Annotated in this window: 106 protein-coding genes and 2 pseudogenes; 48 read left to right on the top strand and 60 right to left on the bottom strand. The window is 56.5% G+C overall.

Going from position 1 to position 101067, the window contains the following annotated elements:
* Positions 1-542, top strand: a 542-nt coding sequence (locus GS630_RS20730; protein WP_171656712.1) for a tyrosine-type recombinase/integrase, incomplete at its 5' end; no start/stop codon positions are given.
* A 54-nt stretch (positions 543-596) separates the two neighbouring features.
* On the opposite strand, the gene GS630_RS20725 is transcribed toward GS630_RS20730, so the two are convergent.
* Together GS630_RS20725 and GS630_RS20720 are read right to left on the bottom strand one after the other, a co-directional pair.
* A complete protein-coding gene (locus GS630_RS20725; protein ID WP_170417859.1) occupies positions 597-941 on the bottom strand; it encodes a type II toxin-antitoxin system RelE/ParE family toxin in 345 nt (114 codons plus the stop codon).
* The gene (locus tag GS630_RS20720) at positions 938-1195 is read right to left on the bottom strand and encodes a type II toxin-antitoxin system ParD family antitoxin (protein ID WP_170417856.1); all 258 of its coding nucleotides are present in this window, start codon (positions 1193-1195) and stop codon (positions 938-940) included. Before GS630_RS20720 ends, GS630_RS20725 begins: the two co-directional genes overlap by 4 nt.
* Positions 1196-2031: 836 nt before the next feature.
* Between GS630_RS20720 and repA the strand changes: the two genes are divergently transcribed.
* The 5 genes from repA to GS630_RS20695 all read left to right on the top strand — a co-directional run bounded on the left by repA (position 2032) and on the right by GS630_RS20695 (position 8672).
* The gene (repA, locus tag GS630_RS20715; RefSeq protein WP_170417853.1) at positions 2032-3216 is read left to right on the top strand and encodes a plasmid partitioning protein RepA; all 1185 of its coding nucleotides are present in this window, start codon (positions 2032-2034) and stop codon (positions 3214-3216) included.
* On the top strand, positions 3216-4184 hold the full coding sequence (gene repB / locus GS630_RS20710; RefSeq protein ID WP_170417850.1) for a plasmid partitioning protein RepB: 969 nt from the start codon (positions 3216-3218) through the stop codon (positions 4182-4184). Before repA ends, repB begins: the two co-directional genes overlap by 1 nt.
* A gap of 177 nt (positions 4185-4361) precedes the next feature.
* Entirely contained in the window at positions 4362-5417 is a 1056-nt protein-coding gene (locus GS630_RS20705) for a helix-turn-helix domain-containing protein (protein WP_170417847.1), read from the top strand.
* 154 nt (positions 5418-5571) lie between these two features.
* Positions 5572-6681: a Fic family protein gene (locus GS630_RS20700; protein ID WP_170417844.1), complete on the top strand. Its 1110-nt coding sequence runs from the start codon at positions 5572-5574 to the stop codon at positions 6679-6681.
* Positions 6682-7010: 329 nt separating this feature from the next.
* Positions 7011-8672, top strand: a complete 1662-nt coding sequence (locus tag GS630_RS20695; protein ID WP_170417841.1) for a caspase family protein — start codon at positions 7011-7013, stop codon at positions 8670-8672.
* Positions 8673-8794: 122 nt separating this feature from the next.
* Here the strand turns inward: GS630_RS20695 and GS630_RS20690 are convergent, their stop codons facing one another.
* Positions 8795-9427 carry a tyrosine-type recombinase/integrase gene (locus tag GS630_RS20690; protein ID WP_093037018.1) on the bottom strand — a complete coding sequence of 211 codons (633 nt, stop codon included), beginning with the start codon at positions 9425-9427 and terminating at the stop codon, positions 8795-8797.
* A gap of 520 nt (positions 9428-9947) precedes the next feature.
* Between GS630_RS20690 and GS630_RS20685 the strand changes: the two genes are divergently transcribed.
* Genes GS630_RS20685 through GS630_RS20670 form a run of 4 tightly spaced genes read left to right on the top strand, consistent with a single transcriptional unit; the run spans position 9948 to position 13868 of the window.
* Positions 9948-11006, top strand: a complete 1059-nt coding sequence (locus GS630_RS20685) for an ABC transporter substrate-binding protein (protein ID WP_170417838.1) — start codon at positions 9948-9950, stop codon at positions 11004-11006.
* A gap of 60 nt (positions 11007-11066) precedes the next feature.
* Positions 11067-12155: an ABC transporter ATP-binding protein gene (locus GS630_RS20680; protein ID WP_170417835.1), complete on the top strand. Its 1089-nt coding sequence runs from the start codon at positions 11067-11069 to the stop codon at positions 12153-12155.
* On the top strand, positions 12152-13054 hold the full coding sequence (locus GS630_RS20675) for an ABC transporter permease (protein ID WP_170417832.1): 903 nt from the start codon (positions 12152-12154) through the stop codon (positions 13052-13054). Before GS630_RS20680 ends, GS630_RS20675 begins: the two co-directional genes overlap by 4 nt.
* 10 nt (positions 13055-13064) lie before the next feature.
* Positions 13065-13868: an ABC transporter permease gene (locus tag GS630_RS20670; RefSeq protein ID WP_170417829.1), complete on the top strand. Its 804-nt coding sequence runs from the start codon at positions 13065-13067 to the stop codon at positions 13866-13868.
* 8 nt (positions 13869-13876) lie between these two features.
* Here GS630_RS20670 and GS630_RS20665 read toward each other — a convergent pair whose 3' ends face one another.
* Positions 13877-14584 carry an IclR family transcriptional regulator gene (locus GS630_RS20665; RefSeq protein ID WP_171712213.1) on the bottom strand — a complete coding sequence of 236 codons (708 nt, stop codon included), beginning with the start codon at positions 14582-14584 and terminating at the stop codon, positions 13877-13879.
* Positions 14585-14669: 85 nt separating this feature from the next.
* Here GS630_RS20665 and GS630_RS20660 point away from each other — a divergent pair, with 85 nt between their 5' ends.
* From GS630_RS20660 to GS630_RS20625, 8 genes are read left to right on the top strand one after another with little or no spacing between them, the layout of a single operon-like run.
* Entirely contained in the window at positions 14670-15440 is a 771-nt protein-coding gene (locus GS630_RS20660) for an arginase family protein (protein ID WP_170608326.1), read from the top strand.
* Positions 15433-16107: a hypothetical protein gene (locus GS630_RS20655; protein WP_170417821.1), complete on the top strand. Its 675-nt coding sequence runs from the start codon at positions 15433-15435 to the stop codon at positions 16105-16107. The genes GS630_RS20660 and GS630_RS20655 overlap by 8 nt, the downstream gene beginning before the upstream one ends.
* Entirely contained in the window at positions 16107-16982 is an 876-nt protein-coding gene (locus tag GS630_RS20650; RefSeq protein ID WP_170417818.1) for an arginase family protein, read from the top strand. Before GS630_RS20655 ends, GS630_RS20650 begins: the two co-directional genes overlap by 1 nt.
* The gene (locus GS630_RS20645; RefSeq protein ID WP_170417815.1) at positions 16979-17989 is read left to right on the top strand and encodes an agmatinase family protein; all 1011 of its coding nucleotides are present in this window, start codon (positions 16979-16981) and stop codon (positions 17987-17989) included. Before GS630_RS20650 ends, GS630_RS20645 begins: the two co-directional genes overlap by 4 nt.
* Positions 17986-18681, top strand: a complete 696-nt coding sequence (locus tag GS630_RS20640; RefSeq protein ID WP_170417812.1) for a hypothetical protein — start codon at positions 17986-17988, stop codon at positions 18679-18681. Before GS630_RS20645 ends, GS630_RS20640 begins: the two co-directional genes overlap by 4 nt.
* Positions 18678-20123 carry an aldehyde dehydrogenase family protein gene (locus GS630_RS20635; RefSeq protein WP_170417809.1) on the top strand — a complete coding sequence of 482 codons (1446 nt, stop codon included), beginning with the start codon at positions 18678-18680 and terminating at the stop codon, positions 20121-20123. Before GS630_RS20640 ends, GS630_RS20635 begins: the two co-directional genes overlap by 4 nt.
* Positions 20123-21319: a CaiB/BaiF CoA-transferase family protein gene (locus GS630_RS20630; RefSeq protein ID WP_170417806.1), complete on the top strand. Its 1197-nt coding sequence runs from the start codon at positions 20123-20125 to the stop codon at positions 21317-21319. Before GS630_RS20635 ends, GS630_RS20630 begins: the two co-directional genes overlap by 1 nt.
* Entirely contained in the window at positions 21316-22143 is an 828-nt protein-coding gene (locus GS630_RS20625; RefSeq protein ID WP_170417803.1) for a citryl-CoA lyase, read from the top strand. The genes GS630_RS20630 and GS630_RS20625 overlap by 4 nt, the downstream gene beginning before the upstream one ends.
* 464 nt (positions 22144-22607) lie before the next feature.
* On the opposite strand, the gene GS630_RS20620 is transcribed toward GS630_RS20625, so the two are convergent.
* A complete protein-coding gene (locus tag GS630_RS20620) occupies positions 22608-23519 on the bottom strand; it encodes a homocysteine S-methyltransferase family protein (RefSeq protein ID WP_170417800.1) in 912 nt (303 codons plus the stop codon).
* 84 nt (positions 23520-23603) lie between these two features.
* On the opposite strand from GS630_RS20620, the gene GS630_RS20615 reads away from it, so the two are divergent.
* Entirely contained in the window at positions 23604-23903 is a 300-nt protein-coding gene (locus tag GS630_RS20615) for an MBL fold metallo-hydrolase (protein WP_170417797.1), read from the top strand.
* Positions 23904-24385: 482 nt separating this feature from the next.
* Here GS630_RS20615 and GS630_RS20610 read toward each other — a convergent pair whose 3' ends face one another.
* The 4 genes and pseudogenes from GS630_RS20610 to GS630_RS20600 form a co-directional block, all read right to left on the bottom strand.
* Positions 24386-25792, bottom strand: a complete 1407-nt coding sequence (locus GS630_RS20610) for a hypothetical protein (RefSeq protein ID WP_174819503.1) — start codon at positions 25790-25792, stop codon at positions 24386-24388.
* Positions 25793-25907: 115 nt separating this feature from the next.
* A pseudogene (locus GS630_RS22685) lies at positions 25908-26048 on the bottom strand (DUF6429 family protein); the annotation flags it as partial.
* A gap of 155 nt (positions 26049-26203) precedes the next feature.
* On the bottom strand, positions 26204-26506 hold the full coding sequence (locus GS630_RS20605) for an SH3 domain-containing protein (RefSeq protein WP_152460662.1): 303 nt from the start codon (positions 26504-26506) through the stop codon (positions 26204-26206).
* 102 nt (positions 26507-26608) lie between these two features.
* Positions 26609-27001, bottom strand: coding sequence for a GFA family protein (locus tag GS630_RS20600; RefSeq protein ID WP_152460663.1), 393 nt, complete (start codon positions 26999-27001; stop codon positions 26609-26611).
* A 233-nt stretch (positions 27002-27234) separates the two neighbouring features.
* Between GS630_RS20600 and GS630_RS20595 the strand changes: the two genes are divergently transcribed.
* The 10 genes from GS630_RS20595 (at position 27235) to GS630_RS20550 (ending at position 36523) form a co-directional block, all read left to right on the top strand.
* Positions 27235-27504: a WGR domain-containing protein gene (locus GS630_RS20595; protein WP_245220702.1), complete on the top strand. Its 270-nt coding sequence runs from the start codon at positions 27235-27237 to the stop codon at positions 27502-27504.
* Between the two features lie 527 nt (positions 27505-28031).
* The gene (locus GS630_RS20590) at positions 28032-28436 is read left to right on the top strand and encodes a DUF3768 domain-containing protein (protein ID WP_152460664.1); all 405 of its coding nucleotides are present in this window, start codon (positions 28032-28034) and stop codon (positions 28434-28436) included.
* Between the two features lie 218 nt (positions 28437-28654).
* Positions 28655-30520 (top strand): ParB/RepB/Spo0J family partition protein, encoded by a 1866-nt coding sequence (locus GS630_RS20585; protein WP_170417794.1) that lies wholly within the window; start codon positions 28655-28657, stop codon positions 30518-30520.
* A 115-nt stretch (positions 30521-30635) separates the two neighbouring features.
* Positions 30636-30929: a type II toxin-antitoxin system RelE/ParE family toxin gene (locus GS630_RS20580; protein WP_170417791.1), complete on the top strand. Its 294-nt coding sequence runs from the start codon at positions 30636-30638 to the stop codon at positions 30927-30929.
* A 5-nt stretch (positions 30930-30934) separates the two neighbouring features.
* Positions 30935-31225, top strand: coding sequence for an addiction module antidote protein (locus GS630_RS20575; protein ID WP_152460667.1), 291 nt, complete (start codon positions 30935-30937; stop codon positions 31223-31225).
* A gap of 22 nt (positions 31226-31247) precedes the next feature.
* Positions 31248-31790, top strand: a complete 543-nt coding sequence (locus GS630_RS20570; RefSeq protein ID WP_170417788.1) for a hypothetical protein — start codon at positions 31248-31250, stop codon at positions 31788-31790.
* 683 nt (positions 31791-32473) lie between these two features.
* Positions 32474-32674: a hypothetical protein gene (locus GS630_RS20565; RefSeq protein ID WP_170417785.1), complete on the top strand. Its 201-nt coding sequence runs from the start codon at positions 32474-32476 to the stop codon at positions 32672-32674.
* A gap of 472 nt (positions 32675-33146) precedes the next feature.
* Positions 33147-33566, top strand: coding sequence for a hypothetical protein (locus GS630_RS20560; RefSeq protein ID WP_170417782.1), 420 nt, complete (start codon positions 33147-33149; stop codon positions 33564-33566).
* The gene (locus GS630_RS20555; RefSeq protein ID WP_170417779.1) at positions 33563-35398 is read left to right on the top strand and encodes a relaxase/mobilization nuclease domain-containing protein; all 1836 of its coding nucleotides are present in this window, start codon (positions 33563-33565) and stop codon (positions 35396-35398) included. Before GS630_RS20560 ends, GS630_RS20555 begins: the two co-directional genes overlap by 4 nt.
* An 87-nt stretch (positions 35399-35485) precedes the next feature.
* Positions 35486-36523 carry a hypothetical protein gene (locus GS630_RS20550; RefSeq protein ID WP_170417776.1) on the top strand — a complete coding sequence of 346 codons (1038 nt, stop codon included), beginning with the start codon at positions 35486-35488 and terminating at the stop codon, positions 36521-36523.
* A gap of 209 nt (positions 36524-36732) precedes the next feature.
* On the opposite strand, the gene GS630_RS20545 is transcribed toward GS630_RS20550, so the two are convergent.
* Entirely contained in the window at positions 36733-37149 is a 417-nt protein-coding gene (locus tag GS630_RS20545) for a helix-turn-helix domain-containing protein (protein WP_170417773.1), read from the bottom strand.
* Between the two features lie 74 nt (positions 37150-37223).
* Between GS630_RS20545 and GS630_RS20540 the strand changes: the two genes are divergently transcribed.
* The 3 genes from GS630_RS20540 (at position 37224) to GS630_RS20530 (ending at position 38979) form a co-directional block, all read left to right on the top strand.
* The gene (locus GS630_RS20540) at positions 37224-37853 is read left to right on the top strand and encodes a cation transporter (protein ID WP_170417770.1); all 630 of its coding nucleotides are present in this window, start codon (positions 37224-37226) and stop codon (positions 37851-37853) included.
* 74 nt (positions 37854-37927) lie between these two features.
* On the top strand, positions 37928-38395 hold the full coding sequence (locus tag GS630_RS20535) for a DUF411 domain-containing protein (RefSeq protein ID WP_170417767.1): 468 nt from the start codon (positions 37928-37930) through the stop codon (positions 38393-38395).
* A 161-nt stretch (positions 38396-38556) separates the two neighbouring features.
* Positions 38557-38979, top strand: a complete 423-nt coding sequence (locus GS630_RS20530) for a cytochrome c (RefSeq protein ID WP_170474328.1) — start codon at positions 38557-38559, stop codon at positions 38977-38979.
* A 214-nt stretch (positions 38980-39193) separates the two neighbouring features.
* Here the strand turns inward: GS630_RS20530 and GS630_RS20525 are convergent, their stop codons facing one another.
* From GS630_RS20525 to GS630_RS20445, 17 genes are all read right to left on the bottom strand, one after another.
* Positions 39194-41086, bottom strand: a complete 1893-nt coding sequence (locus GS630_RS20525; RefSeq protein ID WP_170418000.1) for a type IV secretory system conjugative DNA transfer family protein — start codon at positions 41084-41086, stop codon at positions 39194-39196.
* Positions 41079-41237 carry a hypothetical protein gene (locus tag GS630_RS20520; protein WP_170417997.1) on the bottom strand — a complete coding sequence of 53 codons (159 nt, stop codon included), beginning with the start codon at positions 41235-41237 and terminating at the stop codon, positions 41079-41081. The genes GS630_RS20525 and GS630_RS20520 overlap by 8 nt, the downstream gene beginning before the upstream one ends.
* 12 nt (positions 41238-41249) lie before the next feature.
* Positions 41250-42263, bottom strand: coding sequence for an ATPase, T2SS/T4P/T4SS family (locus GS630_RS20515; RefSeq protein ID WP_170417994.1), 1014 nt, complete (start codon positions 42261-42263; stop codon positions 41250-41252).
* Between the two features lie 205 nt (positions 42264-42468).
* Positions 42469-43302 (bottom strand): TrbI/VirB10 family protein, encoded by an 834-nt coding sequence (locus GS630_RS20510; RefSeq protein WP_170417992.1) that lies wholly within the window; start codon positions 43300-43302, stop codon positions 42469-42471.
* An 11-nt stretch (positions 43303-43313) separates the two neighbouring features.
* Positions 43314-43994, bottom strand: a complete 681-nt coding sequence (locus tag GS630_RS20505; protein WP_170417989.1) for a hypothetical protein — start codon at positions 43992-43994, stop codon at positions 43314-43316.
* The gene (locus GS630_RS20500) at positions 43994-44809 is read right to left on the bottom strand and encodes a TrbG/VirB9 family P-type conjugative transfer protein (protein WP_170417985.1); all 816 of its coding nucleotides are present in this window, start codon (positions 44807-44809) and stop codon (positions 43994-43996) included. Before GS630_RS20500 ends, GS630_RS20505 begins: the two co-directional genes overlap by 1 nt.
* Positions 44809-45453 carry a virB8 family protein gene (locus tag GS630_RS20495; protein WP_170417982.1) on the bottom strand — a complete coding sequence of 215 codons (645 nt, stop codon included), beginning with the start codon at positions 45451-45453 and terminating at the stop codon, positions 44809-44811. The genes GS630_RS20500 and GS630_RS20495 overlap by 1 nt, the downstream gene beginning before the upstream one ends.
* Positions 45454-45470: 17 nt before the next feature.
* Entirely contained in the window at positions 45471-46526 is a 1056-nt protein-coding gene (locus GS630_RS20490) for a type IV secretion system protein (protein WP_170417979.1), read from the bottom strand.
* Positions 46523-47023, bottom strand: a complete 501-nt coding sequence (locus tag GS630_RS20485; protein ID WP_170417977.1) for a hypothetical protein — start codon at positions 47021-47023, stop codon at positions 46523-46525. Before GS630_RS20485 ends, GS630_RS20490 begins: the two co-directional genes overlap by 4 nt.
* Positions 47020-47766: a type IV secretion system protein gene (locus tag GS630_RS20480; protein ID WP_170417973.1), complete on the bottom strand. Its 747-nt coding sequence runs from the start codon at positions 47764-47766 to the stop codon at positions 47020-47022. The genes GS630_RS20485 and GS630_RS20480 overlap by 4 nt, the downstream gene beginning before the upstream one ends.
* The gene (locus tag GS630_RS20475; protein ID WP_170417970.1) at positions 47766-47903 is read right to left on the bottom strand and encodes a hypothetical protein; all 138 of its coding nucleotides are present in this window, start codon (positions 47901-47903) and stop codon (positions 47766-47768) included. The genes GS630_RS20480 and GS630_RS20475 overlap by 1 nt, the downstream gene beginning before the upstream one ends.
* Positions 47900-50266 carry a hypothetical protein gene (locus tag GS630_RS20470; protein WP_170740592.1) on the bottom strand — a complete coding sequence of 789 codons (2367 nt, stop codon included), beginning with the start codon at positions 50264-50266 and terminating at the stop codon, positions 47900-47902. Before GS630_RS20470 ends, GS630_RS20475 begins: the two co-directional genes overlap by 4 nt.
* Positions 50259-50537, bottom strand: coding sequence for a VirB3 family type IV secretion system protein (locus GS630_RS20465; RefSeq protein ID WP_152460684.1), 279 nt, complete (start codon positions 50535-50537; stop codon positions 50259-50261). Before GS630_RS20465 ends, GS630_RS20470 begins: the two co-directional genes overlap by 8 nt.
* A gap of 3 nt (positions 50538-50540) precedes the next feature.
* Complete coding sequence (locus GS630_RS20460; protein WP_170574749.1) at positions 50541-50822, bottom strand: hypothetical protein; 282 nt, start codon at positions 50820-50822, stop codon at positions 50541-50543.
* The gene (locus tag GS630_RS20455) at positions 50819-51502 is read right to left on the bottom strand and encodes a lytic transglycosylase domain-containing protein (protein WP_331252138.1); all 684 of its coding nucleotides are present in this window, start codon (positions 51500-51502) and stop codon (positions 50819-50821) included. Before GS630_RS20455 ends, GS630_RS20460 begins: the two co-directional genes overlap by 4 nt.
* 462 nt (positions 51503-51964) lie before the next feature.
* Complete coding sequence (locus GS630_RS20450; RefSeq protein ID WP_170417964.1) at positions 51965-52378, bottom strand: thermonuclease family protein; 414 nt, start codon at positions 52376-52378, stop codon at positions 51965-51967.
* 48 nt (positions 52379-52426) lie between these two features.
* Complete coding sequence (locus GS630_RS20445; RefSeq protein ID WP_142638830.1) at positions 52427-52783, bottom strand: hypothetical protein; 357 nt, start codon at positions 52781-52783, stop codon at positions 52427-52429.
* Positions 52784-52938: 155 nt separating this feature from the next.
* Here GS630_RS20445 and GS630_RS20440 point away from each other — a divergent pair, with 155 nt between their 5' ends.
* From GS630_RS20440 to GS630_RS20430, 3 genes are all read left to right on the top strand, one after another.
* Positions 52939-53661, top strand: coding sequence for a hypothetical protein (locus GS630_RS20440; protein ID WP_170602107.1), 723 nt, complete (start codon positions 52939-52941; stop codon positions 53659-53661).
* Positions 53662-54028: 367 nt separating this feature from the next.
* Positions 54029-55318 carry a helix-turn-helix domain-containing protein gene (locus GS630_RS20435; protein WP_170417959.1) on the top strand — a complete coding sequence of 430 codons (1290 nt, stop codon included), beginning with the start codon at positions 54029-54031 and terminating at the stop codon, positions 55316-55318.
* A gap of 187 nt (positions 55319-55505) precedes the next feature.
* Positions 55506-56459 (top strand): LuxR family transcriptional regulator, encoded by a 954-nt coding sequence (locus GS630_RS20430; protein WP_170417956.1) that lies wholly within the window; start codon positions 55506-55508, stop codon positions 56457-56459.
* A gap of 263 nt (positions 56460-56722) precedes the next feature.
* Here GS630_RS20430 and GS630_RS20425 read toward each other — a convergent pair whose 3' ends face one another.
* Positions 56723-57142, bottom strand: a complete 420-nt coding sequence (locus GS630_RS20425; protein ID WP_170417953.1) for a MerR family transcriptional regulator — start codon at positions 57140-57142, stop codon at positions 56723-56725.
* Between the two features lie 145 nt (positions 57143-57287).
* Between GS630_RS20425 and GS630_RS20420 the strand changes: the two genes are divergently transcribed.
* Both GS630_RS20420 and GS630_RS22470 read left to right on the top strand, forming a co-directional pair.
* Complete coding sequence (locus GS630_RS20420) at positions 57288-57611, top strand: hypothetical protein (RefSeq protein ID WP_170418031.1); 324 nt, start codon at positions 57288-57290, stop codon at positions 57609-57611.
* A 4-nt stretch (positions 57612-57615) separates the two neighbouring features.
* Positions 57616-57834 carry a GDCCVxC domain-containing (seleno)protein gene (locus GS630_RS22470; RefSeq protein ID WP_237215937.1) on the top strand — a complete coding sequence of 73 codons (219 nt, stop codon included), beginning with the start codon at positions 57616-57618 and terminating at the stop codon, positions 57832-57834.
* A 211-nt stretch (positions 57835-58045) separates the two neighbouring features.
* Here GS630_RS22470 and GS630_RS20415 read toward each other — a convergent pair whose 3' ends face one another.
* Together GS630_RS20415 and GS630_RS20410 are read right to left on the bottom strand one after the other, a co-directional pair.
* Positions 58046-58522, bottom strand: coding sequence for a DUF411 domain-containing protein (locus GS630_RS20415; RefSeq protein ID WP_170417950.1), 477 nt, complete (start codon positions 58520-58522; stop codon positions 58046-58048).
* A gap of 284 nt (positions 58523-58806) precedes the next feature.
* Positions 58807-59220: a heavy metal-responsive transcriptional regulator gene (locus tag GS630_RS20410; protein ID WP_170417943.1), complete on the bottom strand. Its 414-nt coding sequence runs from the start codon at positions 59218-59220 to the stop codon at positions 58807-58809.
* A gap of 89 nt (positions 59221-59309) precedes the next feature.
* Between GS630_RS20410 and GS630_RS20405 the strand changes: the two genes are divergently transcribed.
* Both GS630_RS20405 and GS630_RS20400 read left to right on the top strand, forming a co-directional pair.
* A complete protein-coding gene (locus GS630_RS20405; RefSeq protein WP_170417940.1) occupies positions 59310-60338 on the top strand; it encodes a lysylphosphatidylglycerol synthase domain-containing protein in 1029 nt (342 codons plus the stop codon).
* On the top strand, positions 60325-61575 hold the full coding sequence (locus GS630_RS20400; RefSeq protein ID WP_170417937.1) for an MFS transporter: 1251 nt from the start codon (positions 60325-60327) through the stop codon (positions 61573-61575). The genes GS630_RS20405 and GS630_RS20400 overlap by 14 nt, the downstream gene beginning before the upstream one ends.
* 292 nt (positions 61576-61867) lie before the next feature.
* Here GS630_RS20400 and petA read toward each other — a convergent pair whose 3' ends face one another.
* The 9 genes from petA to GS630_RS22465 all read right to left on the bottom strand — a co-directional run bounded on the left by petA (position 61868) and on the right by GS630_RS22465 (position 70246).
* Entirely contained in the window at positions 61868-62416 is a 549-nt protein-coding gene (gene petA, locus GS630_RS20395; RefSeq protein WP_050605700.1) for a ubiquinol-cytochrome c reductase iron-sulfur subunit, read from the bottom strand.
* Positions 62417-62741: 325 nt separating this feature from the next.
* Complete coding sequence (locus GS630_RS20390) at positions 62742-63020, bottom strand: DUF2933 domain-containing protein (RefSeq protein ID WP_170417934.1); 279 nt, start codon at positions 63018-63020, stop codon at positions 62742-62744.
* Positions 63017-64351: an APC family permease gene (locus tag GS630_RS20385; RefSeq protein WP_255612171.1), complete on the bottom strand. Its 1335-nt coding sequence runs from the start codon at positions 64349-64351 to the stop codon at positions 63017-63019. The genes GS630_RS20390 and GS630_RS20385 overlap by 4 nt, the downstream gene beginning before the upstream one ends.
* Complete coding sequence (locus tag GS630_RS20380; RefSeq protein ID WP_170418025.1) at positions 64348-66633, bottom strand: copper-translocating P-type ATPase; 2286 nt, start codon at positions 66631-66633, stop codon at positions 64348-64350. The genes GS630_RS20385 and GS630_RS20380 overlap by 4 nt, the downstream gene beginning before the upstream one ends.
* Positions 66634-66765: 132 nt before the next feature.
* On the bottom strand, positions 66766-67815 hold the full coding sequence (locus tag GS630_RS20375) for a YncE family protein (protein ID WP_170417931.1): 1050 nt from the start codon (positions 67813-67815) through the stop codon (positions 66766-66768).
* Positions 67816-67947: 132 nt separating this feature from the next.
* Positions 67948-68307 carry a hypothetical protein gene (locus tag GS630_RS20370; protein ID WP_152460765.1) on the bottom strand — a complete coding sequence of 120 codons (360 nt, stop codon included), beginning with the start codon at positions 68305-68307 and terminating at the stop codon, positions 67948-67950.
* An 84-nt stretch (positions 68308-68391) separates the two neighbouring features.
* A complete protein-coding gene (locus tag GS630_RS20365; RefSeq protein ID WP_157054266.1) occupies positions 68392-68760 on the bottom strand; it encodes a hypothetical protein in 369 nt (122 codons plus the stop codon).
* Positions 68757-69479, bottom strand: coding sequence for a TVP38/TMEM64 family protein (locus tag GS630_RS20360; protein WP_331252139.1), 723 nt, complete (start codon positions 69477-69479; stop codon positions 68757-68759). Before GS630_RS20360 ends, GS630_RS20365 begins: the two co-directional genes overlap by 4 nt.
* Before the next feature lie 251 nt (positions 69480-69730).
* Positions 69731-70246, bottom strand: coding sequence for a calcium-binding protein (locus GS630_RS22465; protein ID WP_170417928.1), 516 nt, complete (start codon positions 70244-70246; stop codon positions 69731-69733).
* Positions 70247-70418: 172 nt separating this feature from the next.
* Between GS630_RS22465 and GS630_RS20350 the strand changes: the two genes are divergently transcribed.
* Entirely contained in the window at positions 70419-71144 is a 726-nt protein-coding gene (locus GS630_RS20350) for a response regulator (RefSeq protein WP_170417925.1), read from the top strand.
* Positions 71108-72538 carry an ATP-binding protein gene (locus GS630_RS20345; protein WP_237217564.1) on the top strand — a complete coding sequence of 477 codons (1431 nt, stop codon included), beginning with the start codon at positions 71108-71110 and terminating at the stop codon, positions 72536-72538. Before GS630_RS20350 ends, GS630_RS20345 begins: the two co-directional genes overlap by 37 nt.
* A 73-nt stretch (positions 72539-72611) precedes the next feature.
* On the opposite strand, the gene GS630_RS20340 is transcribed toward GS630_RS20345, so the two are convergent.
* The 4 genes from GS630_RS20340 to GS630_RS20325 all read right to left on the bottom strand — a co-directional run bounded on the left by GS630_RS20340 (position 72612) and on the right by GS630_RS20325 (position 79540).
* Complete coding sequence (locus GS630_RS20340) at positions 72612-73232, bottom strand: trans-aconitate 2-methyltransferase (protein WP_170417923.1); 621 nt, start codon at positions 73230-73232, stop codon at positions 72612-72614.
* A 565-nt stretch (positions 73233-73797) separates the two neighbouring features.
* Positions 73798-74139, bottom strand: a complete 342-nt coding sequence (locus GS630_RS20335) for a copper-binding protein (protein WP_170417920.1) — start codon at positions 74137-74139, stop codon at positions 73798-73800.
* A 29-nt stretch (positions 74140-74168) separates the two neighbouring features.
* The gene (locus GS630_RS20330; protein WP_170417917.1) at positions 74169-77348 is read right to left on the bottom strand and encodes an efflux RND transporter permease subunit; all 3180 of its coding nucleotides are present in this window, start codon (positions 77346-77348) and stop codon (positions 74169-74171) included.
* Positions 77345-79540 carry an efflux RND transporter periplasmic adaptor subunit gene (locus tag GS630_RS20325; protein WP_170417912.1) on the bottom strand — a complete coding sequence of 732 codons (2196 nt, stop codon included), beginning with the start codon at positions 79538-79540 and terminating at the stop codon, positions 77345-77347. Before GS630_RS20325 ends, GS630_RS20330 begins: the two co-directional genes overlap by 4 nt.
* A gap of 123 nt (positions 79541-79663) precedes the next feature.
* Between GS630_RS20325 and GS630_RS20320 the strand changes: the two genes are divergently transcribed.
* Positions 79664-79855, top strand: coding sequence for a hypothetical protein (locus GS630_RS20320; RefSeq protein ID WP_170608328.1), 192 nt, complete (start codon positions 79664-79666; stop codon positions 79853-79855).
* Between the two features lie 302 nt (positions 79856-80157).
* On the opposite strand, the gene cueR is transcribed toward GS630_RS20320, so the two are convergent.
* Positions 80158-80544: a Cu(I)-responsive transcriptional regulator gene (gene cueR / locus GS630_RS20315; RefSeq protein WP_152460772.1), complete on the bottom strand. Its 387-nt coding sequence runs from the start codon at positions 80542-80544 to the stop codon at positions 80158-80160.
* A 15-nt stretch (positions 80545-80559) separates the two neighbouring features.
* Complete coding sequence (locus tag GS630_RS20310) at positions 80560-83070, bottom strand: heavy metal translocating P-type ATPase (RefSeq protein WP_170417908.1); 2511 nt, start codon at positions 83068-83070, stop codon at positions 80560-80562.
* 173 nt (positions 83071-83243) lie between these two features.
* On the opposite strand from GS630_RS20310, the gene GS630_RS20305 reads away from it, so the two are divergent.
* Positions 83244-83441, top strand: a complete 198-nt coding sequence (locus tag GS630_RS20305) for a heavy-metal-associated domain-containing protein (RefSeq protein WP_170417905.1) — start codon at positions 83244-83246, stop codon at positions 83439-83441.
* Positions 83442-83478: 37 nt separating this feature from the next.
* Here the strand turns inward: GS630_RS20305 and GS630_RS20300 are convergent, their stop codons facing one another.
* The 9 genes from GS630_RS20300 to GS630_RS20260 all read right to left on the bottom strand — a co-directional run bounded on the left by GS630_RS20300 (position 83479) and on the right by GS630_RS20260 (position 90362).
* Positions 83479-84171, bottom strand: coding sequence for a DsbA family protein (locus GS630_RS20300; protein ID WP_170418016.1), 693 nt, complete (start codon positions 84169-84171; stop codon positions 83479-83481).
* Positions 84172-84208: 37 nt separating this feature from the next.
* The gene (locus tag GS630_RS20295) at positions 84209-84682 is read right to left on the bottom strand and encodes a c-type cytochrome (protein WP_170418019.1); all 474 of its coding nucleotides are present in this window, start codon (positions 84680-84682) and stop codon (positions 84209-84211) included.
* Positions 84682-86052, bottom strand: a complete 1371-nt coding sequence (locus GS630_RS20290) for a multicopper oxidase family protein (protein ID WP_170417903.1) — start codon at positions 86050-86052, stop codon at positions 84682-84684. Before GS630_RS20290 ends, GS630_RS20295 begins: the two co-directional genes overlap by 1 nt.
* Positions 86053-86091: 39 nt before the next feature.
* Positions 86092-86991, bottom strand: a complete 900-nt coding sequence (locus tag GS630_RS20285) for a cytochrome c (RefSeq protein WP_170417899.1) — start codon at positions 86989-86991, stop codon at positions 86092-86094.
* A 9-nt stretch (positions 86992-87000) separates the two neighbouring features.
* Positions 87001-87570, bottom strand: coding sequence for a cytochrome c (locus tag GS630_RS20280; RefSeq protein WP_170417895.1), 570 nt, complete (start codon positions 87568-87570; stop codon positions 87001-87003).
* Between the two features lie 60 nt (positions 87571-87630).
* Positions 87631-87813: a hypothetical protein gene (locus tag GS630_RS20275; protein ID WP_157054267.1), complete on the bottom strand. Its 183-nt coding sequence runs from the start codon at positions 87811-87813 to the stop codon at positions 87631-87633.
* Between the two features lie 153 nt (positions 87814-87966).
* A complete protein-coding gene (locus GS630_RS20270) occupies positions 87967-88416 on the bottom strand; it encodes a cytochrome c (protein ID WP_170417891.1) in 450 nt (149 codons plus the stop codon).
* Between the two features lie 67 nt (positions 88417-88483).
* Positions 88484-89074, bottom strand: a complete 591-nt coding sequence (locus GS630_RS20265; RefSeq protein ID WP_170417888.1) for a L,D-transpeptidase — start codon at positions 89072-89074, stop codon at positions 88484-88486.
* 634 nt (positions 89075-89708) lie between these two features.
* Positions 89709-90362, bottom strand: coding sequence for a L,D-transpeptidase (locus tag GS630_RS20260; protein ID WP_050605720.1), 654 nt, complete (start codon positions 90360-90362; stop codon positions 89709-89711).
* A gap of 374 nt (positions 90363-90736) precedes the next feature.
* Here GS630_RS20260 and GS630_RS20255 point away from each other — a divergent pair, with 374 nt between their 5' ends.
* The 3 genes from GS630_RS20255 (at position 90737) to GS630_RS20245 (ending at position 93475) form a co-directional block, all read left to right on the top strand.
* Positions 90737-91048, top strand: a complete 312-nt coding sequence (locus GS630_RS20255) for a DUF2933 domain-containing protein (RefSeq protein ID WP_255612174.1) — start codon at positions 90737-90739, stop codon at positions 91046-91048.
* Between the two features lie 39 nt (positions 91049-91087).
* Complete coding sequence (locus GS630_RS20250; RefSeq protein ID WP_170417885.1) at positions 91088-91261, top strand: hypothetical protein; 174 nt, start codon at positions 91088-91090, stop codon at positions 91259-91261.
* An 87-nt stretch (positions 91262-91348) separates the two neighbouring features.
* Positions 91349-93475, top strand: coding sequence for a protein-disulfide reductase DsbD (locus tag GS630_RS20245; RefSeq protein ID WP_253285959.1), 2127 nt, complete (start codon positions 91349-91351; stop codon positions 93473-93475).
* A gap of 9 nt (positions 93476-93484) precedes the next feature.
* On the opposite strand, the gene GS630_RS20240 is transcribed toward GS630_RS20245, so the two are convergent.
* The 5 genes from GS630_RS20240 to GS630_RS20220 form a co-directional block, all read right to left on the bottom strand.
* Positions 93485-93943 (bottom strand): ATPase, encoded by a 459-nt coding sequence (locus tag GS630_RS20240; RefSeq protein WP_170417881.1) that lies wholly within the window; start codon positions 93941-93943, stop codon positions 93485-93487.
* Positions 93944-94057: 114 nt separating this feature from the next.
* A complete protein-coding gene (gene ccmI / locus GS630_RS20235; RefSeq protein WP_170417878.1) occupies positions 94058-95206 on the bottom strand; it encodes a c-type cytochrome biogenesis protein CcmI in 1149 nt (382 codons plus the stop codon).
* Entirely contained in the window at positions 95203-95691 is a 489-nt protein-coding gene (locus tag GS630_RS20230; RefSeq protein ID WP_170417876.1) for a cytochrome c-type biogenesis protein, read from the bottom strand. Before GS630_RS20230 ends, ccmI begins: the two co-directional genes overlap by 4 nt.
* Positions 95688-96257, bottom strand: coding sequence for a DsbE family thiol:disulfide interchange protein (locus GS630_RS20225; protein WP_170417873.1), 570 nt, complete (start codon positions 96255-96257; stop codon positions 95688-95690). Before GS630_RS20225 ends, GS630_RS20230 begins: the two co-directional genes overlap by 4 nt.
* Before the next feature lie 4 nt (positions 96258-96261).
* The gene (locus tag GS630_RS20220) at positions 96262-98256 is read right to left on the bottom strand and encodes a heme lyase CcmF/NrfE family subunit (RefSeq protein WP_170417870.1); all 1995 of its coding nucleotides are present in this window, start codon (positions 98254-98256) and stop codon (positions 96262-96264) included.
* A 236-nt stretch (positions 98257-98492) separates the two neighbouring features.
* On the opposite strand from GS630_RS20220, the gene GS630_RS20215 reads away from it, so the two are divergent.
* On the top strand, positions 98493-99602 hold the full coding sequence (locus GS630_RS20215) for a transporter (RefSeq protein ID WP_171712211.1): 1110 nt from the start codon (positions 98493-98495) through the stop codon (positions 99600-99602).
* 4 nt (positions 99603-99606) lie between these two features.
* Here the strand turns inward: GS630_RS20215 and GS630_RS20210 are convergent, their stop codons facing one another.
* Positions 99607-100272 carry a hypothetical protein gene (locus tag GS630_RS20210; RefSeq protein WP_050605729.1) on the bottom strand — a complete coding sequence of 222 codons (666 nt, stop codon included), beginning with the start codon at positions 100270-100272 and terminating at the stop codon, positions 99607-99609.
* Positions 100273-100466: 194 nt separating this feature from the next.
* On the opposite strand from GS630_RS20210, the pseudogene GS630_RS20205 reads away from it, so the two are divergent.
* A pseudogene (locus tag GS630_RS20205) lies at positions 100467-101067 on the top strand (integrase); the annotation flags it as partial.

Genomic DNA, 101067 nt, shown 5'->3' with positions numbered 1-101067 from the left:
GGGGGTCCCGGCGGGATTGCCGCGACCGCGCCATCTTGATGCTGGGTTGGGCTTCGGGTGGTAGACGGCGCTCGGAGATCACCGGGTTGATGTTTGAAGACGTCTCGCTGAAGGAGTTCGACGAGAAAAGCCTGGTTTGGATTTCACTGCTGGAGACCAAGACGACAACCAAAGGTGAAACGCCGCGGCTGGTGTTGAAAGGCCGCGCAGCCCAAGCGCTGGCCCATTGGATCGAGGTGGGTGAGATTCAGGACGGCCCCTTGTTCCGGCCTGTTTCAAAAGCCGATCGGGTGTTAACCCGCCGCCTCAGCCCGGATGCCATCGCGCAGATCGTCAAGCGTCGGGCGAAACTGGCGGGCCTGCCGGACGGGTTCGCTTCCCCCCATGGGCTGCGCTCGGGCTTCCTGACCCAGGCCGCGCTGGACGGCGCCCCGATCCAGGCCGCGATGCGCCTCTCCCTGCATCGCTCCATGGCCCAGGCGCAGAAATACTACGACGATGTGGACATCGCGGATAACCCGGCGACTGATCTACTGGGGTGAGTAGTTACTGACTATTTAATAATCCCCGCTTGAGGGAAACTCCGGCTGCTGTGCCTATGTCTTGTTTCCTGTCGCATCTGTTAACGTGGCCAGCGCGGAAACATGTCGCGGCAGATCGCAACGGGAATGCAGGATATCAACAATGATCACCGCGTCCGGCTGATCCAGATAAACCAGGAAATGCTCTCCTGCGCGCACATATCTGAGATCCGCCGCCTCTTCGACCAATATAGAACAACTTCGGCTGGCCACCCTGCCCTCTGTGATGGCCTGACAGCGCGCTATTAGTTCTTGTTCATAAAGATCGGCTTGATGCGATCCAAACTTGTCGATGGTCCATCGGGCAATTTCCACCAGGCTGGATTCAGCGCGGCGTGTCAGTCGAAAGGGTCTGGTCACGCCTTGGCTCGTGCCCTTGCAAAGGCACGACGGATCGCATCCGAACCCCTGCCTTCTGCCAAATCTCCGGCCTGAGCCTGCGCTACACCCTCCTGCAAGCCTTGTTTGAGAGACTCCAGCCCCGCTTCTTCCCGCTCCAAAAGCCGAAGGCCGGCGCGCAACGCTTCACTGGCGTTCTGATATCGACCGGACGCAACCAGATTCTGCACCAGTTGATCCTGCGATTCTGTAAGTACAACATTGCGGGTTACCATGGCGTAAGCCTCCTTTTTGGCAATATATGCCAACGAGACCGTCTGTTCAACGATTGAGGAGCCCAAAATCACTAATTCGAGCAAGCTGGTTTTATGGACGCTAATGGGACGTGAACACACGGATCATGTCTGTGATCCCATATGAATCCAATGACGGTAGAGACTTGCGTCAAAAGCCGCGCCGCGCAAGCACAGCTGCACTGGATCGAGGACAGTTCCGTGTTCCGTCGCAACTTACAGGCGCACAATTCCCGAAACCCCGCCCTCACGGTATGCCATTTCTTGGGCAATTGGCGAGCGGCTGACTCTAGCCGGAATGTTCGCGTGTTTTCCTCTGCGCACGGGCTGAGCTCGGTGTATCTGACCCAGATCGCCATGCCATTCTCACCGCATCGTACTCCCGTACTGGCGCAGAAGTATTGTTACGAAGTTGGTATCGCAGAAAACTCGATAACGAAATTGTTGGTGAGAGAATTTGACCAATCAGCTCAACTAGCTCCCTGCCCTTCCCAATTGCGCAATTTGCGCCAAAAGCCGTTCGGCCTTCACTCCAACTCCATGCTAGAGGCGTTCTACTCAAAGCGGAGCATAGGGAGGAGTTTTACAGGAATGCCTTCGCATGCCTACGTTAGAACTTCATCGACTGAAAGAACCCATGATCCCGCTCAACCGAGTTTACAACTGTAAACCACCCTGCTCTGATGCAAAGCGTATGTAGTCCTCCGCGTTGGAAAACCTACAATATAGGCGAAAATCCTTGACTTAGTGCTATGAATCACGGCTGTTTATCTCAAGTGGCGCAAAAATGACCACATTCTTTAATTTGAGGCAACTACATGATTCCCGTGACACCACTTGCGGCAGAAAGACCATCGGCACTCGCCACGGAAATATCTGAGAGATTAAACTCGGCTATCCGGGAACATCTACTTGCTGCATTTGCCCCCGACAACACCAAATCACTGCGAAATTTTGCAGCGCCAGAAGCTGCTGAACTCTTAGGAGTCTCAGGTCAATTCATGCGCAAAGTCCACGCAGAGGGAACGATTCCTGAACCGAATGACGTACGCAGCGGTAGGCGTTACTATACTGCCCAAGAACTTTGGGAGGCTCGCGAAACGCTTGAGAAAACCTCACGCAAAAAAGGGCGCTATGTCCCTCGCCGGACTGAAGGAGAAAAGCTCCAAGTCTGGCAGTTGATGAACTTCAAAGGCGGCAGCAGTAAGAGCACCACAACAATTCACTTGGCTCACTATTTTGCGCTTCGCGGTTACCGTGTGCTGGCTGTTGATCTGGATCCTCAAGGCTCTCTTACATCCATGTGCGGCATAAGCCCCGAAATAGAGTTTGACGGGCTGACGATTTACGATGCTATTCGATATGAAGATCCGGTAGATATGGCGGACGTCGTGCTTCCGACGTACTTCCCCGGTCTCTCTGTGGCTCCGTCACGGCTTGTTCTTTCCGAATTTGAGACAGAATCTGCCGTTCACTCCAACCCAGACCATCCGTTCTTTACAAGAATACGGAATGCCCTGGCCCAGGTGGAAGGAGATTTTGACCTTGTTCTGATTGATAGCCCACCTCAGCTAGGATTCTTGACAATTGCTGGGATGGCGGCCGCCAGTTCATTGCTTGTGCCACTTACACCTTCGATGCTGGACGTGTCTTCGACGGCTCAATTTCTCGAACTCGCTGGTGCTTACATGGCAGTCATTGAAGATGCCGGCGCTACGCTCGAATACGACAACTTCAAATTCCTGATAACGCGTGACGAGCCAACAGACGTACCGTCTCAACAACTGGCTTCGTTCATGCGGGCACTGTTTCAGGATCGCGTTATGTCAGCCACAGCCCTCAAAAGCACCGCGGTCAGTGACGCCACAATGCTCAAACAATCAATTTACGAAGTCGTGCGGTCAGAAATGACACGCGCAACTTATGATCGGGCAAAGAACTCAATGGATGCGATCGGCTCTGAGGTAGAGCAAATGATCCATCAAGCATGGGGACGCAGCTAATGGCTAGAAAGTCGCTTCAGGAGATGTCGGGGATCGCAAACACCATCGCGCGCTCTGGCCCCAAGGCCATCGATAAAACTCCAAAACCCAATGCCCCTGCTCTTGGTGCGCTTCAGGGCTCTCTTGCCGCAATCAGGGAAATTGACCCTGCTCTGATCGACGACTGGGGGCCTGCCGATAGGCTCGGTGAGTTTACAGCTGTAAACATTGACGAAGAAGACGATAGTTTTGAAAGCTTGATGTCGAGTATACAAGACGGTGGCCAACAAGTTCCCATTCTTGTCAGAAGATCGAAATCCGACGGTCGATACGAGGCAATTTATGGACGGAGGAGGCTCAAAGCCTGTCGTGAACTTGGTATTAAAGTCCGCGCCAATGTTCAGGATATCGACGATGCTTCAGCGCTTCTCGCCAAAGGGCTTGAGAATGCTGCGAGGCGCAATCTTTCCTTCTACGAGAAAGCACGTTTCGCCGAGGCGATCCTGACTTCCGGGCATGACACGGCAACGGTGCGGCAAGTATTGAACGTTTCGAAATCAGGGCTGTCTCACCTGACAAAAATTACGCAACATGTTCCTGCAAAGATTGGTGACATGATCGGCGCAGCCCCAAAATCAGGCCGCCCAAAATGGACCGTGCTTGCAGAGCACTTCGTTGCAGGCAAGCTAGCGGAAGATGAAGCTGCAAATCTTCTTGCAACCATTGAGCCATCGATGTCGTCAGATGATCGGCTGGAAATGCTCCTAAAAGCAGCTGCCAAACGCGGTGCAAGACAAAGAGAAGGTGCAGCCGAACTCAACCCAATCGAAGGCGTTACAATCAAATCTACCAACGGATCACTAACTGTTTCGGTCAAAAGGACCGGAGCTAACGCTGGCTTCGCTAGCTGGTTGGACGAAAACATGGCTGAAATCATTAAGCGCTCACACGCTGAGTTTACAGCTGTAAACGCCAAGAAAAAGAACTGAGGACGAGCAGAAAGGAGGAAGGCAAACAAACAAAACCCCCGAAACCGGAGCTTCGAGGGCTGCTGCGCAAAGCGCAATTCTTAGATTAGACACCTAGAATCTAGCAGCACCCGAATCGCCACACAAGAAAAAACGCTCTTGAGCGAACGGGTAATTTTTGTCTGCCGATAGATAATCATGAAAACACTAACAGCATTGGCTCCAATTGGAGCGACCTTGTCGGGAACGGCAGGGCAGGGGAACAGTACGCCCAAAAAATGGATACTTCTTCGCGCCGTTGAAGAGGCCAGAGAACCTCTTGGGTTAAAATCCACAACTCTCAATGTCCTGAGAGCGATGGTTTCCTTTATGGGCGGTGATCAGATTGCTGCGGACCAGGATGATCATCACATCTGTTTCGCGTCCAACGCGGCGATAGCCAAACGAACTCATGTCAGCGTGCAGACAGTTGAGCGTCATATCTCGACGCTGGTGGACCTTGGACTTATCCGCCGCGTCATGAGCGCAAACGGTAAGCGATGGGCGCGCCGGGATCGCCAGGGCAGGGTGGTCACCGCAACTGGGCTCTCCTTGATGCCTTTGTCTGAACGGCACGCTGAGTTCATTCAGGAAGCCCAGAGGCATGCTGATCGCGTTCTCGAGTTCACTGTACTCCGTGACAAAGTTTCCGCCGCTCTGGCGCGCCTTAAGGAACTCGTAGCAAATGACACCGCGATCTCTGATTTGGTGACCACCGTACGCAATGCTCTGCGTCGCAAACCAGATGCGAATGTACTCAGCGAGCTGTTGGCAGAAATCTCTGTGGAAATCTCCGAGATAACACAGACTGATACAGAAAATTTGAGGGCCAGTGACAGTGAAATTGAGGGGCACAAAGAGGACTCTTTGAATCCGGAAGTTAAGAAAGAAAAGCTTTCTCAGATTCAGGTTTCTCCAGACCAAATGGAGCGCAGTTTTCCACGGCTATGCTCAGAACTACGCTTTGCAAAAGATCAGCACCACTGTGATCGGCTTATGGATGATATCGCCGAGTATCTACGGCTTGGCCAAACCTGGTATGCAATGAAATCAACTTTTGGCCCAGCTATTCGCTTCATTGTTCTCGGATACATCTTTCAACGTGCTGAGAACATACAATCTCCAGGGGCTTACCTGATTTCGTTGCTGGCCAAGATCGAAAAGGGCGAATTGTCTCCAAAGGCAATGCTCTCGCGGACATCCAATGCTACGTAAATTTGGGGAAACAGGATGAAATTTACCGTTTTCAGATTACACCTCCAAGTGATGACTGGATCGAAGGGTCTGAAAAAGGTGAGCTATAGGATTGACCTCTATAAATCACGCAACCATAAATAGTGAGTTATAGAAAGGAAGCTTATACCTCACGATGTGGAACTGGCAGAACCCTGACTGGCCTACCTTTCGTTACGACGCCGCAAGACTCGAACCATACGAGCAACAGTTCCTGTTGTCCTCAGGGGAAGTTCTTGGAGCGGTTCATCATGTGAACACATCGGATCGAGATCAATTGCGTATCGACCTGCTAAGCGAAGAAGCAATGAAGACCAGCGCGATCGAAGGTGAGATGCTGGATCGTCTCAGCGTGCAATCTTCCTTGCGCCGACATCTTGGACTGGCTCCCGACAGCTATCCATCCAAACCGCGCGAGCAGGGCGTTTCTGAAATGATGGTGGATGTTTATTCCAACTATTCGGAACCACTGTCACACGACACCCTGTTTCGGTGGCATGACATGCTTCTGTCCCATGACAGGCATCTGGAAACGATTGGATCATACCGGAGCCATGAGGATGCGATGCAAATCGTCTCAGGCAGGCTCGACCGCCCAACGGTGCATTTCGAAGCTCCACCTTCACATCAGGTTCCGGCTGAAATGGACCAGTTCGTAGCCTGGTTCAACCGGACCGCACCGGATGGTCCCGAACCATTGCGCGCACTGATCCGGGCCGGTTTGAGCCATCTGTATTTCGAGAGCATTCATCCCTTTGAGGACGGCAATGGCCGGTTGGGTAGGGCGCTGGCTGAAAAGTCCTTGGCCCAGAATATCGGTCAGCCAAGTCTGATTGCCCTTGCTTTCACGATCGAGCGAGAGCGGAAGGCTTACTACGACCAACTCGAACGCCATCAAAAGACGCTGGAAGTCACACCGTGGCTCGTCTGGTTTGCCGAAACTGTCCTTACAGCACAGCAGGTGACGCTTGAGCGGGTTGGTTTCTTTATTTCCAAGACGCACTTCTATGATCGGTACCGTGATCAGTTCAACACTCGCCAAAGCAAGGTAATCGCCCGTTTGTTCAAGGCTGGGCCGGATGGGTTCACAGGGGGATTGAGCGCTGAGAACTATATCTCGATCACGGGAACATCGCGCGCCACAGCAACGCGGGATCTCCAGAACCTGGTAGAGAAGGGCGCTTTGATCCGAACGGGTGAACTCCGGTACACGCGATATTGGTTAAAGCTAGATCGGGACGGGTAGGGGGCTGAAGTACGGCACGAAGCGCGGGAAGTGGAAGTTCGCTGCAGTCGCTACGCATGCTCGCAGGAAATGCGGAAGCTGACGTTTAGATAGCTTCCCAAGCGAGCATCTTTCTGTCCCGCCGCAAGGCGGCTCCGAGTTCGTACTTCATATGAATGGTCCATGCCGAAACTGGCGCAATGGGCGGGAAACGAACCTTCGTCGTGTCAATCCCGAACTCCGCTATGCGGCCTAAGCCGAGCTAGAGCTTGTCCACGCCGGTCATATTGATTGAATTCCGAAAGTGTGGAAACGTTCATATGGTAGACGCGTTAACGGCGATATTTCACATGAAGCGTATCCTGTTCTCAGTTGTGTTTTGTTTTCTGCCTGCGATGGTGCTGGCGGACAAAGTTGCCTTGGTAATTGGCAATGCGAACTACCAACATGTCAGCAATCTCAAAAACCCGTCGAATGATGCGATCGACATTGCAGAGGCATTGCGCAGGATCGGGTTTGAGGTCACAACAGGTCTTGATCTGGATTACCGCGACATGCGCCTTGCCATACGTGACTTTGGAGAAAAGGCAAAAAACGCCGAGTCGGTCATCGTATACTTCGCCGGCCACGGCATCGAGTTGGACAACACGAACTTCCTGATCCCTGTCAGTGCGGAACTGCGGAGCGACCGTGACATCGAACTCGAGGCAATCCGCCTCAACACATTGATTAGCTCCATCGCGGGCGCACCCGGCTTGAAGATCGTGTTGGTTGACGCCTGCCGCAACAATCCATTCCTCGCGACTATGGAGCGCACAAACAGCACCCGCTCAATTGGACGCGGACTTGCACGTATCGATCCGGGAGGTGTGTTGGTTGGATATGCTGCAAGGAGCGGAACGCTGGCGCTTGACGGCGATGGCCGCAACAGCCCCTATGCTCAGGCTCTGCTCAACCACATCGAGGAACCCGGACTTGAGATTGGCAAGTTGTTTCGGCGAGTCCGCGACAGGGTTTACACTCTGACAGAAGGCTATCAGGAGCCATTTACTTATGGCTCGCTTCCCGCCAGAGACATTTTTCTTGTTCCAGATGCGGCTGCAGGCTCGACGCCAGAGGAAGAAATTGAGCGTGTCGAAGACCAGATTTATGCGGACTTTGAACTTGCGCGTTCGCTCGGAAGGCTTGATGCGATCGAGATGTTTCTGGAGCGATACGAAGGCGAAAGGGATCATTTTGCAGTCGCGCTCGCCCTTTCGTTGCGGGACGACTTGCTTGCTGAGCACCAGAAGGACGAAGTGCCGGGCAACAGTAGTACTGCGCGAGACAAAGTAGCAGCTCTTGTGCCGACATCGCCTCAAAGCGCGAAGGATGATACAGAGACGCGCAGCCTGATCCGTGATATACAAACTGAGCTAAATCGCGTTGGCTGCAGCGCTGGCACAGCGGACGGTGTTGCGGGCCCACGCACGAGATCTGCTTTCTCTCGGTATATCAGCGCTAGAGAGAATCTTGGACTGACGCCTGAGAGCCTCGAGACCAGTGAAACTCTTGCCGCACTTCGAGGAGAGCAAGGAAGAGTCTGTAATCAGTTGGTCGCGCCGTCTTTCGCGACTTTTGATGGTGACTACATTGTCTTAATCAGACGCAGATGGGACGATGATTATTGGCAAACAACCAGTCGGCCCGACAAGGCCTATTTCCCCGGAAAAATCGAGCCACTTGCAGCCTTGCGCATCAATCGCAATGGAGACAAGCTGACCTTGCTATCTGCCCAAGGCTTTGCGGCCGAAGGGCCTTGGTTTAGGGACTTCACTGGCAAATTCGATGACTCCGGTCAGTTGAAATTGCGCTTCACATTGAGTTCGCATTTCGGGCAGGCGACACCCTATAAGGTCAATATAAGCGTCAAACTGCCCGAAGGACTTTCGCCAGGAAGAAGGCTTGTCTACGAGCCGCGCAGGATTGACGGGCAGTTTTTTCTGAATTTTCTAATACGCCGTGTCAGTTGAAACTTTAAAGCGATGTCCTTGCCTGCTCCGCAAGAAGACCGTCGCTCTGGGCTCCTCGTCGCTGTTCGCCGCAGATTTCGCCAAGGTCTTGTTTGGGCCGTCCGCGAAGACGGCCCAAGTTGTTAGATTTCAATGGCCTCTGCGATCGCAAGCGCATCTTCCAGCTCAACACCGAGATACCGGACGGTGCTGTCCATCTTGGTGTGCCCAAGTAGCAGCTGGACCGCCCGCAGGTTGCCGGTCTTCTTGTAGATCTGTGTGACTTTTGTCCTCCGCATCGAATGCGTTCCGTATGCACTGGCCTCCAGACCGATCGACGTGACCCAATCCCGGACGATCCGGGCGTACTGGCGTGTCGAGATGTGCAAGCGTTCATGGAAACGACCCGGCCATAGGTACTCCGAGCCGACCATGAGCTCATCTTCCATCCACTTTTCAACCGAGGCGCGTGTGCCTTCGGAGATTTCAAAACGAACCGGCTTCTGCGTTTTGCTTTGCAACACCGAAGCTCGTTCCTTGATCTGGCCGGACGCCATCACGTCGACGACTTTCATCTTCACGAGATCGCAGCCACGCAGTTTGCTGTCGATTGCCATATTGAACAGCGCCAGGTCCCGATGGTTCTCGGCGAGTTCAAGTCGAACACGGATTGCCCAGACGTGTTTTGGTTTCAGTGGCCGTTTTTGCCCAACGATGCGCCCTTTGTTCCAAGCCGGGCGAAGCGCACGAATGGCCGGTAAGTTTGGTGTTTCCATGACTGATCCTCCGATCCGCCATGCCCTCCCACAACGACAACCTGACGTTGACGATGCCTCCATATCACGGGATGCTGCGTCGCATCCGAGGTCGGGGCTGAGCCCAAATTGACCAATTCTGTCGTCAGGATCAATTGGCGCATACTGTCAAGAAGCTGCCACTCAAATTCGCGGATCAACGCAAAGCGAGTGAGAGTTTGCGGTCCGCACGTTCCACCAAATGCTTCAATCGGTGGCAGTTAACTTCGGGTCAGACGAAGATCGCTTCAGACGCCATATGTGCAAGATCGAACCCAGATGAATGCTGCACCAATGCGCGAATTGCGAGATTTTCCAGGCTCTGATGCTCAGGAAACGGGAGTGTGAATCCTACGGGGCAAAAGAATCCTTGACCAATTCCAACATCAGCTCTAGTAAAACTGAAATGACGTTTTGCTAGATGAAACGATTGCGAATGATTATGTGGAGCCGCGCATGTCGCGAAGCCACAAACCAACCAACAGTTCGGGAGGAGCCTGACATGATGAAAGATAACCAAAAACTGAAGCTCACCACGGCGCTAGTGGCAGGTGGCCTGGCCATTGCTTCGCCTGCCTTTGCCGAGGGAGAGGTCGTGTTTGCGTCCTGGGGAGGCTCGTTTCAGGATGCCTTGCGCTCAGCCATGCTGGAACCTGCCGCTGGTGCGCTGAATATCACTGTCAAGGAAGATACGACAAACGGCATTCAGGACGTGCGCGCGCAGATCACGGCGGGTGCCGTTGCATGGGACGTTACAGAACAGGATTTGCCTTCGTGTGAAACCCTGAGCCGGGAAGGCAGCCTTGAGCCGATCGACTATTCGATTGTTGACACCACAGGCATTCCGAAAGAGCTGATCCATGACAATTACATCGGCTTCATCAACTTCACCAAGGTGATTGCCTATCGCAAGGATGCATTTGGCGACAATGGCCCGTCCAATTGGGCAGAGTTCTGGGATCTGGAAAACTTCCCCGGCAAGCGCGGTATGCACGGCAAGGTGAACTATAACCTCGAAGCCGCGCTCATGGCGGATGGTGTGCCGATGGCCGAGATCTATGACACGTTGGCCACGAATGAGGGCAAGGCGCGCGCATGGGACAAGCTGGGTGAGATTGCCCCCGAAGTTACCGTTTGGTATCGCGGCGGGTCGCAATCGGCGCAGTTGCTGCGTGACGGCGAAGTGGACGTGATCCATATGGGCCATAACCGCGTAGAAAGCGTGATCGCGTCGGGCATTGATGTGGCCTATGCCTTTGATGGCGGCACGATGGACGTGGACTGCTTGTTGGTTCCCAAGGGGGCTCCGAATAAAGACAACGCGATGCGCCTTATCAACGAATTGCTGAGCGCCGAAGCACAGGCGAGGCTGGCGGTGACCATGCCGTTGGGTCCGGTGAATTCGGGTGCCTTCGGCACCGGGATAATCTCGGATGAGATGGCAGTGAAGGTCAACACACATCCCGACAACTATGGCAAGCAGCTTCTGGTCGATCCGAACTTTTACATCGGCCAGCTGGGCGAGTTGACCGAAGAGTTTGACACGCTGATCCAACAGTAAAAAATATCTGGGCGCGGCACATCTTGTGCTGCGCCCATTTTTGTCAGGTTAGGAGCCCCCATGTCACCTGCAGCCCACTCCCTTCCCATCGATATATCCAACCTGTGCAAGGCCTACGGATCGGTCAAAGCGCTGAATGACGTGTCTTTGAACATCGCCGCGGGCGAGTTCCTGACATTGCTGGGGCCATCAGGCTCCGGCAAGACGACGCTTTTGATGGCGCTGGCCGGATTTGTGCGTCCTGATGGCGGGTCGATCCGGTTTGGCGAACAGGAAATGATTGCAACGCCGCCCCACAAGCGCGGCCTTGGCATGGTGTTCCAAAGCTATGCGTTGTTTCCGTTCATGACGGTCGCAGAAAACGTGGCTTATCCGTTGAAAATTCGCGGGGTGTCCAAAAGCGATCAGAAGGCCCGCGCCGAGCGCGCGCTGGAGACCGTGCAGCTGGGCGGTTATGGCGACCGGCGCATCACGCAATTATCCGGGGGACAAAGACAGCGCGTGGCCCTTGCCCGCGCCATGGTTTTTGAGCCGCAGATCATTCTGATGGATGAGCCGTTGTCAGCGCTCGACAAGAAGTTGCGCGAACATATGCAAATCGAATTGAAGGCGCTGCATGAAAAGCTGGATGCAACTGTCGTTTACGTGACCCATGACCAGCGCGAAGCCCTGACGATGTCGGACCGGATTGCAGTGGTCAATCATGGGCGGATCGAACAGATCGCGACGCCTGAGCGGCTCTATCGCCAGCCGCATAGTTTCTTTGTGGCGGATTTTATCGGGGAATCCATTTCCCTGCCGGTTAGTGTAGCGAATGACACGGCGCAGCTTGGCGAGCGCGTTCTGAAATCCAATACGCCTATTGCGCTGGGCAGCGGAGGCCATCGTCTGATCATCCGGCCCGAGTTGCTGGAAGTCACAGCAGGCGCGGTGCCAGACGCCGCCAATGACCTGTCCGGCCAAGTGCATGACATCATTTATCAGGGCGACAGCGTTCTAGTGATCGTTCAGCACGACAGCGCTGGTCAGATCAATGTGCGTGTGCCTGCCAATCGCGCGGGCCAAACCGGGTTGCCGTCGAAGGGAGAGCAAATCGGCCTTGCCCTGCATCCCGAAGATACGATCATCGTACCGGAACATGTGGCATGAGTATCGCCGAGACGTATGAAGGTGCTGGGACTCTTCAGAATGCCAGCACGCTCAAATCCGAAGAACGCCGCGAAAAACTGACGTTTCTTGGGCTTTCGATGCCTGCGGTTTTGACGATCTTGATCGTCGTCTTCCTGCCGATTTTCTGGCTGTCTTCGCTGTCGTTTTTCAATGCGGCAGGCGAACTGAGCACGGAAAATTACACGCGCATCTTTAGTAGTGCTCTCTATCGGCGAACCTTTGTCGTCACGTTTCAGATCAGCATTGCCGTGACGGTGATTTGCGTCCTTCTCGGCTACCCGCTGTGCTACTGGCTGACAAAGATGCCGAACAAAACAGCGGCCATTCTGATGGTGTTTGTGCTGGTCCCCTTCTGGACCTCGGTTCTGGTGCGGACCTATGCGTGGCTGGTGCTTTTGCAGCGCAATGGGATCATCAATTCGTCGCTGATGTCACTTGGCATTATCGAAGAACCGCTGCAACTGGCGCACAATCTGACCGGCTCCATCATTGGCATGGTGCATATCATGCTGCCTTTTTTGGTTCTGCCGCTCTACGCCACTATGCGCAATATTGACGGCGACCTGGTCCGAGCCGCCGTGGGCCTTGGTTCCAGCCCGCGCGGGGCCTTTTGGCGGGTATTTTTCCCAATGTCCCTGCCGGGCCTTTTTGCCGGCATCGTGCTGGTTTTCATCCTGTCGCTTGGGTTCTTTGTCACACCGGCTTTGCTGGGCGGTGGCCGGGTTCAGATGCTGGCGCAGCGTATCGAAAGCACCATCACAGTCTATTCGAACTGGGGGGCCGCATCAGCCCTGGGCGTGGTCCTGCTGTTGCTGGCGCTGGCGATGATCTGGCTGATGAACCGTGTCTTCGGGCTCGACAAACTGTTTATGCGCTGAGGATCTGAAAATGGAACAAGTCGGACAACGTAAAATCGACGGCCTGTGGCTGACAGTGGTCGGCATTGCTGTGCTGTTCTTTCTCATCCTGCCCACGCTGATCGTTATCCCGATGTCGTTTTCGGGGGCATCCTATCTGGAATTCCCGCCGACATCGCTCTCGTTTCGCTGGTACGTGGCCTATGTCACGTCGCCGGAATGGATGAGCGCAACAAAGACCTCGCTGATCGCGGCGGCGCTGACCACGGCAATCGCGACGCCCCTGGGCTCACTTTGTGCCTATGGTCTGCATTGCTCTGCGCCTCGTATCAGGAGCGCGGCTCAAATCCTTGTGATCATGCCGATTGTCGTGCCAGTGATCCTGATCGCTGTTGGAGTGTTCAGCCTCTATGCCAAGCTGGGGCTCAATTACACACTGACCGGGATCGTGATCGCCCATACTGCGCTGGCGCTGCCATTCGTGATCGTGACGGTGATGTCGGGATTGCAGAATTATGATTTCGATCAGGAGCTTGCAGCGCGCAGCTTAGGGGCGTCCCGTGCATACGCATTGTGGACAATCACCGTACCGCAGGTGAAATTCTCGATCCAGACAGGGGCTTTTCTGGCATTTATCACGTCGCTGGACGAGGTTGTGATCTCGATGCTGGTCTCGGGCGGGGAAAACGCCACAATCACCCGGCGCATGTTCAATTCACTGCGTGATCAGCTTGATCCGACAATCGCGGCGATCTCGACCTGTCTGATTGTCGTGTCCATCACGGCGCTTATCGGTGTGCAGATGATCGGGCGTCGGAAAGACAAGGCACAATGATGCGGGTCTTATTTTTCGCCAAACTCCACCCGAATCAGGCGGGCGGCATCAAGGACCGCCGCGCGATACTTTTCGACGGCTGTGTCATTGAAGCGGACGCGCAGGCCGGACAAGCTGATCGCGCCCAGCAATTCATCTTCGAACCCAAGAACAGGAACCGACAGTCCGGCGACGTCAGGATCGCGTTCACCAAGGCTGAGATAATACCCGGCCTTTCGGATGCTGGCCGCCTGTTTTCCCTGCCGGATGGAATAAGCATCCAGCACCTGACCCGAAGAGCCCATGCTCAGCGGAATGATCTCGCCCTCCTGAACGTGATCCCGCGCAAGCCTTGGCGAATTGACCCGGTAGAGGCACACGCCAGAGTTGCCGCGTTGCACATAAAACGACGCACTTTCGCCGGTCGCATTCACCAAATTCGCAAGCACCGGTCGCACAATTGGCCCCATCCGCAGGTTTTGGCGAAACACGGATCCAAGACGCCACAAAGACGGCCCGAGGTGAAACAGACCCTCGGCGTCTCGCGTAATATGACCAAACTTTTCAAGCGACACGCTCAGACGCAGAATTGTCGCCTTGTTGACCCCGCTGCGGTCCGCAACCTCCTTCAAAGAGAGGCCTGCATCGCCCGGCTCAAAGATGTCCAGCACACGCAATGCGCGCTCTACCGCTTCGACACCACCATTGGCGTCAGGGGATCGGGGCTTGTCGGGCATAGGCAGACCTTTCGACGCAAATCCGTCGCTTTTTATAGCCGGTTTGAGCGCAATTGGAAATCGCAAATAACGAAGGCGTCTGGCAATGAATAGCGCGCGGAAACAAATGATAACAGCTGGTTATGCGGACCTTCCTTTTGGCATTCATTCGCAATGTAAGGCTGATTGTGTTGGGGTTATGGGCGTTCCGAGCGAAGTTAACACCGGGCCCCGATCCGGCACCTCTCTGGCACCCGATGCGCTGCGCAAAATGACTGCCCAACTTGGGATCGGACTGCCTGTAGATGGTCGGGATCTTGGCAATCTGGACCTGTCAGGGGATTGGCCTGCCGCGTTGGAACAACTTGTGACGCAAATGGTGGATCACGGTGTTGTACCCGTTGTCTTGGGTGGCGCGTCTGATGTCGCCTCGGGTGTGCTGGGGGCCTTGCCTGATCTGCCAGTTGTCGCGGCCATGCCGTTGGCCCGGCGTGATATCGCGACGCGAACAGCCAACACGATCTGGGTGGGATTGAACGGCGATCAACCTGCTGGTGTCTGGGATCTGATCAGCCAGCGCAAGATGGATTGGCGCACCGCGCGGCAGTTGGATGAAGGGCACGGCGACTATTCTGACACGCCCGAGCGCGCTGTCTTGTGGATCGACATATCGGTCATTGATCTGGGGCATGCAGCTGGCAGCGTCGGCCTAAATCCCGGCGGGATGAAACCTGAAACGCTGGTTTCCGTCATTGGTGCCATGTCCTGTAAATGGCAGGCGATTGTGATCACCGGCCTTGCGCCTGCGCGCGACACCAGGGGAATGTCGGAACTGGCGGCGATCGAAACCCTGAACGCGGCGTTGCACAATGAGTGAAGCGGCGCAAATACAGTTTGACGCGATCCCCAGTTTTCTGGGCGCATCCATTGGCGATCTGGAAGATCTCGTGCCCGGTCAGGTCGCGATTGCAGGCTATTTTTGTGACAATCTCGCCCGGCCATCGGCAGGGCAACGCTATCTCGCGCGCCAGCTTCGGTATGCGTCCTGCCCCACAGTAACACCCGCGAATGCAATTGACCTTGGGGACGTGAACGTCTTTCCGCTAGAACCTGACAAGCATTTTCTCGCAGTTGCCTCGCAATGTGAATCGGTTCTTGAAACCGGTGCCCGCATGGTGTTGGTAGGCGGCGATTCCAGCGGTTTGGAAGCGCTTGACGTCGCCGCAAGACAGGTCACAGGTGCGGATGTTCCCATCATTGGGGTCAATGGCGGCGCAGTGAGCCATTTGCCCCGCACCCAACCGGTCATCCTGTCTGTGGATTTACAAGAGCTTGCGGGCAAATGGGTATCGCACCCGCATCGCCTGACGGGAATGTCACCAGCACAAATGATCGCGCAAATTGACGCCACCCCGGGCGATACCATCGCGGCTGCGGTTTTTGGGCTTGCCCCGGAACTGGACAACCGTGGCAAGGCTGAAACCCGCGCTGCACTGGCGATCCTGCAAGCGGTCACAGCTCGTCTTGAGAAAGGAGCAGGCTGATGCCTCTACGTTCGGCCCCGTTGCCGCGCATGGCAGGGCATCTGTCGTTCATGCGCTCTCAGACCAAAGCAATCGGCGACGTCCGGTCTGGAGATCTGGCCGTACTGGGCATCCCGTTTGAAGATACAAACGCACCTCATGCAGGGCAATCTCTGGCGCCGCGTGCATTACGCGAAACCTCGGTCTATTTCGGTTGGCACGCAAATCCACAATTCAGTCACCCCGTAGATATCGATGCGCGTCAGGATATCAGTACCGATGGCCTGCACGAGCGGCTTTGTGATCTCGGAGATATTGCACCGGGGTCCGAAGATGCGATCCACGCGGCCTTGAAGGCGGCCATGCGTCAGATCAGCGACAATGGCGCCTGTGCAATCTTTTTGGGCGGATCAGATCGCATGTCCGAGACGGCGCGGAGCGCGCTCCCTCATTGTCAGACAGTGCAGCTTGGCGGTACACCAGCCGATGCGCGCGATTTTCATATTGCGCCCTTGCCGAACGGAACGACCACGCCGGTAAATAGAGATACTGCCGCGCAGCGTGCCGCGTTTTCAGAGTGGCGGGATCCATCAAAGCCGTTGTTTGTTCGGTTTGATCTCTCGGTGTTTGAAACATCGCTCAGTGCGCTTTGTGATCGGCCCCGTTTGGGGGGCTGCGATCTTGCGACGGTGGTGCAATGGCTTGAGCTTTTGGGACGGCACGAGGTCAGCGCCATTATGTTGACCGGTCTGAATCCGAACCGTCCCGGAATGGGTGTCGTGAAGGTTGGCCAACGCCTGATGGTCACGGCTCTTCTGGCGTTTATCTATGCGCGCCTCGGCTTTGGGATTGATTTTCCGCGCCGCCAAACTTCCAAGGAAAAAGTACTGACATGACTGCAGCGATAACGACATTTCTCCCGCCTCTGGCACAACCGGGGTATCGGCTGTTTGATGGGCCTCTGCTCGATGCCGCCGACGTCCGTCCGGGCCAAATCGGTGTGGTGGGTATGCCCAGCGATTGGACACATTCAAGCCGGCTCGGAACCAGGTTTGGTCCCGAGGCGCTGCGTAAGGCAACGACGGTATTGCAATCCATGCGACCGCAGGGGGTCAGTTTTGATCCAGATACGGGCCAAAGAAGCGCAACGGCCAGCGACTGGCTCGTGGATTGCGGGGATGCAGTGATCACCCCTGAGGATGTAGACGCAACCACCGAGGCCATTGCCGCAATGACCGAGGCGCTGAGCGTTGGAGGGGCGATCCCTCTGGCACTGGGCGGTGATCACTATAATAGCTTCCCGGCCTGCCTTGGCTATTCCCGTGGGTTGGCCAAACGCGCACCAAATGCACGTTTTGGGTATATCCAGATCGACGGTCATCTGGATTTCTCTGACCGGCTTGGCGCGTGGGGCAGCCATAACCACGCAACCAATGCCCGTCGGATTTCCGAACTGCCCAATGTCGACGTGTCCAATATGGTTTGGGTCGGGATCACCGGTTGGGTCGACAGCGGTGAACTCGCCTTGATCGAAGAGCAGGGCGGTCGGGTGTTTTCGGCTGGCGACGTACATAAATTGGGGACGGCAGAGGCAATTCGTCAGGCGTTGGAGCATGCCATGAAGGGATGTGACGAACTGTATCTGTCAATCGACATCGATGCGATGGACGCTGGCTACCTCCCCGGCACCGGCTCAATCGTTCATAGCGGTATTACACCGCGTCAGTATTACGATCTGCTGGATGGGCTGGCCGAGGCCCCGTTGGGTGGACTGGATATTGTTGAGGTGTCCCCTCCTCTTGATCCGTCGGAGCGTACCGAATTTCTGGCTGCAGAAATGTTGTTCCGGATCCTGCGTCGCTTCCGCACACAACCTGTGACCGGGGCGGTGACAGAGCAATGATGGACTACAAAGGAACAGAGCAGCTGGGTGGGTTTTCCCATGCAGGAAAAACACTTGCGCCCGCGACACGGCCCTGGATCACAGACCTGTCAGCGCTTTGCCCTTACGAGGGCCTGCAACCCGGGAACCTACCGGAATTTGAACGCGACCCGAATTGGGACAACTGGGCGCTCACCGACAGTCCCAAAGACCCGAACCTGCGCCTGAACTGGCATCTATTTGAGGACGGTGGAAGAAGATTGATGGTCGCCGACCGGATGCTTATGAGCCGCGTCAGCTGGCAGGATCTGGATGATGCGGGGTATGTCCATGGCACAGAGCTGTCGATTGATGGACGCCTGTTTCGCTGCCGGTTGCTTACGGGGGGGGATACGCCCTGTAGTGACCCTTTTCAGGGGGCGACGCGCCCCAATGAATGGGATGCGCTGGTGGGGGGCAGCGGGGCGTTGAACGCTCCGCAACCGGACCCGGCCAATAGTACAGCACCGCTTTGCCCGGATCATCTGACCTCGCCTCATAACCGTTTGTGGAACTGGTTCGGCGCGGTCAGCTGGACCGCCGAACCGGTTGCCAGACGGGCCGATGGGCGGGTGTGCAGGGGCTATCATGGCCCGACCTATTTTTACGTGAATACTGTGGACCACCGGCATGAAGATATCGGGTGGCGACCAGTTCTTGAGGAAGCGCTATGACTGCAAACCCCTTTGCCAACTTTATCGCCGGATCATGGGTTGCTAGCAGCGACGCGGCCCCCAATGTCAACCCGTCCGACCTGAACGACACGATCGGCGAGTATGCCCGGGCAAGCGCCGATCAAACGGTTGACGCAATCGAGGCCGCGGCCGCGGCCCTGCCGAATTGGCGCAAGACATCGCCTCTGGTCCGGTTCGAAGCGCTCGACCGGATCGGGTCGGAAATCCTCGCCCGTGTAGACGAGCTGGGCGATATGCTGGCCCGCGAAGAGGGCAAAACCTTGCCCGAAGCCAAGGCCGAAGCGCATCGCGCCGGGCATTTGTTCAAATATTTCGCGGCTGAGGCGTATCGTGCGACCGGCGACACCTACCAATCTCTGCGCGAAGGTGTGTCGCTAAATGTTGTACGCGAGCCAATCGGCGTTGTGGGCGTAATCACGCCCTGGAATTTCCCACTGGCGATCCCCGCATGGAAAATCGCACCCGCTCTGGCCTATGGCAATACGGTTGTGTTCAAACCTGCCGAACTGGTGCCCGGATCGGCATGGATGTTGTCCGATATTATTGCCCGTGCGGGCGTGCCTGAGGGGGTGTTCAACCTTGTGATGGGAAAAGGCCGTGAGGTTGGGGAGGCAATCGTTACGCACCCCAAGGTGTCCGGGGTCACATTCACCGGTTCCACACCCGTCGGTCGCCATATGGGGGCGGCGCTGTTTGCGCGAGGAGCGAAAATGCAGCTGGAGATGGGGGGGAAGAACCCCTTGATCGTGCTGGATGACGCCGATCTGGATCTGGCGGTGCACTGCGCCGTTCAGGGCAGCTTTTTCTCAACCGGACAACGCTGCACAGCGTCTTCCCGCCTGATTGTGACCGAGGGCATTCACGACGCATTTGTTGACCGTCTTTGCGCGGCAATGAAAGACCTTCGGATCGGTGATGCGCGCGCTCCGGAAACCCAGATTGGTCCGGTCGCCAGTGAAGCGCAGCTCGCCATCGACAAACGATACGTGTCTCAGGCTGTGGATGACGGTGCAACGCTTGCCGCAGGTGGTGGCGAGGTCAAATCCAAAACAACCGGCCATTACTTTGCGCCTGCGTTGTTTACGGATGTGTCACCCGACGCAGCCGTGGCACGAGACGAAATCTTTGGGCCCATCGCCGCCGTGTTACGCGTGCCGGATTACGACGCCGCCCTGGCCACGTCCAACGACTGCGAATTTGGATTGTCCGCAGGAATTGTCACGCGGGATCCCGCCAAAATCGATCACTTCTCGCAGAACGCCGAAGCAGGCATGATACAAGTCAATCTGCCCACCGCCGGCATGGATTTCCACGCACCCTTTACGGGCCGAAAGGGATCCTCTTATGGTGCACCGGAAAAAGGCAGCTATTGCCGCGAGTTTTTCACGGCGGCCAAGGTTGTACACGCGGGGCGCGGATAATGTCGCAGACACCTTTGAAGGGCATTCGTGTTCTTGATCTGACCAATGTCCTTGCCGGTCCGTTCTGTTGTCATCATCTGGCGCATCTGGGCGGCGAGGTTATCAAGGTCGAAGCCGTCGGTCGGGGCGATCTCGCCCGCCAACTGGGGGCCGACCCAGAGCTGAACAAAGTCAACATGGGCGTGTCCTTTCTCGCCCAGAACGCGGGCAAGAAATCGGTCACGGTCAACCTCAAGAACCCACGGGGTCGAGAGATTTTTCTGAAACTGGTCGAAACTGCAGATGTCGTGGTTGAAAACTTCCGGCCCGGCGTCATGACGCGCCTCGGCGTGGGCTACCAGACCCTGAAAGAGGCCAATCCGACCCTCATCTATTGTGCTATCTCCGGCTTTGGCCAAGAGGGCCCGTGGATACGCCGCCCGGCTTATGACCAGATCATACAGGGAACCTCGGGTGTGATGTCGATCACCGGGGATAGCGACAGCGCGCCGCTGCGCGTTGGATATCCGGTGGCAGACACTGTGGGGGGCATCACCGCAGCCTTTGCGATTTCATCTGCTCTGAACGCCAATCCGCGCGGCACCTTTATTGATGTGTCGATGCTGGAATCGGTGCTGGCGACAATGGGCTGGGTGGTGTCGAACTATCTGATCGCCGGCGTCAATCCGACTGCCAATGGCAATGAAAACCCCACTTCGGCGCCTTCCGGTGCGTTTGAAGCGAAGGGCGGGTTGATCAACATTGCCGCAAACAAAGACCAGCAATGGGAGCTACTGACGGACCACCTGGGATTGGCCGCGCTGCGCGAGCGGCCTGAATATGCCACGCGCGAGGATCGCAAACGCAATAGGCTGGCTCTGAAAACTGAGCTGGAGACCGTGTTGAAGACCCGGTCACCGCGCGACTGGGCCAAGGAACTCAATAGCATTGGTGTGCCATCAGGAGCGGTTTTGACAGTGCCGGAAGTATTGGAAATGCCGCAGGTTGCAGACCGCGGTTTCCTCGACCAGTTTGAAAACGTCCCCGGCGTCGGACGCGACATTCAGGTTGCCACGACCGGGATCAAATTGGACGGCAGCGCGCCCACCGTCGATGCACCACCGCCCACATTGGGGCAGCACAACTCTCAAATCTGGAGCGAGTTAGGTCTTTCACCGGAAGACATTGAAAAACTGGCAAAGGATGGCGCGATATGACGGACCCCGCAGGACGCAATGACGCCGATGCCATTTGCCACTGGTGGCGCACCGAAATTATCGACATGGCTCCGGGGCGGATCGCCTTTCGCGGCCACCCGATCCAGGACCTGATCGGAAACGTCAGCTTTGCTCAGATGATCTGGCTCATGGTGCGCGGCAATTTGCCCACGCCAGAACAGGCGGCGCTTTTTGAATGCGCGCTGGTGGCGGGCGTGGATCATGGTCCGCAGGCGCCATCGATAGCCGCAGCGCGTATGGCCGCGACCTGTGGGCTGGGGCTCAACAACGTCATGGCCACCGGGGTCAACATGTTGGGTGACGTGCATGGCGGCGCCGGTGAACAATGCGCCGAGCTTTATTTCGACGTCGCCAAACGGATGGATGACGGCGCTGAACAGGAAGTTGCCGTCCGCGACGGTATCGCCGCCTGGTGTGAGGAAAATGGCAAGATCGTCTCGGGTTTTGGCCACCGTTTCCACAAGCCCGTCGATCCCCGCGCACCGCGATTGATGGCGTTGGTACGCGAGGCCGCGATGTCAGGCACTGTAGAAGGGCGATTTGCCGATATCGGTGAAGCTATACAGACGGAAATCGGACGTAAGCGCGGTGCCGATATCGCGATGAATATCGATGGGGCCACGGCTGTTATCTTTTGCGAATTGGGGTTCCCGGCACCGCTTTCCCGGGGATTGTTCTGTCTTTCCCGCTCGGTTGGCGTCTTGTCTCATGGCTGGGAACAGATTCAACAGGGCGGGCGGAACAAGGGGCCAATGCCGCCGCGTTATCTGCCGGAATATATTGGTGTCAAATCGGAGCGCTAACCCGATGACCATTGATGGTGCGAACGCCTAAATTCACACCGAACTTGGCATTGAAGCGCCACTGGCGTGTGGACTGTTTTGCCGGTCTCGGTCATTGGGCATCCCCCCCTAGAAGCAGACCCAACATGTTAGTCTGAACAAAGATTCACTTCTTTGGTGTTGTCTTTGAAGGTATTTCAATCCAGGCGAGAATCGATACATTTTCACGCTTGTTCTGACGTCAGCGAAGCGCACCGAGCTGCCATCGCGACAAGCGCGGCGAATTCACACTTGGTCCGCGATGCGTGAGTTTGTCGATCGCTGGATTTCGCAGTCGCAGCTAAAGTCCGGTCTGGTGGGCCGCACCGCAGCGATGCGCGCCCTCGGTCAACGGCAGCAAAGGGCCGATCTCCTAACAAGTTGTGGAAAGAAATTACGGGATCACCTTAGATCTCAGCGTTATCGCTCAGATTGAACCAAGTTGGCTATGCTAGTTCGCTGATCATCGATTTCAGATGGCGCATGTCGGTACCGCAGCATCCTCCAAATACTTGGATCGACGGATTCTGCCTCGCAATCGCGGCAATCTGTTTACCAAGTTCAGCTGGATCGCCTTCGTCCAGCTCATCTGCTTCGTCAAGTTCCGCATGCGAGCAACTCGAAGCGTTCGCCACAAGGCCTCTCAGCCGGGGGTGGTTGCCAAGCGCTCCGGCGAAATGGGTAGGGTGAGCGCAGTTGACCATAAAAAACAGCGCCGCCGAGTCGGTTGCTGCGTCGATCTGGTCAATTCCGTCCACAAGTTTGGTCCCGTCTGCCAGGCACCCGTCTGTCTCAACAACCAGAGACATGATGATCGGCAGTTCAGCGTCCCGGGCGGCGAGGATGCATCCCGCTGCCTCGCTTGGGCGGTTGAATGTATAAGCGGTGACCAGATCGAGGCTTGTGTCTTTCAGGCTGTGCATTTGAGCGGCGTGGTATTGACGTGCATCTTCGACGGGTACCGGCGGGATGTCGGCGTAAGGATCATGGCGCGGGCCGATGCAGGCCGACACCAGTACATCATCGCGAGCGGCAGCTTGGCGCACGTCTTCCATTAGACTGACCGCATCTTTGTTTACTTCGGCGAGCCGCTCTGCATCGTACCCCAAGGGCGCTGCCCGGTCGGCGTTCGCCATCCATGTGGGCGCATCAAGGATGCATCCGACATTCATTTCACGGGCCAGATCGACAAGAGCCTGCATTTGACCGGCCAGTATCACCCTGGTGCCAGGTTCTTCCAGCAATGGAAACGACGCGAAACCGGGAAGCTCAATTCCATGATTGAAAATCAGGTCGGTGCCAGTGCCGGCGTAAACCAGAAAGGGCTTGTTACCTTCGAGTGGGAGCTGTCGCGCCATTCTGATCCACGCCTATTGCCGTTACCTCTGCACAAGAAACCTACTTTGTCTCGGGCCTCCTGTGAACCTTAGGACTGCGACAGGGTGTATTCCGTCACTCTGATCCCCACGCCAGGCCAAACACCAGGTCATGTCTCGGTCGAAATCACCAGTGGCGACCGGCGCGCTCTGATTACAGGTGATGCAATCCATACAACCGCCCAGTGCTGGCATCCCGAGTGGCATTTTATGTTTGATTCCGATGCTGAGATGGCCGTGACATCCCGTCGGAAACTGTTGGAAAGCGCCTCGGAAACGGGATGTATTGTGCTGGGAAACCACTTCGCTTTGCCGTCTATTGGTCGGGTGAAGGCGGACAACGACGCGTTTCGCTGGGAGGACTAGCCCAGGTTGTATTTTGATGTGCGCGGGTCTGTTGTGGGATGGCGGCTGACGTGAAAGTTCGACGCGCCGCGCAGCTTACAGGCAATGATCGGCGAAACTAAATCTCGAACCCATTGGGCTATGTCACATTCCCTTGAATTCTTGTTTCACAAGCTTTCTCTCTTCACCATTTTGTGAAAGCCTGAAGCAGTTATGAGTGACAGAGTGTGCAATTTTCAGAAAACAGTGGTTCTTTCTGAACTCCAATCAGCTCTCTTGGACGGAATTTGTGATCACTGCGAGGTGACAAGTTCGGAACTGGCCAAGAGTGGAGAGGTGCTGGAAATATGTGGACAAGAGTACTGTTTCGATTATGAAACCGGTGTGTCCACGGAGACTGAAATTTTGTTGTGCCCCAGCTGTCACGAGGCAAACCATCTGGACGCGCAGCGACAGCATAACCCTTGCCACATCTCTGCAAGACGCAGCCGGGAAAACATGGGTTAGTCGATGGGTTCAGGAGGCGAAGCTTTGGAACGGTTTTTGCAAGAACCATCGCTGGTCCAATTTCGGTAGTCTGACAGACCAAGCTCGTCCCACATCCAGCCGAAATCATACTCAGCCACCGGAGAGCCGGTCTGGCGCGCGCTGCGGTTTTCGATTGTCTTCAGCCAGTCTATGACTTTCTTCCTGCCCGCCGTGCTGCGAACGGCCTGGCGCGGGGTCTTGCCATCCAGGGCAGGAATCGGCTGGTCAAGCGTATCGCGGTAATGCTGTTCGAGATATTCGTGGGCCATCTGACGGGCAAGGGCACGGGGGATGTCCTCTTCTTCTGCCACTCCGTTACTCGTGCTGTCATCCGCCATCATCTGTTCGGCGGTCTGGATTGATGTCAGCGGAGATTTCACCAGGTCGCCCAGGAGGTCCCGGACCAGGGCTTCGCCGCGTTCAGCGCGCGCTGTAGAGCTCACAGAAAGTGTGAGTGTCCGACCTTTCAGATCTAGGGACCCAAGCACGGAGGCCCCTGACATTGATTTGTCCAACACGAGGCCGGTGCCGTGCTTGGTGCCGGACGGGGTGTCGAGGTCAAGCCAGGTCCAATCCTTCTGGCCTGAGATCACGAGTTCTGCGGACTGTGTTAGCTTTTCAGATACCTGGCTTTGCGTCACTTTGCTGGCGAGGGGGAAGCGCATGTCGTGAAAGAGCAGGTTGTCGCCATCGCTGTTGCTGATTTGTGGTGGTTCCGGATCCAGTAGGTTCGGCAGATGTGCGAAGAGCCAGGCATTGGTGAAGAGGGGTGCGGAACGGTGTAGCTGATCCTGTGTCAGCCTCAGTTCAACGTCGGGGTTCAATTTCAACACGGAGCGGAGCCCGTCTTCAAAAAACGCGACGGTGTCGGGGTCGAATGGGAGCAGCGCCCCCGAGATCACGTTATAATCCCCCTGTGCGACAACCCGAGCTGCGATGCGATCCCATCGCTGCAGCATCTGCGTCGCGCTGTGTTCCCGGACGGTAACCGGCTCTGCGTCCGAAAGCATGTTGCGCAAGACCATGGATCTGCCGGGGTCTACCTCGCTCACCTCATAAAGGCTGACCGACGCGTCCCGCAATCCTTTGATATAGGCGCGGGTCTGCGCACTCTCCTTGGAACCGCTCCCTTTCAGATAAGCATCCGCAGCGTTTTCGGCGTCCGCTCCGAATGTCCTGCCCAGCAAATCTTCCAGGCCACCACCCCACAGGACCATCGGCCAATCCTCGCCCAGCAAGTCGCCCAGATCCTCGAACTCAAGATCGAAGGCCTCGAGCGCTGGCAGAAAATGCTCGTCCAACACATCAGCGAGCCGCTCATGCCAAATCTCGTCACGGGTGATAAACCCGATGAGCCCACCAAGATCGTTCCCCGTTGTCATCTTCAGCTTCTCCCTGTTTGCCGGACAGGGGCGATTTAGCGCAGATTGCAACCGCCAGCCAGCCCACACGCGTATGCAGACCTGCGTTACATGGAGGGACTTGTCATGGCGAATGCTATGTCTTTGGCTCCCGCCCAAAAAGCTCTGTGAAAAGCTTTTCGGAGCGGCGCAGGCCTTCATCGGTCAGTACCACCGATTTTGCCTTTCCAACCGGGTCCAGGATCAATCCGTTACGGTGCAGGCGATCAAGCGCTCCCCAGTCAAAGCCTTAGGGCCGTCCTGAACCCAGCGAATTCGGGGATGTTGCGAGCCGCTTCGACGACGGGTGTGAGCCCAACTAGTGGATTCGTCAGGGCGTTTCCGCCGGTATTCTATGATTGCTAAAAGATGGTGGTGCTGATCGCTGTCGTATTAGATTTTCCGCAAATATGCCCAAGAGACGTATCCCTTAAGCTTGCGCGCGCGCTCCAAAGAGACGCGGCACCAACGGGTGCCACCGGTCTGCTCACAGCCGTGAACTCGTAGTGCGGTTCCATTTGGAAGACCAACGATCACATTGAACCCTGTTCCAGGCCCACTGCGCATTTTTAGCATGTCACCGTCTTCGACGCCAAAAACCTCATATGTTCCGAGTGACGCGGCCGCCGCCGGTTTAACGTCCATGACGACCCCCAGGAACAAAGCCATTAGGGGTAAAAAGATTGCATTGCGCATCGCGATGTCCTGCTTATTGCCTCAACGACAATCGTAGCAACTCGGGTCACCAAGAGGAACAACTCCAAGACAGAAATGTAGGTGATACCAAAGCTTCAAACGCTACATTTCTTCCAAATGGTGGGGAACCCTGGCCCAGTTGGGGGCATCTTTCACAAAAACCTTGCTCGTTGGCTTGAAGTTGTTTGGCTCATCCAATGTCCCAGCCGCAATGCTCGTCAATCCGAAGGCTGTCACGCCCCACAGGCCTGATCCGCAGGTGCCACAAAAATGCTTGATGACAGGTCGACCTTCCTTTGAGGTCTTCTCAAAGGTCCGTGGTTTGCCTTTCAGCAGCTGCAGGTCTTCCGACTTTATCATGTACCCGGCATAACCGTCCGTTCCGGTCATCGATAGGCAATCACTGCAAAAACACATGAGTTGCATTACTGCGCTGCCAGTGACCTGGTATCGAACCTCACCGCAAAAACATCCGCCTTCCAAGATTTCAGCCACGTTGCCTTCATCCTTCTATTTCGTTTTGCAAGATATGAGAAAACCGTACCTACTCTGGCCAGTGGTCACAACGGTTCCAGCAGCGGAATGTGGAATGGTGCCAATATGAGCTCCTGTACCTGGATGGGTACGAGGCAAGCATCAGACAGATTGAGTTGTCGAATGTTTTCATCACGGTTCTGAATCCTTGCCAATTGACTGTTCCAGCAAAGTCATTGGACAGACGAGCTTTATTGATCGACAATCGCGTCATGGAGCTGACAGACACCACACCTGTGCACCTGATCCATGTGGACCCTGAGATCAACATGGCGCGGTTCTATGGCATCGAGTTGCAGCCGACGTTGTTTGGGGAGGTTTCAGTGCTTCGTACCTGGGGGCGTATTGGCACGAACGGGCAAGCCATGATGGTGACGTATGATGACGAAGCCCTGGCTAGTGAAGCGCTCCACAATCTCGAAAAGCAAAAGCTCCGTCGAGGGTATGTTCCGGTCGGTGAGTGACTTCGGGCTGCAGTCTGTTTCTGTGGCAAATCCCGAGCCTTTCGGCTCGTGAGCAGGCTCTAGGTTTCAGCCGACGTATCGGCTTCCACCCAGAACACCCCAGAATGATCTCCCTGTCCCAGTAGCCCCTGACCCGTCTCTTGCGAGCCGGGGCAGGGGCTTTGGGTCATGGTCGGTCCATGCCGTGGTGATCTGCCCATTCGGGTGACGGTCCCTTTTGCGCTCACGCAGGATCAGAGATCCTTTGTCCTTTCCTTGTGGGTCAGGCGGGATTTGGACAAGCCAAACGCTACCTTCCGTAAGGGGGAAGGCGCGGCCTCCCCCCTCGGACAAGACAAATAGACAATACCGTGTCCTCGCGCGCCTGCGCTGCGGGCCGCACCACTCTTGTCGATTGGTCCTGTCTCGCCCCTCTCCGCGTTCGCCACGGGGCAGGTTTTAGAGACGACGCCCTTTCAGGGCTCGGCTCAAAACCAGCACCAAAGGGGATCAACCCCAGAGGTCGCACCACAAAAGGAGAGACGGTTTTGGACATTGAAAAGACAAAAGACATCGACACTGACACCAGCCTGCAGGCGGCAGAGATTGCGACCCAGAATGACCTATTTCGGAAAGCGCTGATCGATCCGACTGCGGCAATCGAGATGCATTCTAAGGGAATTCAGGGTCAGGTATTTGTCACGCCCGGCGTGTCAGGTGAAGGGATGGAGTTCCAGACTGCAGCTTTGGCAGCGGTGGCGTCGGATGACCAGTTTGACGAGGGCAATGACCCCTATGGCGATCACACCTTTGGGGCGGTGACAGTCCGTGACCAGAAGCTGTTCTGGAAGATCGATCTTTACGACACGGACTACACGTATGGGTCCGACCGGCCGTTTGACACGTCAGTGACGCGCCGCGTTCTGACCATCATGTGCCCCAGCGAATACTGATCTCAATCCCAAACCGGAAAGGAGGTGAACACCATGAGCAATGAAATCTTGCAGCAACGTATCGCAGAAGCGTGGGCGCTAATCAGGAAGGGCGACAATTTCCACATCGCGCGCCGCTTCCTGATCCAACACGCAGCCATCTAAACGGCTCCGCTCTACCCCGGAAGGGGTAGGGCACCCTTAACACGATCTCAAACACTCAAACAAGGATTTGCCCCATGAGCAAAGTCGAAACATTCACCGCACCGGAAACCATCGAAACCGTATCCCTGTCCGATCTCTACCTGTCTGACATCAACCCACGACAGGAGGTTGGTGAGGAAGGTATTGCACTTCTGGCCGACAGTTTGGTTATGTGTGGCTTGATCCAGAACCTCAGCGGGTTGCGCGATACCGATGGCAAAGTCGCAATCGTTGCCGGTGGTCGCCGCCTACGGGCTCTGAACATCGCCGTGACTGAGCGCGCTGATCTGGCACAGGTTCCCGTTAAGGTCACGGACAATCCCTTCGTGGCTGAGCAATGGGCCAATGCGGAGAACACCGCCCGTGAAGAACTGGACCCTGTGGACGAGGTCCGTGCTTATGGCAAAATGGCCGAGAAATCTCTGTCTATTGCCAAGATCAGCAATGCGTTTGGCGTGACCGAATCCCATGTGCGCCGCCGCCTCGCGCTTGCCAGTCTGCCCGCCGCCGTTCTGGATGCGCTCAAAGCCGGTGAGATCAGCATGGGGCTGGCCAAGGCCATGACCGTCAGCACCGAAGAAGAGAAAATTCTGGAGGTTCTGGAACGGGCCAAAGAATGTCGGTGGTTCAGTGAGCATGATGTCAAACAGGCACTGACGTCGGAGGCTGTTAGCAGCACTAGCCGCAAGGCCGTATTTGTCGGGCAGAAGGCTTATGTTGAGGCGGGCGGCACCGTCACCGCTGATCTGTTTGCCGATGAAACCCTATTCAATGAAGGCGCGTTACTGGATCGTCTGTTTGCCGAGAAACTGGCGGTAGAAGCGGAAAAACTGCGCGACGCGGAAGGCTGGGACTGGGTGGACACCCATGAGGAAAGCTACATTCCCTATGGGTTCTCGGGTACGAAAGACATGCACCGTTTGGACATGGTGAGCCGGGACTTCACCGAAGGACAGGCCGAACGGTATGACGAACTTGCCGAACTCTATGAGGGTGAGGCTCTGGACGCGGATGGTGAAAAGGAGCTGGCCGCGCTTGAGGACTATACGGCGCCGTTCTATTCTGACGCGCAGCGCAAGCTGTCCGGCGTGTTTGTCTATGTCACCAACAATGGCGAGATCAAAACATCCCCGGCCTATGTCGCGGCGGAACATGTTCAGGCTGCCATTGAGGCTGGTGTTCTGGCCCCGGTCAAAGAACCGGAGATCAAGGAAGAACCAAAACCAGTTTATTCGCAGAAGTTCATCGACGACATGGTGGCGATCCGGCTGGCAGCGGTTCAAACGGCCCTGCTGGACAAGCCTGATTATGTGTTGAGCCTGTTTGCTTTCTTTGCCACCCCGGCCTCCGGTCTGAGCAGCAATCTGTTTGGGTTTGGCTATGGTGGTGCCGAGCGGAACACACCCGAGATCGATGACCAGTTCATCCTCGACCCGCGTCTTGGCGGAGAACGGGATGAAGCGGCACAGGCAGCCTATGACCAGTTCCACGAGATTGCCGCACAAGGCAGCGTGGAAGCGTTCAAAGCGTTTCGCGATCTGGGCAAGAAGACCCGCAATGGTGAGATCACGGGTTTTCTGGCCCGGCGGTTTCTGACCCAACGCCCGGAGTTCATGGCGGAGATCGAGGCTGAGATCGAGGCTGACATGCGCGCGATCTGGACCCCTTCGGCTGAAAACTGCTTCAAGCGTCTGAAAGGCTGGCAGCTGGATGATCTCTACAAAGACCTGCTGGACCTGCACATCGACGCCGACATGTTCAAAGCCTTCGCGAAATCCAAAAAGGGTGCCAAGAACGAGGCGCTGCACAAGCTCTTCAATGATCCAGAGCATCAAAAGGCACTGGGCGTGACCGAGGCACAGAAAGCCCGGATCGATGCATGGGTGCCGGATTGCTTCTGAAACTGGCAGGGCAGGGCGCAACGCGCCCTGCTTTTCAGCAATGATTTTTGATTTTAGTTCAATGGTATAGGTTGTTTTGACTTGAAAGGTTGTAGCCTGTAGGCTACATATAGGTATGATAGAAATTCGTAAGACGGACCTGTTCGACAAGTGGCTCAAGGGCCTGAAGGACCAAAGGGCGAGAGCCAGGATCTTGGTTCGCATCACGCGGTTGAGCCTGGGCAATCCCGGTGATGTGAAACCGGTTGGTGAAGGTGTGAGTGAACTGCGTATCTCCGAAGGGAAGGGGTATCGCGTTTACTATGTGTCGCGCGGTGACGTTTTGATCGTTTTGCTGTGCGGGGGAGACAAGTCATCCCAGCAAGCCGACATCAAAACCGCCAAGGCGATGGCAAGAGAGTTGGAGTGAAAAACATGGGTGTCAAAACAACGAAGTTTGAAGCGGCTGACTATCTGGACAGCCCGGAAGCCATTCAAGCCTATCTTGAAGCGGCTTTTGAAACCAGCGACACGGCGCTGATCGCGTCGGCACTTGGCGATGTTGCCAAGGCCAAAGGTATGTCGAGTGTGGCCGACAAATCTGGTCTGTCTCGGGAAAGCCTCTACCGCGCACTTAGCGAAAATGGCAATCCCGAGTTTGGCACGGTGCTGAAAGTGCTGAGCGCTGTGGGTGTGACGCTCACCCCGAAAATGCACGTGAATTAACCCACTTTAAAGGCTATCCACCATGTCCACCGATGCAGCTCCGTCTACGGTTGAAAAAGCCGCCCGCCGCGTCTGGAAATCCGCGCAGATGTTCGTCGGGTTTCATACAGACCAGAAGGGCAAGCCGCGCACACAGCCGAAGCTCTGGCCGCCAAAAAACGGGAGCGCGTCGATCCATGGTGATCCCAGCGCGCAGGAGGCCATCGTGGTCGTCAAAGCCGCTGATCCGGACGAGGTACAGGACGTGCAGATCAAGCTGCACCCAAACCGCATTGTTGTGCGCCGCGATGCAGATGCCTGGTGGCAGGGTGTCGCTGTAGATGAGCATACCGTGACGGTCCGAATGGCCGACAACACGATCATCGAAATCCGCCATGACGGATCGGTGAAGCGGCGCTCGGCAGAGGACGAAACCCATGTTGAAGCAGATGGCAGCATCTTCAAGTTCACGGAATTTGCCGAGGCGCATATGACGGGTGACGGGGTGGAAATGACCCGCCGCACAGAGGATCGCATTGCCACGATCACAGCTGACGGTGTTGTCGATCGCGCGCGCAAGCGTTAGCCTGTAAAGAATACCTCCAGATTTTCCTTTGGTTAAACTCGTGGCCCGCTTCGGTGGGCCTTTTTCTTGGCGTACTCATCACTGTATCTGCCCGTGCGCCGGTCTCGCCCCGCGACAGCGCTTGAGAGAGTTCTTGCGGATTACCGGGGCGTCCTACCGAACCCGCCAATCCAAATTGAGTCCGGCTGTTTACCTGATCCGCACAAGCACGGACCAGGGCCGGACCGTCCGGTCTTTGGCCTCCGCCAGTTGGATAGGGCGGTTTGCACCGTCCGTCATTCTTCATCCTTTGCGACGACGGTCATACCGACCCAGAAGGGCAACCCCCAACTTAGAACTGAGCGCCGCGCCTGTGTCGGATCGAGGTGATGTTGCCGCCATCAAAGACATCGTTTTGTTCAGATGTTCCGCGCGCAGCGATCCCAGAAAGCCTTGCCTTTCACCAGGTCTGACAGTTTCAAGTACGTTGCCGGAGAAGATCCTCGGCTGCGGTGTTTCTGAAGGGATGAACATAAGCGGGCAGTCGGGGAAGACGCGCGGCGCCCGGGCCGGGCGCCGCGCTTCAACAAGGAATGTCCCCTGCGCCTGCGGCGCATTCCGCGCGGATCAAATTCCCTGCTGACATCCCCTTGATGCCCGCTTTTCCCTTGTTCATCGAAACACGCCATAGCGAGGATCAAACAATGGCAACTCAAACTCTGAAACTGAGCGTCAAGACCGGTGAAAAAGAAGGCAAGACATTCTGGGATCGATGCGGGGTGCTCTTCGTCAATACCGATGAGACCGGCACCATCACCTCGATCCAGGTCAAGCACAGCATGTTCCCTGGCGTTGAGATGGTGGCCTTCCCGAAGCGCACCGATGACGATCCCGTCACCGAATGACGGGAGGGCAGGGCGGCGCAAGCCGCCCTTTCTTCTGCTCCGGCCGCAGGCCGGACCACATATGCGCCACAGGTGGCGCGCGGTCCTAAGACCGGGCAGGGGTGCCGACCTGCCCCAATGCGGCAGCAGACAACCCTGCCACACCCGCCGCGAAAGCGGCGGGACATTGAGCGCGCTGAGGCGCGCGGAAAATGCCATACTGACCTTGAACGTGCCGGTATGTGACGGGCGCTGTTCGGGCAGCTCCCGCTTTGCGTGATTGCCCTGCGCCGGTCCACCGGCACCCACGCCTGCTGGCTGGAAAAGGGGCAGGACCCTTTTCCCGGCGTGGAGATTGCCTCCAAGAGCAAAACTGTTCCGGGGGCAATTTGAGAAAATACGGATTTCTAAAATCACCCCCGGTTTCCTCTTGGAGAGTATGACAGGATAAGGTAGTTGTGTTACAAGTCATAAAAACAACCAGAGGTATACATTGAGCAAGCCCGGCGACACCACTGTCTTTTCCGTTCGATTGCCGTCAGATGCGTTGGTGCGTTTGGAGGAGGCCGTGCAGTCGCTTGGGGCCAAGAGCCGCAACCAGATCATCCAACGACTGATCTATCGTCTGATCGGGTATCTCGATCCTGACCCGGCCGTTGTCGATCTCTGGCAGACGCACTTGCGGCAGGTTCAGGGTGGATACACCAACCTCAATCAGCTCGCAAAATCGGCCAAACGCGGTTCGGTGATCTGGACCGATGACGACCGGCGCGATGTCGAAAACCTCCATCGTGCGATCATCCAGCACCGGCAAGACCTGAAGGCGCTGATCACCGCGGCCCGCCGAAACCGAGAGCCAGACTCCGCCATTCGCCGAATCTTGCGCGACGATGAGAGGACATCTGAAGCATGAACGTCGCGGCTCACAATTTGACGGCAGGGGACTTTCTGGAGCTAGCCTTCCGGGAAGCGCAGAAGGGTATCGATCGGTCCAAGCAGATCAGCCAGCAGCTGCAAACCGCCAAGCGCATGAAGTTCATGATCTCGCGGGCCTCATCCATCAAGGCGCGGCTTGGTGCTGTGGTTGGAAAGCCCGAGGCGGTTGTGAAACACGTCCGCAAAGGTGGGGTGAAAAAAGCGCATGAGCTGCGCCGCCAGATCAATTACCTGACCGTCAGGGCAGAGGGCGTGTTGGACATCCGCGACAATGGTGTGACCCCGCTCGATGCCGATCAGGTGAGTGATCTGATCGAGACCTGGGCCGAGGATTTCAACGGGAAAACCAACTATGGTTATACCCGTCACATGATCGTTTCTTTTCCCGAAGGCACCTATCCGGATGCCGCGCATGAGGCCGGTTTGGACTTCGCGGATCGCCTGTTTGGGAGCGGTGATTTTGGCGATACCTGGGACTATCTGACCGTGTTCCACAACGACACTGACAACCCCCATGTCCACATCGTTGTGAATAACCGAGGCGTGGAACATGGGCAGTGGTTGGCTATGGGTATGAGCAGCGACATGAACATCGACGTTCAGCGCTCTATCCAGGTTGAGGTTGCCGAAGGATACGGAATTGAGCTGACCGCAACGACCCGCCTTGAGCGCGGTTTGCGGCAGGAAGTTGAGACCGACACGTGGAAGGTTCAGGCCGGACTGTCTGTTGTTGAAAGCACTCCGGAGGTTGAAGTTACGGCCCGCGACATGGCCGGTGATGTGATGACACTCTCCATCGCAAGAATGTCGGATCTGTTTGATGAGCGCGCCAACGCTGTCAAAGACCGGATCGAAGAGTTTGCCATCCAACTCGTTGAAAGTGAGGAACCTATGGTATCGAGAATGGAACATCTGCTGGATCAAGCCCATCATTTTGATGATTACGGCGAGCCAGGAGACCCGTCTTATGTGTCGCCCGAAGTCATGAGCAACTTGCGGCGACACATCGAATTAGGCGGTTCTGAGGAAACAATCGCACCCGAGCTGAAGGCTCAGGTTGTTGCCCATATCAGCGACGTTCGGGACAACGAACAGAGCCATCCGTATCTGTCTGCCCTTGCTGATATTGTCGATGACAAGGCGTTCCAGTCGTCCGCTGATTATGCCCCGGCAGCACGCCGGTACGAGGTCTATATACAGGACACCTTGGGCAAGGGGGCCTATGAGGACTTCCAGACTCAGACCAAAGAATTGCTGCAATCCATCGACAAGATGGAAGGGCTGGCCCGTGAGGTTGACGACCCTCATCTGCGTGTCGCTATGGATATTCAAATTGGCGAGTTGAAGGGCGACGTTGCGGACCTGCGCACCAACGATCCGGACCTTCAAGCCTTCATCATCGAGGACCGCCGCTATTCAACGATGATGGGAATGGGCACTGCCGAAATGGATGTCTTGGATTATTCAGAGGCCGGCAAGTGGGCAGCGATCCGCAAAGAAGTCACCGACACGGCCAGCAGCTACGGCCTCGATGGCGAGGCGTTCGTTGCCCGCTTTGGCGATCATCAGAACGTCACCCTGGGTACAACAATGGGATGGCGCAGCGACGACATTTCGACCGCCGCGGCCCACTTCCAGGCGCAAGGATTACCCGACAGCCACGACCGCGCTGAGGCCGTTGTTGACGAGCTGCACCAGCTTGCGTCTTCCAGGATCATCGCAATCTCAGAAGAACTTTCAGACGTTCACGCCCACGCAACGCACCCGCTCTTGCAGGGGCGCGGTGACGATGACGGGCACAGCTTGTAAGGACTTTAACCGGTCTGCCTGATGCGCGCGCCAACGCCCCAGGCAGACCCATCACAGAGTTTTCCATCAACTCGCAAAGGAAAAACTATGGTTTCGCGTACAGACTATCTTTTGAACGAAGTCGAACACTTCGCACCCTATTCCAGATTTGATCAATCCGCCCCGCGTGAAGATCGCGTTTCAGAGCAGATCGACATCATCAGGAAAGAACAGCAGGCGATGGGCTTTGATCGTGCAGCCATCGCCTCAAACAGCTTCGACATCGAGGACCAGGCCAACCGCCGTGTTGACGAACATACTGCGCAACAAGATCTGGTCGAAGAATTCAAAATCGAATTTGAAGCTGCGGAGCGGTCAGGGGAGCCGGTTGATCTGAACGATATGCAGGCTTTGGTTTCTCAGCACATGAGTGATGCTCAGGAATACGATCTGTATCACCCTTACTATTCGTCCCTTGCGGATCTGAGTGGTGACAAGGATTTTCAGGAGTCCGACGACTACCAGTCGCCCGGTGATCGCTATGTTCAGTATATGCAATCCGCTTTGGGGGAGGCCATCTTTGAGAACTACGAGCAGCAGACCAAGGACATCGTGAACTCCATCGAGAACATGGAGGCTCTTGCACGAGAGGTCGAAGATCCACACTTGCGTGCCGCAATGGACGTTCAGATCGGGGAGTTGAAAGGCGATGTTGCCGAACTGCGCCCATATGACACCGACCTGCAGGCATACACTTTGGCTGATGACAGCTACACCACATCCATGAATGCGGCCGAGTTGGACAACCTGGACCCCACGGAAGCCGAAAAATGGCTGGCTGTGCGTGATGACATTGTGGCGACCGCGCACAGCTTCGGTCTCGACGGAAGCAAGTTCCTGGCCCGCTACAACGATCATGACAGCGTTTCAATCGGCACAACGGCGACTTGGAAAGACGCGGACATTTCCACCGCTGCCGCCCATTTCAACAGCCAAGGCGTTCCGGACAGCTACGAGCGCGCGGAGGCCGTTGTTGGTGAGCTGCACCAAGTTTCATCCAGCAAGATTGCCGCCGTGGTGCAAGAGATTGCCCATACCCGCGAACAGGCTACCCACGTCCATGAGTATGATGGACACAGTCTTTAACCACGGAGGACATGATAGATGATTGTTCGCGCCGGTGAATGTGTTGCCGGGAACAGCGAGACCACCGGGTTGGAGTAATGTGGGGTCTGTTCCGATTGGGACGGACTCTTGTCCTTGGACATTCCGGGCATTCGCTGCACCACGTTTGAATAGGCAAGAAGCGGACAAAACAGTCTTTCGCTGGGACTAAAGCAATGTCCGCTCATAGTTTAGTGATCGTGGTGACAGAGTTTATGATCGGCAAGAGACGCGAGCACATAGCAGTTCTCTGACACTCCTTCGTCATCACAGCCCTTCGAAATCCGAACCAGCTCTTTTTCAAGAGCCCGTAGTCGTTTGATCTTTGCTCTTACTTCGGAAAGTTGTGAGACGGCGATGTCCGTTGCGGCTTGGCATGAACGATCCGGGTGGCCTTGAAGCACAATCAATTCGGAGATCGCTTCAATTGAGAAACCAAGATCGCGTGCATGCTTGATGAAACTGAGACGCTCTAGCCCTGCCACATCGTAGCGCCGTTGGTTGCCTTCGGTGCGTTCTGGTGCGGCAAGCAGGCCCATTTCCTCATAGTAGCGGATAGTCGGAACTTTGACCTTCGTGCGCTTGGAAAGCTCCCCGATAGAAAACATGAAAATACCTCTTGAACCTCTAGTAACTAGAGACACTACACTATGGTCACGACAGATACAAAAAGGGCTTCCCAATGTCAGCATGTTGCGGACACAACGCCAAATTCGACGGCGTATCAGACGACTACAAAAGGAGGCTGTGGATTGTCATTGCTCTGAACGCGGTGATGTTCGTCGTCGAGATGACTGCCGGTCACTATGCAAAGTCTCAGGCACTTCAGGCCGACGCTCTAGACTTCCTTGGGGATGCTTTGACCTACGGTATCTCGCTGGCAGTGATCGGGGCTTCAATCCGTGCACGCACCAATGCCGCTCTGGCGAAAGGGGTGAGCTTGCTGCTGATGGGTCTTTGGGTGTTTGGATCGACCGTGTACCGGGTGTTCTATGTCGGAGTGCCGGAGGCCGAGATCATGGGCATCGTTGGCTTTTTCGCTCTTATGACCAATCTCGCAAGTGTTCTCTTGCTCGTCCGTTACAAGGACGGCGATGCAAATGTGCGCTCTGTCTGGCTATGTTCGCGTAATGACGCCATTGGCAATGTGGCCGTTATGTTTGCAGCTTTAGGCGTCTGGGGCACAGCTAGCGGTTGGCCTGACCTGATTGTTGCGGCGGTCATGGCAACGTTGTTTCTTTCCTCTGCTTTCCAGATCGTGCGCCAAGCGCTCGCCGAGCGTCGGGAAGTTGGCGAACATGAGCATGTTTGACGTGGATTATGACCTTTGATCTCGAATGATACGAAATCGGCTCAATTTAGTTGGAAATACCAAGGACTCTCGCCATGAACCTGAAACGCCGCCAAGTACTGACTTACGCCGCTGGCTTTGCCAGCACAGTACCATTTGCCGCGTTTGCGCAAGACACGCCTTCCGTCCGTGTTCTCAAGGATCCGAACTGCGGCTGTTGCCAGGTTTGGATCGACATCCTGCGGCAGGAAGGCTTTCGCATTACCGAGGAGCGCAGCTTTGGAACACAGCTTGTCCGCCACAAATTGGACAACGGCATTCCCGAAGAAATGATGTCCTGCCACACAGGCGAGATCGATGGCTATATGATCGAGGGGCATGTGCCGGTTGCAGACATTCGTCGTCTGCTGGAGGAGCAACCCAGTGCTGTTGGACTTGCTGTTCCTGGCATGCCCTACGGTTCCCCTGGGATGGGGCCGGAAGATCGTCGTGAGGCCTACGACGTGTTTTTGATCCTCAAGGACGGTAGCACCGAGGTGTTCAAGAGTTACGAAGCGGCCTGAGGCGACGTTCATCGAGCGGAAACAGTAAGGAGGAGAAGATGACGAAGCTTGGATTACGCACTCTTACCTTAAGCGTTCTGTCTATCACCATTGCTACAGTGGGTTGCGCACAACAACAACGAGGAGATTGGTGGGGTCACGGGCCAATGGGATCTAACCACATGAGGTCTGAGCACATGCGTGGTTGGGGGCACGGCAATATGGGGCCTGGCCAGCAGCAGCGCATGCAACGACATTGGACGTATATGAACGAGGACGTGCCCGCAGCCTACCGCGGGGCTCGGAGCACCATTCGTGCAACGCCCGAGAATGTTTCGGAGGGCAAGACGCTATATACGGAAAACTGCGCAAGCTGTCATGGAGCTGAGGGTTTGGGCGATGGTGAAGCCGGACGTTCGCTCGCGCCCTCTCCCGCTCTCCTACGATGGTTCGTTCAGATGCCGATGTCGGGGGACGAGTACCTTCTTTGGGCAATTTCCGAGGGCGGCGAACGCTTCGGAACAGACATGCCAGCCTTCAAGGAAGCGCTGAGCGAAGAAGACCTTTGGAAGATCATCGTTTATATGCGTGCGGGGTTCCCTTGATCTGTCGTCAATCTGTTGGTTTTTGATGAGTGTTTTTGCTGTCGATACTATGACGACAATTCTCAGCAGGCATAAAGCTGACAATGCGCCATTCTAGTAAGCTTCACGGAAGCGGACATATATGTAAGTCGCAGCACGAGCAGGTTAGGGCTCTCTCCTGCCGTTCTCTGCATATTGAAGTAAGGTCCGGTTCGGCCGCGTCCTGTTACCCCCGTCAAGTGAAGGCGCTACTTTCAGCCCGTTTGGCTTTCATTTTCTCCATCGCCATATCTTTCGCTGACCGACTTTTCCGCTTTGCGACCGTGCGCTGCGCATCAAATGCCGCCTGAAGTTCCTGGTCTTTTTCAGAAACCTCTTTCACCGGGGCAGGGGCCGGATTCGCATCCGCCAGAGCCTTTGCCGTGTCCCTGGCCTGTTCTTCAGCAAGATCCAGATGTGTACCTTTGATCTTTGGAGCATCACCCCCAAGGAACTGCATGAAATAGGGATCTTCGAAGTATCGGATCTTGTTTGCAATCACCGGCATCTTGCCTTCGCGGATCAGCACAACTTCATTTTCAGGCAATCGGCCAACGTGTTCGGGCCGGAGCAGGCGAATGCCTTCTTCACGCTCTGATATGCTGCCCATTTCCATCTTGCCGAGTGCTCGAGACTTCGACTTGCTTATGACCGTTTTGTCCCCGATGGACCTGGACACATGTTCGCGTACTTCGGAATCCTCTGAGGCGGCAAACATCTGGGTTCCAGCGTTTGCCAGCATCGCCCGCACACCCTCGTGCCCATAAATGTCCTGTAGGCGCGACAGTGTTTGCGAAATCACCACGAGCCTGCCCCCGAACGATCGCATGGTGTCATAGGCTTCAACAACGCGCTCAAGATGGCCGAGGCGTTGGAACTCATCGAGCAGCATCAAAACCTTGAACGGCTCATCTTCGCCCGGCTCAACAGTTTCGATGGTGTTCACCAGATCGAGGAAGAACAGGCGAATGAGCGTCCGGAACTCTTTGACCTTTTTCCCTGGCACGGAAAAGTAGATCGAGCTGGGGCGCCGACGCAGATCTTCAAAGTTGATGTCATTGCCCTGCGTGGCTCTTGCTACCGACGGGTTGCGCCAGAGCTGCAGGCCGGAGTTCAACATAACCGAAATCGTTGACCGCAGGATTTTGGATTCTTCGGCTGCAAGATTCAGAAACTCATCTGCAGCTCGCGCATATCCAACTTCTTCAGCCATTTTCTCATAGTCCTTTTGCTTGGTCGTTTTGACCAGGCGCAGGACTTCGGAAATGTATGGCCGCTTTCTTTTGATCGCCAGCATCGCCATTGCGCAGAACATGCCTTCAACACCACCCATAAAGCCCTGCGCGGACGAGCTGGGCGTGTCGAACATCTGAGTTGCAACCTGAATCACTTCTTCCCATCGCCGGTCCAGATTGTCGGCACGTGCTGCGCGGCGCAGAGGGTTGTAGCTGTGGCTTTTGTCGGGGTTCTCGGGGTCGAACACAAAAACCTCATCGCCCATTGCTGCCCGACGCGCGCCGGTTGTCTGGAAAATCTCGCCCTTGATGTCCAGGACGACGCAAGACCCATTGAAACGCAGGACATTCGGGATCACAAAGCCGCTGGTTTTGCCCGAACCAGACGGGGCAATGAACATCGCGTGCGGCTTTTGGACACCGGGGCCGGGCTTATAGTAGATCGCGTTTTTGTCCTTTGGCTCACCAAATTTGGCAAACACGATTTCACTATCCAATTTGTCTTTGAGCTTCAGAACCGACGCATAGCCTTCCTGGACGAGCTGAGGGGCCTTTGCAAAGGTCGCATCACCGTATTTCGTTGAGGGACCACGCAGCGCAGCCGCCACAAATGCAAAGGTCAAAACACCCACTGCGACCACCGCCACCAGACCCATGATCTGCTGCGTCTCTGCAGGCTGTGCCATGAACTTCTCTGGGATCGCCCAGATGTCCAGCCCGCGAAAGCCTCTGGTGTTGATGTATTCGAGCGCCAGCCCGACCACCAACACCGCGCAAGCCGAGGTAGCGATAAAGCCCATAGTACCGGCTATCGCGACCTTCTTGCCTTTGGGTAGATCCTGAAACTCAGCCATCGGTCAGCTCGCGTTTGAAGAAGCACACGATGCCAAATTCTGCACGTGCGACACCAACCATTTCCCAACCTTCTTTGCCCAGCTTTGCGAATTTCTCGCTGGCGTCGTCGCATTCCGAAAAAGGCACGTCTCGGTACTCGAATTTCTTCATCTTTGTACTCCTTCAATTCAGTTGTTCAGCAGTCATCAGAGGCGGGAAGATCACGCCGTTGACCTTCCGTTCGTCCCCGATTTTCTTCATGTGAACGATCATGTGAATGGTGGCCCGGATGTCATCGACCACTTCTGACTTTTGAACGGTCGGAGATCCGCGACGCACCATTTTGCTCATCCGTCCAATGGCATCTACGGGCGAGTTCGCGTGCATGGTGCAGACAGATCCATCGTGGCCGGTGTTCACCAGTTCCAAGAACATATTCGCGTCGTCGCCTCGGATTTCACCGCAGACGAGGCGGTCAGGCCGGAGGCGAAGCGCCGATTCCAGCAGCTTTGTTGGTGATCGAGGGCCATCTTCTTCGGAACGGTCGGCAAGCAGATCGACAGAATTGGGTTGCTCGATGTCCAACTCGGCCACTTCTTGAATCGTCACGATCCGTTCGCCCGGATCGACGCGCTTCAGCATTGCATTGAGGACAGTGGTTTTGCCGGACGAGGTGCCCCCGGCAATGATCACGTTCCATTTGCTAAGCATTGCAAGGTCGGCCAGCTCGTCAAAGTTCATTGTTCCGTCAGCGAGAACAGCCCGAGCATTTTCAAGCGCGCTATGATCGTTGTTTTCTGCCAACGCCGCCTCTTTGCTGGCGAAGCTGAACGCGCCCAGATCGACGTTTTTCACGCGCAGGAGACGGATCGCAACGGACCCCACGCCGGTTGTTGCTGGCGGAATCACGACCTGAACCCGCGCTTTACCCTGCTGTGTCGGCACGTTGGCCGTCGCAATCGGCTTCTTTTCTCCGAATGTTACATCGCTGAAACCGGCCACGCAGCGCCCGATGTTTTCTACATCGTCTCTGTTCAGAGTGATGTCTGTCCTGGTCATGTGCGTTGTGCCCATTTCTTCGACCCAGACCGATCCGTCAGGGTTCACAGAAATTTCGCTCAGGCTTTCATCGTGTAACAGATGCTCGATCTTGCCTGTATAGTATTCCAGAAGGCTATTCCCGTTCCGCCCGCTCATGTTCTTGTCCTTGGTAGAGCACTTTTTGGAACACTGGAGGTTGCCTTCGCTGCATCTCGGCTTTGCCTCGAACACGAAGGCATCCACATAAGATTCATTGCTTCCAAAAAGTGCTGAATTTGCTTCAAAAAAGGCCGCTACCGCACTCGATCATGCTGGCAGCGGCCGGAAAGACCGCTGAGGCGGTCGGCTCATTGGCTCGCTCTCAGAAGCTATCGAACACAACGTCGCGCTGCAGGATCGCGTTGATACGACTGCCCTGATCGACAAAGATTGTCGGAGTGATGCGCAGGTATTCATCAAGCGCCGCTGCCGTGGCGTTCTGCAGGTTAGACCCCACTTGGGTTGCCAGATCCGTTCTGACCGAGTTGTTGCTGTCGCTGTCAGACACCAGCGCCACAGGGGCAATACCGATGATGGACAACAACGCAGCCGTGCCGAACCGCTTCCCAAAGTGTGTGTTCACCCTGCCGGTCGCGCCGGTGCGGCCCTGTCCGTCCGTGCCAACTGAGCCGATCTGAGCGGAAAGGCCATCCGGTGTAATGACACGGCTCCAAACAATCATGATGCGCGTTTGCGCCAATGTCGTATCCGCTCGATACTCGCCATAGAGCTTCGATCCACGAGGCAGAAGCAAACGTGTGCCGTCCATCGAGTAGACGCCGCGTGTGATCGTTGCCACGACACTACCGGGCAGTTCCGAGCTGACCGCCCCACCGAATAGCGCCGACAAGACCGTGCCTTGCGTTAAGGTGCGCGACGGATCGTCAATGATCGAGGCCCCGACGATGGGTGGATATTCTTCGACCAGATTGTTTTGCCATGTCGTATTCGGGTTTTCCTGATAGCCGCGCTGTTCTTCAGGTAAGCGGGTGTCGTCTGGCTGGACTTGAACCGGCTGCGGCGCAGCAGGGAAGGGTTGGAAAATGACCGGCTGCGATCCACCATTGATCGGCTGGTAGTTTTGACCGGGTGCTTCCTGTGCCATCGCGCTTGACGCCAAAGCAACCAGGGCGAGGGTGAGTGCTGTTCTGTTCATCGTCAGCTCCATTAGTTTCTGCCGTATGGGTTTTCATCGAACACGATGCCGTCTGACTGGTTCTGGCGCTCGCGCATCCGCTTGAGTTCTTCAAGCCTGCGCCGCTCATCATCAGTCAGACCCGTAGTCTGCAAGTGGCTCATACTGGCGAGCGCCCGGGCCTCTGCATCAGCAACCGCCTGGGCAAGCTCAGTCTGAAACTTTTTCTCGCGCTCATCATATCTGACCTGAAGGCGTTCATTGGTCAGGTTCAGCGTTGCGATTTCACCGTCTTTTTCTGACAGCGAAACTTTGGCGTCCGTCAGCTCGTCTTGCAGATCGGAAATCCGGCCATTCTGTTGCTCGATTGTTTTCAGGGCTTGTTTCAGCCCTTCGGAATCGACCTGCGGCACTGCTACCGGTGTTGCCACCGCAATTTCCTCGGGCAAAGCCTCTTGTTCCGGCTCATCGACCTCTGGTCCCCGTGCGGTCAAAAGCCCGTATCGCTCGCCACCGCCTTGTTGCAAAGCGTCAACGCGGACACCCGTGTTGGTGCTTTTGTTTTCGTCGCCCATGACAAACCATACAAAGCCCAGGAACACCGCCCCTGCGATTGCAACAGTTATCAGCTTCTTTGGGTCGAACTTCTTCCGGACACGTTGCGACGGCTGTTCAGCCGCCGCCCGTGCCGCAATTGTCTGATCGCGGTTCATTACTTGCTGCCCCCCGGTTTAACTGTCTGTGAAGTGACGGGCCGACCGCTCACACTTGCCTGCTGAAACGCGTCGCCATCGTTTCGTACACAGATCGAAGTGTCCTCGATGCGCAGTGTCCAAAGATCTGAAAGGCCTTGCACCTGGATAATGCCGCGCTCTTTGACTGTGGTGTTCACCATCAGCTCGCGGCCATCAGGCAGGACACGGAAGATCCCCGGCAACTCCGCATCCTGCGGGATCTGCATATAGGTGTGAACGCCATCGTCCCACACGGCAGTAGGCGCGAAGTCAGCTTTGCCCGAGCGCGAGTAGTTTTGGTTGACGAAGCGGCCTGTTGGTTTCGGTTCGCTGCGCGCTACCGTGCCACGGCGCGTTGTAGTCCCGCCGCTGTTGTTTTTGTTGTAGAACGTGACCCGGAACGGAACACGTTTGCGTTCGGCGGCGCTCTCGGCCGGAACCAGATAGAAGTTGTATGTGCCGCGATTGGTCAGGACAGTCAGGTTTGAATCCGAGTTCAGGATTTCCGGCTTGAACGCAATAACGCGACCTTCCTGAAGGCGAGTGATCTGAAAACTTTCAGTGTCGCCCGCACCAATGCTGCGGACGGTTTCGCCCTGCGGAAAGTGAACATAGGTAATCAGGCGTTCACCCACAGGGATGCGGTACACCTGGTTCTCGACGTAATGGAAATGCGTGATGCGGTGATCCGCGTTCTTTCCGTCCGGTGTCGGTGTGATTTCAGCGAGCAGAGGCGTAGAGAATGCCAAAACTGCTGCGGCGGTGGCGGTGAGTGTTTTGAAAGAACGCTGCATCAGATGTCTCCCATTGCGTCTACGCGATAGTTGGTGACGACGAAGCCGAATGGATTTTCCAAAAGTTCGTCCATCGACGTCACGATTTTTTCCTCAAACCCATAGGTCACTGTGACCACGTAGCGGGCTGAGGCCGTTGCTTGGTTTGGAACGATCAGGGACTTGCGGATCTCGACCTGCACCGTCGCATCGTTGACCGGCGACACGCCCAGAATTTCGGTCTGCACCTTTGTCTTGGGCGTATAGATTTCGTCCGGATGGTTGTCGTTCGACCCGTCCCACAGTTCGCGGTAGGACGTTTCGGCCAGCTCATCAGAACGACGCAGCACCGATTTCAGGCGCTCGTTGTTGTCCTGGACATCATAGGTTTCCCGGTCGCGCACATAATTTGCGACTTCACGGAAGGCCATCGCCTCAGAAGGTTCCAGTTCTTCGACTTTTTCAGTCAGCAGGACCGGCAGTTTCGTGTCCGGATCAATGGAGAATGGCACCGCGCGGATTTCCTTCAAGGGAAGGAGCATCGCCCAACCAATCATAGAGGCCACGCCCATTGCCATGCCGACCATGCCGAATACCTGCCATTTGAAGGCATCGCGGCGTGCACCCAGAAAGAGTTCTTTTTCGTGATCTGTCACGTGTGACATCAGCTCAATACCTCGATTTAGGAAGATTTATTGACGCGAGCTTGTCGAATGCTCTGCCGGTAACGGTCAGCGGCGTAGCTCTGTCGAGCCGCCCCATCCTGATTGCGGGCTCTGTGTGCAATGTCCCGACGCGCTTGCATCGCGCGCGAGGCGCTGTCACGAACACCTGTCCCATCGCGGGCTGCGGAGGCCATCGCGGCGGCGGTTTTCCCACCGGCTACTGCACCCCTTGCGCCGTCGCTTGCAGTGCCCAATGCACTTCTTGCGGCAGCGACGGCACCAGTTGCCACGGCAAGACCCGAGGATGCCGAAACGATTGCACCCGACATTCCGCCCGCGAGCGATGGGATCTGCGTGAGCATCACGATTGACACAATGCAGATCGCCAAAAACCGGCCACTGGCCTCCATATTGTTCACATCCTCAACAGCGGTCAGTTCTGAGCTGAAAAGGGCCTGAATAAGAGAAACAATACCTGTCAGAACGACGATGACCATGATCAGGCCAACAGTCGTTTTCGCCCAGGCTGCGAAGATATTGGCTGTTGCTGAGCTGAGCAGCGTTGCGATGAAAACAGGCGCTAGTCCCAGCAGGACCGCCAGACCGCCTTTTGCGATCAGCGCCATGCCGGTGCCAAAAGCTACGATGACAGCCCCAACAACCCAGAGAATAGCCCCGGTGATGCTCAGGCCCCAGGTCGCGTTTTCAATGGCCTGCTGGCCCATCAAGAAACACTGAAGCGCAATGTCATCGAGTGCTTCCCAGACATTTGTTGTGCCGGTCAATTCTCCGGCAATCGTGTCTGGGAGGCTCGAAATGCCCTGATAAATGGGCTGAAAGAAGCTCCAGCTGGAAGCCATACCAATGATGATCGTCGCCCGAATGATCCAGCCGACATAGCCACCAAACCCGATTTCCCGGATTTGAAGCACACCGTTGATCAGCATTGCCACGAAGATCAGCGCGGCTATTGCCCAGAGGGCGGATGCAAGATCCGCCGCCAGGCTGTTGTATGCTTGCTGCGAGAAGTTATTAAGCGCAGCCTCAATCGAGCTGACGAAATCTTGGATCACGGCCCACAAGCCTCCTCAATTGCAGGGCGCAGAGCTTCCAGACGGGTCCGTTGCTCTTTTTTAAGCGCGGCAAGATTGTCGGACGGTTGGGTCCAAAACTCGTCTTGGTCAGCTCCGACCTTTTGGGCCGCGTCCTCACGGCTCAAACCACCCAGCGGACATTCGGTGCTGTAGGTCTCGCCAGACTTGCGCAGATTACATTGCTCGATGGTGGCCTCGTGCGCTGCTATGACCTGTTCATTCAGGATCACCACCGACCAGTTGGTCACAAGAGGCTGCTTGTCTGCGGATTGGCCCGCTTCGGCCATGCGCGCTTGATCGTCTTTGACGAATTGACGACCGTACTCACTCGCGCCCGAGTACCCAAGGCACTTACGATATTCATCGAACGGCATATCGACCTTGGGTGACGGGCGCAGCTTCACCTGTGCCGATGCAGCACCCGACATAACGACGGCGGCTGCAATGGTCAGGATGAGAGTTGAGCGGAGTTTCATTGTGAGGTTCCTCGTACATAGTTGCTGAGTGTCGAAAGATCAGCAGCGGTTGCAGCCAGATCCGTGCCCGACGCCAGAGCATTAGCCGAGGTTGCGCGCAAGATTTCAATTTCAACTTGCAGGAGTTTCAGGAGAACCGCCGTGTTATAGTCGATTGCATCCTTCAGATCTTCTTGCTGACCGATTTCACCGCGCAGTTTTTCAGCATCTTCGGAGAGCTGACCGGCCATGTCATAGCCATTCTCACCCAACGCCGACGCCATCAGGCCCGCACCACCACGCTCAGACAGGATGCGGCGAGCCTGCACATCCGATCCGCTGAAGTCGGACAAGATGCCATCGTTCAGGCCGAGGTTGATTGATCGACGTTCCATTGCCTGCGCAGCGACATCGGGCAGGCCGGAGATACCGCCCTCCGCTGCATCCAGTGCGTAGCCGAGCGTGTCAGCAGCAGTCGCCAGTTTCAAAAAGCTGCGGCTGTTGAACTCATCCAGATCTGTCAAACCGCTGATGGTTTTGAAGGAGTTTTCGAGCAATGCCCGCTGTTGTTCCAGTTTCTCGTACTGTTCCAGCAATTGCTCGTACTGGCGGACCATTTCAGCGATTTCTTTGGCCGAATTGGCGGCGTCCTGCGTGATGGATGCAGAGTCCACCACCGGAACACCCTGGGCCGATGCCATGACGGGCAGGGCGGCCAGAACTGAAACAGCAATGGTTGTGCGGAATTTCTTTGAAATATTCATCAGACAAGCTCCAAGTTTTCAGGGGGGGTCATGCGCTCAAAGTCGCAGGCGCATTTGCTGCGATAGCCCGAATAGGTGCTGGTGCAGGCTGAGACAGCGGCCAGAACTACAAGGGCGATTACAAGGCGGGTTTTCATGTGATTTCCTTCCAGAAGTTGGGGTTTTTTCGCCAGTCAGGATCAGGGAACGATTTTCCGTCTGATCCGCTCAGAACACGGAGAAGCGGGCCGAGAGCGCCGACATCGACATCGAGCCAAACACTCTCATCACCCTTTTTCATGAGCATTACGCGGTCGCCAAAATGCGCCCTCAGCGCGGCCAGCTCTGAATCGTTCAAGCCGATTGCCCGGTAGTCTGCTTCATTGCCGGATCGAGAGGGGAACAAGAGCTGCGTGCTGGTGTTTTCCAGGATCGACTTACTTGCCGCCGACGACAGGAGGTGATCGGGGATCTGCGTCATCATCATCATCATGACGTTCAGCTTCCGATACGTGGTGTAGGCATTTATGAGAATGCCAGCGCCATAAGGGTTGCCAGCAATTACCCATGCTTCATCAATCACAAAGACAGTGGGTATCTTGGTGGCGCAGCGGCGTTCGATCTGGCGCATGACGTAGCTGATCCATGCCAGCCGCACCAACTCGTCATCCAGAACCTCGGAAATGTCGAAAACAAGATGACGGGCGCCAGCAGCAAACGGATCTGAGCCACCCTCGCCAAACATCCAGGACAAGCGGCCTTCGCCAGCCCATTCACTTGCACGCTTGTACAGGTTCTTGTCATCGTCAAAGGCTCTGAACCGTTCCACCAATGAATCGAAGTTCTGAAGCGCAGGCGGCAAAGTGGCATTCGCTTGGCAAGCCCGCGTGATTTCATCCTTTTGATCGGTGGTCAGTGGTTCGTCATAGCTCAACAGGGCAATGACCCAATTGGCGAGCCAGCTTTGCCCAGCCTCATCCGTCTCGGTCTGAAACGGGTTCATGCCGGTTGGTTCACCAACTCGGACGCGGGTGTACTGTGCGCCGAGCGCACGCATGGGGGCCTCCATCGCCCGGTCTTTGTCAAAAGCGATGATCCGCGCGCCCTGTGCAACCGCCGTTGTCGCCAGCAGCATCGCGGTCACAGTTTTACCCGATCCGTTCGGCCCCAGAACGATTGTGTGGCCGGAGGGCAGGTTTTCAGCGTCTTTGCTGGTCTTGGGAAGGTGCAGCGAAACATCGTAGCTGTCCCCGTGCGTTGTCGGCAAAGTCGCCAATGGCCCCGGCCAGGGCAGCTTTTCCGCATCCAACCCTTTAGGGCGCATGTGGAACGCAACCATGTCCGCAAAGTTCTGGTCCGTGATCAGTTCTTCACGAGGACGGAATGCGAAGTTGCCGGGGTGCTGCGCGAAGTACACCGACCGCGCCGACATCGCTTCGCGTTTGACCGTGCCGCCCGAAATCTGGATTTCACCGATGATGTGTTTTTCGGCGGTTTTCAGATCTTCCTCGTTCCCAAACACACAGATCGACAGGTGGTGCTTGCCGAGTGACATGGTGCCGGAGGCAATGCCGTCCGCCAGAATGGACAAATCTTCTTCAAGCGACTTCGCTTTGTCGCCTGCCGAGCGCATTTGTCCCGACTTGCGGCGTTCCATTTCCTGCGCCTGGGCGCGGCTGATCGGCAGGAAGGATTGCGAAATCACAACATCAACCGGCAGGTCCAGCCCGTCGAAAATGCCGGGGAACGAAGCCATCGGGTAATTCTTCAGGGAATAGACACGGATGGAGCGTTCCTGATCGTCGCCCGTGACCAGTTTGCCGGTCTTGCCCTGAAACAGCACATCCTCTTGCGGCATGTTGAAGGCGATGGGTTCTGCAATGTTCGTGTGAATGATCGGCTGATACCGACCGTTCAACAGCATTCCATAATAGCCGAGCCAACGCCCCTCGCTGAGCTTCAGCCGGCGCACCCGGCTTTCGCCCAGCGTGCCCGCCAGTGTTGTGAAAACACCGTCGAGCTGTTCGATCATTTCGCGGCGTTCCTCGTCTATCGTTCCAGACGACATGCCGAACATCTGTTTTGCCCGCTCATCCTGCCGCTTTTGGAGAATGGCGCTGATGATGATCTTGCGTTCTTTCAGCTCTGCATCGACGGAAGCTGAGCGCATGGCCTGCGCCACTGCACCGGCAAAGCCGGTTGGATCTGTGATGACATGACCAGTCTCAGTCGGGACGGTCAGTCGATGAACATAAAATGCCACTTCATTGGGTGTTGTGCGCAACACACGCTCAAACCGTTCGGCCAGGAACTCAAACTCGTTTTCGTCCAGCGTGTTTGCGTTAATCCCGGTGATTTCTACAGCGGCGATAAGGCCACCGTTGCGTGTGGAAATGACCTCATCGTCCACGACATAGCCATAAGGCAACATCTGAAAGAGGCTCATTTCATCCTTGCGCCAGCTCGGCTCGATCAACGAGCGGGCAAGGGTCCACAAATCCTGTGCAGCAGGCTTAGGCACTATAGTAATCTCCCCCATGATGCTGGCGGTTTTTGGTGCGCGGAGTTTTGGAAAGGGTTACGGACAGGACGCGGAAGAAAGCCGGTTCCCATTCGTAAAAGAGGCGAAGCCCGGTGTAGAAAACAAAACCCGCAATGATTGCTGGCGCTATCCCGAACATGAAGAACGAAAGCATGGTCATCCCGAGGATCACCAGCAGATAGATCACGGGTAGGCCGCCCCATTCTGCGGGGCGGCTCAGGCCGCGAAAGACCGTATTGCGGCGCGGCATCAATCAGGCTCCGATGAATGTATCAGCGAGGCCGATAACAGCGCCGACGACGATAGCGATTACCGGGCCTTTCAGCGAACCCCAGCCGAACACGTAGGCCAGACAGCCCCAGATGAAGCCGACAGCGGCAAGGCTGACGCCAACGACCTTCGAGTCAGCCAGCGTTTCGTTGATGAAATCGCCAATGGCATCTTGCAGCCAGCCAGCAGAGGCGGGCGCTGCTGTGATGATGAACGCTGTGATCGCGAAAAACGCCATCTGCTGGTAGAAGTGGGTTCTTTTCATGAGGAAGTGCTCACTTTGCTGAGGATGGTCCGCACGTAGTTGCGGGTTTCGGTGAAGGGGGGGACGCCACCATATTCGACGACGCGGTGAGGCCCGGCGTTGTAGGCGGCAAGCGCCAGCTTCCAGGTTCCGAACGCGCGGTACTGCGCCGCCAAATAGCGGGCACCACCGTCGAGATTTTCTGCAGGGTTCTTTGGGTTCACGCTCAGGTCTTTCGCCGTTCCCGGCATGAGCTGTGCAAAGCCATAGGCACCCTTGGGTGACAGAGCGTCAGCCCGATACCGGCTTTCCTGCCAGACCAGCGCCATGAACAACTCGGCCGGAATGTCATGGCGTTCCGCCGCTGCGTGGATTTCTTTGACGATCCGCTCCTGCGACCAGCCGCCCGAGGATCTGCGAGGCCGCGGCGCCTTGCCCGCAATCTCGATCTTTGCCTGCGGTTTGGGGGTTGGTGCTTCCGGCTTTTCATTAAGCGTGTATTCACGCATCCGGATTGGACGAACGACGCCATCAACGATTTCTGCGCGAATGCCGTTTAGATACACGCTTCCATCAGGTTCGTATTCAATGACCTGGGCACAGACATCCGTTCCGAAAGTCGCCGTCAAGAACGCCAACAACGGCCAAACGGCGTTGATCCGACATCTGTTATCGGTGAAGCTTTTGATGGAGCTGGTCACTAATTTGTCCTCCAAATTAGGTCAGTAGTTTTTACATAATTACTATTATGGGGTCGACTTCAGGTCATCTGAGCGGTGGGGAATCGGGTGCTGGGACACAGCACTGAACCTTCAGTGGCGCCGCAAAAGACCAATGTCTGGTTCGGATCTCTTAGTCAGATGTTTTGGCTGGAACGTTCGGATGTCCCGCGCGCCTCAATCGTCAGACAGCGCTAAGGGATCGGAGGTGCAGACGCGTTGTCTAGGTTTGCACCCATTGACTCTGTCGCGGTGCTGCCCAATCTAGGACCGGCATCTCGGACTACTGTTTTTACCATAGTACAGTTCTCTCTTGATGTTGGAGGAATGCCCGGATGGATTAAGGGCGTTTCTTGTCCTGTCGATTGTTGGCGCAATCGGCAGGACTGCTTATTGCTTAGTCGTTTCTCTCTGCTGTCATAAATCGTTGTTTTATCCTTTCTTTCAGCCGCACCAGGACTGGCGCTTGCCACCCGAGTACGGGCGCGCCAGACCTTCAGAAATCAGGATGGCCCCGACGTTCTGTCCAGACACGCGCCCAAGCGCCAAGAAGCGATCGTGGACGTCAAAGTGCAGCTCAATCTCAAGTTCAATTACGCCCGCGAAGTTGATGAGCTCCGTCAGCCGGTCCTTGGCTCGTAGACCCAAAGCTCTCTCAGCATCGCACTGAGCCCGGAATGTCTCAGGCGTATCAAACCCAATAAGCCGGTATCGGTCGTCACCATGGTCGATCGTGTCACCGTCAACGGCAATCACCTCGGATGCGCCGAGAGTCTTTGTTTTCCTAGCTGGTTCAATCCAAACTGCAGCAATGAACAAGGACGCGAGTGCAGCGCTGAGAAACAAGAGCCGTTTCATGCGCCCTGCCCCAGCATTTTGATGAGCCGGGTTCTCGAACGTGACCGATCAGGTTTTGGATTTCGCGTCCAGGGCCTGAGCTGCTTCGAGACCCTCTGGGGTAATCGACTCGATCGTATAGTCTGATTTGACGCAGAGAATGCGCCCATCACCAAATTCCTGATGATGCTTGAAGAGGCCCGGCCAAAGATCGAACTCTCTGGGCTCAGCGCCCGCTCGAGAGATCTTCGACTTGCACAAGGCCCCGACATAGTTCGGCGAGCTGTAAATGCAGTGGTACTTAGGTCGTCCAAGGGAAGCGAGTCCGATAAATTCGTAGCGGCATGTAAAGGGAACCTGATCCTCTTTCAGGCCCCGGACCATCTCGATGGTTACCACAGTGTATTGTCTCTTGTTGTCCGCCATGACGACCCCCTATGGGCCGTCTTCTACATCCAAAAGTTGTGGACTAAAACACAATCTACGTCAATATAAGAAAACCCGCCAATATACGATATTGGATTGTCAGAAATATATTGGCCGGATATTGCTTAGGCGATTCGCAAGCAGGAGAGACCATCTTGAAACACTCAAAATCCGGAAATCGAACTCGCGCGAAGGCCCTTGCAGTTGCACTCGCTGCACTGCCAGCCACGCAGGCTCGTGCCTATCCAATTGACTGTGCCATATTCCTTTGCCTCGCCGGGGGTTGGCCAAGTTCGGCTGATTGCGTCGCAGCCAAGGCGGAGTTCATTCGGCGCATCACACCCTACCCGGTCGAACCGCCGCTTCAACTCTGGCGCTGTCCGATGAATACGTCACACAGCCCCTCGGACTTGGGTCCTATGGAACGGTTGGAAGCCATCAAGCGCACCAGTGCTAGCCCAGTTCCAGAGCTTCCATCGGATGACACCGCTAAGCCAATACTGGTAGACGCAGCGATCTCGATAGGAAGGATCGATGCACATCACGGCCAATACGGTGACGGTTTCCAAGCCACCCCGATCAGCGTCGATCTTTCTTCTTCCGATTTCGACGTTGTGAGATCCATCAGGGTTTGGGATGTGCGCCACTACAGCTATCGCCGTCGTTCAAGGGAGGGAGATTGCGAGCGTTCGCTTGATCTTGTGGTTGGCACCTACGACGATAATACGAATTTTCGCTGGTCCGAGCGCGCTCCTGCCCCAATCCCTTACTGGCTGCCACTGGGCAATCGCTGTGAACCTCCCAGCTACTTCCGCGGCGTTGGCGTCGAGTGGACCGACACATTCGGGTTCAGCGACTACGAACTCATCCGATATTGAGGTGCTGACCTGCGGTACAACGCGTTGCTCCTGGCTATGCCACCAAAAATCGCCAGCTGCATTTTTAAACCAGGCCGATTGGCCCGGAGGAAAAACTTAATCCCAGAAACAAAAACCCCCGCAAGGCGGGGCCTCAGCGGGGATCTTCTTAAGTCACGTTTGATCACCTGATTTATAGGAAACTCCAAAATTACTGACAAGGACAAACGCATCTGTGCGAACGGTTTTTCTGTGTCTTTTTGCTGAGGTTCGAGCCGCCTTGCTTCCCCAATGAGAAGCAGACCATGAGACCGTTGAACCATTCCGAACACCCTGCCCCGCGAAGCCGCGATATCAACACTGACCTTTGCCAAATGAGGCCAAATCCATGAGCTTTCGGCAGATCGCATCCGCCCATCACCACGATAATATTCGCTTTCACAACGGCCTTCCTGAGGGCTGGAACCGTGACAGGTTACGTCAGCTCTGCGTGGGATATGCGCAGATCAGAGGCGCATCAGCCCAGTGTATTCGCACCTTAGAGATCATCATCGATATGATTACGCCATGTGCTTTTCGAGACCCGTCTCAGGAACCCTTTTGCTACGCGCGCCAGGAAACCCTCATTGCCGGGCGAGGCGTGACAGATCGGACAATCCACAATCACGAACGTGAGCTGGAAAGGATTGGTCTGATCGAACGCAGGCTTGGCGCAAATGGCGCGCGCTGTAAGCGCAAGAAGCTTGGACTCTTCCTGACCCCTGCCCTGAACCTCATTCCCGAGATGCGCGACGCGGACGTGCGCAGCAAGGCCGAGAAGAAAGAACAGGACGAGCTGCGCGGGGATCGATCACGGCTTTACCGATATGTGAAACATAGTCTGGCCGTGCTTCTCTTACTCCCCTGCCCTCCTGAAAGTCTGGAAGGCATGAAGGAGGAACTTCGATCCTGGCCGCGCGCCGACAAGTTGAAATACATGACGCTGGAGGCGCTCAAGCTACATGTTCAGGCGGCTTACGACCTTTGGAGCCGGATCGAAGAGCATGTCGCAAAACCCGGTGAAATTTCGGGTGAACCCGAAGCTTGTTTCGGGTGCCATATACAAGACCAAATTGAAGAAACAATTCTGTCCTGTAACGCCGATGGCGAGAGTTCAATGTCCTCGGCAAAAGCCTCGGAACCAGATTGTTCCGGCTCCGGGCCTGACGGCCCTCCGCATTGCTTAGAAAGCAATCATCCGACAGATACGGCATCGCGCAAGGCCCAAAAACTACCGCGGGTGAATAACCGCATCCTATATGAACTGGCCTCACCCGAGCTGCGCATGCATATCGATATCGCGGGTGGCGGAGATCAGAATTCCAGCCCGTCGCTCTACGCGATTGAGACCGGCGTTTGGTCGCGATTGTCGGAGATCGGCGCCAATGCCTCGGCTTGGCGTACGGCGATTGACCGATTGACCGTGATGGGTGCAATCCTGGCCGGGTTGATCACAGACGCGAGGCTGAGCGATCCACGGTTGCCGCCAGTGGTTAATCCGGGCGGATATCTGCGCGGTATGGTGCACGCAGATGAGCGCGGTGAACTGAACCTGATTTCCAGTTTCATGGGGCTTTTGGCGCGTAGAGCCCGAGAGGAGGAAGACGGGCTTCCGCAAGATCACTGCAGCGGGTTTTAGCCGTGCCGGGTTATGAGCCGCCAGCTTCTCCAATTCATGTGTCTCATCGGCAGGTTTTCGCTCCGTTTCCGCCTCCAGAACAGAACTGTATTCAAATGCATGATTGGCTACGGGAATTCCCGAGTGGTTTGTTCAGCTTTAGGTTGCTAAGCGGCCTCGACGGCAACGCGGAACAGAAAGACGATCTATGAAAATCGCGGACATTGGCAATTCTGAACTGGATTTCAGGCAGACCGGGGAGGCGCGCCTTCAGGAAATTTGTTCGAGGTTCGGACTGGAGAATGCGTCCTACGCCCATATCGACAAGCATCACAACGTTGTCCACGGCTGCACCACGTTCCCGGCCGAATGGGTCAGGCACTACGTCGACAACGACATGGTCCTGGTCGATCCCCTCATCCGGTTTGGCGCCGCAATGATCGCACCAATTGATTGGGCTGTGTTTGATGATCAGCGTGAACACGCACCGCTATTCGATGCAGCGAGAAAATTTGGTGTGGGTCAGCACGGACTATCCATTCCGGTTATCAATCCGTTTGGGGAGCGTGGTGTCTTTACGGTTACCTCCAACCTGCGCCGATCCGACTGGGACGCCTTGGTCGGGAGTATGCTCCCTGCCCTTCGCCACGAAGCGCAGGTCCTGCATCTACTCGCGCTCGATGTGATTGATACAGTTTTCAACTTTCCTACGGATGCGTTGTCCGATCAGGAGATGGATGTTCTGAAGATGCTCGCATCAGGATTGATCCCATCCGTAGTTGCTGGCCAGACGGGGCTCTCCTCCAGGATGGTGCATGCTTTGACGTCTTCGATCGTCACAAAACTCAAGTGCCGGACAACGGAACAAGCAGTGGCGAGAGCTGTCAGCACAGGTATTCTTAAATGGACCGATTTCTTTGCCGACCCGGTCGCCGAACTTGCGGATGTTGAAGGACAGACCCTTTGCGGCGGGATCGTGCGTTGGTCTGGAAGATCACACGAGTTGATCACCTTTGAAGATGGTCGAACGGTGCGGAACTTGGATAGCTTTCAGGCGGTTCAGGTCCAGGAAATTGCCAAAGACTTCAATCTGGATGCTGAAAGGATCCTCGAAGAACTTGGACCCAACCGGGATCAATGCGTGTGGATCAGGCATCTCTGAGTTCGGCCCACGTGCACCGCTTGATTTGCAAAATTGTGAGCAGGGGCAAGTTTCACATAATTTCACTTATGCTTCCGCAATCTGTAGCCGCAAAGCTCAAATGTCACCCATGAGCAATTCAGGAATGTCACTCTCGCCTGCGATGAGGACAGGCAGAGAGTTCGGGCATGGGGTGGGTAATGATGAGCGAGCCGGATTTGAGCCGCATTGTAGTCTTTCCGCAAACTGAGTTGGCCAGATTCGATCCTTTCCGGGCGTTGCAATTAGGTGTCGTTTATTTTTTCTTTGGCGATAGGCTCGTTGAGCAACGCCGTTAGCAGGGGGCATGAGGCCGTACCCTCGGTGCAGGTCTGCACAAGTTCTGCCAGTGCTTGCTCCAACCGTTGGAGGGCGGCGATTTTTGACCTGACGTTGTCGAGATGTCTTGTTGCGACGTCTTCGACGTCACGACAAGCTTGCTCGGGCGCTTTGGACAATTCGCGAAGTGCGCATGCACCCTGAATGGTAAAGCCAAGATCGCGGCAGCGTTTGATGAATCTGAGCTCGGAGATTTCCCGTTCCGTGTATGCGCGGCGTCCCGAGGCGGTTCGACCGGCTTTCTCGACTATGCCTTCCCGTTCGTAGTAGCGGATCGTCTCGACCGACAGACCGGTCAATCTCGCCGCTTCGCCAATCGCAATCATGTGATGACCTTTCCCTTGAACCTGTAGCTACTACAGGGTGCATGTTGTCGGTCATGATGTCGAATTTCACATACCGCGCGAAGCAAAAATCGAGGAAGTCGAACCGGCTTCCGCTCGAGTTCGTCAAAGCCGGAGAAAGCTGACCATGAGCAAGTTTGTTGGCGCAAGCTTTCTTGGATCGTTTACCGCACTTGGCGTTGCGACCTGCTGCATCTTGCCGATGGCCTTGATTTTGCTTGGCTTGGGAGGGAGCTGGCTGGCCGTATTCGGCAAGATCGCCGCCGCGAGTTATTACGTGCTCGGCGGTTCGACGGCCCTGCTGTTTCTCTCTGGCATCGTCGCGTATCGCCGTGGTTCGCTCGACCGCTTCAAATGGTGGCTGACAGGCAGTTTTGCGTTGACGGCCATCGCTTGGGTTATCGTGCTCAACGAAATCCGAATAAATGATTTCCTGATAACCTTGATGTGACGCCATGAGTGAAAAGCACCCGAACCTTGTCAGCACGATCATCTGCCCGGAATGTGGACATTCAAGGCCTGAAACGATGCCAACAGACGCGTGCCAGTGGTTCTACGAATGCACATCTTGCGGAAAAGTCCTGAAGCCACTTCCCGGCGATTGCTGCGTCTACTGTTCCTACGGATCGGCCCCATGCCCGCCAATTCAGGCGGGCGACAAATGCTGCGGTTGATACGGCGACCGGGATGTCGGTTTTGTCCGCAAAGCCGGTCATCAGGCTTTGCGGACGCAGGTATTTTTTCACCGTAGGCTGGAACTTGCCCGGTAGGACAAGGCAGGCGTGAAGTCACGGATCAACTGGTTTGCCGTGAAGAATGTCACGTAAACCAGGCAGCAGAAGCGAGCGCCGTGTTTGTCAGGATCTTGCCAGCGCCATCGGGAAATTATGCGGCCGGGTAGCTGGCGAACACCTCTGTGGTTCCATCCTTGCGGATCAGAAAGACGTCGAAGGCTTCGCGTTCACTTTCCGGCCCCATGCCCGGTGAGCCGAAAGGCATTCCCGGAACCGACAGTCCGACAGCATTCGGGCGTTCGCCCAGCAGGCGCCGAATGTCAGCGGATGGGACGTGTCCTTCGATCATGTAGCCCTCCACGCGACCCGTGTGGCATGACATCATGCCCTCCGGAATCCCATTGGCGGTTTTGTAAGCGTTCAAGGCCTCCCAAGCACTGTTTTCCACGCCTACTTCAAAACCTTCCGCCCGCATGATTTTGATCCACGATCCGCAGCACCCACAATTCGGATCCTTCAGGACATGGATTGAGGGACCGGTTTTCGCGAAGGCGGGAAGCGCCGCGCTGCACGCAATTGCCGCGGCTCCTTGCATCAAGCGGCGGCGGCTCAGGTTATTCATTGTCATGTTCCCTCTTGGGTAAACTTGTCTTAAACCGATATAAAATCGCACCGGTAGGATAAAAGCTGGACCGCATTTACAGGGCCGACTTGTCCGTCACCCTCCGACACTCATCAGATATGGCTTTCTGGGCGACGCAGGGATTTCTCACAATGATCTGGCGCAAACTCTGCTCGGAAGCGGAACCCTCGCTCTCCTTTTTTCGCTGCACCTGCCGTTCTGGGTCCTGCTTGGCAATAACCCGGTTCGCAAGCAACGCCGCTACCCTCCGTTCAAGGCCGGAATTGCGCCTATTTCTCACTGCTGCGTTCTATGGCGCCCACGATCGAACAGTTCTGAATTCCACCACGCCCCGGACACGCCGCGATCAGCTCGTCCAGATTGTTCCTCAACCGTGCAAGCCCTTCGATCCGTTCCTGAATTTCGTCCCGCTTTTTGCGCGCTCTGGCCTGCATCGCGACGCACTCGGTATTTGGTGCCGTGCGCAACTCCAAAATTTCCGCGATTTCTGCCAGCGAAAATCCGAGCTTCTTAGCGCCGGATATGAATTTCAGCCGCCAAAGCGTGTCACCACCATAGTCCCGCGCGCCGCCGTCAATTGGGCGCGGCGGCTGAGTGACAAGGCCCTTCTTTTCATAAAATCTGATCGTCTCGACGCCTATCCCGGTCTCGCGCGCGGCCTGGCCGATCTTGAGTGGTTGCATCGCAGTCTCCCTCCGTCACCGTCATCTTGACACCGTATCATGATACGGAGGTTAAAACATTGAGGTCTTGGTAGTTGCGAGGATGTCAAATGCGGACCTTCCTGAAACGGTGGCTGCTGCCGATATTCGGCTCCGCCCTGGCGCTCTATCTGGTGTTTGCGCTCTACGGCAGCCTCGATTTTGCGCTGTTTCTGCAGGGCCTGCGCGGAGCCAACATGTTCTGGATCGCGATTCTTGCCGCCACCATCCTGCTGGAGCAGCTGATGAGCGGCTGGAAGTGGCGGCAGATCCTGTTCGACGTGAAACCCGTCGGCACCCTGCGGCTGACGGGGGCGCTACTGGCAGGTTATGGCGCAAATGTCCTTGTCCCGCTCGGCATCAGCCCGCTGGTCCGGGCCTGGCTGGTTGCCCGGCTCGACCGCTTGAAGATGGCGACCGTGCTTGCAACCGCGATCATCGCCCGGTTCCTCGACGGCGTCGTTTTCGCCCTTTTTGCCGGAGCGGTGGCCGCCGCCGGCCAGATTCCACAGATCGAGGGTGACCTGCGGCTGGGATTGAGCGTTGCGGGCCTGTTGAACCTGATGCTTTTCGGCAGCCTGCTTTGGGTTCTGTTCCGGTTCCGCGCGTCACTTCTGAGCGAGGACCCTCTGGTCTGCCGACTCTTCGACTGGGCTGCCGCCCGCATCGGGGCCGATGGCGCGTATCTGCGCACCGCGCTCGGTGAAGGGATCGTCTGGCCACAGGCACGGGCCCGCCGCGTCGCCGCCATTGCCGCAGCCATTGCGGGTAAGCTGGTGGCGACAACCCATTTCCTGTGGGCCGGGCTGGCGGTTGGCGTGGTGCTGAGCGCGTGGGATTACCTGTTCCTGATGGTGTTTGCCGGGTTCGCCATGGTTCTGGGTCGTTTCGTGCGCATCCCGGCGAGCTTTGTCTTTGGAGCGGGGTTCGCGCTCAAGGTGCTTGGCGTTCCGGACGAAACCGCCCTTCTGATGATCCTGTTCAACTATGTGCTGACGATCCTTCTGGTGGTCGGGATCGGCCTGACGGTGTTGTGGCAGAGCGGCATCGACATCCGCCGCGCCCGGGCGGAGGCAGAGGCGGCGAATGGCAAGGCGTAATCCCGAAGACACGAGATTTTGGCGCATCGCCGGTGCTGGTGCGGTGTTTCAGGGCGGGTCGGCGGCGGTGGACAGCGCGACGGTGGTGGCCAGTCTGGTGCATATGCTGACCGGTAGCGCGCTGGCCGTGGGCTATGCCAGCACGGTCCTGCGTCTTGGCTGGCTGCTGCCCCAGTTCGCGGTGGGCTACCTCGCCGAGCGCACCGATCGGCGGATGCCGTTCTACGCCCTTGGTGCCTATGGGCGGGCGATCACGGTCGCGATGATCGGTATTCTTCTGTGGTGGGGGGCCGACTGGCCTCAGGTCGATTGGCCTCCGGTTCCGCTGGCGCTCGGGATGCTGGGATTGTGGACGGTCTATGCCTTTGTCAGCGGCGTGGTCGCGGTGCCCTACAACGACATCGTCGGCCGGGCGATCCCGTCCGAGCGCCGCAGCCGGATGTTGGCCTGGCGCTTTTTCGGCGGCGGTGTTCTGGCGGTTCTGGTGGCGGGCTTTCTGCGACACGCGCTCGACGTGATGCCGCCGCTCAGGGCCTATGCGCTGATCTTCTGGCTCGGCGCGGTGCTGATGATCGTCTCTGCGACGCTTTTTGTCTCCGCGGGTGAGCCCGCTACCGCTGCAAGGGCGCCACGGGACCGTCCTGCCAATCTGTCTGGATTTCTGCGCGAAGGTTTCTCGACGCTGCGGCAGGACCACCGGTTCCGGCTGTTCCTGATCTTCCAATGGCTTGGTGCAGCGACGCTGATGGCGTTGCCGTTCTATGTCGTTGCCGCCAGCCGCAGCGGCCTCGGGGCGGCGGATGTCGGAACGCTGTTGGCGGCGCAGACTGTCGGCGCGCTGGCCTCGAATCCGCTCTGGGGCCACATCGGAGACCAGGCGGGCAAATTGCGCCTGCTGGGGATAGTGGCACTGGTGCGTCTCGGACCTCCGGTGCTGGTTTTGCTGCTTGTGGTCACGGGTTCGGGGCTGACCGGTTTCGCGGTGCTGTTCTTCCTGATCGGCGCGATGATGAACGGGGTGACCATCGGCTATCTCGGCTATTTGCTGGAGATCTCGCCCGACGACCGCCGCCCGGCCTATTCCGCGTGGTTCAACAGCTTTGCGGCCCCGGCGGCGCTGGCGCCGCTTGTGGGCGGTGTGGTGGTCAGCATGATCGCCATCGAAGCCGTGTTCATCGCTGCGATCCTGGCCGCGCTGGGACAGGTCGCGATCGCCGCGCGGCTGACACGGGGTTGAAATAGCACCTTGTTCAGGACCAAAGCGTTTCCTCTCAACCCGCAATTCAGATGCGATCCTGTCAAAAGGCAAGATGGCATGTCTAAACATGGGCGAAGCAGAAAACGTTGAGCGCAGCGATTAGAATTGTTCCGTTCAGAACATGACGGCGAGGTCTCTTCTCGAAAACTCCAGAAAGCGGGGTACATGTCGAATTCCGCCACATAGCATCGCGGCGCTGATCGAGGGATATTCGAGGACTGACAAACGAACTTGGTGAGGCACGCGCCTCTGAACAAAGTTCACCGCGCCGTCACCCAATTTTGACCCGTGTGTCGGTGACGAACTCGTAAGGGGGCAGATCGAGGTTGCGGGGCGCGGGGCCTTTCCGAATTCTGCCAGACGTGTCGTAATGTGAACCGTGACACGGACAGAACCAACCGTCCCAGTCTCCGGTGGGTTCGCTGCCGCCCTGCCCGAGTGGTATGCATCCCAGATGGGTGCAAACGCCAATAACTACCAGCCATTCCGGTCGCTGTACGCGCTCGGCGTCAGGTTGCGGGTCGATCATTGGTGCATCGTCTTCTGCTATCGCCAGCGCGATCCGCTCTTTAGTCCGGTGGTCGATAAAGATCGGCTTGCCTTTCCATTTAACAGTGATCCTCGTTCCTGGTCCGACACCTTCAAGATCTATGTCGACAACGGCTTGGGCGGAGATGTCTGCACTGGGGTTCATGCTGTTAACAAGTGGCCAGACCGCCGCGCCCGTGGCCACGATGGCGGCACCGCCGGTGACGAAGTATAAGAAATCGCGCCGAGTTTCAGGCTCTGAAGGTGCCTGTCTTTCAGAAAATTCAGACATATTGTTCCTCCTGTGCGTCAGGACGGGTTCATCGAATTATAGGACTCGGACGAGGTGGATCAGTCGCCTTGGTCCTCTTCTTCACCGCGATGCCCCATTCCCTATTCATCAGAGTGATCTTCGTCGGTGTCACCGTGCAATGCCTTTACAGTTAGTGCACCGGCCGTCAGGTGCAGTTCAGTTGCTGCTCTCCGAATTGGATTTGCTAACATGGCAATTTCCCTTCCTTATTGGGTTACAAATTTGTTCTGATCAGTTGGCCGTTGCTGCTCCTTGTTGCGCAGTGTTCTTGCCGCAAAGCCGCCAGCCATACAGGGCGCCGTTCTCAGTGTTTGCCGTGGCCGCGATGCATTAAGAAATGCATGCCCACGCAGACCAGCAAGAACAGCAACGGAGAACTGAGCAAAGGATAGAGTGTCTCGCGGTATTCCCAGCCCAGAACAGCGGCGCCCAACGCGATCGCAATGACAACCGGGAGCCAATTACGCTTGGCACCGTTGGCCGTCTGATCTTCGGTTTTGGGCGCTTCGGCCGTTACGTCAGAGCTGACCCTTTCGGTCGTCTCCTGTGTGGCGCGGGTTTCGTCGAAATTTGATTGGGTCATAGCTGATTTGTCTCCTTTTCGATGATCCATTGTTTGAGAAAGATGCGCTCATAGACGAAGACCAAGCCGATGCCAGCAACGGCATATACTACGATCATCGGGTCGGAGCGCAGCTTGAGTATTGTGAACGCGGTCAGGACTACGCAGTCCAGCGCCAGGGCGGTCAGCAAGACCCATCCACGGGCTTTGATCTGACCGCGCAAGCGTCGCCAGACACCCCAATGCACCGCCATGTCCATCACCAGGTAAAAGAACGCCCCCAACGAGGCGATGCGAGACAGGTCGAACAACACCGCAAGCAGGCCCGCAATCACGACCGTGTAGATCAGCGTGTGAGACTGGATGCTGCCCGTCATGCCGAAATGGCTGTGCGGGATCATCTTCATGTCGGTCAGCATCGCCAGCATCCGGGACACAGCGAAAACGCTGGCGATCAGCCCCGAGGCCGTCGCCACCATCGCCAGCGCCACGGTCAGGTAGAACCCGCCCTGCCCCAGCACCGGCCTGGCAGCCTCGGCCAGGGCATAGTCCTGCGCCGCGCGGATTTGCTCGGGCGGCAGGCTGACACCGACGGCAAGGGCGACCAGCAGGTAGACCACCGCGCAGATCGCGATCGAGATCATGATGGTGCGCCCGACATTGCGGTGCGGGTCGACGATCTCGGCCCCGCTGTTGGTGATGGTGGTAAAGCCCTTGAAGGCGAGGATCGACAGGGCTACCGAGGCGACGAACCCCAGCGGCGCGGCCGGTTCCGAGCCCTGAACCTGCCAGGTTCCGCCCGCAGCCCAAAGTGCGGCGATGCCGAATATTGCGATCCCGCCTATCTTGAGCGCCGACATGATGATCGACCACAACCCCACCGACCGGTTGCCCGACCGGTTCACCGCATAGGCAAAGACGATCAGCGCAACAGCGACCAAAGACACCAGCGGTCCGCTCTCGATGTTGAACGGGCGGAGCGCATAGGTCGCGAAAGTACGCGCGACGAGGCTTTCGTTGATCACCATCGACAGTGCCATCAGCAGCGAGGCCGCCGCCGCAACCGCCCCGGGCCCATATGCCTTGGTCAGGATCATGGCGATGCCGCCTGATGAGGGCCAGGCGTTGGACATGGCGATATAGGTATAGGCGCTGAAAACCGTCACCACGGCCCCGACCACGAAGGACAGCGGAAACCATGGCCCCGCCAGCCCGGCGATCTGTCCGGTAAGTGCAAAGATCCCAGCGCCAATCATCACGCCGGTCCCCATGGCGACGGCTCCGGTCAGCGAGATTGATCCGGGCTTCAGCGCGCCACTGGCGCCGTGGGTACTATGCTCGTGCGTGCTCAAATCTTCGCCCCCCGCAATCGCAGCGCATTCAACACCACTGAAATCGATGAAGCACTCATAGCGAAGGCCGCAAACATCGGGCTGATCAGGATGCCGAAAAGCGGGAACAGAAGACCCGCCGCCACCGGAACGCCCGAGGCGTTGTAGATCAGGGCAAAGAATAGGTTTTGCCGGATATTGCGCATGGTAGCGCGGGCCAGCCTACGGGCGCGCACGATGCCATCAAGGCTTCCGTTGACCAGCGTGAAGCCTGCACTTTCGATCGCCACGTCGGCACCGGTCCCCATGGCGATGCCCACATCGGACTGCGCTAACGCGGGTGCGTCGTTCACTCCGTCACCCGCCATGGCGACCTTTGCGCCTTTCTCCTGCAGTTCGCGAATTATGCGGGCCTTGTCCTCGGGCAGTACGTCGGCTCGAATCTCATCGATACCCAGACGTTCGGCCACCGCCTTTGCAGTGCGTTCGTTGTCGCCAGTCGCCATGATGATCCGGAAACCCAGTTCGTGCAGCGCCTTGAGTGCGGCTGGTGTTGTTTCCTTGACCGGGTCGGCGACGCAGACCAACCCCGCCACTGAACCATCAAGCATCACGAACATCACCGTTTCGCCGTCATCCCGACGCGCATTGGCCTTGGCCGTCAGTTCGGCCGCCTCGAGTCCGAGATCGGTGACCAGTTTCAGATTGCCGAGCGCGACGGGGCGGCCATCCACCGTGCCTTTCACGCCTTTACCAGTCACCGCCTCGAAGTCACTGGCGTCGGACAGGGCTACGCCACGTTCCTCGGCTCCTGTGACGATTGCCTCAGCTAACGGGTGCTCCGAGCCCTTCTCCAGCGTTGCGGCCAGCCGCAGCACCTCGACCTCGTCATGGCCAGGTTCGGGTAATACAGCCACAAGCTTTGGCTTGCCCATGGTCAGCGTGCCAGTTTTGTCGACGATCAAAGTATCGATCTTCTCGAACCGCTCCAGCGCTTCGGCATTTTTGATCAGCACTCCGGCCTGCGCCCCGCGCCCCGTGGCCGTCATGATCGACATCGGAGTGGCCAGGCCAAGCGCGCACGGGCAAGCTATGATCAGTACCGACACCGCTGCGATCAAGGCGTAGGAGAGCGCCGGAGCCGGTCCCCAAATTGCCCATGCAATAAAGGCCAGCGCAGCTATACTTATGACCGCCGGTACAAACCAGCCCGCCACTTTGTCAGCGTATTTCTGAATTGGTGCGCGCGAGCGTTGCGCGTTGGCCACCATTTCGACAATCTGGGACAGCATTGTGTCAGAGCCCACTCGGGTTGCTTCGATCACAAGGCTACCGGTGCCGTTGATTGTGGCCCCTGTGACCGGCTCGCCTTGTACCTTTTCGACCGGAACCGGTTCGCCAGAGATCATGCTTTCGTCAACAGATGAGCGCCCTTCGAGTACAATGCCGTCTACTGGCACCTTGTCGCCGGGGCGTACGCGAAGGCGGTCACCTACCTGTACTTCTTCAAGCGGAATTTCCTCTTCACTGCTGTCAGGGCGGATAATGCGGGCGGTCTTTGCGGCCATGTCCAGCAAAGCGCGGATTGCCTTTCCTGTGCCTTCGCGTGCCCGCAGTTCCATCACCTGCCCGAGCAGAACAAGTGTAACGATAACTGCGGCCGCTTCGAAATAGACCCCAACATGGCCTTCTGAATCTCGAAAACCGTCCGGAAATATGTGGGGCATCAATACGGCGACAACGCTGAACAGCCACGCGGCCGAAACCCCCATGGCAATCAACGAGAACATGTTCAGGTTCATGGTGCGAAACGAATTCCACCCTCGTTCCAGAAATGGCCAACCGCACCAAAGAACAACCGGAGTGCCAAGTATCAGTTCAATCCATAGGGTTGTTCGCTCACCAAAAATCTCTCGCACACCAGACAGCCCAACGTAGGGGCCCATCGTGAAAACCAAAAGTGGAAGCGTCAGAATCGCACCTACCCATAGGCGCCGGGTGAAATCCACCAGTTCCGGGTTCGGCCCCTCGTCCACCATCGCCGCGCTTTCCAGCTCCAACCCCATGCCGCAGAGTGGACAGGACCCGGGATGGGTTTGCCGCACCTGCGGATGCATCGGGCAGGTATATACGGGTCCGTCATAGCCTGTCGGAACGATGTCATATTCACCGTTCTCGTCCGTCGCGCCATGATGCGCGGAATGGTGGTGATGCGCATGCGCATCCACCTCGCCCTCGGGCACAAGGTGCATCCCGCATTTGGGACAGTCGCCGGGCCCAGATTGACGCACGTCAGAATGCATGGGGCAGACGTAAGCGACCTCGGTCGGGCCGTTCGCGTGGATTCTGATGTCGTGGTCTTCTGTCATGTTCTGCTCCCTGGTTTAAGCTTTGGTCGTAGAGCCGTTTAATTACGCAATGCCGGGCACAGTCCTTCAGGGCAGAACAACCATCTGGTGGCCCTCACCCAGTATCGGCATTTCGGTAATAGCCGTCAGGCTGACTTGATCGACGATCCAGACCTTCGGTTCGGTTCGGCTTGATACCATCACTTTGCCTGAGTTCGGTATGGTCGTCAGGTGATAAGGTGCCGGTGACAGGTTGGTCGAGCGCTGTTTGCCCGTAGCAAGATCAATCGACAACAACCGGTCGGTGCCTTTGGCGGCCACGAACAGTACGCCCTCGCGGTCGGACAGGCCGATCCCGTGCAACTCGCCTCCAATGTCATAGGTTTCGGTGACAGAACCGCTGGCAAGATCTACGCGGAAGGCCTTGCCACCATCACTGTCGGCTACGAAGGCGGCGCTGCCGGTGGCGTTAAGTACAAGATGCTCAGGGCCTTCGCCGACGGGCATGTTGCGTACGACGAAGCCTTTGACGACATCCACTTCGCTAAGTGTACCATTGCCGGTATTGGTGACATAGACCCTGTCGCCGTCAGGCGCGAATACCGCATAGTTGGGCATTGGCCCGGTTGCTACGAAACCAAGGAAGCTGAGCTTATCGAGATCGACGATCGAAATACCGTCACCGCCCGGATGGGTCGCCACCGCGAACCGCCCGTCGGGCGACACCGCAGTGTGATGCACCGCACCTGGAACCTCGATCTGGCGGACGACCTCGCGTGTTTCCGCATCAAGGATCGTCAGCAGGCTCCGCCCCTTGTCTTTGGGCAACGCAGTGACATCGCGCTTGGCGTGGTGCGCAGCGTGTTCATCCTTGGACATACCTTCGGGTTTTGGTGGCGTTGTGGCCTCGGTTTCTGCGTAGCTGCCCGCGACCAGGTACTTAAAGCCGGGCGCGCCGGCCAGCCCATGGACCGCCACGAGCCTCGGCAGCCGCTCGACGGTCTTGCCGGTTTCGGAGTCGATCACCAGAACCGAGTCCGCGCTGCCTTCGGGAATGAACACGGTTGCCGCCAGCGTGAGCGAAGGCGCAGTCAAAGCTGCGACGGACAGGCCTGCGGCCAGATTGAACAGGGTCATTTAGGTTTCCTTTCGTCAACTGAAACGCGCGCATTGGCGGGCACGTGCAGAAAAATCCGGTAGATGACGGCCATCAGGAAGGGCGTCAAAAGCAGGGTCAGAGCGATGGCCTTCATGGCTTTGTCCTTTCAATCAGTTGAGTTTTGTGCGAGCCGCAAAGACATTGAACAGTCCGCCGAACAGCAACGCGGCGTACCAGCCGTAGAGAAACGCCCATAACAGTCCCAACAGGAATGAGGGCAGGCTGAGCCAAGTCATTCCGGGCATCAGGCCGATCCAAGCCCGGTACATGGCAAAACTTGGAAAGATCAGGTCAAAGGCCACGCACAGCAGGTAGGTTGCGGCCAGAAACAGGCTGAGCGCCCAGCCAAGGGTTGTCACCGGAACACCGGGATGATGTTCTTGTGTCCCCATCACACAGGGGCCACAGGTCAGGCGCAACAGTGCGAATAGCACCACGCCCGTGACGAAAAAGTACAGAATGGTAAGCATGGTAAGTGTCCTGAACTGAGTTGGGCCGCAATCAACGGCTTGGGCAAGACCCCGGAGCGATTCCGGAGCCATTGCCGGTCACGTTCAGGACAGGTTTGGCGGATGTGGTAGTGGTGCGACCGGCAGGCTTGCGCGTGGCCGGAACCGTTCTGGCGCCACGGGCGTAGCAATACGCATCGAGAGCAATTCAGGTGCCGCCATAACTGCCATCGCATAGCAGCCCGGGTGCACTGAGCAGTCTAATTCTTCTGATGGATGAGACGCGGGATACCCACCGCTGTCATCGATCACAAGCTCGGCCTGGGTGGCGGCCTTCGCGATGTCATGCCCGGCATGGGACGGCACAACAGAGATCAGCATCGAAACCACCAACGCACAGATCAACAGGACCTGCAGCCGGCCCATGGCTCGGGCCGTCCGTGTCGCAGTTGATATCCATTGTGCGCGGATCACTTAGGGTTTCCTCCATTCTCCAACAGTTTAGGGCCGCTTGGACCGGTCGCATTGATCTGGCTCAATTCGTGGTCTGAAGAGCCAACAGGCATCTTGCGTTTCCAAGCCAACCAGATAAGTGGCGCCCCCGTCAACAGCCCAAGCCCGATAACCGCAAGGCTGGTGCCGCCTGTCGCGGTTTCGGTAATCTGGCTGCCCAGATGGGCCAGAACGAAACTGGCCGGCAGGAGTCCAGCCAAGGTGGCCAGTGCGAACCGCCAAAATTGAAGTCGGGTCAGACCGGCGGCATAGCTGACCATGTCGAAAGAAACGAAAGGCATCAGGCGGCTGGTGAACACGGTCAACATCAGGGCATTCTGCGATCCAAGCAACCCCAAGTCCAGCTTGTCGCCGAACCACTGGCGCAGCGCGTCGCGCCCCAACCAACGGGCTATCAGGAACGCCAGCAGCGCCCCCAACTCCGCTCCGATAGCAACCAATGCGGTTCCCAGCCCATGCCCATATGCCACCCCGGCAGCGACAGCGATCGGAGCGCTGGGGATTGGGCTGGCAACCACTGCGGCTGTCATGAAGCCGATGATGACAACGGGTCCGAACGGGCCGGCCCAATCCACCCACGCAGTAATGACTTCGCGCGATAGTCCTGCGTCCAACGCGCCAGACAGCCACAACCAGATGGTGGCGATCAGCAACGCGATCAAAACCGCGATGAAAACCAAACGGCTATTGCTGTGCAGGCCCTCCAGCTTTCGTTCCTCCTATGACATAGCCCTCCACCCCTAAACGGGAGTGACGGATTCCGAGGTCACTTAGCGATGTATTTGATCAGCGCTACGATCGCCAGAACGATCAACACTGCGATCAGCAACATCCAGATCATTCCAAACCCCATTCCAGCGCCATAGCCCATCATCGCTTTGTTCCTCAGTGGTTTGTGCCGAGTGCGATGACCCGGCTACACGGTTGCGTTTCAGTTGTTGGTTTCAGAAGCCTTTGTCACAGGTTTCGAGGCCTTCATGCCGTGTTTCGGCGACATCGTCTTTGCGCCTTTCTCGATTTCCCCTGTGGTCACAACGCCATCGCCATTGGCATCAAGATGCTGAAATCGGTCCACCATGGTTTCGCGGATCATCCCGGAATGCAGCGCTTCGAACTCATCAATCGACAGGTTGCCATCTCCATTGACGTCATGCGCCTGCATCCGGGCCTTCAGACCTTCGGCGATCTCAGATTCGCTCGGGCGACCGTCCTCGTCCATGTCCAGAACCGCCAGCCAGTTGCCGCCCATCATCTGGCCATGCATTTTCACCATCATTTGCATCATGCCTGCGTGATCGCCCATCATGCCGCCGGGCGCACCCTGCATCATGCCGCCCTCATGGCCCTGCATCTGCGCGCTGCTGCCATGCTGACCGGCGGCAAGCGCGGGCAGCGCCATCAAAGTCGCGGCAATGGCTCCAGCGGCCAGCGTGAAGGTACGTTTCATGACTTTCACCTCTCGGGTTTTTGTTTCTACACAAAGCATATGGCCGCCCTCGGTCGCGCCACCACCCCCCTGCTCAACCCGGTTTGTATCGTTGTGTCGCAGCCCGCCCAACTGATACAAAGGGATACAAAAAAGCCGGGATTTGTACCGCGCCGGGGCTTATGATTGCGCCATGACTGAAGCACCACATATCTTGATTGTCGACGACCACCGCGAAATCCGTGATGCTGTCAGCCGCTATCTGGAAAAGAATGGGTTGCGCGCCAGTACCGCGCGCGACGCAACCGAGATGGACGCACGACTGGCGGCCGGTCGGATTGATCTTATCGTACTCGACATCATGATGCCGGGCGAAAACGGATTGTCGGTCTGTCGCCGCCTGTCCGCGGCCGGTGGCCCGCCGATCCTGATGCTGACAGCCCTCAGCGATGACACCGACCGTATCGTGGGTTTAGAGATCGGCGCCGATGACTACCTGCCCAAACCATTCAACCCACGTGAATTGCTGGCCCGGATCAAGGCGATCCTGCGGCGTTCCGAAACCACCGTCCCCCCGGCTGGCGATCTGAGCGGCAAACGGATCGCCTTTGGAAGCTGGGTTCTGGATGCCGACAGTCGCACCTTGATATCCGCCGAAGGGGCCGAAGAAAGTCTGACCACCGCCGATGTCCGGCTGCTGGCCGTATTCCTGCAGCGGCCCCGCAAACTCCTGTCGCGAGACGAACTGCTGGATTTGACCGCCGGCCGCAGCCCGCACTTGTTCGACCGTACGATCGACAACCAGGTCAGCCGCTTGCGTCGCAAGATCGAAGCTGACCCAACGCGGCCGAAGCTCATCACCACGATAAGAGGTGGCGGTTATTGCCTGTCGACCGACGTGAGCGAGCTTACGGGATGAAAGCCTTTGCCCAAAGTCTGCGCGGTCAGCTTATCCTTTTGATCATCGCCGCGCTGGCTGCCGCGCAACTGGTCAGCCTGTGGCTGTTCGTCGACGAACGCTCAATGGCAGTGCACATGGCCCTTGGCCTGGAAACCGCCGGACGCGCCGCAAACATCGCGCGGCTGATTGAAGAAGCTCCACCCGAGATGCACGACGCGATCCTGCGGGCGGCAAGTTCTCCACTGGTGCGTTTCAGCCTTACAGATACGCCCGCAGTCGATCACACCGGACATAGCGCTGGTGGGACGGTCGAAAACACAATCCGCAGAATTCTGCCAGGCTATGAAAACCGTCCCATCCGGGTAGAGTTGCATGAGTTCTCTCCCGATATGCTGCCGGTTGAAGGTGTTCCGTCTACAATGGCTGAAATGCACATGGCAATGATGCGTGATCACGTTTCCGCAATTGAAATGCAGCTGTCGATCGCTCTGACGACCGATCAATGGCTCAACGTGGATACCCGGTTCCATAACCCTCCTCTGCAATGGCCTTTGCAGTCCTTCGTCAGCTTCGGTTTCACTGCAACTTTAATTCTTGGAGCAGCCATTTGGTTTCTACTGACACGGCTGACCGGCCCGTTGCGCCGCCTGTCACTGGCTGCAGACCAGTTTGGTCGCGGTGAAGACGTCCAGGAACTGACGGTTTCTGGTCCGACCGAGGTGCGAGATTTGACGCAGGCGTTCAACCATATGCGTGATAGGCTGACTCGCTATGTTGCCGATCGGACCAGACTATTGGGGGCGCTGGGTCACGATTTGCGGTCGCCACTGACGGGATTGCGGGTTCGCGCCGAACTGGTGGAGGAAGAGGAGACCCGTGACCATCTGATCGAGACCATCGAGGAAATGCAGGAGATGGTGGACTCCACCCTGTCATTTGCCAAGGGCGTGGCCACGCGCGAACCTTCCAGTACCGTCCCAATTGGTGAATTCGTAACCAAAACGACCGAAGACATTGTGCAAGCCGGTGACACGGTTGAAGTATCGGTCGCAGACAATCCGGCCGTCACGCTTCGGCCGATGCTGATGAAGCGAGCTCTGCGCAATATCATTGAAAACGCCTGCCGGTATGGTGCCCGGGCCAACGTCTCAGTCATGCAAGAGGGGAATGAGGCAAAAATATTGATCCAGGATCAGGGGCCCGGCATCCCCGAGCATATGCTCGATGCGGTATTCGACCCATTCGTGCGGCTTGAAACATCCCGCTCGCGAGAGACTGGCGGAACCGGCTTGGGGCTGTCGATCGCACGTACGATCATCCAGTCGCACGGTGGCACGATAGAATTGCTAAACGGGGAAACTGGCGGCTTGTGCGCTAAGGTGGTTCTGCCAGTTTTTGAGGGCCAAACGTAACTTGTGAACACAATCGGCATGCCCCGAAAGCTTATTGGAAGCGTACCGCTTTGGGCCAGTTTCAGGTGTGGGCTCAAACGCAGCGGCGGAGAACACTGAACTGGAAAGACTGACTTTCCCCCCAAGAGGTTTGGTGCAGGTGATGGCGATGCGCGACGAGTTCAAAGTGTTCCTCAAAAAGCACGGCGATATCGCTCGGACTATAGCGGGCGACAGGGAGACCACTGCAAGTCTCCGGCCCATCAAGTGCAAACGTAGCAATGATCACATGGCCGCCAATTTTTACCCCTTTCTTCACGCTTTCCAGATAGGCCGCGCGTTGCGATGTATCCACGAGAAAGTGAAAAACCGCCCTATCATGCCAGACGTCATATCTGCGATCGGGGACCCAAGAAGTTATATCTGCAGAAATCCAAGTGACTGTTTCAGCGGCGCGCCCCAACCTTTCCCGGGCCGTGTCCAACGCGACCTGCGATAGATCGAGAACTGTCACGTCATGGAGCCCCTTCGCAAGCAACGCTCCAGCAAGACGAGATGTACCTCCACCAATGTCGATGACGGATGAAGGCTTAGACACTCTGATCAACTCGATGAGTTCAAGCGATATCTCTGGATCATCCTCGTGCCAACTCAATTGGGTGTCAAACTTCTCGCCATAGACATCGTCCCAGTGCTCTCTTGTGTTAGCTGTCATGTCGTATCGTTTTCCCAAGTCGTCGCCCTGGAGATATCCTCATTTTGACCGCTCCGCGCTGCGTTTTCGACTGAAGCAAAAACCAACAAGGCAACGCCCCAGACAATTCGACGCTGGTCCGTTGAATGGCCGCGTGAAGTCATCTCGGCGACAATGTAGTACACACATTCCAATTGTGAAATGTTTTAGGTGGGATTTGCTTGTCGGTCAGATTTCCACTGGGCTGCGCAAGTAGCTCCAGAATTTTGCGCAGTTTAACTGCAGTGGCGCGGGCCGGAGATACCGAAGCGTTGGCAGTTTGTGTACTGCTTGCCTGGATTGCTCTGTTCAATCAGTATAGCCGGAAGATTTTCTGAGCTTTGGAGCTTCAATCAGTCAACGAATTGCTTAAAGCGCCTTTAACCGACAATGGACTGATAACTTATGAGCAGAGCCACAGATCGTTGAAATACGATTTGGTTCTTGAGTGGCTCCTACTCCATTTCTCTTAGTTCATAGAATTTCCTACAGTCGTTGAAACGGCGAACAATCACATCATTGGTGAATAGCTGCCGCATCAACAGACTCAGTTTTTCATGATCGCGCCGATCGCATACATACCATCATCGCTTTTGACCAACATCAGTGTGACTTCGTCACCTGCGCTGATCTCACCCATCATCTGGGCATTCTCAAGAAGCTGCAAATCCATCGTCATCGCGGGCCACCCGATCTCGGGGATCGGATCATGGCTGACGTTAGCGGTTTCGTCGCCAATTGAGTTCACCAAAGCCTTTGCGTGGACCGCACCTTCCATCTGTTCGGAAGACATGGGCATGTTGGAATGGTCCATGCCGTGGTTCGTTTGCGCGATGCCGGATGTTGTAGACACGGCCAATAGGGCCAAAATTGCAGTCAAAGTTTTCATCAGATGCTCCTGTTTCAAGGTTGTGGGTATTATTCTGCCGGAAGCGCAGGGGGCACTTCCTGGATCGTGTGGGAGATCTCTCGGTTCACGCGATTGAGCGCGAGCCGTTTCCAAATCACGAATATTGCGGGAATGACAAAAAGCGTAAGAAGGGTCGCTGTCACCATGCCCCCAATCATCGGCGCAGCGATCCGCTGCATGATTTCAGAGCCTGTACCGGTGCCGTACATGATGGGTATCAGTGCTGCAAAGATCGTGGCTACAGTCATTACCTTCGGCCGAACCCGAAGAACGGCTCCTTCGAACACCGCGTCTTCGATATCGTCACGTGTCAGCTTTCGCTGTTCCGATTGCGCCAGCCCTCGACGTTTCTCCCAAGCAAGATTGAGGTACAACAACATGACAATCGCTGTTTCCACGGCAACTCCCGCCAGCGCGATGAAGCCCACGAGCACAGCAATTGAGATATCGAAGTTAAGATACCATAAGAACCAAACCCCACCTGCCAATGCGACCGGGAGCGCCGCAAGAATTATCCCGACCTCAATCACCCGATTGAACGCCAAGAAAAGCATGAGCGTGATAATTAGCAGGGTTGCAGGAGCAACGATCGTCAACCTGTCCTGCATTCTCTCTATGTACTCATACTGCCCTGACCAAGTCAGCGAGTAACCTGGAGGCAGGTCGACCTTTTCTGTAACCACCTCTTGTGCTTCGGCCACATAGCCGCCCAGGTCGCGCCCCGCGATGTCGATGAACACGAACCCAGTTCGTCGAGCGTTCTCTGATCGTATCATTCCCGGCCCGTCAACTATTCGAATATCGGCGAGAGCGGACAGTGGCACATGAGCACCCGACGGCGTGACGACAGGAAGATTTTCGAGCCGTTCCGGGCTGTCTCGCCATGCCTGAGGGTACCGAAGGTTTATAGGAAACCTCTCCAGCCCCTCCACAGATTCCGACACTTGCATACCGCCAATTGCGGTCTGCACTACGTCCTGAACTTCTCGAACACTCATCATGTATCGGGAGGCGGCATCTCGTTTGACGTCGATTTCGATGAAACGCCCGCCAACAGGTCGCTCTGCGTAGGCGGAAGCCGTTCCATCAATATCAGCGACCGCACGCTCTACTTCGATCCCTATATCTGTAATGACCTCCAAGTCGGTGCCGGATATTTTGACACCGACAGGAGTACGGATACCTGTCGCAAGCATATCGATGCGGTTCTTGATAGGTTGGATCCAAACATTTGTAACGCCCGGAACCTGAACGATACGATCGAGCTCATTCCGGATTTTCTCCATTGTCATGCCGGGGCGCCATTCTTCTTCCGGCTTGAGTTGGATTGTGGTCTCCACCATCGTTAGAGGTGCTGGATCGGTTGCAGTCTCCGCACGCCCAACTTTACCGTGAACAGTTTCGACTTCAGGCACGGTCGCGATCAGGCGGTTGGTCTGCTGCAGTACCTCACGGGCTTTTCCCGTCGAGATCCCGGGGTAGAAGCTCGGCATGTAGAGAAAATCACCTTCGTTCAACTCGGGCATGAATTCAGAGCCAATTCTCTGGTACGGGTACCACATGGACGTCACCAGAACGCCGGCCAACAGTGTTGTTGCCCATGGCCAGGCAATTGCCGCGTCCAGAAATGGGCGGTACACGAACACAACCAAGCGATTTAGCGGATTTTTTCGCTCCGGTAGAATACGCCCCCTTACAAAGTAACCCATCAAGACCGGAACCAGCGTTATCGAAAGGATGGCGGCTGCAGCCATGGCGTAGGTTTTGGTATAAGCGAGTGGCGAGAAGAGCCTACCTTCCTGATTTTCCAGAACGAAAACAGGCAAAAAACTAACCGTGATAATCGCCAGAGAATAAAAAAGGGCTGGTCCCACCTCAGAAGCGCACTCTTGCACAATCCGCCATCGGTTCTCTGCTGTGAGCTTTTCTTTTTCCAACCGCCTGTGCATCGCCTCGATCATCACAATCGATGCGTCGACCATCGCACCAATAGCGATGGCTATGCCGCCGAGCGACATGATGTTTGCGTTTACTCCTTGCGCCTTCATCAGAATAAATGCGGCAAAGATTCCCAGAGGGAGCGACAGAAGAATTACGAGGGATGACCGCAGATGAAGTAGAAAAGCCGCGCACACAAGAACAACGACAATGAATTCCTGCGTCAGTTTCTTCTGGAGGTTATCGATAGCACGCTCGATCACACCAGATCGGTCGTAGGTCGTTATGATTTCGACCCCCTCCGGCAGGTTTGAGCGCAACTCTTCGATGCGCGCCTCCACCGCTTTGATCGTTGCCAACGCATTCCCACCCCATCGCAGAATGACTACTCCACCAACCGCGTCTCCTTGCCCGTCGAGTTCTCCGACACCGCGCCGCATTTCCGGCCCCAGACGGATTTCAGCGACGTCTCCAAGCGTCAGAGCGGCGCCACGGTCGTTGACCATCAACGGCGCGCTTGCAAGGTCTGACAATTCGTCAATGTAGCCCGAGGACCTGACCATGAATTCGGCTTCCCCCATCTCAATGACGCTGCCGCCCGTCTCGCGGTTGGCCGCCTGAATAGCCGTCCTCAATTGTGCAAGTGTTATGTCATAGGCACGTAGTTTGTTTGGGTCGACGACGACCTGGTACTGTTTGACCATTCCGCCGATGGTGGCGACTTCTGAGACGCCTTCCACGGCTTGTAATTCGTATTTCAGAAACCAATCCTGCAGAGTCCTGAGCTGAGCCAGATCATGATTTCCGGTTCTGTCAACCAGCGCATACTGATAAATCCACCCGACCCCAGTCGCATCAGGGCCAAGTTGTGGTGACACGCCCTCAGGTAAGCTGCCGGTAATCTGGCCCAAGTATTCGAGCACACGCGACCGAGCCCAGTAGAGGTCCGTCCCGTCCTCAAAGACAACATATACAAAGCTGTCTCCAAAGAACGAGAACCCGCGAACGTCTTTTGCACCGGGTACGGCCAATAGGGCTGTCGCAAGTGGATATGTGATTTGGTTTTCGACAACTTGAGGCGCTTGCCCGGGATATGGCGTGCGAACAATTACCTGGACATCCGACAGATCCGGGATTGCATCAACCGGCGTCTCACGAATGGCCCAAATACCCGCAACTCCTATCATGAATGCGAGGGCCAAGATGACGAACCTGTTGGCGAGCGAAGAACGAATGATGGCCGTGATCACTGCGTAACACTCCCATCAAGCGCGACCTCTAACAGCGTCATCGAAAAGTCGGGATTGCGGCGAAGGATCAAAGAAACATCAATCCCTACAGGCAAGTTAGAAACCTCAATCCCCTCCGCAACCGGGAAATCCATGGTCATGCCCGGCATGCCGATCTCAGTCATCGGACCGTGTGTTACGTTCGCGGTACGCGCGTTCGGGTCGATACTGTTAATCCGGCCAGAAACCTGAAGTGGCGGTGCAATAGGCGTTGCCGCAGCCAACACCATTGTCATGCCATCTGCACGCGCGAAAGTCAGAGTCATTTCAGAACCGACTTCGAGCATGCTTGTGTCCAATGTAGGTTCTAATGGGAAATCCATGGTCATTCCGGGCATGCCAATCTCAGTCATCGGCCCGTGAGTGATGGTTGCCGTTCCCGCCTCAGCATTAACGAGGTTGATCGTGCCGGTGACTACAATCGGTGGAGCAGAAGGCGTGTCGGTTTCTTCGGGTTCAACGGAATCCGTCGGCGGCGAGCCCTCTTCGCGAATTGCCACAATCGAGAACATCCCCCCTTCTCCCTCAGCCAGATCAAACTCAATTGGCATGTCGATTGGCACGGTAGTGAGATCTACTCCTACAACAGGCAAATCCATTGTCATGGCGGCCCAACCGAGCTCGGGGATCGGTCCGTGCTCAAGCGTCAATTTGCCGTCTGAAGTGACGGCGCGCGCGATTCCGGCACCAGTTCCGGCAATACCATCGTCTGGTGCAAGCTCCATCAGGCTCAGAAGCCCATCCGCACCCCGTGCGATCACGAAAGCGACTGCGTCGCCTGCACTCAAGCTGTCGAGCGAAACACCAGACCTCACCGGAAACTGCGAAGTCATTGCGGGCCAATCGAGGCTTTCGAGAACATCGTGACGAACAGTTGCCATACGATTTTGGGCATCGAGTGAAACCAGGGTGCCTGCCCCGCGTGCTGGTTCGGTATCCGTTGGTGCCATTCGGGTGAAACCGGCGCTCAAAGCACTTTCACTGTCGATTAGAAACTGTGCGGATGCGACAACTTCCTCACCAGGTTCAAGCCCTTGCAGAACTTCTGTTCGACCCCCCTCGCCGAAACTGTCTCGAAGACCTGTAGTCACCAGTCTCGGGCGAAAAGTACCATCGCCTGTTTTTAAGATGACGCGTTCCGCCGAACCGGTACGAATTAACGCCTCTGATGGAACAGTGAGAACATTTCGGCTTTCATCCGGTATAAGGCTAACACTGCCAAACATGCCCGGCCGCAGCACGCCGTCGGTGTTATCGAAACTAAGCCTTACGGGAAGAGTTCGGGTTTGCGGATCAAGCTCAGGGTAAACATAGTCGATGTCGCCTTCGAAGGTGCGACCGGGTAGGTGCTCGAACCTTGCTATCGCGCGCATATCTTCCGACAAACGTGCAATATCTCGTTCAAATACATCAACGATCAGCCATACTTCAGAAAGATCGGTTACCGAAAAAGCAAGCGTGCCTGGCTGCAGGTACATGCCATCGGCGGCATTCAGAGCTATGACGACACCGTTTTGAGGTGCCTCAATTTCCACATTTCGAACCAACTCACCGCCCGCCTCAATCTCAGCAACCTGACGAGCGGACATACCGTGGCTGATCAACTTATTGCGCGCCGCGTCCAAAATCCGCGGGTCACCAGCTTCGACTGCGCGTACAAGATCGCCGGTCGCAGCTGCGATCAGTGGTGAAAAGAGTTCAAATAAAACTTGCCCCTTCTCAACGCGATCACCGACCGCTCGAACTTTCAGTTGCTCAATCCAACCTTCAACACGCGTATGAACGTGATTGGTCAGGTGTTCGTCAAAGCCGACGAAACCCACCGTTTCGATGCGAGGTTCGATATCAGTCATGCGTGCAACCGCAGTTCGCACACCAATTGCGTTGATTTCCGCAGCGCTCAGGGTGACTTCTTCAGGGTCGCCGGTAGGTTCCTGCCCAGAATAAACCGGGATCAAGTCCATACCCATCGGCGATTTTCCAGGTCCAGGCTGCCGAAAATTCGGATCCATCGGTGCTACCCAATAAAGGACCTCTGGTTCGTTCGACTGGCCCTGATCAATTGGATTCAGGTACAGTCTTTCAAGAAAGACACCTCCACCCAGGCCAATCGCCAAGGCAAGTACTGATAGTGCCGCATATCTTCCACGCATAATAATCTCCTGACGGTCGCAGTGCATGCTCGAACCGAAACAACATGAAAACCCGCGCTGACGGGCCTGTGGATGTTAGGAGATTTGTGGAGGACGATCGGGCGTCAGAGGCGCTTGAGAGTTGTGGATGTCGGAATCCATGTTACGGTTTTTCTGGCCAAAAGCTTCAGCCAAAACCGCAAGTCCTACGTGGGTCGGATATTCGCCAACACAACAGATACCGGAATGACATTCTCCGCTGTGATTTACGTGGCTATCCGTGTGGATTTGGCCAGTCGTCGGATGCAAACCGCTATGGTCGTGTTTGAAGTCTGATGACTTTGCAGCCATTGAAACGCCGTGAGGCTCAGAGGTGCTACTGTTTTTGACGTCACTGCTCGCGACCACAACAGTGCCGACGAAGGTCATCGCCAAGCAGACGCATGTCAGAAACGTCATTCGCAACACTGAGAAAAACTTCCACTTCATCCCGTGCAGTTAGGACGAACGTAACGAGTGTTCAAGCCAGTCGGAGGAAAAAACAGGTGAGTTGGTGCGCTGTATCGAAATGAAGCGGATTCCCGCGAATACACGTAACAAACTGCCAAAATAGGAGGCAGTTCATACGATGAGCGCATCTAAGTTTGGCCGAGGTTCTTCAGGATCGGGCAGTCGGGACGGTGGTCTCCGGCACATTCATCGATTAAATGAGACAGTGTAGCATGCATGGCCTTCAGGTCCGCGATCTTGGCATCTATTTCTTTTAGGTTCTGTTTGGCGATATCCTTCACGTCCGCGCTTGCGCGTTCTTTGTCCTCGTACAACGCCAGTAGTGAACGGCAATCCTCAATGGTAAAGCCCAATGAGCGGGCCCGCCCGATGAAGGCCAGTTTGTGCAGTTCCTTTTCGTCGAAATGTCGATACCCGTTCAGACTGCGCCTGGGTTTGATGAATCCGATATCCTCGTAATAACGGATGGTTTTGGCAGGCAGACCCGAACGTTCTGCTACATCTCCGATATTCACAGCGGTTCTCCTATTCTATTCAGCAGGCGCTGATCGCAGCGCCTGCTCTTCATTCTGCGAGATCTGTTCTCGCCCAACTTTGATCGGCTTAACCCAGCGCAACCGCAGCGCGTTGGTCAGGACAAATACACTGGACAGCGCCATGGCACCTGCAGCCAAAACCGGCGACAGCAACGGGCCGCCAAACGGATAGAGCACCCCCGCTGCAACCGGTATGAGCAGCGTGTTGTAGCTGAAAGCCCAGAACAGGTTTTGGCGGATGTTACGCATGGTGCGCTGACTAATATCGAAGGCGTTGACCACGCCTGTCAGGTCGCCTGACATCAGAACGACGTCAGCCGCCTCGATGGCGATGTCAGTGCCTGTCCCGATCGCAATTCCTACGTCAGCCGCCGCCAGAGCGGGGGCATCATTGATGCCATCACCCACAAAGGCCAGTTTTCCGCCATTTGAGCGCAGATCTTGCAACGCGGATACTTTACCCTCTGGCAGAACCTCGGCCACGACATGATCGATGCCAAGCTGCGCCGCGATGGATTTGGCTGTAGCGGTATTGTCGCCGGTAATCATCGCTACTTTCAGCCCCAGTCCGTGCAAAGCTTCAATTGCGTCTGGCGTGGTGGTCTTGATTGGGTCCGCCACGGCGATGACGGCTGCGATAACTCCGTCTACGGAGGCATAAAGTGGAGTCTTTCCGTTGATTGCGAGTTCAGCGCCCCGATCAGACAACGCGCCCATTTCAACCCCTTCGCGACTCATCAGGCGGTCGGCCCCGATCAGGATTGTATGGCCTTCGACTGAGGCGCTTACCCCGTAACCGGTGATCGACGTGAAGTCTTCTGGCTTCGAAAGCTCCAGACCACGGGTTTCAGCCGCGCGCACGATGGCCGTGGCGATCGGATGTTCGGATGTGACCTCAACGGCAGCAACAAGGCGCAGAACCTCATCCTCGGCCAATCCTTCGGCCACAATCAGGTCGGTCAGCTCCGGACGCCCTTCGGTCAAGGTCCCCGTCTTGTCCACCGCAACAACGGTGGTTTCCTGCAGCATTTGCAAGGCGTCGCCCTTTCGAAACAGGACACCCATCTCGGCCGCGCGGCCGGTGCCGACCATGATTGAGGTGGGTGTGGCCAACCCCATGGCGCAGGGGCAAGCAATGATCAGTACCGCAACCCCGGCTACCAACGCCAAGCTGAGCGCAGGATCGGGTCCGAACAACATCCAAACCAGCACAGTCATTACGGCCACAGCGATCACTACCGGCACGAACCACAGCGTGATGCGGTCAACCAAGCCTTGAATCGGAAGCTTGGCACCCTGTGCTTGTTCGACCATTTGAATGATCTGGGCCAACATAGTGTCTGCGCCGATCTTTTCAGCCCGGTACGTCAATGCGCCCGCGCCATTAACTGTTCCGCCGACCACAGTTGCGCCCTCGGTCTTTTCGGCAGGAACCGGCTCGCCGGTGATCATGCTTTCATCGACATATGACGCGCCGGTCACTACGGCACCATCCACCGCGATTTTTTCGCCCGGTCGAACGTGCACAATATCCCCTACAACGATCTGCTCGATCGGTAGCTCGACAACCGATCCGTCGCGCTCAACGCGCGCTGTTTTTGCCTGCAGACCGACCAGTTTTCGGATCGCTTCACCAGTTCGCCCCTTGGCGCGCGCCTCGAGGAACCTCCCCAGCAATATGAGAACCACGATCACCGCTGCGGCCTCGTAGTAGACGTTTGCGGTTCCGGCGGGAAGAACACCCGGCGCAAAGGTGGAAACAAGCGAGAACCCATAAGCCGCCGAAGTGCCCAGAGCCACCAGAGAATTCATGTCCGGCGCGCCTTTGAACAAGGAAGGGAATCCCTTAGTATAGAACTGCAAACCTGGCCCAAAAAGAACGATCGTGGTTAGAAGGAATTGCAGGTAATAGCTGTTCTGGATGCCGATCGTGCTCGCTATCAGGTGGTGCATGCCCGGAATAACATGCGAGCCCATTTCAAGGATAAAGACCGGCAAAGCGAGCAAGGCGGCAAAGCTTGTTCGCCGGGCCAATTGGCGAATCTCTTTGGCTTTGCGGTCTTGTGGTTCGGTCTGCGTCGCGGATCGCAGGCTCGCCGGATAGCCAGCAGATGCCGCAAGCGCCGCGATGGCTTCGGGTGTTGTGACTCCCTCAGCATAACGTACAGTTGCACTTTCGGTGGCCAGATTGACCGACGCGGACAAGACGCCATCATCTGCTTGCAATGCCCGTTCAACGCGCCCCACGCACGATGCGCAGGACATGTTCTGAATATCCAGCGTTACCTCTTCCGTCCGTGCCAGATATCCGGCGCTGTTTAACGCATCAGCAATGGCCGCTTTATCGGCTGGATCGCGGAAATCGACCTGAACGCTTTCGCTGGCGAGATTAACCGAAGCGGCATCTACCCCTGGCACATCTTTCAACGCGCGCTCAACCCGCCCTACGCAGGACGCACAGCTCATACCCTGAACTTGAAACCTTGCATGTGAAATTTCAGTCATATTGTCACCACCAATGTTCTGCTGACGGGAAACATAAGGGTTCCAGCAAGTGGAAGGTCAAGGGATGGGGCTGACTTTCTTTGCCACTAATTTTGACGATCCAATAATCACGACTTGACCTTCCTGTGCTGGAATACTTTAGCCGGGACGACGGAACACAGGAGCAAACATCCATGACGACCCTAAATATCCCGGATATGAGCTGCGGGCACTGCAAGTCAGCTATCGAAAAAGCCGTTGCCACGGTGGATTCCTCCGCACAGTTGGACTTTGACATGGAAAACCGCAGGGTACGTGTCTTAAGCACCAATTCACTTGATCATATCCTTGCAGCGCTGAAGTCCGAGGGATACGAAGCCACGATCGCATGATAAACTTAGGAGCGCACATGCTGTCGCCCCCTTGGTTCTATCTTGCGTCTCTGACTGCCACGATTAACCGGGTCATTTCATCTTCGGTGATCAGACCCGGGGCAAGCGCATCTCCAATCACAAACGAAGGAGTGCCACTGAAGCCAAGCTGTCGGGCCAATTCCATGGAAATCTGAATATGCGCGTCGACTTCCGGCGCTTCCATATCTGCGCGCAATTGATCCTCGTCCAGGCCAAGTTCCCGAACAACTTTCAGTACACTGGCCTCAGTGGCACGACCGTTCAGAGCCATAAGCGCCCAATGAAATTCTTCGTATTTTCCCTGGTTTCGTGAGGCCAGCGCAGCGCGTGCCGCGAAGTCGGAACCTTCTCCAAGTATGGGCCATTCTCGATAAACAATTCGCACATCGGAATCGCCCGCGATTACGTTCTTCACGACCGGGGCAGCGCGTTTGCAATATGGGCAGTTATAGTCGAAAAACTCGACCACGGTTACATCGCCTTCCGGGTTTCCGATTACAGGCGCATTCGGATCCTGTTCCAGCAATTCACGCTGATTTTCCAAGACGCTTCCAATTGCTTCGGCTTTTGCCTGATCCTCGCGCTGTTGAAGCAATTGAATCGCCTGCATGATGATCTCAGGGTTTTCCAAAATGGCTTCGAGAGCCAGCCGTTTTACATCGGAGTCAGACAGCTCGTCGGCGCGTGCCATAGGAATGCCAATCGACATGGCGATAGCGACTAAGCCTGCAAGTATTCGTTTCACATCAGTTTCCTTCCGTTTGTTCTGCTTCGGTGCGTTGCTCTTGCAGCTTGCGTTCCCGATCCGGCCAACTCTCCTTGATGAAGGCGAGGATGTCCCAGATATCCTGATCCGACAGAGTGTCCCCGAAGCCTGGCATGCCGCTTTTGACGTCAGCGACACCCATCTGTTTCAAAGTTTGGTCCCCGCCAAACTTTGTATAGTCGAACAACAGCTTGTCGCCGTGATGCCAGGTATGCCCGGTTCGGTCATGCGGGGGCGCCCGCAAGACGCCATCCGGATCAGGTGTTTGCCAATCCTGCTGACCCTCCAAATTTGCCCCGTGGCATGACGCGCAGTTTTCGGCGTACAAAACTGCACCACGTGCCGAATCCGCTGATGCACTGTTCTGCGCACGCCCACTCAGGCCCCAGCCAGCGACCGCGACAATGATCACTACAGCAGCCAGTGACACCCATTTCGCCGAACTCTTGTTCATCATGCCACGCTCAGCCAGGTCTTCATACCAGCGGCCTGATGCGACAGCATATGGCAATGAAACAGCCAATCCCCCGGGTTATCCGCAACGAACGCAATCTCCCGCTTTTCTATCCGGTCAACCAGGATTGTGTCCCGCAGCGGCCCTAGGTTGCCGTTTGGCAGAACTTCCTGAAAGTGCGTCCCGTGCAAGTGCATAGCGTGCGGAAAGACGGTGTCGTTCTGCATCTGAATCCGGACTATGTCGCCACGCGAAACGGCAGCAAGGGGGTTTTCAGGTAACCCGGCGACACCGTTGAATGTCCAGATCTGCCCTTCCTGAACCAATTCATTGGTGCTCATGACCTGGCCGTTAAAAGTGCCTTGACGCAGTCCGCCCATCGCCCCGCCTTCCATCACTAATGGGATTGTCAAAGCGTCAGAAACATCTTCGAGAAAGGAAACAGGGTTGGGTGGCAGGGCTTCTATTGCACCGCGGTTTGCGGATGCACCGCTTCCCGAAACCGGGATTTCAGCAATGACAAACGATTCATCGCGTTCGTGAAGAGTTATTTGAACGGCTTCGTTCGATTCCGCTGTGACATCAACAATTAAGTCTGCTCGCTGTGCAGGCCCAAAAACAAGGGTTTCAAAATCCTCTGGCTGCCTTACAGGCATGCCATCATAAGCGACCAGTTTCCCGTTTGCGCCACCTACTGAGACATACATGATCCGATCAGTTGCCACGTTGACCATTCGAAGTCGCAAACGCTGGTTTGTCAGAACTTCTGTCATGGGCGATATGTGTGCGTGAACGTAGTTTCCCATTCGGCCTGCATGCGTCCAGTCATGCATCGCGCCGAAATCATCGACGATTTGGGCGTCCTGACCCAACCTCCAGTCATCCAGCAGGATCGTAATGTCATGATCCGTGTCCGGCGGGTCCATTTCGTCGACGATGAACGCGCCGTAAAGGCCCCTGGCCACTTGTTCCGTTGACTGGTTATGAGAGTGGTACCAGAAGGTTCCTGCATCCTTCAGAGGCAAGTCATACTGAAACTCGCCGCTTGTTGGTACAGCCTCCTGTGTAAGACCCGGCACCCCATCCATGTTGTTTGGAACCCGCAGTCCATGCCAATGGATTGCCGTAGGCTGAGGCAGTGAGTTCAGGAGTGTCCGGCGAACCGTTTCGCCCTGCCGGGCACGAATTTCGGGGCCCGGAACACCGCCATCATATCCCCATATCTCGGTTTCAGGATAGCTGTCGGGGGCAACACGTGCCAATCCTGAACGCGCCTCGATTATTCGGGGGGCGGTAGCCGCCCTCCCGATAGTCGGCACTGCGATTAGTGCCGACGTGCCTGCAACGAATTGCCTGCGATTGAGCTTCATGAGGACTTCCCTCCAAAGAAAATTTGATCTCTCACTCGATTACCCCCCGTCGTGCACATCCAGCAGATAGGTCGCCATTGCCTTCCGGTCTTCGTCTGTCAGAAAGCTGGTGCCATAGTTTACGACCTCTCCCATGGCGCCGCCGAAGACATCGCCATCAGGCATGACGCCGGTGCGCAACGCGTAGGCCAAATCATCTACCGTCCAACCACGCTTTTGCAGGGTCTCAAAGTCGATGGCCGGTGCCTTGTCACCGCCCGGCAGAGAGTCACTTCCCTTGAAGTGTTCCGTGTCCGAATTTCTTGCGCCAGCCAGGTTCCTCCCGGTGTGGCAGGCCGCACAATGTGTGGCACCTTCGACCAGTAGCCGGCCCCGGTTCCACACTTCGTCATTGCCCGGCACGGGATCAGTGCGGGGTGGTTCCAGAAAAGCCGCGCGCCACAGCTTCAGGCCCCATCTCTGATTGAAGGGGAACGCCATTTCCTGTTCTTTTGACGGTTCCGCTACCGGTGGAACTGTTTGCCATGCGGCCCAGAGATCGGCGATGTCCTGATCCGTGAAATTGGCATAGAATGGATAAGGAAAGGCCGGGTAATAGGGTTGTCCGCCGGGTGATACGCCTTGACGCACCGCGCGGGCGAACTCCTCGATTGTCCAATCACCGATCCCGTGATCGGGATCTGTGGTCAGGTTCGGCGAAAAGAGCGTGCCGAACGGGGTATCCAACTCCACCCCACCGGCCAAGGCCGCGCCCCCTTTGGCAAAATCTGTGTGGCAAGCGATACAACCACTTGCCCTTGCCAGATACGCCCCGCGGTTAACGTCACCCTGAATGTCGAGAGCTTGTAAGGGCTGGCCAATCGGCCAAGCCATCACAGCAACAAGTCCCGCTGACGCCGCTACGGCGGCAGCAAGGCCCAATCGGAATATCGGTCTCATGACGCATTCCTATTCCGACCGAAATTGCGTGTGACACGCCGAGCATGTCTGGCTCAGCATCATGAACACACCATCTGCCGGCATTTCAGAAAGTTGTGCCTGGTTTGGACTGCCGCCCATCATTCCGGCACCCATCATAGAACCGCCACCCATCATGGATGCGCCGCCCATCATGCCCGAACCATGGCCCGACCCGGACATCATCAACCCGTTGTCCGCCGCAAGCACAAGGCCTTCAGAGTAGGATTCCAACTGCCTGGCTAACTCTGCAAATGAACCCCAATCCTGCCAGATCTCCGATTTGGCCTCCGAGGGTTTGCCATCAGATCCCTCTGGAAACAGCTTTGTCATGCTCTCGCCAGCGTGACGCCCGATTTTCTTGGCCTCGCTTCGTACCGTTTGCGCATTGTAGGGCGTTTTCCCCTGCATCATCGGCGTAAGGATCTTCATGCTGTCCTTCATCGCGGACATACCATCCATGCGTTCTTTGACGATGCCGGTTGCGCCACCATGCGCCAGGGCGGCGGCTGCAAACAGAGAAACCAGGGCAACGCCTGTGGTCATTTTCAGAATGTTCATTGTTTTGTCCTTGTCGTCTGCTTCGACGCGCCCAGGTTGAGCGCAATTCGACTGGTCAGATCAGGACACGCGGCGGTGGTGGGTCAAACGCCGCGATACCGAGAACCCGGTATTGGGCTCGAGGGATCGAGTATCTTTGTTCAGTATCTTGGGGGCCAGGCGGTGGTGGACCCATCGAAAATAGACCAACAGCGTTGCAAATCGTTCCGCCATGACAATGTCCGGGATGACCCTGCTTGACATGCTCAACGTCCGCGGAGTCCGTTTGGTCAATCACGTGCTGAGAACCACTGCCATGTGCATGAGCAGAATCGGCCGTCACAAGCAGCCCGCCAATGGTCAGCACCATTGACAGTATGATGTAACGAATTGCACTGCCCATTCGGCTCGTCACCTTCAGAAAATCCCGTTTTCCTGCTGCAGCTCTCTGATATACGCCACGATGCCCTTCACATCCGCACGGGTCAAGCCATCGACCGGCGGCATATTGCCGAACTTCCAATGGTGTGCCCGAACTCCATTCTGGACTGCCACATAAAATGACTCGTCCGAATGGTGGCTTGGTTCATAGATTTTATGCACCAAAGGTGGTGCAAGGCCTTCCAGACCTGTTGCATTCGCGCCATGGCACGCCGAGCATTTGGCGTCGAATGCCACTTTGCCGACGGCCGCAAATTCGCTTAGCTGGTCCGGCAGAGTGACGTTTTCGATTGGGTCTCCTTGCTCCAGTGCTGACGTATCGGGCGGCGTCATCGAGTGACCTGTTGGTTGCTGATTTAAGTTGTAGACGAACGCGGCGGCGCCTGCGATCACTACTCCGCCGATCAAGAGTGTAAGTTTATCCATCTCTGTTCTTCACATGATTGTCAGTTCTTAGGTTCAACGCGCGCAAAAAAAATCGGCCTGACCAAGGTCAGATCAGTTTTACCTGAGTGCCCACAGTGGCCAGTTCGAACAATTCCGCAATCTGCTCGTTGTACAAGCCAATGCAGCCGTTGGAGGATCTTCTCCCGATCTTGCGCGTGTCGTTGGTGCCGTGGATCCGGTAGTATTGCCAGCTCAAATAAAGTGCATGTGTCCCCAGAGGATTCTCCGGACCCGGGCCCACATAATCGGGCCAAGCGGGGTTGCGCTTTTTCATTGCTGGTGTCGGTCGCCAAGACGGCCCTTCGACCTTGCGAGTAACTGTGGTGTAGCCCAGCCTTGTAAGGTCTTCCGTCAGCGGTACGCTGGTTGGATACATTCGGTAGACGCTTTCGTCTTCCGACCAATATTGCAGGACCTTGGACTGTGTATCGGACAGGATCACACCATTCTTAAGCGTATCAAAGTGGTCCTGCCATTTAGCAACGCGGAATGAGGAAACATTGCGGCGCGTCCCCTCAGTTGCCGTTGATTGGGCCCAAACGGCCGGTGCTGGAAAAAGCGTCGTCGCAGCAAACGCGGCAATCACTCCACGTCGCGTAACAACCTTTCCTTCTTTGCTCCGTTTCATGCCTGCCATCCCAAAGTTTATTCTTTTTTTCCGACTCAAATAACTCGTATGCCCGGTTCCTGCGCTGGAAGGTCAACACGCAAATGACATTTCATATGGGATGTCTCGTCTGAATTGTCGTTGCCGTTGGCGCAGGGATATTTCCTTAGAAGGCGGACCCAAATCATCAAGTCATTGTGGAAAAGCAATTTTTCTTGGACGTAACTCCAGGCTGCTTTAAGCAAAACCTGACTTTCTTGAATCAACCGAACACAAAAAAGCAACGCTAACAATTGCTTAGTTCTTGGTGAATTGATGTGATCACCCGTCGATGCGAGGGTAGCAGGCACTACAAATGACAATCACAGTGGACTAAACACCATGTCCTTCAGGAAAGCTTTCCAAGCACTGGCCGCACTTTTGTTCATCGGCGCTTGTACCGAAACAACGTCAATATCTGCAGATAGCGAGCCCGGAACGCTTTCCCAAGTTCCTGACGCCGTAGCCCAGATTGCTGCTCCGGGCCAGGACCTGAACGCAGTGAAAATCATGCCTGAGGACGGTTGCTATTGGTATCGCTATGTTGGGCCAGTTGAAACAACCTACCTACCACTTAGGACTATTGAAGGGCGCCCAATCTGTACGCGCGCCTGACAAGCGCCTGTCAGCTGGTCGCGGTCAGAAGCCGCTCGGGAGGGTAGAGATGAGCCGTGGACCCTGGCCTGACACGATCATAAAGCCCGATGATATGTGGCATCGCCATCCTTACGCAGCCAGAACTTGCGCGACCTCCGATAGATCTTGGATAAGGCGTTCCGTGAATTCGCAGGTATGTGTCGCGACCACCTTCGAACAGATAAAACGCCCTTGATCCCAATGGGTTTGTCGGCCCACCGGGCACACCATCTGCGAATTGCGCATATTCATCAGGGTCGCGCTCAATCATTTCGGCTGTAGGAGTCCAACGCGGCCATTTGGCCTTTCGCTTGATCGTGTAGACTCCGGGCTCGTAAAGATTGCCTCGGGCAATGGCTACGCCGTAACGCATTGCTGTGCCACCGTCTTCGATGAAATACAGATATCGTGCCACCGCGTCGACATGAATGTCACCCGGAGTAAGTGGTCGATTGGTTTGCACACGCTGAGGCAGGAAACGTGGGTGTAAACCCCAGGGATTGGATGTTGCGGGATCAAAATTGGCTGGAGTTACTTGCGCATCCCACTCCGACCATTGCGAGGCCGCCGCCGACGTCACTCCAAAAACCGGCTGAGAGAAAATGGCGAGCGAGGCTGCAACAAAATGTCGTCTGGTCAGCATTGATAGCGCTCCTATTGGCTGGTTGGTGTCTGGAGTTAGTACCCAGGGGATTAGACAATCCGCGACGGGGGAAGATTTGTCCATTCAATTATTCGTTCGATATCGCTTCGACCCACCCGCGAGTTTTCAAGGCTTAAAGTGACCTAGGCAGCTTCGTGTTTAACCTGAAACTTCACCAGGCGTCGGGACGACAATGCCTGCTGTTCATACCCCTAAAAACTTCCCTGTTCCGGCCGTGTCTATGCACCAAGTAAGGCCCAAGCAAATGCTGGACTGGTTTGACAGCGTCAAATTCGCTTCGCGCCAAAACAGCTTGACCTTCCATCGTGGGAAGGCGTTAGCAGAGGTCTCCAATCCAAATTTTGGAGTTGAATGTGAAAGAAAAACAGACTGCAAACGCGCCGCAGGCGTCAGTACCGGTTAGCGGCGGCAAGATAATGAAATGGGGCATGATGGTATGTTGCATTGCCATGATAACGCCGATCGCTCTCTACTTGATCGCCGGCGGGACGGTTGGTGGGCTTTCTGACTCCTTGGGTCTTTTCGCACCGTTGATCCTGTGCCTCGGAGCCCATTTCTTTATGCACAAGGCGATGGAAAAATCCTGTCATTCGAACAAATCTGAATCGGAAAGACCAAAGGCAACAGACGCCGCGGTCGGACCGAACCCAGTACACCGGCAATAATCTTCAATCATGAAGCTTTGGTGCTCAAGGTTGGCCGCCATGTCGCTGGCCGCTCTTTCGCTGGCGGCTTGCGCACCACGCCCTAAACTATGCCCGCTGCAACCGCCGCAGCCTGAATACGCCCTGCCCCAAGGTTGCCGGGTTCAATGGGAGGGCGCGGATGGCGGGGCCTATTTCATCTGCGAAGACGGGCGCGAAGGTTTCGTGAGCTGATCGTGGGGATGTGACATTCCGGCTCGTTGACCCTCCAGCGCTGGAATCTGGCAGAGACGGGTGCAAAACAACCGATGGCAACGCGCAATGGCAAGAACACTCCTAAATTTATGTATTATGATCTTGGGGTTAATCTTTGGCCAGACTTCCGCCGGGACAAGCCTTGCAGCTACATCCCAAGCGTATGAATCAGAGCCCCTGGTCGCACACATAATTACCGCGCAGGACGGGATCGCGCCTGACGTCAAGACGATCACTGCAGGACTGCATCTGAAACTGGGCGAAGATTGGAAAACCTACTGGAAGTCGCCTGGTGAGGTGGGAATTCCGCCCAAGATCACTTGGAACGGCTCGCAAAACGTCAGCGACGTACAGTTTCACTGGCCCGCGCCGATCCGTTTTCGCGCCTTCGGGATCGAGAATTTCGGGTACAAGGACGAAGTGGTCTTTCCGCTGACCGTCACACTCGAGAACCCCGGAGCGCCAGTTGACTTGAAGGCCGCTGTGACAACGCTGATCTGTTCCGATATCTGTGTGCCGGTCGAGTTTTCGCTGGACTTGTCGCTGACTCAGGGAACGGGTCGGGATCAGGACTCGGCCCGGCTTATAAATGCCTTTCTGTCGCGGGTGCCAACCACGGGAAACACAAGCGGAATGAAGTCCGACGCCGCGACCCTGGATACCGAGTCCGAGATGCTGACGCTGAATTTCACCAGCGACCTGCCCTTTGATGCGCCTGATGTCTTTCCCGACATGGGACGTGACACCGCGTTTGGTGCACCCGACATCCGGCTCGCTGGCGACAGGCGTCAGCTATGGGTGCAGTTCCCGGTCCTCGCTCTGGCACAGGACCCCCCCGCCTTGTCCGTCACGGTTACCGACACCAACCGCGTGGCCGAGTTTTCGCCCCGTACCGACGCTCCCCCTACCCCGCCACCATATGAGATCGCGGCCGCCGAAACTTCAGCCAGCGCGCTGGTCTGGATCATTTTGCTGGCGGTGGGCGGCGGGTTGATTCTGAATGTCATGCCCTGCGTACTGCCAGTGCTTTCGATCAAGCTTTCCTCGGCGGTAAAGGCTCGCGACCGCTCTGCGGCTCAGATTCGCGCCGGGTTCCTGGCTTCGGCAGCCGGAATCCTGACATTCATGTGGCTGTTGGCGGCTATCACCATTGCGGCGCGGTCGCTGGGCTATTCCGTCGGCTGGGGCATCCAGTTCCAGAATCCGCTTTTCCTTGCGGTGATGATCGTGGTGCTGGCGGTTTTTGCAACCAGCCTCGCGGGCTTGTTCGAGATCACGCTGCCGCAGTCGCTGAACACCCGGCTTGCCCATGTCGAAAAGGGCCGCGTGTCGCTGGTCGGGGATTTCCTGACCGGAGCCTTCTCAGCAGTTCTGGCGACGCCCTGCTCGGCCCCCTTCCTCGGCACGGCGGTGGCCTTTGCCCTGACCGGCCGACCGGTGGATATCGTGGCGATCTTCACCGCAATGGGGGTCGGGCTGGCCATTCCTTACCTGCTGGTTGCAGTGCACCCGAAACTTACCGCCGCTCTGCCTAAACCGGGGCGTTGGATGGTGGGATTAAAATGGGCCCTGTCGGCGGCACTGCTGACCACGATCGGCTGGTTGGTCTGGGTGATGGTCGGGGTGGCCGGAGACACTGCTGCAACTGCTACCGTGCTGGCTGCAACTGTTCTGGTCCTGTTGATCTGGAAAAGTACGATGATGCCACCCGTTTTGCGCTGGACAGCCCTGTTGCTGACGCTGACCGCAGCGTTTGCCGCACCGGTTGCGATTGCCGGCAAAGACCGGTCCAGGCTGCTTGAACCAGCCGGAGAGATCCCTTGGATTACCTTCAGCCGCCCCGAAATCGCCCGCCTTGTGTCGCGCGGCGAGGTGGTTTTCGTCGATGTCACAGCCGACTGGTGTCTGACCTGCAAGGCCAACAAAGCGCTGGTGCTGGAACGCGGCGAGGTTCTGGCAACACTGCAATCGGACAAAGCAATTCCGATGCAGGCCGACTGGACCCGCCCCGACGATGTGATCGCCCGTTTCCTTGAGGACAATGGACGGTTCGGGATCCCCTTCAACATCGTCTACGGCCCGTCGGCCCCCGAAGGCATCGCCCTGCCAGAGATCTTGACCACGAACGCCATTCTCGACGCGATGGAACAGGCCGCGCCGATTGCGGGCGGAGCCGTGGAAAGCGGATCCTGACCCCGGAGTTCACATATCCCGGACGCGGTTGCTCTGCTGCGCTAAACGCATGGTCTCGTGCTCTTCCATATCCAGTATCGCCTGAAAGAGTTCGCGTGCCTCGGGTATCTCGGCACGCCCGTGCAAATACCGATATAAGTCGATCACCTGATTGTGAAGATCGAAGACCGCTTCGCAGATCTCATCGACGCTCATCTGTGCGAACGGCCTGTCGCAGGCGCGATGTGGGTCGATCGGCTCATTGCCCAAATAGTCATATACCCAGGTGTTGAGCGCTTTGGGATCGGCTCGTTTCACGAAACCATCGACGATTTTCTCCAGAGCAGCCTCATGATCGGCGAGGTAGGTAAGCAACATCCTGGCCAGCTCCTGCTCTGACTGTGTCGAACAGTGGGCCAAACATTCGGCGAGCCAATGATGCATTTCCCGCGTCCAGACAATTAGATCAGAAAACGTTTCAACTTTCATGGTCTCAACCTCCTAAAGATCGGCATGCGATAGCCTAAACCGGAATTTTCCAGATGGCTCACTGGGCATCAGCGCGAAGTCGGCGCCGGCCCGATCCACGCCGGGCTGCGGGAATCAACCCCCCAGTTCCAGCAATGCCCGGTCGATTGCCACCTTGCGCGGATCCCCCTGCGGCAGGTCATCCGCCAGATCCCTTGCCCTGCCATAGGCGTTCCGGGCGCCGTCGGTCTCGCCCAGCACCGAATAGGCGTTGCCCAGCCGCATCCAGCCGTCCAGATCGCCTGGGTTTTCCTGCATCCGGCTCGCAAGCCGTTCGACCATCGAGCGGATGAAGGCCTGCCGGTCTTCGTCTGACATCTCCTCGGCCGCCGCCACCTGATCGGCAGTTGGGCCGGGCATGGAAGGGGCAAAAGCCGCCAGATTCACCGGAGCCCGTCCGATCGACGGGGCGATGCGGTTAAGCTGGGCCACAAAACTCTCCATCCATGGCCGGAACTCCTCTTCGGCGTCCATCCGCGTCTTCAGTAGGTCATAGGCCTTATCAGGCGATCCAGCCTGCTCCAGACCAATGGCTTTGTAGAATGTCGCTGCTGGGTTCGATGGGTCCAGTTCCAAGGCTCGTTCAAACGCCCGATCGGCCTTGGGCGTAACGACACCGTCATCGGCATAGACCAACGCCTCGCCATATTGCGACACCAGCGCTGAATTCGCATTGGGTCGGTCCAGCAACCCCTCGAACGCGTCTGCGGCATCTCCAAAGCGTCCCATACGCATATAGGTCTGAGCCAACAACACCCATCCCTCGGTTGGCCCGCCGGTTTCATCCGCCTCAAGCCGCGACTTCAGGCGCACGGCAAGGTCGGCGATTTCACGGGCTTCGGCCTGCTCCCCCTCGCGTTGGGCAAATGGCTGGCTGGGGATGTAGGGACTACCCAGTTGCCAATAAAGACCGGCTCCGAGCGCTGGAACTACCAGCGCGGCAAGTAAAATCAGCGCACGCCCGGAATGGCCCATTATCGCTTTGTCGTCCGATTGCCGGTCAATCGCCTTCAGGCGACGTTCTATCTCGGCTCTGGCGGCCTTGGCCTCTTCGGCTGAGATAATTCCTCGTTCCAGGTCCTTCTCCACTTCGCCGATCTGGTCGGAAAAGATGGCAGAGGCGCTTTCGCGTCTCGACAAGTCCGAGGTCTTGCGCCCCAGGCCGGAGAGGGCGAGCGTCAGAAACACCGCCACGGCCATGAATGAAAAGATAATCCAGATCATGCGTGCGGCTCCGTGAGTGAATGGTTTTCGGGATTCCGTTCTTCGCTCGCGCCGCGTTCCGTCTCTTGTTTTCGCGACTTCCGATATCGGCGCGCATTTTGGGTCAATACCGCTGCAGTCGCGATACCACCCAGCCCCAGGATGACGATAGGCGCAACCCACAGAATGTAAGTTGATGGCTTCCATGGCGGGTTGAACAGAACATAGTCGCCATAACGCGCAACCAGAAAGTCCATAACCTGCTGGTCCGTGTCGCCTGCCACCAGCCGTTCGCGCACAAGCAGACGAAGGTCGCGCGCCACGCCAGCGTTAGAACTGTCGATGTCTTGGTTCTGGCACACCACGCATCGCACCTGTTTCGAAATCGCCCGGGCCCGCTCTTCCAATACCGGATCTGCAAGTATCTCGTCGGGCTCAACCGCGAATGCCGGCTGCGACACCAGCATCGCCAGAGTGACCGCGGTAATTACAATGCGACGTATCATGACGCCTCTCCTCCGGCCGCCCGCGCCTGATCCAGCGCGGTGCGCATCTTTGAAATTGCCTCGTCGCCCAGCACCGGGCCGACAAAACGGAATACGACCTTGCCCGCGCCATCAATCACAAAGGTCTCCGGCACGCCGGAAATCCCCCATTCGATCCCGGCTCGGCCGTCCAGGTCGGAACCGATGCGCTCATAAGGGTTGCCCAGATCGTCGAGCCATTTCCGCGCGTCCTGCGGCTTGTCTTTGTAGTTAATGCCCATCAGGCGAATGCCCTCATCGCGTACCATACGCGTCAGCACCGCATGTTCGGCCCGGCAGGGCACGCACCAGGACGCAAACACGTTGACCACGATCGGAGCTGACCCGTCATTTTCCACCAGATCGGTACTGGACAGCCCGTGGGTATCCAGCCCTTCGACCGGCGGCAAGTCGAACTCAGGCACCGGCTGCGAGATCAAAACAGACGGGATTTCGTTTGGATCGCGATCGGGATTCAGTCCCCATAGCAGGAAGGCACCCAGGATGCCGGCAATCGTAATTGGGAACAGTGCAAATAGACGTTTCATTGCCCTACTCCGCCGCCACCGCAACGGAGCTCTGCCCAGTCCGTTTTCGTGGTGCACCGACGCGTAGACGCCGATCGGAGAGTGACAAGACACCACCAAATGCTAACAATCCTGAACCTATCCAGATCCAGACCACCAATGGCTCATACAAGATACGCAGGGTCCATTTGCTCTGTTCTGATTCCGCCGCCGGTTCCGATATTGAGGCGTAAAGGTCCCCTGCCAACGTCGTTCGAATTGCTGACTCGGTCGTACTGGTACCCGCCACGAGATAGGCCCTGCGCTCGGGTTGAAGCGTGGTGACATAAGCGCCATCGCGAAATACCGTCAGTGTGGCCGCGCGAGACAGATAGTTCGGACCGCGAAGCTGTTCCACACCGTCAAAACGCACGTCGAACCCTGCTATCTCAATCTGTGTTCCGGGCTCGGCAAAAGTCACGACCTCGGATTTCCAAGCGCTGGACCCGATAAAGCCGATCATACAGACAGCCAACCCCGCATGGGCCACGACCATGCCGTAATGAGAACGCGGTAGGCTGCGGGCCCGACGCAGGGACTCGGCCAACGGTGCCTCACCCAGCTTAATTCGGCTGGCCCACTCTGTCAGCACAGCGCCCAGCAACCAAACCGCAAGGCCGATCGACACTACCGCCAAGGCTGGGCCGCCGGTATCCAGATACCACACAAGCAACGCTACGAGCAGGCTAACCCCGGCCACCCATTTGAGCCGGGACAGAACACCGCGCAAATCCGCCCGCTTCCATGACAACAGCGGCCCAATCCCCATTACAACGACTAGAACCAGCATGATCGGCACGAAACTGGCGTTGTAATAAGGTGGTCCAACCGAAATCTTTTCACCTGTCACAGCCTCAAGCAAAAGCGGATAAAGCGTACCGAATAGAACCGTCGCCGTTGCGGTGGCCAGCAGCAGGTTGTTAATAAGCAAACCGGCCTCGCGGCTGATCGGGGCAAAAAGACCGCCGCCCTCCATCTCCGGTGCGCGTATGGCAAACAGCGTCAATGAACCACCGATCGCGACAGCCAACAGCGCCAAGATGTAAATGCCGCGTTCGGGATCGACCGAAAACGCATGGACCGATGTAAGCAAGCCTGAGCGGACAATGAATGTCCCCAACAAGGACAACGAGAAGGTCAAAACGGCCAGTAGGATCGTCCAACTTTTGAAGCTGCCGCGCTTTTCGGTCACAATGGCCGAATGGAACAGCGCTGTGCCAGCAAGCCAGGGCATAAACGAGACATTCTCGACCGGATCCCAGAACCACCAGCCGCCCCAACCCAGTTCGTAATAGGCCCACCAGCTGCCCAGAACGATACCAAGTGTCAGAAACACCCAGGCCGCCAATGTCCAGGGTCGGACCCACCGCGCCCATGCCGGATCGACCCGCCCCTCAATCAGGGCAGCCACGGCGAAAGAAAATACGATAGAGAAGCCGACGTAACCCAGGTATAGGAACGGCGGGTGCATAGCCAGGCCGACATCCTGCAACAGCGGATTTAAATCCTGACCATCCAGCGGTGCCGGAAACACCCGGTCAAACGGGTTCGAGGTGAACAGCATGAATGACAGGAACCCCGCGCTGATCCAGGCCTGCACTGCCAGAGTGCGCGCCTTGAGTTTCAGTGGGATGTTCCGAGCCAACAGAGACACACCCAGCCCGAAAATCACCAATATCAGAATCCACAACAGCAGCGACCCTTCGTGGCTACCCCAGGTCGCAGCCACCTTGAAAAGCATCGGTTTCAGCGAATGAGAATTGCTGGCCACATTTAGCACAGTGAAATCGCTGACCACGAAGGACCACATCAGAGCGGCGAAGGCGATAGCAACCAGCGCTGTCAGTAGGACCGAGGTCGCAGATGCCGATCGCATCCACATGACATTGTTCCGTGCTGCTCCAATCAAGGGAAATACGCTTTGCACCAAGGACACGGCCAGGGCAAGCGCCAGGGCGAACTGCCCGATTTCCGGTATCATTCCAATCCCTCCGGATTTCCGGTTTTGCGGCCTTGTCCGACAATCCAGCGCTGGAGGGTCAAGCGCATTATTGCCGCACCCCCTTCGGCTGATGCATGCTTGACGAGCGCAAATCTGGCCGGCGGCCTTGACCTTCCAGCGCTGGAGACCCCCACCATTTCGACTTCACCGATGGACGTACCGAACACTTTGTTTTCAGGGCAGGGACTCAGGAAACAAACGAACACGAGGGCATCATGACACGGAGCAACAGCAAGATTACGTGCGTCTGGCAACGCCTCCAGGCTGTAATACTGGCTGGGGGGCTGAGCCTTGGGTCAACTGCCATGGCCCAACCGGAAACCCGTCCGGCTGACAACGTGGCGATGAACCCGCAAGCCTCCAGCAACATGTCAGGTATGGGAAGCATGTCCAGGATGATGCGCCCCGACGCGGTGCCGCCAACGGGTGTCGTTGGCGGTATGCATCCACCCGAGGGTGTTTTGATGCCTGTGTTCTCTTACATGAACATGGAGATGGACGGAAATCGTACCGGAACGCAGTCGCTGTCTACCTCGAACGTTCTGTCGCAGTATCCGATCGCGCCGCTCAGCATGAGCATGAACATGGCGATGGTCGGCCTGATGTACGGTGTGACCGACGAGATCTCGGTGATGGCGATGCTGCCCTATACCCGCAAGACGATGAAGCACCAGACCCGCATGGGCCAGACCTTTAAGACCAGGGCACAGGGGTTTGGCGATCTGAAGATCATCGGCGGATATGATATCTACAAATCCGACGGGCAGGTGCTGGAACTATCTCTTGGCCTCAGTCTGCCGACTGGCTCGATAGACGAGACCGACACCACGCCAGCTGGGCCGGACCAGCTGCTGCCCTACCCCATGCAACTGGGTTCAGGCACCCACGACCTGCTGCCGGGCGTCACCTATACGGGCCAGAACGCGGATTGGTCTTGGGGCGCCCAGCTGGCCGCCGTGATCCGGATGGGTGAGAATGATGCCGGTTACACCTTGGGTGACGTCTATTCAGCAACAGTTTGGGGTGCACGGCGCTGGAATGACCAGTTCAGCTCCTCGTTGCGGGTGGTCGGCGACATCGTGGAAAACATTGACGGGTCGGATGCGCGCCTGAACCCAGGCATGGTGCCCACCGCTGATCCGACCCTGCGCGGCGGCCAGTTTCTGAGTATCGGAATCGGAGTGAATTACCTTGTGCCGGGGTCGGGCGTTTTGGCGGGCACGCGCCTGGGTATCGAGGGCGTGATCCCTGTGTATCAAGATCTGGATGGGCCCCAGCTTGAACGCGATTACGCAGTCTCCTTCGCGATACGCAGGGCGTTCTGACCCTTCAGCCCCAAACCGACTGTAAACGGACAATCAGCGCCGCCGCGGTGGTCAGAACGACCACTGACACCGCCATCAGTAGCAGGGCCAATGTCACAGGTCCGCCGCGCCCAGGTACGCGACGTGCCAGTTGGGCTGCAAATCCAGTACCGTGGGCGATCTGGCTCTGAACGACGGATAGGTATAGCGGCAGCGCTCCGACCAGCGTGGCGTACAGGTAAACGCCTGAGATGTTCTCGAAGTAGGCGGAGCGTACCAGCGTCGGACCGACTACCCGCAACGCCACTACGGGATCACCGCCGAAAGACCCGAACCAGTCTGCCGAAAGCGCGTAGATCAGCGCGTGCAGCGCGATGAACAGGACGGCCCGTAGCAGCAGGTCAATTAGCAGATACCGGGCCGGGATGGCCCCCCTGCCCCGCGCCCTTACCCCAACGGCGAAAAGAAAAAAGCTGAGATAATTTAAAAGGAAAACGACCGGCAACCCATTCGTCACCACCTGACGCAAAAACCGAACAAACGCGGGACCACTGTTCAGGAGGTGCGTCGCAAAGCCCGGCGTGCGCAAAACGAAGATGGCCAACAGCGGAAACAACGCAAGGCAACTGACGATCAGCGTGTTTCTGGCAAACTTCCAGAAAGGCAATTCAGTGGCAAAATATCTGTTCATTTCATTTAGTTTGCCAACGGTTCCAGCGCAATGTCGATGCCAATTGGTTTACAGACCTGCGACAGAACCTCCGATTTTATTATTCCGCAAGCCCTCTACCTACTTTACGCGCAAAATCTGTTACTTTTGCTCGTTACTTTTGTTGCGCTATCAGTTTCAAGTTACACTCGATAAGTATCGCTTATCAAGTATAATTGATTTTGCGGGAAAATGGGCGCAGAGTGGGCCGTATGAGCACCCCTGAGCCCTATCTCCCCGCCCCCTCCCCTGCCCTGTCGCAGTCTGACCAGGACGCCCTGACCGATCTCTATGTCCGCGGCACACCCGCCAACACGCTCAGGGCCTATGAGCGCGATTTGCTCTATGTAACGGCCTGGAAGGCAGCACGGTTCGGAGTGCCGTTGGACTGGCCCGAGAGCGAGGCCACAGCGCTGGCCTTCATTCTCGATCACGCCCGCGATCTGGGAGATGCCGCGCCCGAGGATGTCGCGCGTCAGAGTGCCGAGATGTTGATCGCGCAAGGGCTACGCAAGTCCCTCGCCTGCCCGGCCCCTTCTACGCTGGACCGGCGCATCGCCTCCTGGCTGGCCTTTCATCGAATGAAGAACCTGACCAGCCCTTTTGATGCGCCGCAGGTGAAGCAGGCCCGTGCCAAGGCGCGCCGCGCCGCCGCCCGGCCCCCTGCCCCAAAATCGCAGCAACCGATTACCCGCGATGTGCTCGAGCAGTTGCTGTCCACTTGTCGGGGGTCCCGGCGGGATTGCCGCGACCGCGCCATCTTGATGCTGGGTTGGG

Origin of the sequence: Ruegeria sp. HKCCD7303 (assembly GCF_013111185.1) — a bacterium.
In the GTDB taxonomy this organism is placed as follows: Bacteria; Pseudomonadota; Alphaproteobacteria; order Rhodobacterales; family Rhodobacteraceae; genus Ruegeria.
Note: the sequence above shows the minus strand (reverse complement) of the source record. Positions and strands in the feature narration are given on the sequence as shown.

Excerpts from the sequence above, each read along its gene's own strand:
- GS630_RS20720 (WP_170417856.1), bottom strand. The coding sequence starts at position 1,195 with ATGGTAACCCGCAATGTTGTACTTACAGAATCGCAGGATCAACTGGTG.
- repA (WP_170417853.1), top strand. The coding sequence starts at position 2,032 with ATGATTCCCGTGACACCACTTGCGGCAGAAAGACCATCGGCACTCGCC.
- repB (WP_170417850.1), top strand. The coding sequence starts at position 3,216 with ATGGCTAGAAAGTCGCTTCAGGAGATGTCGGGGATCGCAAACACCATC.
- GS630_RS20705 (WP_170417847.1), top strand. The coding sequence starts at position 4,362 with ATGAAAACACTAACAGCATTGGCTCCAATTGGAGCGACCTTGTCGGGA.
- GS630_RS20700 (WP_170417844.1), top strand. The coding sequence starts at position 5,572 with ATGTGGAACTGGCAGAACCCTGACTGGCCTACCTTTCGTTACGACGCC.
- GS630_RS20695 (WP_170417841.1), top strand. The coding sequence starts at position 7,011 with ATGAAGCGTATCCTGTTCTCAGTTGTGTTTTGTTTTCTGCCTGCGATG.
- GS630_RS20690 (WP_093037018.1), bottom strand. The coding sequence starts at position 9,427 with ATGGAAACACCAAACTTACCGGCCATTCGTGCGCTTCGCCCGGCTTGG.
- GS630_RS20685 (WP_170417838.1), top strand. The coding sequence starts at position 9,948 with ATGATGAAAGATAACCAAAAACTGAAGCTCACCACGGCGCTAGTGGCA.
- GS630_RS20680 (WP_170417835.1), top strand. The coding sequence starts at position 11,067 with ATGTCACCTGCAGCCCACTCCCTTCCCATCGATATATCCAACCTGTGC.
- GS630_RS20675 (WP_170417832.1), top strand. The coding sequence starts at position 12,152 with ATGAGTATCGCCGAGACGTATGAAGGTGCTGGGACTCTTCAGAATGCC.
- GS630_RS20670 (WP_170417829.1), top strand. The coding sequence starts at position 13,065 with ATGGAACAAGTCGGACAACGTAAAATCGACGGCCTGTGGCTGACAGTG.
- GS630_RS20665 (WP_171712213.1), bottom strand. The coding sequence starts at position 14,584 with ATGCCCGACAAGCCCCGATCCCCTGACGCCAATGGTGGTGTCGAAGCG.
- GS630_RS20660 (WP_170608326.1), top strand. The coding sequence starts at position 14,670 with ATGAATAGCGCGCGGAAACAAATGATAACAGCTGGTTATGCGGACCTT.
- GS630_RS20655 (WP_170417821.1), top strand. The coding sequence starts at position 15,433 with ATGAGTGAAGCGGCGCAAATACAGTTTGACGCGATCCCCAGTTTTCTG.
- GS630_RS20650 (WP_170417818.1), top strand. The coding sequence starts at position 16,107 with ATGCCTCTACGTTCGGCCCCGTTGCCGCGCATGGCAGGGCATCTGTCG.
- GS630_RS20645 (WP_170417815.1), top strand. The coding sequence starts at position 16,979 with ATGACTGCAGCGATAACGACATTTCTCCCGCCTCTGGCACAACCGGGG.
- GS630_RS20640 (WP_170417812.1), top strand. The coding sequence starts at position 17,986 with ATGATGGACTACAAAGGAACAGAGCAGCTGGGTGGGTTTTCCCATGCA.
- GS630_RS20635 (WP_170417809.1), top strand. The coding sequence starts at position 18,678 with ATGACTGCAAACCCCTTTGCCAACTTTATCGCCGGATCATGGGTTGCT.
- GS630_RS20630 (WP_170417806.1), top strand. The coding sequence starts at position 20,123 with ATGTCGCAGACACCTTTGAAGGGCATTCGTGTTCTTGATCTGACCAAT.
- GS630_RS20625 (WP_170417803.1), top strand. The coding sequence starts at position 21,316 with ATGACGGACCCCGCAGGACGCAATGACGCCGATGCCATTTGCCACTGG.
- GS630_RS20620 (WP_170417800.1), bottom strand. The coding sequence starts at position 23,519 with ATGGCGCGACAGCTCCCACTCGAAGGTAACAAGCCCTTTCTGGTTTAC.
- GS630_RS20610 (WP_174819503.1), bottom strand. The coding sequence starts at position 25,792 with ATGACAACGGGGAACGATCTTGGTGGGCTCATCGGGTTTATCACCCGT.
- GS630_RS20605 (WP_152460662.1), bottom strand. The coding sequence starts at position 26,506 with ATGCGCAATGCAATCTTTTTACCCCTAATGGCTTTGTTCCTGGGGGTC.
- GS630_RS20585 (WP_170417794.1), top strand. The coding sequence starts at position 28,655 with ATGAGCAAAGTCGAAACATTCACCGCACCGGAAACCATCGAAACCGTA.
- GS630_RS20580 (WP_170417791.1), top strand. The coding sequence starts at position 30,636 with ATGATAGAAATTCGTAAGACGGACCTGTTCGACAAGTGGCTCAAGGGC.
- GS630_RS20575 (WP_152460667.1), top strand. The coding sequence starts at position 30,935 with ATGGGTGTCAAAACAACGAAGTTTGAAGCGGCTGACTATCTGGACAGC.
- GS630_RS20570 (WP_170417788.1), top strand. The coding sequence starts at position 31,248 with ATGTCCACCGATGCAGCTCCGTCTACGGTTGAAAAAGCCGCCCGCCGC.
- GS630_RS20565 (WP_170417785.1), top strand. The coding sequence starts at position 32,474 with ATGGCAACTCAAACTCTGAAACTGAGCGTCAAGACCGGTGAAAAAGAA.
- GS630_RS20555 (WP_170417779.1), top strand. The coding sequence starts at position 33,563 with ATGAACGTCGCGGCTCACAATTTGACGGCAGGGGACTTTCTGGAGCTA.
- GS630_RS20550 (WP_170417776.1), top strand. The coding sequence starts at position 35,486 with ATGGTTTCGCGTACAGACTATCTTTTGAACGAAGTCGAACACTTCGCA.
- GS630_RS20545 (WP_170417773.1), bottom strand. The coding sequence starts at position 37,149 with ATGTTTTCTATCGGGGAGCTTTCCAAGCGCACGAAGGTCAAAGTTCCG.
- GS630_RS20540 (WP_170417770.1), top strand. The coding sequence starts at position 37,224 with ATGTCAGCATGTTGCGGACACAACGCCAAATTCGACGGCGTATCAGAC.
- GS630_RS20535 (WP_170417767.1), top strand. The coding sequence starts at position 37,928 with ATGAACCTGAAACGCCGCCAAGTACTGACTTACGCCGCTGGCTTTGCC.
- GS630_RS20530 (WP_170474328.1), top strand. The coding sequence starts at position 38,557 with ATGAGGTCTGAGCACATGCGTGGTTGGGGGCACGGCAATATGGGGCCT.
- GS630_RS20525 (WP_170418000.1), bottom strand. The coding sequence starts at position 41,086 with ATGGCTGAGTTTCAGGATCTACCCAAAGGCAAGAAGGTCGCGATAGCC.
- GS630_RS20520 (WP_170417997.1), bottom strand. The coding sequence starts at position 41,237 with ATGAAGAAATTCGAGTACCGAGACGTGCCTTTTTCGGAATGCGACGAC.
- GS630_RS20515 (WP_170417994.1), bottom strand. The coding sequence starts at position 42,263 with ATGAGCGGGCGGAACGGGAATAGCCTTCTGGAATACTATACAGGCAAG.
- GS630_RS20510 (WP_170417992.1), bottom strand. The coding sequence starts at position 43,302 with ATGAACAGAACAGCACTCACCCTCGCCCTGGTTGCTTTGGCGTCAAGC.
- GS630_RS20505 (WP_170417989.1), bottom strand. The coding sequence starts at position 43,994 with ATGAACCGCGATCAGACAATTGCGGCACGGGCGGCGGCTGAACAGCCG.
- GS630_RS20500 (WP_170417985.1), bottom strand. The coding sequence starts at position 44,809 with ATGCAGCGTTCTTTCAAAACACTCACCGCCACCGCCGCAGCAGTTTTG.
- GS630_RS20495 (WP_170417982.1), bottom strand. The coding sequence starts at position 45,453 with ATGTCACACGTGACAGATCACGAAAAAGAACTCTTTCTGGGTGCACGC.
- GS630_RS20485 (WP_170417977.1), bottom strand. The coding sequence starts at position 47,023 with ATGAAACTCCGCTCAACTCTCATCCTGACCATTGCAGCCGCCGTCGTT.
- GS630_RS20480 (WP_170417973.1), bottom strand. The coding sequence starts at position 47,766 with ATGAATATTTCAAAGAAATTCCGCACAACCATTGCTGTTTCAGTTCTG.
- GS630_RS20475 (WP_170417970.1), bottom strand. The coding sequence starts at position 47,903 with ATGAAAACCCGCCTTGTAATCGCCCTTGTAGTTCTGGCCGCTGTCTCA.
- GS630_RS20465 (WP_152460684.1), bottom strand. The coding sequence starts at position 50,537 with ATGCCGCGCCGCAATACGGTCTTTCGCGGCCTGAGCCGCCCCGCAGAA.
- GS630_RS20460 (WP_170574749.1), bottom strand. The coding sequence starts at position 50,822 with ATGAAAAGAACCCACTTCTACCAGCAGATGGCGTTTTTCGCGATCACA.
- GS630_RS20450 (WP_170417964.1), bottom strand. The coding sequence starts at position 52,378 with ATGAAACGGCTCTTGTTTCTCAGCGCTGCACTCGCGTCCTTGTTCATT.
- GS630_RS20445 (WP_142638830.1), bottom strand. The coding sequence starts at position 52,783 with ATGGCGGACAACAAGAGACAATACACTGTGGTAACCATCGAGATGGTC.
- GS630_RS20435 (WP_170417959.1), top strand. The coding sequence starts at position 54,029 with ATGAGCTTTCGGCAGATCGCATCCGCCCATCACCACGATAATATTCGC.
- GS630_RS20430 (WP_170417956.1), top strand. The coding sequence starts at position 55,506 with ATGAAAATCGCGGACATTGGCAATTCTGAACTGGATTTCAGGCAGACC.
- GS630_RS20425 (WP_170417953.1), bottom strand. The coding sequence starts at position 57,142 with ATGATTGCGATTGGCGAAGCGGCGAGATTGACCGGTCTGTCGGTCGAG.
- GS630_RS20420 (WP_170418031.1), top strand. The coding sequence starts at position 57,288 with ATGAGCAAGTTTGTTGGCGCAAGCTTTCTTGGATCGTTTACCGCACTT.
- GS630_RS22470 (WP_237215937.1), top strand. The coding sequence starts at position 57,616 with ATGAGTGAAAAGCACCCGAACCTTGTCAGCACGATCATCTGCCCGGAA.
- GS630_RS20415 (WP_170417950.1), bottom strand. The coding sequence starts at position 58,522 with ATGACAATGAATAACCTGAGCCGCCGCCGCTTGATGCAAGGAGCCGCG.
- GS630_RS20410 (WP_170417943.1), bottom strand. The coding sequence starts at position 59,220 with ATGCAACCACTCAAGATCGGCCAGGCCGCGCGCGAGACCGGGATAGGC.
- GS630_RS20405 (WP_170417940.1), top strand. The coding sequence starts at position 59,310 with ATGCGGACCTTCCTGAAACGGTGGCTGCTGCCGATATTCGGCTCCGCC.
- GS630_RS20400 (WP_170417937.1), top strand. The coding sequence starts at position 60,325 with ATGGCAAGGCGTAATCCCGAAGACACGAGATTTTGGCGCATCGCCGGT.
- petA (WP_050605700.1), bottom strand. The coding sequence starts at position 62,416 with ATGTCTGAATTTTCTGAAAGACAGGCACCTTCAGAGCCTGAAACTCGG.
- GS630_RS20390 (WP_170417934.1), bottom strand. The coding sequence starts at position 63,020 with ATGACCCAATCAAATTTCGACGAAACCCGCGCCACACAGGAGACGACC.
- GS630_RS20380 (WP_170418025.1), bottom strand. The coding sequence starts at position 66,633 with ATGCATTCTGACGTGCGTCAATCTGGGCCCGGCGACTGTCCCAAATGC.
- GS630_RS20375 (WP_170417931.1), bottom strand. The coding sequence starts at position 67,815 with ATGACCCTGTTCAATCTGGCCGCAGGCCTGTCCGTCGCAGCTTTGACT.
- GS630_RS20370 (WP_152460765.1), bottom strand. The coding sequence starts at position 68,307 with ATGCTTACCATTCTGTACTTTTTCGTCACGGGCGTGGTGCTATTCGCA.
- GS630_RS22465 (WP_170417928.1), bottom strand. The coding sequence starts at position 70,246 with ATGAAACGTACCTTCACGCTGGCCGCTGGAGCCATTGCCGCGACTTTG.
- GS630_RS20350 (WP_170417925.1), top strand. The coding sequence starts at position 70,419 with ATGACTGAAGCACCACATATCTTGATTGTCGACGACCACCGCGAAATC.
- GS630_RS20340 (WP_170417923.1), bottom strand. The coding sequence starts at position 73,232 with ATGACAGCTAACACAAGAGAGCACTGGGACGATGTCTATGGCGAGAAG.
- GS630_RS20335 (WP_170417920.1), bottom strand. The coding sequence starts at position 74,139 with ATGAAAACTTTGACTGCAATTTTGGCCCTATTGGCCGTGTCTACAACA.
- GS630_RS20325 (WP_170417912.1), bottom strand. The coding sequence starts at position 79,540 with ATGCGTGGAAGATATGCGGCACTATCAGTACTTGCCTTGGCGATTGGC.
- GS630_RS20310 (WP_170417908.1), bottom strand. The coding sequence starts at position 83,070 with ATGACTGAAATTTCACATGCAAGGTTTCAAGTTCAGGGTATGAGCTGT.
- GS630_RS20305 (WP_170417905.1), top strand. The coding sequence starts at position 83,244 with ATGACGACCCTAAATATCCCGGATATGAGCTGCGGGCACTGCAAGTCA.
- GS630_RS20300 (WP_170418016.1), bottom strand. The coding sequence starts at position 84,171 with ATGTCGATTGGCATTCCTATGGCACGCGCCGACGAGCTGTCTGACTCC.
- GS630_RS20295 (WP_170418019.1), bottom strand. The coding sequence starts at position 84,682 with ATGAACAAGAGTTCGGCGAAATGGGTGTCACTGGCTGCTGTAGTGATC.
- GS630_RS20290 (WP_170417903.1), bottom strand. The coding sequence starts at position 86,052 with ATGAAGCTCAATCGCAGGCAATTCGTTGCAGGCACGTCGGCACTAATC.
- GS630_RS20285 (WP_170417899.1), bottom strand. The coding sequence starts at position 86,991 with ATGAGACCGATATTCCGATTGGGCCTTGCTGCCGCCGTAGCGGCGTCA.
- GS630_RS20280 (WP_170417895.1), bottom strand. The coding sequence starts at position 87,570 with ATGAACATTCTGAAAATGACCACAGGCGTTGCCCTGGTTTCTCTGTTT.
- GS630_RS20275 (WP_157054267.1), bottom strand. The coding sequence starts at position 87,813 with ATGTCAAGCAGGGTCATCCCGGACATTGTCATGGCGGAACGATTTGCA.
- GS630_RS20270 (WP_170417891.1), bottom strand. The coding sequence starts at position 88,416 with ATGGATAAACTTACACTCTTGATCGGCGGAGTAGTGATCGCAGGCGCC.
- GS630_RS20265 (WP_170417888.1), bottom strand. The coding sequence starts at position 89,074 with ATGGCAGGCATGAAACGGAGCAAAGAAGGAAAGGTTGTTACGCGACGT.
- GS630_RS20260 (WP_050605720.1), bottom strand. The coding sequence starts at position 90,362 with ATGCTGACCAGACGACATTTTGTTGCAGCCTCGCTCGCCATTTTCTCT.
- GS630_RS20250 (WP_170417885.1), top strand. The coding sequence starts at position 91,088 with ATGTCGCTGGCCGCTCTTTCGCTGGCGGCTTGCGCACCACGCCCTAAA.
- GS630_RS20245 (WP_253285959.1), top strand. The coding sequence starts at position 91,349 with ATGGCAAGAACACTCCTAAATTTATGTATTATGATCTTGGGGTTAATC.
- GS630_RS20240 (WP_170417881.1), bottom strand. The coding sequence starts at position 93,943 with ATGAAAGTTGAAACGTTTTCTGATCTAATTGTCTGGACGCGGGAAATG.
- ccmI (WP_170417878.1), bottom strand. The coding sequence starts at position 95,206 with ATGATCTGGATTATCTTTTCATTCATGGCCGTGGCGGTGTTTCTGACG.
- GS630_RS20230 (WP_170417876.1), bottom strand. The coding sequence starts at position 95,691 with ATGATACGTCGCATTGTAATTACCGCGGTCACTCTGGCGATGCTGGTG.
- GS630_RS20225 (WP_170417873.1), bottom strand. The coding sequence starts at position 96,257 with ATGAAACGTCTATTTGCACTGTTCCCAATTACGATTGCCGGCATCCTG.
- GS630_RS20220 (WP_170417870.1), bottom strand. The coding sequence starts at position 98,256 with ATGATACCGGAAATCGGGCAGTTCGCCCTGGCGCTTGCCCTGGCCGTG.
- GS630_RS20215 (WP_171712211.1), top strand. The coding sequence starts at position 98,493 with ATGACACGGAGCAACAGCAAGATTACGTGCGTCTGGCAACGCCTCCAG.
- GS630_RS20210 (WP_050605729.1), bottom strand. The coding sequence starts at position 100,272 with ATGAACAGATATTTTGCCACTGAATTGCCTTTCTGGAAGTTTGCCAGA.